The 115,343-nt window shown below is 61.5% G+C and carries 107 protein-coding genes and 2 pseudogenes (1 of these 109 running past the window's edge); 51 read left to right on the top strand and 58 right to left on the bottom strand.

Annotated features, from left to right (window positions below):
- Positions 1–505 carry the 5' portion of a magnesium-translocating P-type ATPase gene (gene mgtA / locus SxD43FB_RS10845; protein WP_096062222.1) on the bottom strand. The gene continues 2,111 nt to the left of window position 1, outside the view, so only the first 505 of its 2,616 coding nucleotides appear in the window; the start codon lies at positions 503–505; its stop codon lies off the left edge, out of view.
- 372 nt (positions 506–877) lie between these two features.
- Between mgtA and SxD43FB_RS10840 the strand changes: the two genes are divergently transcribed.
- Genes SxD43FB_RS10840 through SxD43FB_RS10820 form a run of 5 tightly spaced genes read left to right on the top strand, consistent with a single transcriptional unit; the run spans position 878 to position 6,302 of the window.
- Complete coding sequence (locus SxD43FB_RS10840; protein WP_096062178.1) at positions 878–1,915, top strand: zinc-dependent alcohol dehydrogenase family protein; 1,038 nt, start codon at positions 878–880, stop codon at positions 1,913–1,915.
- Between the two features lie 44 nt (positions 1,916–1,959).
- Positions 1,960–3,342, top strand: coding sequence for an NAD-dependent succinate-semialdehyde dehydrogenase (locus SxD43FB_RS10835; protein ID WP_096062221.1), 1,383 nt, complete (start codon positions 1,960–1,962; stop codon positions 3,340–3,342).
- A 42-nt stretch (positions 3,343–3,384) separates the two neighbouring features.
- On the top strand, positions 3,385–3,756 hold the full coding sequence (locus SxD43FB_RS25575; protein WP_096062177.1) for a hypothetical protein: 372 nt from the start codon (positions 3,385–3,387) through the stop codon (positions 3,754–3,756).
- Between the two features lie 27 nt (positions 3,757–3,783).
- Positions 3,784–4,815, top strand: a complete 1,032-nt coding sequence (adhP, locus tag SxD43FB_RS10825; RefSeq protein WP_096062176.1) for an alcohol dehydrogenase AdhP — start codon at positions 3,784–3,786, stop codon at positions 4,813–4,815.
- A gap of 11 nt (positions 4,816–4,826) precedes the next feature.
- On the top strand, positions 4,827–6,302 hold the full coding sequence (locus SxD43FB_RS10820; protein WP_096062175.1) for an NAD(P)H-hydrate dehydratase: 1,476 nt from the start codon (positions 4,827–4,829) through the stop codon (positions 6,300–6,302).
- Here the strand turns inward: SxD43FB_RS10820 and SxD43FB_RS10815 are convergent.
- From SxD43FB_RS10815 to SxD43FB_RS26350, 6 genes and pseudogenes are all read right to left on the bottom strand, one after another.
- On the bottom strand, positions 6,292–7,530 hold the full coding sequence (locus SxD43FB_RS10815) for an acetate/propionate family kinase (protein ID WP_255245675.1): 1,239 nt from the start codon (positions 7,528–7,530) through the stop codon (positions 6,292–6,294). The two genes, SxD43FB_RS10820 and SxD43FB_RS10815, sit on opposite strands and share 11 nt — an antisense overlap.
- Before the next feature lie 8 nt (positions 7,531–7,538).
- The gene (locus tag SxD43FB_RS10810) at positions 7,539–8,099 is read right to left on the bottom strand and encodes a DUF1269 domain-containing family protein (RefSeq protein ID WP_096062173.1); all 561 of its coding nucleotides are present in this window, start codon (positions 8,097–8,099) and stop codon (positions 7,539–7,541) included.
- 138 nt (positions 8,100–8,237) lie between these two features.
- Entirely contained in the window at positions 8,238–8,978 is a 741-nt protein-coding gene (locus tag SxD43FB_RS10805; RefSeq protein ID WP_096062172.1) for an HAD-IIB family hydrolase, read from the bottom strand.
- A 112-nt stretch (positions 8,979–9,090) separates the two neighbouring features.
- Positions 9,091–9,297 (bottom strand): hypothetical protein, encoded by a 207-nt coding sequence (locus SxD43FB_RS25890; protein ID WP_255245685.1) that lies wholly within the window; start codon positions 9,295–9,297, stop codon positions 9,091–9,093.
- Positions 9,298–9,376: 79 nt separating this feature from the next.
- Positions 9,377–9,754, bottom strand: a pseudogene (locus SxD43FB_RS25885) (MarC family protein); the annotation flags it as partial.
- 271 nt (positions 9,755–10,025) lie between these two features.
- The gene (locus SxD43FB_RS26350; protein ID WP_343228843.1) at positions 10,026–10,346 is read right to left on the bottom strand and encodes a hypothetical protein; all 321 of its coding nucleotides are present in this window, start codon (positions 10,344–10,346) and stop codon (positions 10,026–10,028) included.
- On the opposite strand from SxD43FB_RS26350, the gene SxD43FB_RS10795 reads away from it, so the two are divergent.
- From SxD43FB_RS10795 to SxD43FB_RS10775, 5 genes are all read left to right on the top strand, one after another.
- Positions 10,308–11,363 (top strand): glycoside hydrolase family 130 protein, encoded by a 1,056-nt coding sequence (locus SxD43FB_RS10795; protein ID WP_343228842.1) that lies wholly within the window; start codon positions 10,308–10,310, stop codon positions 11,361–11,363. The two genes, SxD43FB_RS26350 and SxD43FB_RS10795, sit on opposite strands and share 39 nt — an antisense overlap.
- Positions 11,364–11,436: 73 nt before the next feature.
- Positions 11,437–12,102 carry an NAD(P)H-dependent oxidoreductase gene (locus SxD43FB_RS10790; RefSeq protein WP_176482748.1) on the top strand — a complete coding sequence of 222 codons (666 nt, stop codon included), beginning with the start codon at positions 11,437–11,439 and terminating at the stop codon, positions 12,100–12,102.
- 131 nt (positions 12,103–12,233) lie between these two features.
- Positions 12,234–14,657: a phosphoketolase family protein gene (locus SxD43FB_RS10785; protein ID WP_096062170.1), complete on the top strand. Its 2,424-nt coding sequence runs from the start codon at positions 12,234–12,236 to the stop codon at positions 14,655–14,657.
- Entirely contained in the window at positions 14,654–15,679 is a 1,026-nt protein-coding gene (locus SxD43FB_RS10780) for a class I fructose-bisphosphate aldolase (protein ID WP_096062169.1), read from the top strand. The genes SxD43FB_RS10785 and SxD43FB_RS10780 overlap by 4 nt, the downstream gene beginning before the upstream one ends.
- Entirely contained in the window at positions 15,679–16,308 is a 630-nt protein-coding gene (locus tag SxD43FB_RS10775) for a histidine phosphatase family protein (protein ID WP_096062168.1), read from the top strand. The genes SxD43FB_RS10780 and SxD43FB_RS10775 overlap by 1 nt, the downstream gene beginning before the upstream one ends.
- Before the next feature lie 19 nt (positions 16,309–16,327).
- On the opposite strand, the gene SxD43FB_RS10770 is transcribed toward SxD43FB_RS10775, so the two are convergent.
- The 6 genes from SxD43FB_RS10770 to SxD43FB_RS10745 form a co-directional block, all read right to left on the bottom strand.
- Complete coding sequence (locus tag SxD43FB_RS10770; RefSeq protein WP_255245674.1) at positions 16,328–17,518, bottom strand: nitroreductase family protein; 1,191 nt, start codon at positions 17,516–17,518, stop codon at positions 16,328–16,330.
- Entirely contained in the window at positions 17,511–18,080 is a 570-nt protein-coding gene (locus SxD43FB_RS10765) for a BON domain-containing protein (protein WP_255245673.1), read from the bottom strand. The genes SxD43FB_RS10770 and SxD43FB_RS10765 overlap by 8 nt, the downstream gene beginning before the upstream one ends.
- Positions 18,081–18,392: 312 nt before the next feature.
- Positions 18,393–19,376 carry a zinc-dependent alcohol dehydrogenase family protein gene (locus SxD43FB_RS10760; RefSeq protein ID WP_096062167.1) on the bottom strand — a complete coding sequence of 328 codons (984 nt, stop codon included), beginning with the start codon at positions 19,374–19,376 and terminating at the stop codon, positions 18,393–18,395.
- Positions 19,377–19,391: 15 nt separating this feature from the next.
- Positions 19,392–20,216, bottom strand: a complete 825-nt coding sequence (locus SxD43FB_RS10755) for a universal stress protein (RefSeq protein WP_096062218.1) — start codon at positions 20,214–20,216, stop codon at positions 19,392–19,394.
- A gap of 119 nt (positions 20,217–20,335) precedes the next feature.
- Positions 20,336–21,310 (bottom strand): lysylphosphatidylglycerol synthase transmembrane domain-containing protein, encoded by a 975-nt coding sequence (locus tag SxD43FB_RS10750; protein ID WP_255245672.1) that lies wholly within the window; start codon positions 21,308–21,310, stop codon positions 20,336–20,338.
- A 41-nt stretch (positions 21,311–21,351) separates the two neighbouring features.
- On the bottom strand, positions 21,352–21,942 hold the full coding sequence (locus SxD43FB_RS10745) for a hypothetical protein (protein ID WP_096062217.1): 591 nt from the start codon (positions 21,940–21,942) through the stop codon (positions 21,352–21,354).
- Positions 21,943–22,624: 682 nt separating this feature from the next.
- Here SxD43FB_RS10745 and SxD43FB_RS10740 point away from each other — a divergent pair.
- The 14 genes from SxD43FB_RS10740 (at position 22,625) to SxD43FB_RS10680 (ending at position 35,863) form a co-directional block, all read left to right on the top strand.
- Entirely contained in the window at positions 22,625–24,034 is a 1,410-nt protein-coding gene (locus SxD43FB_RS10740; protein WP_096062165.1) for a cytochrome ubiquinol oxidase subunit I, read from the top strand.
- On the top strand, positions 24,031–25,035 hold the full coding sequence (gene cydB / locus SxD43FB_RS10735; protein ID WP_096062164.1) for a cytochrome d ubiquinol oxidase subunit II: 1,005 nt from the start codon (positions 24,031–24,033) through the stop codon (positions 25,033–25,035). Before SxD43FB_RS10740 ends, cydB begins: the two co-directional genes overlap by 4 nt.
- The gene (locus SxD43FB_RS10730) at positions 25,016–25,144 is read left to right on the top strand and encodes a DUF2474 domain-containing protein (RefSeq protein WP_096062163.1); all 129 of its coding nucleotides are present in this window, start codon (positions 25,016–25,018) and stop codon (positions 25,142–25,144) included. Before cydB ends, SxD43FB_RS10730 begins: the two co-directional genes overlap by 20 nt.
- Positions 25,145–25,308: 164 nt before the next feature.
- On the top strand, positions 25,309–26,433 hold the full coding sequence (locus SxD43FB_RS10725; RefSeq protein WP_096062162.1) for a glycosidase: 1,125 nt from the start codon (positions 25,309–25,311) through the stop codon (positions 26,431–26,433).
- A gap of 120 nt (positions 26,434–26,553) precedes the next feature.
- The gene (locus SxD43FB_RS10720) at positions 26,554–28,848 is read left to right on the top strand and encodes a glycosyltransferase family 4 protein (protein ID WP_096062161.1); all 2,295 of its coding nucleotides are present in this window, start codon (positions 26,554–26,556) and stop codon (positions 28,846–28,848) included.
- A gap of 25 nt (positions 28,849–28,873) precedes the next feature.
- Positions 28,874–30,157: a glycoside hydrolase family 130 protein gene (locus tag SxD43FB_RS10715; protein WP_096062160.1), complete on the top strand. Its 1,284-nt coding sequence runs from the start codon at positions 28,874–28,876 to the stop codon at positions 30,155–30,157.
- A 380-nt stretch (positions 30,158–30,537) separates the two neighbouring features.
- A complete protein-coding gene (locus SxD43FB_RS26345) occupies positions 30,538–31,872 on the top strand; it encodes a PAS domain S-box protein (RefSeq protein WP_343228841.1) in 1,335 nt (444 codons plus the stop codon).
- Positions 31,873–32,559 (top strand): response regulator, encoded by a 687-nt coding sequence (locus SxD43FB_RS26340; RefSeq protein ID WP_343228844.1) that lies wholly within the window; start codon positions 31,873–31,875, stop codon positions 32,557–32,559.
- A 78-nt stretch (positions 32,560–32,637) separates the two neighbouring features.
- Positions 32,638–33,723 (top strand): PAS domain-containing sensor histidine kinase, encoded by a 1,086-nt coding sequence (locus SxD43FB_RS10705; RefSeq protein WP_255245671.1) that lies wholly within the window; start codon positions 32,638–32,640, stop codon positions 33,721–33,723.
- A gap of 234 nt (positions 33,724–33,957) precedes the next feature.
- Positions 33,958–34,347, top strand: coding sequence for a hypothetical protein (locus tag SxD43FB_RS10700; RefSeq protein WP_096062159.1), 390 nt, complete (start codon positions 33,958–33,960; stop codon positions 34,345–34,347).
- Between the two features lie 63 nt (positions 34,348–34,410).
- Positions 34,411–34,611 (top strand): DUF5818 domain-containing protein, encoded by a 201-nt coding sequence (locus SxD43FB_RS10695; protein WP_096062158.1) that lies wholly within the window; start codon positions 34,411–34,413, stop codon positions 34,609–34,611.
- Entirely contained in the window at positions 34,608–34,802 is a 195-nt protein-coding gene (locus SxD43FB_RS10690) for a hypothetical protein (RefSeq protein ID WP_096062157.1), read from the top strand. Before SxD43FB_RS10695 ends, SxD43FB_RS10690 begins: the two co-directional genes overlap by 4 nt.
- 102 nt (positions 34,803–34,904) lie before the next feature.
- Complete coding sequence (locus SxD43FB_RS10685) at positions 34,905–35,396, top strand: MucR family transcriptional regulator (protein ID WP_096062156.1); 492 nt, start codon at positions 34,905–34,907, stop codon at positions 35,394–35,396.
- Positions 35,397–35,677: 281 nt separating this feature from the next.
- Complete coding sequence (locus SxD43FB_RS10680) at positions 35,678–35,863, top strand: hypothetical protein (protein ID WP_096062155.1); 186 nt, start codon at positions 35,678–35,680, stop codon at positions 35,861–35,863.
- 217 nt (positions 35,864–36,080) lie between these two features.
- On the opposite strand, the gene SxD43FB_RS10675 is transcribed toward SxD43FB_RS10680, so the two are convergent.
- The 13 genes and pseudogenes from SxD43FB_RS10675 to SxD43FB_RS10610 form a co-directional block, all read right to left on the bottom strand.
- Positions 36,081–36,734 carry a dienelactone hydrolase family protein gene (locus tag SxD43FB_RS10675; RefSeq protein ID WP_096062154.1) on the bottom strand — a complete coding sequence of 218 codons (654 nt, stop codon included), beginning with the start codon at positions 36,732–36,734 and terminating at the stop codon, positions 36,081–36,083.
- 19 nt (positions 36,735–36,753) lie between these two features.
- On the bottom strand, positions 36,754–36,981 hold the full coding sequence (locus SxD43FB_RS10670) for a DUF3072 domain-containing protein (RefSeq protein WP_096062153.1): 228 nt from the start codon (positions 36,979–36,981) through the stop codon (positions 36,754–36,756).
- Positions 36,982–37,318: 337 nt separating this feature from the next.
- A complete protein-coding gene (locus SxD43FB_RS10665; protein ID WP_096062152.1) occupies positions 37,319–38,437 on the bottom strand; it encodes a zinc-binding dehydrogenase in 1,119 nt (372 codons plus the stop codon).
- A 206-nt stretch (positions 38,438–38,643) separates the two neighbouring features.
- The gene (locus tag SxD43FB_RS10660; RefSeq protein ID WP_096062151.1) at positions 38,644–41,145 is read right to left on the bottom strand and encodes a heavy metal translocating P-type ATPase; all 2,502 of its coding nucleotides are present in this window, start codon (positions 41,143–41,145) and stop codon (positions 38,644–38,646) included.
- Positions 41,145–44,384 carry a CusA/CzcA family heavy metal efflux RND transporter gene (locus tag SxD43FB_RS10655; protein WP_096062150.1) on the bottom strand — a complete coding sequence of 1,080 codons (3,240 nt, stop codon included), beginning with the start codon at positions 44,382–44,384 and terminating at the stop codon, positions 41,145–41,147. Before SxD43FB_RS10655 ends, SxD43FB_RS10660 begins: the two co-directional genes overlap by 1 nt.
- A gap of 4 nt (positions 44,385–44,388) precedes the next feature.
- Positions 44,389–45,570, bottom strand: a complete 1,182-nt coding sequence (locus SxD43FB_RS10650; RefSeq protein ID WP_096062149.1) for an efflux RND transporter periplasmic adaptor subunit — start codon at positions 45,568–45,570, stop codon at positions 44,389–44,391.
- A gap of 3 nt (positions 45,571–45,573) precedes the next feature.
- A pseudogene (locus SxD43FB_RS10645) lies at positions 45,574–46,885 on the bottom strand (TolC family protein).
- A 57-nt stretch (positions 46,886–46,942) separates the two neighbouring features.
- Positions 46,943–47,275, bottom strand: coding sequence for a hypothetical protein (locus SxD43FB_RS10640; RefSeq protein ID WP_096062148.1), 333 nt, complete (start codon positions 47,273–47,275; stop codon positions 46,943–46,945).
- Between the two features lie 281 nt (positions 47,276–47,556).
- Positions 47,557–48,471 (bottom strand): HEPN domain-containing protein, encoded by a 915-nt coding sequence (locus SxD43FB_RS10635; protein ID WP_096062147.1) that lies wholly within the window; start codon positions 48,469–48,471, stop codon positions 47,557–47,559.
- Positions 48,472–48,483: 12 nt separating this feature from the next.
- Positions 48,484–48,903 (bottom strand): type II toxin-antitoxin system VapC family toxin, encoded by a 420-nt coding sequence (locus SxD43FB_RS10630; RefSeq protein ID WP_096062146.1) that lies wholly within the window; start codon positions 48,901–48,903, stop codon positions 48,484–48,486.
- The gene (locus tag SxD43FB_RS10625; RefSeq protein WP_096062145.1) at positions 48,903–49,151 is read right to left on the bottom strand and encodes an Arc family DNA-binding protein; all 249 of its coding nucleotides are present in this window, start codon (positions 49,149–49,151) and stop codon (positions 48,903–48,905) included. The genes SxD43FB_RS10630 and SxD43FB_RS10625 overlap by 1 nt, the downstream gene beginning before the upstream one ends.
- Before the next feature lie 578 nt (positions 49,152–49,729).
- Entirely contained in the window at positions 49,730–53,482 is a 3,753-nt protein-coding gene (locus tag SxD43FB_RS10615; RefSeq protein ID WP_096062215.1) for a conjugal transfer protein TraG N-terminal domain-containing protein, read from the bottom strand.
- Positions 53,483–53,506: 24 nt separating this feature from the next.
- Positions 53,507–54,928 (bottom strand): conjugal transfer protein TraH, encoded by a 1,422-nt coding sequence (locus tag SxD43FB_RS10610; RefSeq protein ID WP_096062143.1) that lies wholly within the window; start codon positions 54,926–54,928, stop codon positions 53,507–53,509.
- 134 nt (positions 54,929–55,062) lie between these two features.
- Here SxD43FB_RS10610 and SxD43FB_RS10605 point away from each other — a divergent pair, with 134 nt between their 5' ends.
- Positions 55,063–56,202 (top strand): ATP-binding protein, encoded by a 1,140-nt coding sequence (locus SxD43FB_RS10605; protein WP_255245670.1) that lies wholly within the window; start codon positions 55,063–55,065, stop codon positions 56,200–56,202.
- 20 nt (positions 56,203–56,222) lie between these two features.
- On the opposite strand, the gene SxD43FB_RS10600 is transcribed toward SxD43FB_RS10605, so the two are convergent.
- From SxD43FB_RS10600 to SxD43FB_RS10570, 7 genes are all read right to left on the bottom strand, one after another.
- Complete coding sequence (locus tag SxD43FB_RS10600) at positions 56,223–56,780, bottom strand: hypothetical protein (protein ID WP_255245682.1); 558 nt, start codon at positions 56,778–56,780, stop codon at positions 56,223–56,225.
- A gap of 38 nt (positions 56,781–56,818) precedes the next feature.
- Positions 56,819–57,673: a conjugal transfer protein TraF gene (locus SxD43FB_RS10595; RefSeq protein WP_255245681.1), complete on the bottom strand. Its 855-nt coding sequence runs from the start codon at positions 57,671–57,673 to the stop codon at positions 56,819–56,821.
- A gap of 44 nt (positions 57,674–57,717) precedes the next feature.
- Entirely contained in the window at positions 57,718–58,317 is a 600-nt protein-coding gene (locus SxD43FB_RS10590) for a S26 family signal peptidase (protein WP_096062140.1), read from the bottom strand.
- On the bottom strand, positions 58,289–59,182 hold the full coding sequence (locus tag SxD43FB_RS10585; RefSeq protein ID WP_255245669.1) for a type-F conjugative transfer system pilin assembly protein TrbC: 894 nt from the start codon (positions 59,180–59,182) through the stop codon (positions 58,289–58,291). Before SxD43FB_RS10585 ends, SxD43FB_RS10590 begins: the two co-directional genes overlap by 29 nt.
- The gene (gene traN, locus SxD43FB_RS10580) at positions 59,154–60,260 is read right to left on the bottom strand and encodes a conjugal transfer protein TraN (RefSeq protein ID WP_096062139.1); all 1,107 of its coding nucleotides are present in this window, start codon (positions 60,258–60,260) and stop codon (positions 59,154–59,156) included. The genes SxD43FB_RS10585 and traN overlap by 29 nt, the downstream gene beginning before the upstream one ends.
- Positions 60,257–62,209, bottom strand: coding sequence for a hypothetical protein (locus SxD43FB_RS10575; RefSeq protein ID WP_255245668.1), 1,953 nt, complete (start codon positions 62,207–62,209; stop codon positions 60,257–60,259). The genes traN and SxD43FB_RS10575 overlap by 4 nt, the downstream gene beginning before the upstream one ends.
- Positions 62,210–62,510: 301 nt before the next feature.
- Positions 62,511–63,479 carry a TraU family protein gene (locus SxD43FB_RS10570; protein WP_176482746.1) on the bottom strand — a complete coding sequence of 323 codons (969 nt, stop codon included), beginning with the start codon at positions 63,477–63,479 and terminating at the stop codon, positions 62,511–62,513.
- A 111-nt stretch (positions 63,480–63,590) separates the two neighbouring features.
- Between SxD43FB_RS10570 and SxD43FB_RS25235 the strand changes: the two genes are divergently transcribed.
- On the top strand, positions 63,591–63,764 hold the full coding sequence (locus tag SxD43FB_RS25235; protein WP_176482745.1) for a hypothetical protein: 174 nt from the start codon (positions 63,591–63,593) through the stop codon (positions 63,762–63,764).
- Here SxD43FB_RS25235 and SxD43FB_RS10565 read toward each other — a convergent pair.
- The 11 genes from SxD43FB_RS10565 to SxD43FB_RS10515 form a co-directional block, all read right to left on the bottom strand.
- A complete protein-coding gene (locus SxD43FB_RS10565) occupies positions 63,740–64,366 on the bottom strand; it encodes a conjugal transfer protein TraW (RefSeq protein WP_096062137.1) in 627 nt (208 codons plus the stop codon). The two genes, SxD43FB_RS25235 and SxD43FB_RS10565, sit on opposite strands and share 25 nt — an antisense overlap.
- Complete coding sequence (locus SxD43FB_RS10560; protein ID WP_096062136.1) at positions 64,359–64,544, bottom strand: hypothetical protein; 186 nt, start codon at positions 64,542–64,544, stop codon at positions 64,359–64,361. Before SxD43FB_RS10560 ends, SxD43FB_RS10565 begins: the two co-directional genes overlap by 8 nt.
- Positions 64,545–64,588: 44 nt before the next feature.
- Positions 64,589–64,924 (bottom strand): hypothetical protein, encoded by a 336-nt coding sequence (locus SxD43FB_RS10555; protein ID WP_096062135.1) that lies wholly within the window; start codon positions 64,922–64,924, stop codon positions 64,589–64,591.
- Positions 64,921–67,446 (bottom strand): TraC family protein, encoded by a 2,526-nt coding sequence (locus SxD43FB_RS10550; RefSeq protein WP_096062134.1) that lies wholly within the window; start codon positions 67,444–67,446, stop codon positions 64,921–64,923. Before SxD43FB_RS10550 ends, SxD43FB_RS10555 begins: the two co-directional genes overlap by 4 nt.
- Positions 67,443–68,063, bottom strand: coding sequence for a TraV family lipoprotein (locus SxD43FB_RS10545; RefSeq protein WP_096062133.1), 621 nt, complete (start codon positions 68,061–68,063; stop codon positions 67,443–67,445). Before SxD43FB_RS10545 ends, SxD43FB_RS10550 begins: the two co-directional genes overlap by 4 nt.
- 35 nt (positions 68,064–68,098) lie before the next feature.
- Positions 68,099–69,289, bottom strand: a complete 1,191-nt coding sequence (locus SxD43FB_RS10540; protein ID WP_217988789.1) for a TraB/VirB10 family protein — start codon at positions 69,287–69,289, stop codon at positions 68,099–68,101.
- 167 nt (positions 69,290–69,456) lie between these two features.
- Positions 69,457–70,188 (bottom strand): type-F conjugative transfer system secretin TraK, encoded by a 732-nt coding sequence (locus SxD43FB_RS10535; protein WP_096062210.1) that lies wholly within the window; start codon positions 70,186–70,188, stop codon positions 69,457–69,459.
- Positions 70,189–70,213: 25 nt separating this feature from the next.
- Positions 70,214–70,849 carry a TraE/TraK family type IV conjugative transfer system protein gene (locus tag SxD43FB_RS10530; RefSeq protein WP_096062132.1) on the bottom strand — a complete coding sequence of 212 codons (636 nt, stop codon included), beginning with the start codon at positions 70,847–70,849 and terminating at the stop codon, positions 70,214–70,216.
- A gap of 10 nt (positions 70,850–70,859) precedes the next feature.
- The gene (locus SxD43FB_RS10525; protein WP_096062209.1) at positions 70,860–71,126 is read right to left on the bottom strand and encodes a type IV conjugative transfer system protein TraL; all 267 of its coding nucleotides are present in this window, start codon (positions 71,124–71,126) and stop codon (positions 70,860–70,862) included.
- Between the two features lie 121 nt (positions 71,127–71,247).
- Positions 71,248–71,562, bottom strand: coding sequence for a hypothetical protein (locus SxD43FB_RS10520; protein ID WP_096062208.1), 315 nt, complete (start codon positions 71,560–71,562; stop codon positions 71,248–71,250).
- A gap of 217 nt (positions 71,563–71,779) precedes the next feature.
- Complete coding sequence (locus tag SxD43FB_RS10515) at positions 71,780–72,556, bottom strand: DsbC family protein (protein WP_096062131.1); 777 nt, start codon at positions 72,554–72,556, stop codon at positions 71,780–71,782.
- 527 nt (positions 72,557–73,083) lie between these two features.
- Between SxD43FB_RS10515 and SxD43FB_RS10505 the strand changes: the two genes are divergently transcribed.
- The 5 genes from SxD43FB_RS10505 to SxD43FB_RS10490 all read left to right on the top strand — a co-directional run bounded on the left by SxD43FB_RS10505 (position 73,084) and on the right by SxD43FB_RS10490 (position 76,961).
- Positions 73,084–73,611: a helix-turn-helix domain-containing protein gene (locus SxD43FB_RS10505; RefSeq protein ID WP_255245667.1), complete on the top strand. Its 528-nt coding sequence runs from the start codon at positions 73,084–73,086 to the stop codon at positions 73,609–73,611.
- Positions 73,612–73,617: 6 nt separating this feature from the next.
- Positions 73,618–74,259, top strand: a complete 642-nt coding sequence (locus SxD43FB_RS10500) for a GntR family transcriptional regulator (protein WP_096062129.1) — start codon at positions 73,618–73,620, stop codon at positions 74,257–74,259.
- Positions 74,260–74,386: 127 nt separating this feature from the next.
- Positions 74,387–74,527 (top strand): benenodin family lasso peptide, encoded by a 141-nt coding sequence (locus SxD43FB_RS24730; protein WP_141249490.1) that lies wholly within the window; start codon positions 74,387–74,389, stop codon positions 74,525–74,527.
- A gap of 56 nt (positions 74,528–74,583) precedes the next feature.
- Positions 74,584–75,234, top strand: coding sequence for a lasso peptide biosynthesis B2 protein (locus SxD43FB_RS10495; RefSeq protein WP_096062128.1), 651 nt, complete (start codon positions 74,584–74,586; stop codon positions 75,232–75,234).
- A 2-nt stretch (positions 75,235–75,236) separates the two neighbouring features.
- Positions 75,237–76,961, top strand: coding sequence for an asparagine synthase C-terminal domain-containing protein (locus tag SxD43FB_RS10490; RefSeq protein ID WP_096062127.1), 1,725 nt, complete (start codon positions 75,237–75,239; stop codon positions 76,959–76,961).
- On the opposite strand, the gene SxD43FB_RS10485 is transcribed toward SxD43FB_RS10490, so the two are convergent.
- From SxD43FB_RS10485 to SxD43FB_RS10450, 8 genes are all read right to left on the bottom strand, one after another.
- Entirely contained in the window at positions 76,958–78,982 is a 2,025-nt protein-coding gene (locus SxD43FB_RS10485; RefSeq protein WP_255245680.1) for an Atxe2 family lasso peptide isopeptidase, read from the bottom strand. The two genes, SxD43FB_RS10490 and SxD43FB_RS10485, sit on opposite strands and share 4 nt — an antisense overlap.
- Entirely contained in the window at positions 78,979–81,564 is a 2,586-nt protein-coding gene (locus SxD43FB_RS10480) for a TonB-dependent receptor (RefSeq protein WP_096062125.1), read from the bottom strand. Before SxD43FB_RS10480 ends, SxD43FB_RS10485 begins: the two co-directional genes overlap by 4 nt.
- Positions 81,565–81,660: 96 nt before the next feature.
- Entirely contained in the window at positions 81,661–82,698 is a 1,038-nt protein-coding gene (locus tag SxD43FB_RS10475) for a FecR domain-containing protein (RefSeq protein WP_096062124.1), read from the bottom strand.
- A complete protein-coding gene (locus tag SxD43FB_RS10470; RefSeq protein WP_176482744.1) occupies positions 82,695–83,324 on the bottom strand; it encodes a sigma-70 family RNA polymerase sigma factor in 630 nt (209 codons plus the stop codon). Before SxD43FB_RS10470 ends, SxD43FB_RS10475 begins: the two co-directional genes overlap by 4 nt.
- Positions 83,325–83,628: 304 nt before the next feature.
- A complete protein-coding gene (locus SxD43FB_RS10465) occupies positions 83,629–83,904 on the bottom strand; it encodes an HU family DNA-binding protein (protein WP_096062122.1) in 276 nt (91 codons plus the stop codon).
- Positions 83,905–83,967: 63 nt separating this feature from the next.
- Positions 83,968–84,870, bottom strand: coding sequence for a phytanoyl-CoA dioxygenase family protein (locus SxD43FB_RS10460; protein WP_096062121.1), 903 nt, complete (start codon positions 84,868–84,870; stop codon positions 83,968–83,970).
- Positions 84,867–85,502, bottom strand: coding sequence for an acyl-homoserine-lactone synthase (locus tag SxD43FB_RS10455; RefSeq protein ID WP_096062120.1), 636 nt, complete (start codon positions 85,500–85,502; stop codon positions 84,867–84,869). Before SxD43FB_RS10455 ends, SxD43FB_RS10460 begins: the two co-directional genes overlap by 4 nt.
- A gap of 73 nt (positions 85,503–85,575) precedes the next feature.
- Entirely contained in the window at positions 85,576–86,322 is a 747-nt protein-coding gene (locus SxD43FB_RS10450; RefSeq protein ID WP_176482743.1) for a LuxR family transcriptional regulator, read from the bottom strand.
- A 306-nt stretch (positions 86,323–86,628) separates the two neighbouring features.
- Here SxD43FB_RS10450 and SxD43FB_RS10445 point away from each other — a divergent pair, with 306 nt between their 5' ends.
- The 11 genes from SxD43FB_RS10445 (at position 86,629) to SxD43FB_RS10400 (ending at position 98,866) form a co-directional block, all read left to right on the top strand.
- Complete coding sequence (locus tag SxD43FB_RS10445) at positions 86,629–86,991, top strand: winged helix DNA-binding protein (protein ID WP_096062118.1); 363 nt, start codon at positions 86,629–86,631, stop codon at positions 86,989–86,991.
- 693 nt (positions 86,992–87,684) lie between these two features.
- Positions 87,685–88,164, top strand: coding sequence for a toprim domain-containing protein (locus SxD43FB_RS25880; protein WP_255245666.1), 480 nt, complete (start codon positions 87,685–87,687; stop codon positions 88,162–88,164).
- A 33-nt stretch (positions 88,165–88,197) separates the two neighbouring features.
- On the top strand, positions 88,198–90,216 hold the full coding sequence (locus SxD43FB_RS10435) for a ParB/RepB/Spo0J family partition protein (protein WP_096062116.1): 2,019 nt from the start codon (positions 88,198–88,200) through the stop codon (positions 90,214–90,216).
- A gap of 129 nt (positions 90,217–90,345) precedes the next feature.
- Positions 90,346–94,671 (top strand): strawberry notch-like NTP hydrolase domain-containing protein, encoded by a 4,326-nt coding sequence (locus SxD43FB_RS10430; RefSeq protein ID WP_096062115.1) that lies wholly within the window; start codon positions 90,346–90,348, stop codon positions 94,669–94,671.
- A 78-nt stretch (positions 94,672–94,749) separates the two neighbouring features.
- A complete protein-coding gene (locus SxD43FB_RS10425; RefSeq protein WP_096062114.1) occupies positions 94,750–95,238 on the top strand; it encodes a DUF6878 family protein in 489 nt (162 codons plus the stop codon).
- 11 nt (positions 95,239–95,249) lie between these two features.
- Entirely contained in the window at positions 95,250–95,615 is a 366-nt protein-coding gene (locus SxD43FB_RS10420) for a hypothetical protein (RefSeq protein WP_096062113.1), read from the top strand.
- Positions 95,616–95,670: 55 nt separating this feature from the next.
- Positions 95,671–96,189: a hypothetical protein gene (locus SxD43FB_RS10415; RefSeq protein WP_096062112.1), complete on the top strand. Its 519-nt coding sequence runs from the start codon at positions 95,671–95,673 to the stop codon at positions 96,187–96,189.
- Positions 96,190–96,252: 63 nt separating this feature from the next.
- Positions 96,253–96,399: a hypothetical protein gene (locus SxD43FB_RS24725; RefSeq protein ID WP_176482742.1), complete on the top strand. Its 147-nt coding sequence runs from the start codon at positions 96,253–96,255 to the stop codon at positions 96,397–96,399.
- Positions 96,400–96,553: 154 nt separating this feature from the next.
- Positions 96,554–97,744 (top strand): DUF932 domain-containing protein, encoded by a 1,191-nt coding sequence (locus tag SxD43FB_RS10410; RefSeq protein ID WP_096062111.1) that lies wholly within the window; start codon positions 96,554–96,556, stop codon positions 97,742–97,744.
- Between the two features lie 45 nt (positions 97,745–97,789).
- Positions 97,790–98,296: a sigma-70 region 4 domain-containing protein gene (locus tag SxD43FB_RS10405; protein WP_141249487.1), complete on the top strand. Its 507-nt coding sequence runs from the start codon at positions 97,790–97,792 to the stop codon at positions 98,294–98,296.
- Between the two features lie 87 nt (positions 98,297–98,383).
- Entirely contained in the window at positions 98,384–98,866 is a 483-nt protein-coding gene (locus SxD43FB_RS10400; RefSeq protein ID WP_096062109.1) for a hypothetical protein, read from the top strand.
- 15 nt (positions 98,867–98,881) lie between these two features.
- On the opposite strand, the gene SxD43FB_RS25230 is transcribed toward SxD43FB_RS10400, so the two are convergent.
- Positions 98,882–99,046, bottom strand: a complete 165-nt coding sequence (locus tag SxD43FB_RS25230; protein ID WP_176482741.1) for a hypothetical protein — start codon at positions 99,044–99,046, stop codon at positions 98,882–98,884.
- A 281-nt stretch (positions 99,047–99,327) separates the two neighbouring features.
- Here SxD43FB_RS25230 and SxD43FB_RS10395 point away from each other — a divergent pair, with 281 nt between their 5' ends.
- The gene (locus tag SxD43FB_RS10395; protein WP_255245665.1) at positions 99,328–100,137 is read left to right on the top strand and encodes a hypothetical protein; all 810 of its coding nucleotides are present in this window, start codon (positions 99,328–99,330) and stop codon (positions 100,135–100,137) included.
- A 64-nt stretch (positions 100,138–100,201) separates the two neighbouring features.
- On the opposite strand, the gene SxD43FB_RS10390 is transcribed toward SxD43FB_RS10395, so the two are convergent.
- Positions 100,202–100,888: a fumarylacetoacetate hydrolase family protein gene (locus tag SxD43FB_RS10390; protein WP_096062107.1), complete on the bottom strand. Its 687-nt coding sequence runs from the start codon at positions 100,886–100,888 to the stop codon at positions 100,202–100,204.
- Positions 100,889–100,977: 89 nt separating this feature from the next.
- On the opposite strand from SxD43FB_RS10390, the gene SxD43FB_RS10385 reads away from it, so the two are divergent.
- A complete protein-coding gene (locus SxD43FB_RS10385) occupies positions 100,978–101,187 on the top strand; it encodes a hypothetical protein (RefSeq protein WP_096062106.1) in 210 nt (69 codons plus the stop codon).
- Positions 101,188–101,349: 162 nt separating this feature from the next.
- Here the strand turns inward: SxD43FB_RS10385 and SxD43FB_RS10380 are convergent, their stop codons facing one another.
- The gene (locus SxD43FB_RS10380; protein ID WP_255245664.1) at positions 101,350–101,649 is read right to left on the bottom strand and encodes a hypothetical protein; all 300 of its coding nucleotides are present in this window, start codon (positions 101,647–101,649) and stop codon (positions 101,350–101,352) included.
- Positions 101,650–101,991: 342 nt separating this feature from the next.
- On the opposite strand from SxD43FB_RS10380, the gene SxD43FB_RS10375 reads away from it, so the two are divergent.
- Entirely contained in the window at positions 101,992–103,551 is a 1,560-nt protein-coding gene (locus SxD43FB_RS10375) for a hypothetical protein (RefSeq protein WP_096062105.1), read from the top strand.
- A gap of 82 nt (positions 103,552–103,633) precedes the next feature.
- On the opposite strand, the gene SxD43FB_RS10370 is transcribed toward SxD43FB_RS10375, so the two are convergent.
- Together SxD43FB_RS10370 and SxD43FB_RS10365 are read right to left on the bottom strand one after the other, a co-directional pair.
- Positions 103,634–104,581: a hypothetical protein gene (locus tag SxD43FB_RS10370; RefSeq protein ID WP_096062104.1), complete on the bottom strand. Its 948-nt coding sequence runs from the start codon at positions 104,579–104,581 to the stop codon at positions 103,634–103,636.
- Positions 104,574–108,188 carry an SIR2 family protein gene (locus SxD43FB_RS10365; RefSeq protein ID WP_096062103.1) on the bottom strand — a complete coding sequence of 1,205 codons (3,615 nt, stop codon included), beginning with the start codon at positions 108,186–108,188 and terminating at the stop codon, positions 104,574–104,576. Before SxD43FB_RS10365 ends, SxD43FB_RS10370 begins: the two co-directional genes overlap by 8 nt.
- A gap of 738 nt (positions 108,189–108,926) precedes the next feature.
- On the opposite strand from SxD43FB_RS10365, the gene SxD43FB_RS10360 reads away from it, so the two are divergent.
- The 4 genes from SxD43FB_RS10360 (at position 108,927) to SxD43FB_RS10345 (ending at position 112,122) form a co-directional block, all read left to right on the top strand.
- Entirely contained in the window at positions 108,927–109,385 is a 459-nt protein-coding gene (locus SxD43FB_RS10360; RefSeq protein WP_096062102.1) for a DUF736 domain-containing protein, read from the top strand.
- 77 nt (positions 109,386–109,462) lie between these two features.
- On the top strand, positions 109,463–110,464 hold the full coding sequence (locus SxD43FB_RS10355) for a DUF2493 domain-containing protein (protein WP_096062101.1): 1,002 nt from the start codon (positions 109,463–109,465) through the stop codon (positions 110,462–110,464).
- Positions 110,465–110,538: 74 nt separating this feature from the next.
- A complete protein-coding gene (locus tag SxD43FB_RS10350; protein WP_096062100.1) occupies positions 110,539–110,778 on the top strand; it encodes a DUF6117 family protein in 240 nt (79 codons plus the stop codon).
- Between the two features lie 417 nt (positions 110,779–111,195).
- The gene (locus SxD43FB_RS10345) at positions 111,196–112,122 is read left to right on the top strand and encodes a DUF2493 domain-containing protein (protein ID WP_096062099.1); all 927 of its coding nucleotides are present in this window, start codon (positions 111,196–111,198) and stop codon (positions 112,120–112,122) included.
- Positions 112,123–112,291: 169 nt separating this feature from the next.
- On the opposite strand, the gene SxD43FB_RS10340 is transcribed toward SxD43FB_RS10345, so the two are convergent.
- Positions 112,292–112,588: a hypothetical protein gene (locus tag SxD43FB_RS10340; RefSeq protein WP_096062207.1), complete on the bottom strand. Its 297-nt coding sequence runs from the start codon at positions 112,586–112,588 to the stop codon at positions 112,292–112,294.
- 440 nt (positions 112,589–113,028) lie between these two features.
- Between SxD43FB_RS10340 and SxD43FB_RS10335 the strand changes: the two genes are divergently transcribed.
- Together SxD43FB_RS10335 and SxD43FB_RS10330 are read left to right on the top strand one after the other, a co-directional pair.
- Positions 113,029–113,367 carry a CopG family transcriptional regulator gene (locus tag SxD43FB_RS10335; protein WP_096062098.1) on the top strand — a complete coding sequence of 113 codons (339 nt, stop codon included), beginning with the start codon at positions 113,029–113,031 and terminating at the stop codon, positions 113,365–113,367.
- Positions 113,364–115,286, top strand: a complete 1,923-nt coding sequence (locus SxD43FB_RS10330) for a type IV secretion system DNA-binding domain-containing protein (RefSeq protein ID WP_096062097.1) — start codon at positions 113,364–113,366, stop codon at positions 115,284–115,286. The genes SxD43FB_RS10335 and SxD43FB_RS10330 overlap by 4 nt, the downstream gene beginning before the upstream one ends.
- Positions 115,287–115,343: the final 57 nt, after the last annotated feature.

The following is a 115,343-nucleotide window of genomic DNA, read 5'->3' as shown; positions in this document are numbered from 1 at the left end:
CAGCACGCGCCCGGATGAGATCGCCCGGAACCACTGTCTCGACCGGTACCTGCACGAAGGCGCCGTCCCGCCGAACCTCCGCGGTCAGCGCGACCGATTGCCGCAGCACGTCGGCGGCGCGGACAGCATGGCCCTCCTGCGCCGTATCGAGGCCGATCGACACGATCAGAATGACCGCGATGATCGACCCACCCACTATGTCTCCGGTCGCAGTCGACAACAAGGCTGCAGCCAGCAGGATGAGGGATAGGGGCTCGAGCAGGCGGCGCGCGACAGCGCGAACGATGTTGACCGGTTTGACCTTCGCGTCGGCATTGGGGCCATGTTGGTCCAGCCGCGACGCCGCTTGCGCGACCGTAAGCCCATCCCGCCCGCACTGGAGCGCGGCGCAAAGGGCGTCGACCGACTGCGTCCAGAATGGCGGCTCGCCCCTGCTGGTCCCGCTCGCGGGCAGGCGCGATCCCGATTGCGTCCGTGGGTCGGGTACGGCCTGACGCTGGGTCATGAATCGCATCTCCGTCATCGTGCAATATTGGGACGCCCGAACCGCGCGCCCGACCTCAACAAGCGTAAGGTCCGCTCGTAGCGCGGGGGCGAACCGATCCGAAAGGCTCGGAAATTACTCAATGGGCCGCGCTTATATCGCTGGGTCGCGACGAGCGATCGGCGCAGCGGGATGCTTGCTCCGCAAGTGCGCTGAGGGGGGTAGATCGGGCTCTGCCGATCTTGAGTAGTTTCCGACCCTGCCGGGCAAACCGTCAACTTCTATAGTCGGACCAGCCAGCCGAACGCCTTGCCGTTACGGCGAAATCCTTCCCGGCAATGCGTCTTGGACGCGACGACGGGCGGGCCATTCAAACCTATGGGACGTTCGATCATGAAAGCACTTGTGTATGACGGCCCTGGCCGCAAATCGCTGCAGGATCGTCCCAATCCTGCGATCCTCGCACCGACCGATGCGATTGTACGGGTCGCCAAGACCACGATCTGCGGGACCGACCTCCATATCCTCAAGGGCGATGTGCCGAGCTGCGCGCCGGGCCGGATATTGGGTCATGAAGGCGTGGGTGTCATCGAGGCCGTTGGGGCGGGGGTATCGAGCTTCAAACCCGGCGATCATGTCCTGATTTCGTGCATCACAGCCTGCGGTAAATGCGACTATTGTCGTCGGCAGATATACTCTCACTGTACGACGGGCGGCTGGATCCTCGGCAACAGCATCGATGGCACCCAAGCCGAATTTGTGCGCATTCCCTATGCCGACACCAGCCTCTATCCGATCCCGCAAGGGGCTGATGAGGAGGCGCTCGTCATGCTGAGCGACATACTGCCCACAGGCTTTGAATGCGGCGTGTTGAACGGAAAGGTGCAGCCGGGGGCAAGTGTCGCCATTGTAGGCTCTGGCCCGATCGGGCTGGCAGCCCTCCTTACCGCGCAATTCTATTCGCCTGCGCAGATGATCATGATCGACCTTGATGACAACCGGCTTGCAGTCGCAAAGACGTTCGGCGCTACGGACGTAATCAACAGCAGCGACGGCAATGCCCGCCAGGCCTTGATGGCAATGACCGGCAGCCGGGGCGTCGATACCGCGATCGAAGCGGTCGGCATTCCGGCGACTTTCGAGCTGTGCCAGCAGATCGTAGCGCCCGGTGGCGTCATCGCCAATATCGGCGTTCACGGCACCAAGGTGGACCTGCATCTGGAAAATCTGTGGGACCGCAACATCACCATCACCACGCGGCTCGTCGATACGGTCAGCACACCGATGCTCCTCAAGAGCCTGGGGTCCGGCAAGATCGACCCGACCTTGCTGATCACGCACCGCTTCAAACTCGATCAGATCCTCGACGCCTACGAGACGTTTGCCAATGCGGCCAAAACCTCCGCGCTCAAGGTCATAATCTCCACCTGATTGCCAGATCAGTGCCAGAGCTCCTCTTCAAGGACGACCTTTTCATGACCTATCAAAGCATCAACCCGGCGAACGGCACGCTAATGCAGTCGTTCGCGGAAATTTCCGACGCCGAGCTTGAAGCCAAGCTCGCGCTGGCCGCTTCATGCTTCGAGAGCTGGAAAAAGACGAGCTATGCCGAGCGGGCGACCATCGTCACTAAGGCAGCAGCGTTGCTGCACGAGCGGGTCGATGCCTTTGCGCGCACGATGACGCTGGAGATGGGCAAGCGGATCGACGAGGCACGGGGCGAGGTCGAATTCAGCTCTAATATTCTTACCTATTATGCCGAGAATGCCGAGCGCTTCCTGGCACCTGTCAAGCTCGATCCGATCATTGGCGCGGCCCATATGGAGAGCAGCCCGATCGGGATGATCTTCGGCGTGGAGCCGTGGAACTTCCCCTATTATCAGCTTGCCCGGGTGGCCGGACCGCATCTGATGGCCGGCAATGTTCTGTTGGTGAAGCATGCAGGCTGCGTGCCGCAATGTGCGATTGCGTTTGAACAACTGTGGATCGACGCCGGCGCGCCCGTTGGCCTCTATACCAATCTTCTGATCTCGCACGCGCAGTCGAACGCCGTGGTCGATGATCCGCGGATCAAGGGCGTCGCGCTGACCGGCAGTGTCGCAGCGGGCCGTAGCATCGCGGCGCGGGCCGGACAGAATCTCAAGCCCTCCTCGATGGAGCTGGGCGGGAGCGATGCCTTCATCGTGCTGGAGGATGCGGATCTCGATTTCGCGGTGAAATGGGCGGTCTGGGGCCGCATGTACAATACCGGCCAGACATGCTGCGCGGCCAAGCGCTTCATTATCGTAGAGCCTCTCGCCGCAGCCTTCCAAGCGAAATTCCAGGCAGCGCTTGGTACCCTCGTGGCTGGCGATCCGATGGATGTAGCAACCACCCTCGGGCCGCTTTCTACCGAATCCGCGCTGACCGATCTACTCGCACAGGTCGATACGGCCATCGCACATGGTGCCAAGCTGGTTATGGGCGGCAAACGTGTCGATCGGCCGGGCGCCTATATGCAGCCGACCATATTGACGGACGTGGAGCCCGACAATCCTGCGTTTCGTGACGAGTTTTTTGGACCCGTCGCCATGCTGTTTACCGTGAAGGACGAGGATGCGGCGATCGCGCTTGCCAATGACTCCGACTTTGGACTGGGCGGATCGGTGTTCACCGCAGATGTCCAGCGGGGCCAGCGGGTCGCAAGCCGCGTCGATACAGGCATGATGTTTATCAACAATATCAGCTGGTCAGATGCCGAGCTGCCGTTCGGCGGCATCAAGAACTCAGGCTATGGCCGGGAACTTGGCGACATGGGCATCCAGGCCTTCGTCAACAAAAAGCTCGTGCGGACAGCCGACCTACAGGCGCCAGCTTAGCCCAAGGTCGCGCAATCATCGGCCCGCAATCGGAGCATCGACATGTACGTGAATATCACCGTCCTCAAGGAAACGCAGACCCATCAGCGTCGTGTGGCGCTCGTTCCAGGGCTCGTCCCAAAGATCGTCCAGCTGGGCGGCAGGCTTCCATATGGAAAGCGTGGCCGGGAGCGGCATCGACCTTCCCGACACTGCCTATGCAGGGGTTGCGATTGCCGTGGATCAGGAGGCGCTGGTTGGCGACGCCGATGTGGTGCTCGCGGTCCTGACCGTGGCGAAGAGAAGGGCTATGCCGGCATCGTCAATAGCCGCGTCGAAGGGGATAATTGCAACATGGTCTATGGCGACGCCCAGGCCGTCCTCGCCAAGATGATCGAAGCCGTGCGCGGGCTCGGTCTTTCCGTCGCCGCCTGATCTCTTCCCTTCACTAAAGGATATCCCATGGCCCAGATGCAAGCCGCCTTCGTCGAACAGTTCGGACAACCGCTCGTGCTTCGATCCTGCGACATTCCCGAGGCAGGGCCAGGCCAGATCCTGGTCAAAGTCGAGGCGTGCGGGGTCTGTCATACCGATCTTCATGCCGCCAAAGGCGATTGGCCCATCAAACCCAGCCTGCCCTTCACGCCGGGCCATGAAGCCATTGGCATCGTCGTAGCTTTGGGTGCCGGCGTGTCCGTCGTGAAGGAAGGCGATAGGGTCGGCGTGCCCTGGCTCTATTCCGCCTGCGGGCATTGCGAATATTGCCTGTCCTCCTGGGAAACCGTCTGCGCTGACGCGGAATTTGGCGGCTATACGCGCGATGGCGGTTTTGCCGAATATGTTGTCGCCGATCCCAACTATGTCGCCCATATCCCCAAGGGACTGGGCCCGAAGGAAGCCGCGCCGCTTATCTGCGCGGGGATCACTACCTATAAGGGCATCAAGGAAACGGGCGCGAAGCCGGGCGAATGGATCGCCATATCGGGTGCAGGTGGCCTTGGGCATCTGGCCATCCAATATGCCAAGGCGATGGGCCTCAAGGTCTGCGCCGTCGATATCGACGATGGCAAGCTCGCGCACGCCACCCGCCTTGGCGCCGACCTCACCATAAACGCGAAATATGGGCATCCCGCTCAGGTGCTGAAGGAGGATACCGGCGGCGGCGCTCATGGTGTCCTCATCACCGCGCCCTCGCTCGTAGCATTCAACCAAGGCGTCGCGATGACGCGCAAGCATGGGACATGTGTTCTCGTCGGCCTGCCGCCAGGCGAGTTTCCGGTGCCCCTGTTTGACGTCGTGGCCAACTGCATCACCATCCGCGGATCGTTTGTAGGAACGCGCAAGGATATGGCCGAGGCCTTGGCGTTTGCCGCTGAAGGGAAAGTGAAAGCCGACATCGAGTTGCAGCCGCTGTCCGCGATAAATGATATATTTCATCGGCTCGAGCGCGGCGACGTTCCGTCCCGGGTCGTCCTTGACTTTACCAGCGCATAACGGACATCGGCATGGACCTTTCCCGCGCCCTTCTGACTGTTCACCAGATGGGGGAGGCGGATCGCCTGGCGCTCGTATCTGGCATCTCCTCGCTCGAACTTATGGAGAATGCAGGCACCGCGGTTGCACGGGCGATTACAGGACGCTGGACGGCACGGCCCGTCAGCGTCCTGTGCGGGCCCGGCAATAATGGCGGCGACGGTTTCGTCGTGGCACGTCTGCTTGGCGATGCTGGCTGGTCCGTGCGACTGGCCCTACTTGGGAGACGCGAGCAGCTGAAAGGCGAAGCAAAAACGAATGCGGATCGTTGGCAGGGTTCGATCGCCCCATTGGATGGTGCAGTTCTCGATGGTGCCGAACTGGTTGTCGATGCGCTATTTGGCGCGGGACTGGACCGCCCCCTGCAGGGAGTCGCCGCAGAAATCCTGGCGGCGTCGGTCACTCGGGGCATACCGATCGTTGCAATCGATGTTCCCAGCGGCGTAATGGGTGACAGCGGCCTTGCCTTAGGGGCGATCGCATCGGCGATGACCGTCACCTTCTTTCGGAAGAAACCCGGCCACCTCCTGCTTCCTGGCAAACGGCTATGTGGTGATGTGGTCGTCGCGGATATCGGCACGCCTGCGGCCGTGCTCGAAGCGCTCGGGCCGGACATTTTCGAGAACGGGCCGTCCCTCTGGCGCGGTGCGCTGCCTTGCCCGGTCGATGGCAGCAACAAATATAGCCGCGGACATGCCCTCATCTGGGGCGGTTATCCTGCGACCGGAGCCGCCCGAATGGCCGCCCGCGCTGCTGCACGGACAGGCGCTGGCCTTACCACAGTAGCGGTCGCGCCTGTTGCGCTGCCGGTCTATGCAGCCGCGCTGACGAGTATCATGGTGCATCCCATTGCGAGCCCTGACGAGATGCATGAAATGCTTGGCGACCAGCGGATTTCGGCCATGCTCATAGGCCCTGGCGCCGGCATCACCGTCGAGACGCACGCCATAACGCTGGCGATGCTCGCCACCGGCCGGCCGGTCGTTCTCGATGCAGACGCACTCACGCTGTTCCAGGATGATAGAGAGGCGCTGACTAAAGCCATTATTGGCCCCTGTGTGCTGACGCCGCATGACGGCGAATATGCTCGCCTGTTCCAGACCAGCGGCGACCGATTGACGCGTGCGCGCGCTGCGGCCTCAGCAAGCGGCGCCATTGTCATCCTCAAGGGCAGCGACACCGTCATCGCCGCACCCGATGGACAGGCCATCATCAACGCCAATGCGCCACCCAGCCTGGCGACGGCGGGTGCTGGCGATGTATTGGCAGGTATTGTCCTTGGGCTGCTTGCGCAGGGCATGCCCCCCTTTCTCGCCGCTGCGGCCGCCGTCTGGCTGCACGGCGCCGCAGCTGCGGAATTTGGGCCGGGCCTGCTTGCCGAGGATCTGCCAGATTGTCTCCCGGCGGTGTTCAGAATGCTTCAGGACAAGGGTTCGGCTAGCCTGTAGGCTCCGATGCTCGGGCGACATTGGCACTGCAGGTTATGGCGAGGCTATGGTGTGCGATCATGGCTTCCTCGTCGGTCGCCATGACGCGAACGTCGATCTTGCTGCTTGTCATGCTGATGCGGGATGACCCTGCGTCATTGGCAGCCTCATCAAGCGCCAAGCCGAGCCATTGCAGCCTTTCGCACACGGCCGTGCGGATAGCGGGCGCATGTTCTCCAATCCCGGCTGTGAAGACGATGCCGTCGAGGCCGCCAAGAGCGCTCGTCATCGCACCAATGTCGAGCGCGACCCGATAGGTGAAGAGGTCGATCGCTTCGCGTGCCTGCGGTGCCTTGCTGGCCAGCAGGACGCGGATGTCGCTGCTGATCCCGGAGACGCCGAGCAAACCCGAGCGATTGTAGAGCATGTCCTCGATGTCGGCTGGCTGATGTCCAAGCCTGAGCAGATAGAGAATGGCGCCCGGGTCCAGACTGCCGCATCGCGTCGCCATCATCAGGCCGTCCAGCACGCTCATGCCAAAAGTGGTGGCGATGCTCACGCATTTGTCGAGCGCGCATAGGCTCGCGCCCGCGCCAAGATGCGCGACGATGACGCGCCCGTTGGCGAGGGCTGGACTATCTGCCGCCAGACGGCAGGCAATATATTCGTAGGAAAGGCCATGAAATCCGTAACGCCTGACCCCTGCATCGGTGATGGCGCGCGGGAGGGCAAAGTGCTGGGCAAGGCGCGGCATCGTGTGATGGAAGGCCGTGTCGAAACAGGCGACTTGGCTCAGATCGGGGCGTGCTTTGGCCAAGGCGCGGATCGGCGCAAGATTATGGGGCATATGGATCGGATCGAGCGGAAAGAGGGTCTCGAGCGCGGCCAGCAGCGGCTGCGTCACCAACTCGGGCGCGATATGGTCAGCGCCCCCGTGGACGATGCGATGGCCCACGGCCGCGAGACGGTCATGACCCGGCATAGCCTCTACCAGCGCAAGCAAGCCGTCCAGCGCGGAGCTGAAAGCCTGCTCACCTGTCTCTGACCATTGCTGATCGGCCACACGAACACCGGCGGCATCGTGCGCCACCAGATGCGGATTTTCGCCCAGACCGGTAACCTCGCCCCGCATCAGCGTACCCAAGGCAGGGACGCCGGCGAAAAGCGCGAACTTCAGGCTGGACGACCCTGCGTTGAATACAAGGATAGTGCCGTTTGGCGGATCAGCTCCCATGCGGGACGAAGACATGCCGGACCTCAATCATGATCGTGCACAAGTTCGAGTTTCTTCTGCGCGTCGGGCGTCGCGGCATGGACGTCGACACGCGTGACGTCGGCTGTTTCAAGGATAGCCTTGGCAAGCGCGATCCGGCTCGGTGTGTCGTGGGCCATGACCAGAAATGCGTCCGCCTTGATGTCCGTTTCATAGGCAAGCACGCTGTCCTTGGGGATCCCCAGCCCATAGAGCGCTGCTGCGAGCGCGCTCGTGCCGCCGACAAGGACGGCCCCCTCGATGACCGACACGGCGGTCGCCGCCAGATAGCCGAGCATGATCACGGGACCAACGACCGGGAGCGTAAGAAAGACGCCCCCAAAGAACAGGCTCCAAAGGCCGCCCCACAAAGCGCCCCTTGTCCCCCAGAACCGGACGCGGTCGCCCTGATTGTAGAAGCCCACGACCTGCTCGTCGACATGGTAGCCTTTGCCCACGACACTGAGATGTTTGATATCGAAGCCGCCAAGATTGAGCTTTCTAACGGCGGCCTCGGCTGCGGCATGATCGGAGAAGACAGCAACGACGGCTTCGGGTTTTTCCATGATATCCTCATCTTGCTAAAGGCATGGGAAGCGGTCGTGCCGTTTCCTGCAGCGTCTTTTCCTAGCCTTTGCAGGCCTGTCGCCGGCAGCCTCGGAAACTACTCAACTTTAGCCGCGCATGCGGACGTACGCCGATCATTACCCGCAAAGCAGGACAGCCTCGAGAATATGTTTGGTTTCTTCGACATCGCGTACCGCGATGCAGTCCACGCCAGCACCACGTACCGCATAGTCGTTGCCGCCGGGATAAAGGGCGTCGCCCATGAACAATATATCGGAAAGCGCAAGATCGGCGGCCTTTGCCAGCCTCGTGATCCCATAGCCTTTGTCCACACCTTCGCGCGTGATGTCGACCGAAGTCGAGCCGCCGATTCTCACCACAAAACCCGGGATAAGCGGGGTGAGCATCGCCTGTACCTTTTGCCGCTTTGCGAAGGTCGGATCCCAAGCCAGCTTGGCGGCTGGCGGAGCCTCCTGGCCAAGGCCTGAGAACGTGATCTGGGTGCCCCGGTCCTCGATCCTGGCACCCCAGCTCCTCTCCTGCGCAAAGCCTAAAGCAGCGACGATTGCTTCAAGCGAACCGACGATCTTATGTCGCTCGCTCTCGCTCAGAGCGTCCGCATAGATTTGTCGCCATATGTCCTTGTAACGGTAAAGCTTGGTGCCTGAGGTAGGCATGAGAAAGAGACGGGTGAGATTGGCGTCCTTGCCCAGTTGCGCGAGAAGCTGGACCTCGAATTGCGGCCAGTCACCGCCGGAAATAACCGCAACGCTTAGCCTGTGCGTCAGTCGCGCCAGAAGCGATGCCATTTCGGCGTCGACCGCCTGCTTGCTTTCAGCAAGCGTACCGTCAAGATCGAACGCAACCAGGCGCTTCATCGCCGCGCCCCGTCCTGGCGTCTCTCGCCCAGGAGCGGGTCGCCACAGCGTATTTCCGTGATCGGCCTTGGCGAGTGCGTTTCTGGCCGGCGGCGATATTGGGGCCAACGCATCATCGTGTAACGCTCTGCAGACCGGGAAATAATATGAGGAGGGCGCTTGCCATACCACCCACCGCGATCGCGACGACGACGAGGCCGAACAGCTTCTCGGTTACCAGCAACGCCTCTGCGCCAATGATGCGCGTGATCGGGGTCGCCGCAAGGTTGAGGCCGAGAATGAGAGCAGCGTTGGCGAGGATGGCGGCGATTGCAATCATGTAAACGGGCTCCCGGGCCGCTGCCCCAGGCGACAACGACTGACAGGACACCGGGTCCGGCATAAATGGGAAAGCCAAGCGGCGTGACGCCGATGCTAAGCGGCGAAGGCGATGGACGGCCTTGTGCGCCGGCTTGCACGATCCGGGTATTGGACGCTGCGTGGAGATGCTGCGATCCGGCAGCGCCTGGCGGCTCTGCGGCCACCGTCGGCGCGTTGATCATTTGCCATCCTATAACGGCGACGACAGCCATGCCGGCCAGCCGCAAGGCAGCTACATCGACCCCAAAGAAGGCGAGGGCGGCGTTCCCGGCGAACAACGCCACCATCGCTGCCAACAGGAAGGTCGCCGCAGCGATCATCGCCGTCGTCCGTCGTTGCCCGTCCGACTGTCCTTCTGTAGCCGCGACGAACAGCGGAACGGCAGCGATTGGCGCAGTGATAGCAAACAAGGCCATGAACATGGCAAGAAGGGAACTATCAGCCATTTAATCTCTCGATCGCGCGGTGGGCGGCTGGCGATGCCGTGCCTGCTGGCGCGGATCGGGACTGAAGCGATTATGCTCCACACTCTTGCTCTTCATCGGGAAAGGCCGGGAGCTTCGGAAAACACTCAGGCGCTGGGTAGTTTCCGAGCCTATCGCGGACCGGTTCTGCCGATCATGACCAGCGCGGTGGCTCGCCGCAATCGCCGTAAGCAAAACCGTCCTTTCAGTTTCCCGCTTTTTTTTAAGGGGCCAAAGGCCTGTGGATCTCATAGTGACGCATCTGCCGGTGCAATTGCGCGCAGATCCCACGCGAGTGGTCATCAGGCCTTTCATCCCGGCTGACGATCCGCCACGCGCCGGATGCACGGACCCGACGCGGGCGCAGTGCCTCGCCAATCGCGTTCTTAACTTGGAGCACAGCGAACTTGCGGAAGAATTGGAACGGGTGGTCGCCAGCCTGTCCAACCGCCATCGCAATATCGAGGATATGCTCTTGCGCCGCTATCACGAAGTCAATGGCCAGATGATCGATCCGCGTGCCGTGAGCACGGCGCAGGCGCATCTTATCGGCGCCTATTTTTGTGAAGAATATTCGTTCGAGGCTGCGGCCCTGTTCAATCCCAGTATCGTGGCGCATCCCGATCAGAGGAACGTGGCGAAAGGCGCAGTCCGCTTCATCCTGTCCTTGCGCGGTGTGGGGGAGGGGCATGTTTCCTCTATCACCTTTCGCACGGGTCTGTGCACGGGAGAGGGGATAGTCAGCATTGATCCGGCCAGCCTTCAGGCTATTTCGCCCCGCATCGAGAATATGCCAGGTGGGGCGCCCGGCGATCCTGGCGTCCGGCTGCTTTGTAAAGAGAGCCAGAGCCTGTCGGAGATCGTCATTTTTCCCACGACCTTCCGGCAACGGCACGGCATCGAGGATTTGCGGATGGTGCGGTTCGTGGACGAGGAGGGCAACCCTACTTATCTGGGAACCTACACGGCCTTTAGTGGCGAGGACATCCGCTCAGAACTGCTCAGAACTACCGATTTTCAGACGTTTGAACTCACGCCGCTCCATGGTCCCGCCGCCGTCAACAAAGGGATGGCGCTGTTCCCCCGCCGGATCGACGGTCAATATGTCATGCTCGGTCGCCTCGACCATGAGAATATCTGGCTCTTGAAGTCGAACGATCTCTACACCTGGGACGCGGGCATCAAAATCCTCTCGCCGCGTTGGGTCTGGGAGTTCGTGCAGCTCGGCAATTGCGGCTCGCCAATCGAGATCGACGAGGGATGGCTGGTTCTGATCCACGGCGTGGGGCCGGTGCGCAATTATTGCATAGGCGCCTGCCTGCTCGACAAACAGGATCCGACAAAGGTCATCGGTCGGCTGGCGACGCCGCTCCTGCGTCCAAGCCCACAGGAACGCGACGGCTATGTGCCCAATGTAGTCTATAGCTGCGGCGCACTCTTGAATGGTAGAAGCCTGATACTGCCCTATGCGATCGCCGACAGCTTCACGACAGTGGCTGTCATCTCGATCGATGCTTTGCTCGAGGCGATGATCCATCCCAAGCCCACGGGTGGACACTAGGGGTTTTCCGATGCTTGCAACGGCATGTTTGGAGGATGACAGCTTGCTGCGCGAACCCGCCAGGAGGCCCAGCATGACGGATATGAACAGACCCAAGCATGTCGTCATTTTGTGCCATCCCGAGCGGGATAGCTTCAACGCAGCCGTAGCTGACAGATATTGCGCAGTCGTCGAAGACGCCGGCCAGGAGGCGGTACTGCGCGATCTCTACGCCATGAAATTCGATCCGGTTCTGCAGGCCAATGAACAGCCGGGTTCGAAAACATTCTTCGAGTCTCCCCATATTGCCCATGAACTCGACATCATAGCCAACGCGGCTGTGCTGGTTTTTGTCTATCCGATCTGGTTTGGAACGCCGCCCGCGATGCTCAAGGGTTATGTCGACCGTGTCTTGGGATCAGACTTTTCCTTTCGGGCCTTGCGCGTGCGCGACGCCAGCTCGCACATGATTGGCGCGCATCTTCTAAGCTTCACCTCATCGGGAAACTCCCAGATCTGGCTTGACGAGGAAGGGGAGTGGCAGTCGCTGATAAATGTCTTCGATCATTATCTTAAGAAAGCCTTCTCGATGGCGTCAACGCAGCATTCGCATTTTTCGCGGATCAACGAGGGGCTGAGCGAACGCTTCTTCCTCCAATATATGGAAGAGGTCAGTGAAGCGGCGCGGAAGATGTGCGGCCTTGTCGCCACAGCGCAACCCTTAGGAAATATAGATTCCCCAGTCGGACGGGCAATTTGAACCCGCAAATTTAGGCTCTATCATCGTGTGAGTAGTTTCCGAGCCTGCAATTCTGCCCTGTGCCGCCGCTATCTTCATGCTTTCGGGAGGGCCAGGCTGGCCATTGCCCAAAGCATCGGGATCGCGAGACTATGGATGTACGCCTCTTCAAGCGCGAAGCCGCGGCCGCAGATGACATTCCGGCAATTGTCCCGAGCAATATCGACGCCGACGAGCTCGCTCTCATCGATGCCTACTGGCGCGCCGCCAATTATCTGTCGGTCGGGCAGCTCTATCTTTACGACAATTCCTTGCTCCGCGAGCCGCTGACGCTCGACCATGTGAAGCCCCTGATCGTCGGTCATTGGGGCACCACGCCTGGCCAGAATTTTATCTATGTGCATCTCAACCGGGTAATCAAAGCACAAGATCTCAGCATGATCTACATTGCCGGCCCCGGCCATGGCGGGCCGGCGCTAGTGGGCAACACCTATCTTGAGGGCAGCTACAGCGAGATATATCCCAACATCAGCCAGGACGAGGCAGGGCTCAAGAAGCTCTTTACCCAATTCTCCTTTCCCGGCGGCATATCGAGCCATGTCGCCCCGACCACGCCGGGATCGATCCATGAAGGCGGAGAGCTTGGCTATTCGCTGAGCCATGCCTTTGGCGCAGCGTTTGACAATCCCGATCTGATTGTTGCCTGCGTGGTCGGCGATGGCGAGGCAGAAACCGGCCCGCTCGCGACCGCCTGGCAGTCGAACAAATTCCTCAGCCCTGTGAGCGATGGTGCCGTGCTGCCGATCCTGCATCTTAACGGCTACAAGATCAGCAATCCTACCCTATTGGCGCGCATCGACGGCGATGACCTGGCCTATTTCCTCGAAGGATGCGGCTGGTCGCCGCGGTTCGTCGAGGGGAGCGATCCCGATACGATGCATCGGCGCATGGCCGACGTCATGGACGCGGCAATCGCCGACATTCGCCAGTACCAGTCTGATGCCCGATCAGGGAAATCGACCCATCGGCCACGCTGGCCGGTCATCGTCCTGCGCTCGCCCAAGGGATGGACGGGTCCTGTCCAGGTCGATGGCATTCCCATCGAAGGCACGTTCCGATCGCACCAGGTGCCGCTGCTGGTCGACGCGAACCATGCGGGTCATGTGGCCGCGCTCGAAGCCTGGATGAAGAGCTATCGGCCTGAAGAACTGTTCGACGGCAAGGGTCGGCTCATACCTGAATTGGCGGCCCTGGCACCGACAGGAGATCGAAGGATGGGAGCAAATCCGCATGCCAATGGCGGGATGCTTCTGCGCGATCTGCGCCTTCCAGACTATCGGTCCTACGCCGTCGATGTCCCGACGCCAGGTGCAGTCGCAGTGTCGGACATGGGTACGCTTGGCCCTTATCTGCGCGACGTCCTTTCGCTTAATGAGTCGGCCCGGAACTTCCGCATCTTTGGCCCTGACGAGACGCTCTCCAACATGCTGGGCGCCGTGTTTGAGGTGACCGGCAGGCAGTGGGAGGCCGGCATCGAGGCTAATGACGAATTTCTTGCGCCGTCGGGCCGGGTACTCGACTCCATGTTGAGCGAGCATCAGAGCCAGGGCTGGCTGGAGGGCTATCTGCTCACCGGGCGGCATGGGGTGTTCAACAGCTATGAGGCTTTCATCCGGATCGTGGATTCCATGTTCAGCCAGCATGCCAAATGGCTCAAGGTCACCTCTGAGCTCCCCTGGCGCCGCGATATCGCATCACTCAATTATCTGCTCTCGTCGCACGTGTGGCAGCAGGACCATAATGGCTTTACCCATCAGGATCCGGGCTTTCTCGACCATGTCACTAACAAGAAGGCGGACATCGTGCGCGCCTATCTGCCGCCCGATGCCAACTGCCTGCTCTCGGTCATGGATCACTGCCTGCGCAGCCGCCACTATGTCAACGTCGTGATTGCCGGCAAGCACGCCCTGCCGCAATGGCTGACGATCGAGGCGGCAGCATCGCACTGCGCCCAAGGAATCGGCATCTGGTCCTGGGCCAGTAACGACCAGGACGGCGAGCCGGATGTGGTCATGGCAAGCTGCGGCGATACGCCGACGCTTGAGATATTGGCAGCTGTATCCATCCTGCGCGCAGCGCTCCCCGAAGTTCGGGTGCGGGTCGTCAATGTCGTCGATTTGATGAAGCTCCAGCCGTGCGCCGAGCACCCCCATGGGCTGAGCGACACGGACTATGACTCGCTCTTCACCCGCGACCGGCCAGTCATCTTTGCCTTTCACGGCTATCCCGGGCTCGTCCAGCGGCTGACCTACCACCGGACCAACCGGAATATGCACGTGCGTGGCTATCAGGAAGAGGGAACGATCACGACCGCTTTCGATATCCGGGTACAAAACGGGCTCGATCGCTTCCACCTCGTCATGGATGTCGTCGACCAGTTGCCACAGACCGGCAGCCGGGGTGCCTATCTGAAGCAGGCGATGCGCGACAAGCTGTGCGCGCACAAGCTCTACATCGATCGCCACGGCCAGGATATGCCTGAGATTCGCGACTGGACCTGGGGTGGGCCAGAATGAACTCCGGGACTTTGGCCGGCATCGCCGCACAGCTCATGGCAAACGACAAAGGGCTGCTCGCGATCGACGAGAGTGTCGGCACCTGCAACCAGCGCTTTGCTGCGCTTGGTATCGCGCAAAGTGCGGAAAGCAGACGGCGATGGCGCGAACTTATCATCGCCACGCCCGACCTTTCCCAATCGATAAGCGGTGTCATCCTGTATGATGAAACCATCCATCAGGCGACGGCCGACGGGCGTGCGTTCGTCGATGTGCTCGCCAGCGCCGGCATTCTGGTCGGCATCAAGGTGGATACCGGCGCAAAGGCGCTCGCCGGCTTTCCGGGCGAAACTATCACCGAAGGACTGGATGGACTGCGCGACCGGCTACAGGCCTATGCCACGCTTGGCGCGCGCTTTGCCAAATGGCGGGCGGTCTTCAGTGCCGAGGATGGCACGCCCAGCCCCGCCTGCATCAAGGCCAATGCCCACGCGCTGGGCCGCTATGCGGCGCTCTGCCAGGAAGCGGGGCTTGTCCCCATCGTTGAACCTGAACTGCTGATGGCGGGCGACCATGATATCGAATATTGCGGCAAGCTCAGCCAGACGATCCTGGAAACGGTCTTCAGCCAATTGTCGGCCCAGCGTGTCTTGCTCGAGGGCATGATCCTGAAGCCTAACATGGTTCTCGCCGGATCGGAATGCGTCGATCAGGCAACGCTCGACAGGATCGTGGACGAAACTGTGACCTGCCTCTTGCGCAGCGTGCCGGCGGCCGTACCCGGGATCGCCTTTCTCTCTGGGGGCCAGTCGCCGGAACTGGCTTCCGCCCGCCTCAACGCCCTGAATGCACCATCTGCGACCAAGCTCCCCTGGCCACTTGGCTTTTCCTATGGTCGGGCAATCCAGCAGCCCGCTCTTGCATTGTGGGGAGGCCAAGACGCAAACAGCGGGCTCGCCCAAGCCTCTCTCGCTGAGCGCGCCCGATGCAACCGCGCGGCACGGAGCGGTGCCTATGTTGCATCGACCGATGTGACACCTTGATGAACGGCGCGAGGGAAGCGGCGCTTCCGACCCTTTATCTTATCCGGCACGGCGAAACCGCATGGTCCTTGTCCGGCCAGCATACGGGCCGCACCGACATCCCCTTGACCACGCATGGCGAGGCGATGGCGCGAGACATGGCACCCTTGCTCGCTCATGTGCCGTTCTCGCACATATTTGCCAGTCCCCGGCAGCGGGCGCGCCGGACGTGCGACCTGTCAGGGTGCGGCGGGCCTGCGACCATCGAGGAAGATCTCGCAGAGTGGGATTATGGCGATTATGAAGGCCAGCTCACCGCCGACATCCGCAAGAAGAGGCCAGGGTGGAGTGTGTTTCGGGATGGATGCCCAGGTGGGGAAGCCCTTGATGATGTCGTGCTGCGCGTAGATCGACTGCTTTTGCGACTGTGCGTTTTGGATGGGAATATCGCGCTCTTCTCGCATGGCCAATATGGCTGCGTGTTGGCGGCCCGTTGGGCCCGTATGGCGGGCGCACAAGGTGAGCATTTCGCGCTCGATCCCGCCTCTTTGAGTATCCTTGGACCAAAGCCGGGACATCCCAACATTCCGGTCATAACACGCTGGAATATCGTGCCGACCGCAAGGCTCGATTATCGCAATCCGGGTTGAAGGCCAAGGCCGCCCATCGTCAGGCGAGCAGGGTAGCGGTCGCGCGCCGTGCAGAGAAGGGCAATGCGGGTCCCCGACCAAAGCGCATGACGATGTCGGGCCGATACCCCTTCGCGCCGACCAATGACGCCAGTTCTGGCCGCAGACTTGCTACCTCGACCGGCTGATTTATGAAAGCGCATTTCAGGCCAAGGGCGGTCGCCTGAAGCGCAAAACGCTGGCATGCACGCCCGACTTGTACCCAGTGCCGGGGATCGGCGTGGGCACCTACGAAGATCGCAACACCAGATGATGAGTCAAGATATGAGGCATAGTGTTTATTTTCGCTCTGCGCGGTGATGAACTGCTCGAAGAGAAAAGGGCCCGCCCATGAAGGAACCGCGGCAGCGCCACTTCCAGCACTGAACATGCCATCGCCAGCGTGGATCGCGTCCCGGGCATTGAACCTCAGCCAATGCAGAAGTTCGCGCCGGAAGGCGCGATCGTTCATCTGCGCCGTATTTCCTGCCACTACCAGATCGCGAACCTGGTCAATGCCCTCTCGCTGCGTGATCAGGACTAAATCGACGCCGGTTGTCCGGGCCGCTGAAGCCAACAGATTGAGTTCAGAGACCTGCATCGGCTTTGCGTCATAGGGGCCGCGTGTAGACTGGCGATGAGCTATGGCTTGAAACAGGGTGCTGTCCCTGGGGGTGCCTGACCGGATGGGGAATGCAATCGACCCGTCGGTCCGGCCAGTCCATCCCATGTCTGCGACATATCCGCCCGCAGCTGCAGCGAGGCACAGATTCTCTGCCGCACACCCCAGACTGACGAAAATATGGTGATCGTCCGGATCGACCACTGGCGTGCGCCGCATGAAGTCGGGTGCCATTTCGATGCGATCGGAGGCGACGCGAAAGCGCCATGGCTGCGTGTTGTGACCGTTCGGTGCGAGCGTCGCAAAGCGCAGTATATCTCGAAGGCCCGGATGTTTGCCAAGCGCCCTGCGGGACGCGCCGACGACAGCATCATATTCGGCCATCGACCCCATGCCGTGCAGGCCGGCCAGGGTCGCGCCAGCCATCGCAAGGGCGACGGCCCCACCGCCTATCAGGACCTCACGCCGGTGCACCGCCATATTGAAGCCTTCTGGAAGTTGATCTGTCTGTGAAACGCAGCGCCCGCCAGCTCCATTTTGGAGCCGGCGGGACTGATTGCGATCAGCCAACGACGATGAGGTCATTCTCTACGGCGGTTGTGCCGGGCGATCCCCATGCGGCCGATCCTGCCGACCAGCGATCGTTCAGCGTATGGACGGTGCCCGTCAGCTTGACCTTGCCACCATCGGCGCTGACGTTGATCGTCTTGGGGTCGAGCCAGGAGCGGTGGAGCGCAACGCCGATGTCACGGCCGATGTCGGTGATATTGACGCGCGGCTTGACTGTGGTCTGATTGGAGACACCGACGACGCCATGGAGGCCACGGATCATTCGCTCGGCGGCATCCTTCTGATAGTGCCAGGCGACTTCGCCGGTCAGCGTGATCCAGCCCTTTTCGACCTCTACCTTGATCGCATCGCGCGGGATGGTGACTTCCCAGGAAAGCCGGTCGATGGCCGCATGCGCGATATCCTCATCGGTGCGCGCAGTCGGGAAGGCGAGTTTGACTTCAAGCTCCTGGACTACGGCCCTGACGCCCTTCACGCGCGCGGCTGCCTTTTCGGCCGCGTGTTTCTCGAAATAGGCCGGTACATGGCCGGTCAGCGTAACGACGCCATCACTGGCCGTCACACCGATATGCGGCGGCCGTGATGCTGGGTTCCCACAGAAATTCGGCGAGGACGGCTTGCTGAAGTTGACGATCCTGGGACATACATTCTCCTGGTTCTTGGCAGGCTAAACCGGTGCGGCGACTGGCCGCAGGGCTTTGGGGCACGGTGATCTGGAAGCGACCGTTTGAGCGCTGTGTCGTTGCAGCCGCTCGATCCAGTCACAGGATATTAGGCTCATGGAGAGGCGTCGGCAGGATCGGAAACTACCTAGCAGTGCCAGGCACATGAAGGGTCGCGGGCACCGCAGCGGCGATGGCCTTGACGGCAGCCCTTAAGGGACAAGGACGGCGGCACCCTCGAAACGACCTGCGCGCAAATCGGCCAGGGCCTCGTTCGCTTTTTGCAGTGGGTAGCTGGTCGTATGGGTTACGATCCCGATTTTGGGCGCGAGCGCGAGAAAGTCCAGACCATCCTGGCGGGTGAGATTGGCAACCGAAACAAGCCGCCGCTCTTCCCACAGAAGCGCATAGGGGAAGCCCGGGATATCGCTCATGTGAATGCCTGCGCACACCACGATCCCACCCTTGCGGACAGCCTTCAGCGCAAGCGGCACAACCTCGCCTACAGTCGCGTAGATGATGGCGGCGTCGAGCGGTTCGGGCGGAACCTCATTGGAGCCACCAGCCCAGACAGCGCCAAGCCCCCGGGCGAAGTTCTGCGCGGCCAGGTCGCCTGGCCTTGTGAAGGCATAAATCAATCGGCCTTGCCATGAAGCGACCTGGGCGATGATGTGCGCCGCTGCGCCAAAGCCGTAAAGCCCGACCCGCTGGCCATCACCTGCCATAACCAGCGAGCGCCAGCCGATAAGCCCGGCACACAGGAGGGGCGCCAGCGCGATATCTTCGCCCCTTTCTCCGAGCGGAAACGCGAACCGTGCGTCTGCGACGACTTGCGTCGCAAAGCCGCCGTCGCGGGTATAGCCGGTGAAGAGCGGGGCATCGCACAGATTTTCGCGATGATCGATGCAATAAGGGCAGGTGCCGCATGTGTGCCCCAGCCAGGGAATACCGACACGCTCCCCCACCCTTAGGTCATCGACGCCTTCGCCGGTGGCATCGATCCGTCCTATGATCTCATGTCCCGGGATAATGGAAAGAGGCTGCTCAGGCAATTGGCCGTCCAGCACATGGAGATCGGTTCTGCACACGCCACATGCTCCGATCTTCACCCTGATCTGGCCTGGCCCAGGATGTCGGTCGGCCAGTTCGGTCCAGAGCAGGGGGCCGCCGATCTTGTTCATCACCATAGCGTGCATGGGAATTGCGCCTGGCTAGTGGGAAAGCAGGGCGCATCGACCACCCTTGAGTATGTCATGGGTCACGCCGCCAAATGCCCATTCGCGCAGCCGACTGTGGCCATAGGCTCCAGAAACGACGAGGTCGGCATCCTGCTCCTCCAATATCCCGGCAAGGCGGCTTGCATCTGCGCCGCGCGAAACCACCGCCAACGGGTCTGCCTTGATGCCGTGCAGCATCAGCGAGGCGGCGACATCCTGTACGCGTCCGAGCGCGCTCGGGAGATCCGGGTCAGGCGCGATTTCAACGATGGTGATCTGGCTTGCCATGGCGAGAAGCGGTAGCGCGTCCGCCACGGCGCGCCGGGCTTCGCGTGTATCTTTCCAGGCAATGACGATTTTTTCGAAGGGCAGACGGGCGGCGGTTAACGGCACGACCAGGACAGGTCGGCCTGCGCGCATCACAAGATCGCCGACACTCGCGTGACGGGAGGAGTCGAGAGCGTCGGCCGTAGCAAGGCTGGTGACCACCAGATCCGCGCAACGCGCCTCGCTCGCCACATAATAGGGGAGCGCGTCCGTGGTATAGGTCGAACGCCATTCCAGCGGTGCCTGATAGGCTTTCAAGGCTTGACGGAACTCTGCTTCGGCTCGGCGCAGTTCGGACTCCAGTTCATCCCTGCAGGCGGCCATGACTTCGCCGCTCGCAAGGCCATCGCCATAGGCGAGTTGCATGGGCTGGCAGGCGGCGATCCCGACAAGGCGGGCATCGAACCTTTCACCCAAATCAGCTGCCACGCGGAGCAGTTCCGCATTGGACTGACTAAGGTCAAGATGGGCCAAAAGTGTCTTGTAGGTCATCATCCGTCTCCCTGGAATAGCGCTTTGGGTTGGCGGCGCTGATGGGTGGCGGCAGGATTGTGGTTTGGCGCCATATCCAGCAGTTGCTCTTGAAAACGGGTTGGCGTCAGGCTCGGAAACTACTCAGCAGCGCGGTGAGGGCGCCTGCCGTGCGGTTTGCGCCTGGGCGCCCCGCGCATCATCACCAGGCCGGGAAGAAGCGGCAGCCACAAGGTAAACCCGCGCAGGAGCAAAGTGCCGGCAAGGGCCGCTGGAAGCGGAACGCCGAGGATGCTGAGCATAGCCGTTGATCCCGCCTCGAAACTTCCTAATCCCAAGGGGAGTGGGGCAAGTGCAGCCAGGATTGACGCGCCCATCATCGCGATAAAGGCGGTGCTATAGCCTACCGGATGGCCCAGCGAGAAGAGACAGACCTGTAATGTCGCTGAGTCAGCCAGGAAGATGACTCCATTGCATACGCCCACCCCAAGGATGAGGCGCCGGTCCGCCATTAATCGGGCAGGCGCTTCGCCCACCACGTGCAGCAGGCTGCTTACGACGGGGATACGTTCGAGGAAGGGCGATAACGGATGACTGCCCCGCCGCCGCAGCCAGAGTGCCATGCTTGGTATTGCCAGCGCAACGAGCAGGAAAGTTGTCACGACACCCACGAGCAATGGCGTCGCCTTGCCATGGATCCACAGGAGAAAAAGCATGGCCAGCGCAAAGAGGGCGAAGACGGTATAATAGCCCATCATCGAAATAAGGAGGGCGGCAACCGCGGCTCCGCGGGGGACTCCCAACTTCACCAGGCGGTTTACGAGCAGCAGATTTCCGCCCATTCCTGCGGCTGGGATCATCGCATCGGCAAAGAGCTTGGACAGTGCCACTGGTAAAAGCCGGTAAAGGGGCAGGGGCGCGCCGGCCCTGTCGAGGACCAGCTTCCAGCCCATCGAAACGCTGGCATAGGTCAGCACTTGCAGCCCGGCTGCGGCCACAAGCCAAAGGGGCTGGGCGCTTTGAAGCATCCGCCCGAAGCTTTTGAGGTCTCCAAAATGAAGGACCATGAAGACTATCATGCCGACAGCCAGAAGCCCGAACAGCCAGCCTGCCATATGGCCGTGTCGACTGCCTCTAGGCGGGAGCGCCTTTCCCATCAGTCTGCTGACGCGCGCAACTGGTCACGGAAGGTTTCAAGTCGTGCCCGGTATCCGTCGGCGTCGCCATATTCGAGGAACTGATGGTAGCGCTTGTGCGGATCGTGGATTTTCAGAGCATGTTTGATCGGACACCAATATTGCTCGGTGCGACTGCTGACCTCGCGGACGTAGCTGATGAGGCCATTGCCATAAGCGCAGAAAAGGCAATTAAGTGCTTCTATCCAGTTCAGATAGGCAAGATGCTGCCTGTCGAAGACGATAAAATCGGCCCGCCGGACCCGCTCGATCCCATAGACACGGAAGCAAACGGCCTGAAAGATACTGACCCAGGCGTCCAGAAGCATGAGCGGGACAATCAGTGAATAGATGAGCGGCGCGGTAATCATCGTGGCGCAGCTCGATTGCGCGAGAAAGTGCGAGACCCTCGTCCGCAGCAGGCGCTGTTCTGAAAGCACGCCCTGCTCGAAGCCGACCAGCCCGGCAGCCAGCTTTACGCCCAGAAGCTTGCGGCGCGCTTCAATCTCCCGGTCCAGCTCACCCTGGAGTCGAAGAATCTCTCCGGCAAGATCCTGCATATGCTGGGTCATCGACATCTCCAGGAAACGCCAATTCGGCGCGGTCGGTCATGCCCGTATCAGTGCCGCAGCCAACCCCATCCTGGGTAGAGTCGGAAAACCCCCACTCCGTCTATCTCGCTGATCCTGCGCCCGCTTATCCAGTCCGCCGGTCTTGGCACCGCGACAGAGCTGCCGCATCGCTCCAGAGGCCGCAGCGGAAAGCATGCGCCAAGGCGCAGTTGCAATATTTGCAGGCGCAAATAGTCGTTCGCACTTGCAGCAATATTTCCTTTGGGTCACAAAGAGGGCGCCTTTCAGGCATCCTCTCCTAAACTTTTACAGGCTAGTCTTCGGACCGGCCTTTTTTTTGGGGCGCGCAACAATCCCGGTAGGCCAATATGCGTAGTTTCCGATCCTGTCCCAACTGTGGGTTCTGACTTAGCCCTATCGGGTCATGTGGTCGGTGCCATTACCGACCGCCGCTGACTTGCGAGGGCAGTTTGATGGATCGAAGACAGGGGCGCTCTTGCGGTGCTGCGCTTGCAAAAGCGAACCGCGCTTATGGCTTTGCCATAGACGATCGCCCGTTGAGCCTGTCGAGCTATGGAACGACCCGTCTGACGCTGCATCATGACCGGCTCACAATATCATCGAGTTATCTGGCTTCAACGGCCGCGGCCGCCTGCAGCAAGCCTTTGGGAACGCAGGGCTGATGTGGGACGCACTTGATCCGGTCATCCTCGCCCGAGCCCAATTTGCGTTTACCATCAGCTTTCATTTTATCTTCCCCTCTTTCTCGATCGGTCTTGCCAGCTATCTCATGGTCCTTGAGGGACTGTGGCTGAAGACAGGGAATGGCATCTACGCCAATCTCTATCGCTACTGGCTCAAAATCTTCGCCATCACCTTCGCTATGGGCGTCGTGTCGGGTATCGTGATGTCCTACCAGTTCGGCACAAATTGGTCGGTGTTCAGCGACAGGGCAGGGCCGGTGATCGGACCCTTGATGGCTTATGAGGTGCTCACCGCCTTTTTCTTGGAAGCCGGTTTCCTGGGGGTCATGCTCTTTGGCATCAACAAGGTCGGAAAGGCGTTGCACTTCGCGGCCACCTGCGCCGTTGCGGCCGGAACCTTCATTTCCGCCTTCTGGATTTTATCGGTCAACAGCTGGATGCAGACGCCGGTCGGATATGAAATAGGCGCAAACGGCCAGTTTCTTCCCGGACCCAGCTGGGCTGTGATCATCTTCAACCCAAGCTTCCCCTATCGCCTCGTACATACGGTTATTGCGGCCTATTTGACGACCGCGATGGTCGTGGGCGCAGTCGGCGCGTGGCATCTCCTCAAGGACCGCGCCAATCCCGGCGCGCGGCGCATGTTCTCCATGGCGATGTGGATGGCCGCGCTGGTAGCCCCCGTCCAGATTTTCGCCGGAGACCTTCACGGCATCAACACGCTCGAGCATCAACCCGCCAAAGTCATGGCGATGGAGGGGCATTTCGACAGCCATCCCACAGGCGCGCCGCTCATCTTGTTCGGTATCCCCAATTCGCAGGAAAAGCGGGTCGATTATGCTGTCGAGATCCCCAAGCTCTCCTCGCTGATTCTCAAGCATGACCTGAACGCGCCCCTTGCCGGGCTTGATACGATCGCGCAGAATGAGCAACCGCCCGTCGGGATCGTTTTCTGGTCGTTCCGCATCATGGTCGCCATTGGCCTGGCGATGCTGTCGCTTGGTCTGCTCAGCCTTGTCGCGCGGGCAAGGGGCAAGCTGTACGACTGGCCGCTGCTCCACCGATTAGCTGTCGTGCTTGGTCCATCGGGGTTCGTCGCAGTGATCGCAGGCTGGGTGACGACCGAAGTCGGACGGCAGCCCTATACCATTTATGGCCTGTTGCGGACGAGCGACTCCGTCTCGCCGCTTGCAGCGCCTGCGGTGGGGGTGTCGCTGTTGGCCTTCGTCATCGTGTACTTCTCGGTTTTTGCGGCTGGAGGCTGGTACATCCTCAAGCTGATGGCCAAGCCGCCACAGCCCCATGAAAGTGCAGAGCCAGTCGAGCATGGCCCAATCCGCAGCGCGGGCATAACGCCCGCGCCAGCGATAGAGGGGGGCAGGTCATGATGGGCCTGGACCTGACTGTCATCTGGGCTGGCATCATCGCCTTCGCGGTCGCCGCCTATGTCGTGATGGACGGCTTTGACCTTGGCATCGGCATTCTGTTCCCGGGTTTCAAGGTCGGCAGCGAGCGGGACATGGCGATGAACAGCATCGCGCCGGTGTGGGACGGCAATGAGACATGGCTGGTGCTTGGCGGCGGCGGGCTCCTGGCTGCCTTTCCCCTGGCTTATGCGATCATCTTGCCGGCGCTATACGCTCCATTGATCGCGATGCTACTTGGCCTCGTGTTCCGAGGCGTGGCTTTCGAATTTCGTTGGCGCGACCCCGCCCATCGCGGCTTCTGGGACGCAGCCTTCTGTGCGGGATCGCTCATCGCGACCTTTGCCCAAGGGGTGACGCTTGGCGCCCTGTTGCAGGGCATAACGGTCGTAGGTCGCGCCTATGCTGGCGGATGGTGGGACTGGCTCACGCCATTCTCGTTGCTCACGGGCATCAGCCTGGTCATCGGTTACGCGCTGCTCGGCGCAAGCTGGTTGATCTGGAAGACCAATGGTCCCGTGCAGGGTGATGCCCATCGCTTCGCCCGACCGCTGCTTATCGCGCTCCTGATCGCGATCGCCGCCGTTAGCGCCTACACGCCCTTCCTTGAGGGTAAATATTACCAGCGCTGGCTCAGCTATCCTGGTGTTATGGCCGCTGCGCAAATGCCGATCCTTGTCGCGATCGTTGGATATCTGCTCTGGCGCTCCATCGGTGGCAGACGTGATGGCCTGCCTTTCATGCTGACGCTGATGCTGTTTGGACTTTCGATGATGGGCCTAGCCATCTCGATATGGCCCGATGTGATCCCTGGCCGCGTGACGATCTGGGCCGCAGCGGCACCGGTGCGGAGCCAGATTTTCATGCTGGTGGGTGCCGGGGTCATGGTCCCGATCATTCTTGCCTATACGGCCTGGGCCTATTGGGTGTTTCGAGGGAAAGTCGATGAAAGCGGATATCATTGATCCTGGCCCATGGTGGCGACGTCTGGTCTGGTTTGTCGCGATCTGGGCGGCGAGCGTGACGGGGCTCGGCATCGTTGCTTACGGGATAAGGGCTGTTCTCCTTCGTTAAACCGGCCAGACTTGTCCGGGAGTCGACAGGTCAGGGCGCACATATGGCAGGCTAAATCCATTCAGGTCGCGATCGAGCGATAGCGTCCTGGCTTGGCGCTTCAAAGCAGATCATCGACCGTCATCGATACAGGTCGCTGTCCCGTCCGATCCAAAGGATTAGAAATGTCAGAATATTCTCATGATAGCCTGGTCATTGTACCGGACGATATCGATCTCACCCGGTCGCCGCTGCGGTCTACGCTGACTGCCGACACCTTTGTGCTGGGGGCTTTCAATCCAGGCATGACGCGGCTCTCCAATGGCAATCTGTTGCTCATGGTACGGATCGCCGAAGCGCTGTCCGCGCCGGTCAAAGGCGACAGGATCCACGCAATCCGCTGGGAAGCGGGGCGCTATGTGCTGGATGCCTGGCCGCTCGACGCGGTCGATACGTCCGATCCACGCAAACTCATGCTGAAGGGCCAGGGCTGGAATGTCATGGCATTGACGTCCCTGTCCTGGCTGCTCCCGGTGGAATTGTCATCCGACGGACTTGATGTCATCGCCTGGCATTATGACCGCGCCATCGCGCCTGCCGCGGACAGCCAATGCTATGGCATCGAGGATGCGCGCATAAGCTGCATCAATGGCCGTTACTGGATGACGACCTGTTCGGTCAGTCCCCAGCGCCATGCTACGACGCTTTACAGTTCCGACAACGCGCTCGACTGGCGTTGCGAGGGTCTGGTTCTCGACCACCAGAACAAGGATATGTTGTTATTCGAAGGGTTGATCGCTGGCCGCTACTGGGCGCAGACGAGGCCGCTGGGTGACCTATATTTCGCCTACCCGCCGGGTAGCCGCTGGCGCGCGGGGCCTTCCATCAACCTTGCGACGTCGCCCGACGGCCTGCATTGGAAGCCCTATGACCAACCGGGCATTCGTCCCCACGCCGATACGGCAGCCACGGCGCGCATCGGGGGCGGGGCGCCGCCAATCCTGACCGACGAAGGCTGGCTCAGCCTCTGGCACGGGGTCGCGCCCAATGACGGCGTCGGCGTCTATCGCACCTATTGGTCCATCCTCGATCGAGACGATCCGAGCCAGGTCGTGCGGACTGATCGTCGGCCTTTGCTCGAAGCGGCGCCTTTGCTCACGGCGCCGCTGGCGCACCAGATATATCTTCAGGACATCGTGTTCACGACAGGCATCGTAGATGCGGGCGATCACTATATCATAGCGTCCGGTGAAGCAGACCTCGCGTGCCGGATAACCCATGTTCCTTACGGCCGGTTCGGTGCCGTCTGAAGCATGTCTCCCGTTCGCACGAGGGTGCGTGCGGGCAACTAAAATTGGCTCTATGCGTTACAATAGATACCCGTATTTTTATCGCGCGCAGCGCGAAGCGGTCCAGCAGGATAACAGTCGATGAAGCATAGTCCTTTGGATTCGCTTGCCGCCGTTCCAGCGCCGCAGCATATTGCTCTTATTGGCAATTCCATGCCGCGTCGCTGCGGCATTGCGACGTTCACGACCCATTGTCACGATGCTTTGCGTGCCGCCTTTCCGGCCATGCGCATCGACAGCTATGCGATGGACGATGGCGCCGACGGCATCGTCTATCCCGACGGGATCCATCCGATCGATCGGGATGATCGCGCCGCTTATGCCGATGCCGCCTGCCGGATCGAGGACAGCGGGGCGCAGGCGATCTGGCTGCAGCATGAATTCGGGATATTTGGCGGCGCGGCGGGAGATATGATCCTGCACCTGCTCGAGCGGACCCGGCTGCCACTGGTCCTCACGCTCCATACGATTTCCCAGAAAGCTACCCCGGACGAACATCGCGTCATGGCTGCCCTGTTGCGGCGGGCAAGCAAGATCATGGTCATGGCTGGACAGGGGCGGACCATCCTCATTGAGACCTATGGGGTGGATGACGCCATGATAGCGGTCATCCCCCATGGTGTGCCTGACCGGCCCTATGTCGATCCTGCCGAAATGAAGCGCCGATTTGGCTGGGAAGGGCATCGGATCATCCTCACCTTCGGCCTGCTCGCACCCGACAAGGGTATCGATCACATGATCCGGGCCATGCCCGCCATCGTCGAAGCGCATCCCGACGCGCTTTATGTCGTCCTGGGCGCGACCCACCCGAACCTTGTCCGCGAGCGCGGGGAAAGCATGCGCGAGGGGCTCGTTGCGCTGGCGCAGGAGCTGGGCGTTGGCAATCAGGTTCGCTTCATTGACCGCTATGTCGAACAGGAGGAATTGCTCGACACGCTTCAGGCGGCCGACATCTACGTCACCCCCTATGTCAATCCTGCGCAGATTGTGTCGGGCACGCTCAGCTACGCGATCGGCATGGGCAAGCCCGTGCTCTCGACACCCTATGTTCAGGCGCAGGAAATCCTGTCGGAAGACCGCGGTGTCGTCGTGCCGTTCCAGGATGCGGGTGCCTTGTCTGAGCAGATTATGGCCTTATTGTCGGACGAGGCATTGCTGCGCGGCTATGCGGCGCGCGCCTATGCCTATGGGCGCAAAATGATCTGGAGCGAATTGGCGCGCCACGTTGGAGATCTGATGATCGCCGCCATCTTCGCGCATCCGGATCGCCAGAGCCTTCGCCGCAGCTATGCCGTCCTTCCGCCCGATCCTTCCGCCGTCCTGCGAATGAGCGATGCGACCGGCATTTTCCAGCATGGTATCCTCACAATCCCTGACCGCCGTCACGGCTATTGCATAGATGACAATGCCCGGGCTCTGATCCTGATGGCCCAGATGGAAGCTATGGACGAGGGTCTTCGGGACAAGTGGATGACCACTTATGCCAGCTTCGTTCAGCACGCCTGGAATCCGGATCGTGGCCGGTTCCGCAATTTCATGGGCTTCGACCGGCGCTGGTGCGAGGAAGAAGGATCAGAGGATAGCTGCGGTCGGGCGCTCTGGGCTTTGGGCGTCACCGTGCGCGATGCGCTGTCTCCTGCGCACCGCGAATGGGCGGCACAGCTCTTCGAAGCCGCGCTCGGTCCCATGGCTTCGGTAACCTCGCCGCGCGCGCAGGCCTTTGTCATTCTTGGCGCTGGCGCCATTTTGGACGCCGATCCGGCCCACAGGTCCGTCTCAATCGTGATGGCGAAATTTGCCGATCATATTTCCGCGCTTCTTGATGCTGCCAGCCGTCCCGGCTGGACATGGTTCGAAGGGGTGCTGGCCTATGACAATGCAAGGCTGCCGGAGGCTCTGCTCGTTGCCGGGCGTCACCTGGGACGGGTGGACCTGATTGAACGCGGCTTGATTTCGCTGGAATGGATAGGCAACCAACAAAAGACGCCCGAGGGCTATTTCCGACCCGTGGGTTCGGAGAGTTTCGGCCGCACTCACAAGCCGCCCTTGCCCTACGACCAGCAGCCGCTGGAGGCACAGGCGACCATTGATGCCGCGGTGGCCGCGTGGGATGTCGATCCTGACAAAAGATGGGTGCTGCTGGCGGAAACCGCCTATCGCTGGTTCCTGGGTCACAATGACCTGGACAGCCCGCTCGCGACGCCCGTGAGCGGGGGCTGCTTTGATGGACTGACGCCGCTTGGTCCCAATCGCAACCAGGGCGCGGAATCACTGATCGCGCTGCAACTGGCATCCTGCGCCATGATGAGGCTTTCCCAACGTGTCGCGGACGTGGCACAGAGGCCAGCGACGGTCGTACCGATCGCTTTCGCCTGATCGGCTGGTTGCACGGGACATTGTTTTGCAGAAAATTGACGCGCTGCCGCTTCGTTTGACAGCTGATGCCAAGCGGGTCGTCGTACGCCCCTTTCATCTTGGGTGGCAGACACAGGGTGGCGCGCCCAGCCGTACCCAACGGATAACACAGGCCGTCCTGGCACTCCCCGAAGCAGAGGTGAACGCGCAGCTCACCCATGTCCTCATCGGGTTCGAAGCGCGCCATTGGCAGACCCGGCGCGTGTTCATGACTCGCTTCGCCGAGATATCCAAGCTGTTGAAACTGGACGACCGGGGTATCAGCGACGCGCGCTGCCAATTGATCGGCGCCTATTTCTGCCACGAATATAGCTATGCCGCTGCAGCGCTCATGAATCCGAGCGTCGTGCCCCATCCCGACCAAAGCGGGATCGCACAAGGCTGCCAGCGTATTGTCATTTCGCTGCGCGCCGTGGGCGAGGGCCATATCAGTTCGATCGCCTTTCGGGAGGGGATCATCTCGGAGCGCGGCGACTTGCAGTTGGCACCCGAACCGCCCTTTGCGACTGCGGCAGACGCGAAGGGCGACGAGGAACGTGAACAGTCCGGACCCGTGACGATCTTCCGCCACCCCGACAGCACCTTGTCAGGGACGGTGATATTTCCAATCACCGCCGCGCAGGCGAACGGTCTGGAAGATCTTCGCCTGGTGCGGTTCGTCCACGACGACGGGTCGGTCGAATGGCTCGGCACCTACACCGCTTATAATGGCCGACAAATCCAGTCGGAGATGATGCGCACAAGCGATTTCCGAAGCTTCGGCATGTATCCGCTGACGGGGAGCGCAGCCCGCAACAAAGGCATGGCCTTGTTCCCGCGCAAAGTGAACGGCCGTTACATGATGATCGGACGGCAGGATGGCGAAAATCTTTATCTGATCCAGTCTGACAGCCTGACGGATTGGGGCGAAGGCGAGAAAATCCTGATGCCGCATTATCTGTGGGAACTGGTCCAGATCGGCAATTGCGGTTCGCCCATCGAGCTTGATGAAGGCTGGTTGCTCCTGACCCACGGTGTCGGCGCGATGCGGGAATATTCCATCGGCGCGGTATTGCTCGACAAGACGGATCCCTCGAGAGTTCTGCGCCGTTCGGTCGATCCCATATTGGCGGCAATAGATAGCGAGCGGGAGGGCTATGTCCCCAATGTCGTCTATACCTGCGGGGCGACCCGCATCGGGACGATGATCTTCATGCCCTATGGCGTGGCCGACAGTTCGGTCGCGTTCGCGTTCATCCCGATCGCCGAGATGCTGTCCTTAATGAACTGAGGGGCGGGTCCCTTCCATAGCACTCGATCAGCCAAAGGTCGCTTGCTGTCAGCCGCTTTCCTGCCCGGGGGGAAAGATCGCAAGACCCCTGGTATCGGGGCGAGCGGCAACCCAAGGGCCTCTTGATGAGCACGAAAAGAAGGTGACGCAAGCGGGCGCACGCGCTGCCTGCGCCAGAAAGCCAGTCGCGCGAATCGGGATCATATCGATTTTCCCATATGCGCGGGCGCCGTTGCGGCTATCGCGTTGGGGCGCCATCGCGTGACGATGCCTTTATGTCTTTGGATGCAGGGCGGCAGCGACACAAATATCTCGGGATGACGAACATTTCGTCTTCACCTGCGTTAAGCGACCGGACGTCCTCATGTATCGAGATGATATTGAACAACGATACGAACCTTGCCGGTGTCGCCGACCTTATTCCCGTGCCCGGCGAACTGGCCGACATGGTCCGTCGGGTGGACTGGGCTGGTACGCCGCTGGGACCAATCCAGACCTGGCCACAAAGCCTGCGCAGCGCTGTCAATTTCGTGCTTGGCTCTCAAACCGCGATCGTCATGCTGTGGGGTGAGGAAGGGGTGATGATCTACAATGACGCCTATTCCCAATTTGCGGGAAAGCGTCATCCCCAACTGCTCGGCAGTCCTGTGCGCGATGGGTGGCCAGAGGTCGCCGATTTCAATGACAATGTGATGAAGGTGGGCTTGAGTGGAGGATCGCTCTTCTACCGTGACCATGAACTGACCCTCTACCGGAACGGCGAGGCCGGGCAGGTGTGGATGGACCTGTCCTACTCACCGCTATACGATGAGTGCGGTAAACCCGCGGGCGTCATTGCAATCGTCGTCGAAACAACTGATCGCGTTCTGGCAGATCGCGTGGCCGCCGCGGAACGCGAACAGCTCTGGACCCTTTCGCAGGACATGCTCGGCCGCGCCGACTATGATGGGAACATGACCGCGGTAAATCCGGCCTGGACGACGATATTGGGATGGTCGGATGAAAAAATCCTGTCTGACCCCTATGCCGACATCATGCATCCCGAAGATGTCGACATAACATTGGCTGCGCTGCAGGAAATGGGCGAGACGCTCCAGCCTACCCGTTTCGAAAACAGGATATTGACGGCGGACGGGGAATGGAAACCGATCGGCTGGACGGTGACGCCCGAACCTGACGGCGTGCATTTCATCGCCGTTGGCCGGGATCTCAGCGCAGACAAGCAGCGTGAGCGTGAACTGCAGGACGCGCAAGATGCCTTGCGACACTCGCAGAAGATGGAAGCGGTGGGCCAGCTGACAGGCGGAATCGCCCATGACTTCAATAATCTGTTGACCGGCATCAGCGGCAATCTCGAACTGCTGGAGTTGAGGCTCGAGCAGGGACGGACAACTGGTCTCGAGCGATATATCAGCGTTGCCCAGGAAGCATCGCGCCGCGCAGCGGCCCTGACGCAGCGCTTGCTCGCCTTTTCGCGCCGACAGACACTGGACCCCAAGCCGACCGATGCGAACAGGCTCATCAGTGGCATGGAGGAGCTGGTGCGGCGCACTATTGGTCCTACGATAACGCTCGAAGTCGTGGGCGCGGGCGGCCTTTGGCTGACACGGGTCGATCCTTCGCAACTTGAGAATGCGCTGCTCAACCTGACGATCAATGCACGCGATGCGATGGCCAATGGCGGACGGATCACGATCGAGACGGCCAACAAATGACTGGACGACCGGGCTGCCAAGGAGCGCGACTTACCCCCTGGCCAATATATCTCGCTCTGCGTCACGGATACCGGAACCGGCATGACACCCGAGATCGCCGCCAAGGCGTTCGATCCCTTTTTTACCACCAAACCGCTGGGGCAAGGCACCGGGCTCGGCCTGTCGATGATCCATGGGTTTGTCCGACAGTCCGGTGGTCAGGTTCGCCTTTACTCCGAGCCGGGAGAGGGTTCGACACTGTGCCTCTATCTGCCGCGCTATGCCGGGGCGCTGGAGGCCGAGTACGAGAGCGCGCATGCAGCGACCTTCGATCAGGGGCAGGGCGAAACAATCCTCGTAATCGACGATGAGGACGCCGTTCGCAGCCTTGTGAAGGAGGTTCTCTTGGACAGCGGTTACACCGTGATCCAGGCCGCTGACGGGCCTTCTGGGCTCAAGATCCTCCAGTCAGGGCAATCTATTGACCTGCTTGTAAGCGATGTGGGTCTGCCCGGAGGCCTGAACGGTCGCCAGGTTGCCGACGCGGCGCGCGTGTCACGGCCAGACCTAAAAGTGCTTTTCATCACCGGCTATGCGGAGAATGCCGCTGTTGGGAACGGGCTGCTTGATGCAGGGATGGAAGTCGTCACCAAGCCCTTCAATGTCGTGGCGCTGGGCAGCAAGGTGCGCGAGATGCTCGACCGCTAGCAGCCCTTGATCGACACACCCTCAATTCCCTGCGTTCTCGCTTCCTTTCATGCTAAATGGAGGCGAGGGAGCGCACTATTGGACAATTTTGAAGACGGAACGGGCCAGGTCGGCCAACTGCTAGACACGCCGGGCCTCGCTGATGCGCTGGAGAGCGAGCGCTTCAAGCAGTTTCTCGATCACATGCCGGTGGCGATCGCGGTCTCCGAACTTTCGCCTTCGGAGCGGATCACTTACGCCAATCTCGAATTTGAGCGGCTGACGGGGCAACCTGCTGCTGATCTGGAAGGCATGAGCTGGCAAGCCTTGCCTGGCGTTGCCTCGGCGACAGATGACGACCGGCGGCTGAGCGACGCGGTAGAGGTCGAAGAGGAATATATCGGCACCTTCTCGATCACACTCGACGGGGAGATGGTCCATGTCGATGCCTGGTCGAACACGATCGAGGACGATCATGGCAAGCCGATTTTCCGGCTCGTCGCGCTTGCCAGGACCGGTCAGCGCCTTCGCGAAGATGATGAGGCTGTGCGCCAGTCTCTTCGCGACAAGGACGCATTGCTTTTCGAACTGCAGCACCGGGTGAAAAACAACCTTCAGATGATCACAGCGCTCATCCGGATGGAAGCGCGCAACGTGTCTGATCAGGAGACAGGCGCGCGGTTCGATCGGCTGGCAGGCCGGATCAATTCGCTTGCGCTGCTTTATCGTTCGCTTTCGACCGAAGGGCAGGGGGATACGATCGATCTTGGCATATATCTGAGCCAGATCGCCTCGTCGGTCATGCAGGCGCATGCGCCCGAAGGCATCCGCCTGGATTTGAAGATCGATACCTGGCCGGTCGCCCTGGACGTGGCCATGCCGGCGGGCCTGGTGGTCAACGAACTGCTGACCAATTCACTCAAACATGCATTCCCCCAAGGCGAGGGCGGCACCATCACCCTGCATAGCCTGGTGGACGAGACAGGATGCCGTGTGACCGTTGCCGATGACGGCGTCGGGTTGGCCGAAGGCACGACCTGGCCAAAAGCCGGGAAGCTGGGCGCTGTCATCGCCCAATCCCTGCGGCAGAATGCGAAGGCCGAATGGACGGTGACGTCCGGCGCGGGAACGGGAATGCGGGTGGACATTCATTTCGCAAGGAAAGACGCTGCGCCAAAGCCGTAGCGGCAGCTCAGGTGAAGAGTTAGAGGCTTCAGGCCCGGACCGTTATTTGCCCGGAGAGCGCGAGGGGCGCCTGGTTCAAGACGGGGCAGGGGCGGGCGGCGCTCTTAGCATGTCGCCTGCTGCGCGGATGATGTCGATGATGATGATAGAGCGATCGTCTCGCGATGGTCTCCTCTTGCTGATTACGGTATGTCTATCGTTCAAATGCCGCCAGGCACGGGGTGTAGAGGGCATATGTCGGACGATATTCTGACTGACGACGAGAAAGCACGTTTCACGCTGGCTCTGGTCGAACAATGCGTGCGTAATACAGCCTTGGAGGATCTTCACGCAGGGACCGTTCCGAGTAGCGCGACGGGCGACTTTAGTGATGTGAAGGTCGTCACACCTTATGGAGAGATCCCCTGGACACGCCTCTCCCGTCTCTCGGACGAGGAAATGAAATCGCTGATGATCGAGGTGTGCAACAAGGTGTTCACCTTCCTGACCCATACCGAAGATTTGCTTGTCCTGGACGGCGCTGCGCGTTGGAACAGACCGCAAATCGACTTTCCCCTGCAGCGTAAGGCGCAAATGCGGTCGGCCTTGCGCGGCGGGAGCGACGTGGGGCCCACGCTAAAATGAGAAATCGAGGCGACGAACGATCCTGCCGCTATCGTCTTCGACATTAACGGATCTGTTTTGGCTATGCCTCTGGAACGACCAATCACCCTTGAAGGATTGTTGCTGCTGGAAAGCGGGCAGTTGGTTTTGCGTATGGCTGACGGCGGGCAGTGGCGGCTCCTGGCGCTGGGCGGGCAGCGCGCTATGGTGGGCCGCTGGGTGCGCATAGACGGGGTGCGTGAGCGGCATGACGTCGTAGCGGTCGAACGGATGATTCCATTATGACGCTCACGCAGAGACAGGTGCCGTGGAGCGCCGCCTCGATGCTTATCAAAAGACATGGGATGAGGGCGACCGATATGGCGGTCGAGAGACTGTGTGCTCTCGAAATGGCGGGCGACGAGGCCGGCGCTTTGATGTGGAAAAAGATCGCAGGCTGCATCGCCCAAATGTCGATCGTGGAGATGCAAAGCTAAGGGTGCGCGTTTGACCATCATGCCCGTCGTCCCTATCTGGGGCGCTTGAGCTTGCGGCAATCGGCGCGATCTATTTCTCTCCCATGAAGGACGAACAACCAGATGACTGAGGTCGCTGTCGCGCAAGACGCATTGATTACGCTCACGGCCGACATTGTCGCGGCGCACGTCTCGAACAATTCGGTGGCCATCGGCGACCTGTCGCAGCTTATCGCAAATGTTCATTTAGCACTCGCGGGTCTGGGCACGCCGTCTACGCCCGAGGTCGCCAAGCAAGAGCCCGCCGTCTCCGTCCGCATGTCGGTCAAGCCGGACTACATCATATGCCTGGAGGACGGGAAGAAGCTGAAGATGCTCAAGCGGCATCTGAGGACCGCCTATCAGATGACTCCGGACGAATATCGGGCCAAGTGGAACCTGCCTGCAGACTATCCGATGACCGCGCCCAATTACGCGCAGCAGCGCAAGGAACTGGCGCAAAAGATCGGACTGGGGCGGAAGCCCAGGATCGCCGCTCCGGCGGAATCCGTCGCCAAAGCGTCGGTGACACGGGGGCGGAAGCCGAAGGCAAAGGCCGAAGTGGAGCCGGCCTGAACCAACCGCGACCCTGACGGCTATCGGAGGGAAGGCAGGACAGGGGCCAGACGGCATTTTACAACAGATTTGTGCTCCTGTTGGAGCCATGGCTCCGGAGCATCTCTATTAGCTCGGCCATAACCCTTGCCCGACGGGGCGGTCCTTTCCAACCGGCGCTCTCACTGGGACGGGGAGGGTACCTGCCTGCCACGCTGGGAGGCGGCGCGTCGCTTCCCAAATTTATCTCGAATATTTAGCGGCTGGCTTAAGCGAGCGCTGCGCAACATCAGGAACGCTTCATGAACGGCTATGTGCAATTTGAAACCGCAGAGGGTGAGCCGATCCTGGTGAACGCCGATCGCGTGAATTTCGTGCGGCGGTTCAGGGGAGGGGACGCCGCGAGCGCTGTGAACTTTGAGAAGGGCAATTATGTAGTGGTGAAGGGAGGCATACAAGAGGTGATGAAGGCGCTTGCCGAAGGTTAGGCTGGAACGGGGCCGCATTGCCCGGCGTGGGTCCGTTGCCGCATGACGACTGGCCACCTCCCGCCGCGCACAGGTATCGATATTGAGAGCCTCGCCGAGGGTGAGCGGGCCCTTCGTTGGCGGCCAGCGTTCAATCTGTCGTCGCAATAGCATTCAGAAAGTGCCGTCCCTTCGAGAGTAAGCGAGGGCCGAGGCTGACAAACGGCCTTGGTGCCAGCTACCGGTCAAATGCATTGGTGACGAAGGCGCAGCCCAGATTGAGACCTTCGAGGTCCACGCTATGATCCAATCCCATAGAGAGGTGGGTCGTAACTGGCAGGCGCAGGCGCTGAAGTTCTTTCTCCGCTATGCGTAACGCGGCGGGCGGCACCACATTATCCTGCGATCCATGGATCAGCAGGATCGGCGGTTTGTACAATGTCTCAGCCCGCAAGTCCGCCGTGCCGGCGAGCATGCCCGAATAGCCCACGATCGCGGCTAGCTGGCCTGGCCTTCGCAGGCCCACATGCAGCGCCACCATGGTTCCCTGGCTAAACCCTACAAGCGCCAGATCAGCCTCGGAAAGACTATATTGGTCAAGCTTTCGGTCGATGAAAGCATCGATAGCGGGCGCTGCCGACGCTGCGCCGACCGCCAGCGCAGCAGGCGAGAGCGCGCCGAGCGGCCACCATTGGTAACCGCCATGCATTGGGCCGCGCTGCGGCGCATGCGGCGCCAGGAACAAGGTCTCCGGCATTGCCTGCTGCCAGGCTGGCGCCAACGCGATCATGTCCGCGCCGCTTGACCCAAACCCGTGAAGCAGAAGCACGATCCGCTTGGGCCGTTCTCCCGACAATGGCTGCAGGCTCGCGCCGTTGACTATTTTCTCCACAGCTTAGCCTTGATAAGGGTCACGAAAGGTCCAGTTTCGCTTTGAGATCGTCGATCCGTTTCGATGCCTCCGCCTTGCTCAGATCTTGCCTTGGCGGATCCACCTTCGCCTCTTCGCTCAGGGTCGTCAAATAGGAAGCCTGCGCGCCCGTCATCGGATCATCGCCCGACACCCAATTGTCGGGGTCTTTTTGCGTGTTCGATTGCGGTTCGTCGTCCAGCTTGGGGTTATGCAATGGCTCAGCCACGGGTTGCTCCTATGTTCTGTGTCTGTTCCTTGAACGAGATGGGTTGTAGATGGTTCCTGAAATAATCATCTCATCACGCGATCATGTCGCAACCGCGCAGACTGGGTTGGGATGGCGGATCGCGGTGCCGGGTGACGCGCAGATGGCGCCTCCTGGGTAATGATGCGCGAGGGCGGCCATTCCAGCCCATGTCATAGGCTCCGAAAATCATAGAGGCTCCACCTCGACCATCCACTGCTCAACGGTCACTCATCCTAAGCCCGGCTCCGATGGCAATATCTTGGGCGCATCGATCGAAACCGCTGTGGCGGATGGGGCCGGGTCTCCCCCACGCTGTTCAGCCTCGCGTGGGGTCGATCAGAAACTTCTCGCCTGTTGCCTTTCGTTCATAGGCGCGCAGCACGTCGGGTTCGAGCGCTTCGGCCAGACCTATGACGCGGGTGTAGTGGCTGGCAAATGTCGTCGTCAGTTCATCCACCACGCGCTGGCGCATATTTTGAACGACCTGCGCGTCAGTCTTCTGCAGGAATGGGAAGAGTAACCAGCCCGATGCACTCCACTGGAAACCGAATGCCAGGCGGTTGAGCGTGGTCGGTGACGGATCGAGCGCCCCATAGATGTAGAGCTGTTTGAATTCGGTGGAGCCGTAGCGGTTATAGTCTGACATGCGCCCGACAGCGGCGCGTTCCATGGCCTGCATGATCTCGCTGCCAATCGTGCCGCCGCCAATCGCGTCGAAAGCAATTGTCGCGCCCGTCTCCTCGACCGCTTTTGTGAGACTGGCGGTGAAGTCTGCGTCCTTGCTGTTGACCACATGGATGGCGCCAACGCCGCGTAATATGTCGGCCTGTTCCTTTGATCGCACGATGTTTACCAGCGGGATGCCATCTGCCAGGCAAATCTTCTGGAGCATCTGCCCAAGGTTGGAGGCTGCTGCGGTGTGTACGATCGCTTTATGTCCTTCCCGCCGCGCCGTCTCGACAAAGCCAAGCGCGGTCAGCGGATTCACGAACATGGAGGCGCCTTGCGCAGCGGTCGCGCTGTCAGGCAGGGGAATTACGTCTCGTGCTTTGATGCGCCGATAATCGGCGTACATGCCGCCCCCGATCATCCCTATGCGCTTGCCGTTCAGGTGAGCGGCGTCCTTGCCTGCGGCCACGACCAGGCCAGCCCCCTCATTGCCGACGGGCGTAGACTGACCAATCCGGCCAGCGACACTGGGCAGTCGGCTCGCGGGCACGCGGAAAGTCAGGCCCTGGCCGTCGCGGGTTTCCAGAGTGGACAGGTCCGCCGGCCCGAGAAGCAGGCCGAGATCGCTCGGATTGATAGGCGCAGCCTCGACACGGACGACAATCTCGTCGTCGGCCGGATCTTCCACCAGGACCTCCTCCAGAGACAGTGAAAGTCTGCCATCCTGGTCGATCTTCGATCTTAGCTCGCGTCCGGTGAAATCCATGATCTTCTCCGCTCATTTAGAATAGCTGGAACATGGGGTGCGATGGTCTCGGCGCAAGGAAGATGGCGCAGCGTGAACCAATGCCGCTCAGTGCATTATTTGGGCAGCTGTCGACCAGATACGGCCGTTCGATCAGGTTTGGTTGGCGTCTGGTTCGGACAAAAGCCGACATTCGTGTTGGCCGAAGCAATCCGCTGGCATGCCGCCTACTTCGCTGGATCGCGGTAGGCGAGCAAGCGTAGCGCATTGAATACGACGAGCAGCGTCGAGCCCTCATGCAACGCAACTGCCGGACCAATGCCAAGGCCCAGGATCGTCGCAGGCACAAGGAACGCGACGACGCCAAGGCTGACGAAGACATTCTGCCGGATGATGCCGCGAGTGTGGCGGCTCAAGCCGACCGCGAACGGCAAATGCGCAAGATCGTCGGCCATCAGTGCCACGTCGGCCGTCTCCAGCGCCACGTCCGATCCGGCAGCTCCCATCGCGATGCCGACGGTCGCCGATGCCATCGCCGGCGCGTCGTTGACGCCATCACCGACCATCGCGACCTTGTCCTCGCCGGCCAGCTTCTTGATCGATGCGACCTTATCCTCCGGCATCAGGTCGCCCCATGCTTCGTCGAGACCGACTTCCTTGGCGATGGCATCGGCCACCTTCTGGTGATCGCCTGAAATCATAATCATCCGGGTGATACCCATCTCGCGCAGGCGCTTGAGGGCGACCTTGGCCGCCTCGCGCGGCGTGTCCATCAGCCCGATCGCGCCGATGTCACGATCGCCCTTGCGCACCACCATCGTGGTGCGTCCGCCTTCGCGCAGGGTGGCGATGGCATCGGTCGCAGCGGCGTGCAACGTCGGGATGCCTTCCACGCCGAACATCTCGGCCTTGCCGATCCACACCGTCTCGCCATCGACGGTAGCAGTGACGCCGCGCCCGGTCAGGCTCTTGAGGTCTGTCGCGGCAGCCAGCTCCCGCCCGCCCAGGCGCTCGCGCCCATCCTCGACGATCGCCTGCGCCAGCGGATGATCGCTCAAGGCTTCGACCGCGACGGCGAGCGCCAACAGATCCGCCTCGCTCGCGCCGTCGACCGGCACGACATCGGTGATGCGGGGCCGCCCCTCGGTCAGCGTGCCTGTCTTGTCGAACGCGATCGCCTTGAGCGAGCCCAAGTTTTCCAGCGGCGCGCCGCCCTTCACCAGCACGCCGCCGCGTGCGGCCCGCGCGACCCCGGACAGGACCGCGCTGGGGGTTGCGATCGCCAGCGCACAAGGGCTGGCGGCGACCAGCACCGCCATCGCGCGATAGAAGCTGTCGCGGAACGGCTCATCCACCACGACCCACGCGAACAGCAGGATGAACGAGAGGGCCAGCACCGCCGGCACGAAGGCGCGCTCGAACCGATCGGTGAAGCGCTGGGTAGGCGATTTCTGCGTCTCCGCTTCGTTCACCATCTTCACGACCTTGGCGAGCGCGCTTTCGCTGGAGCGCCGCGTCACCTCGATCTCGATCGCGGCGCCGCCGTTGATTGTGCCGGCGAACACCCGGGACGTCGCCTCGACCGCATCGGGTTTCGCGCGCGCCGCCTCGACATCGGCGACAGGTTCCTTGTCGACGGGAATGCTCTCGCCGGTGACGGGGGCCTGGTTGATCGCGCTCGACCCCTTGGTCACGAAGCCGTCGGCGGGCAGGCGCTCGTTCGGCCGCACGATCACGACGTCACCCACTACCAGCTCCTCGACCGGAATTTCCGTGGTCTGCCCGTCGCGGCGTACCGTCGCCTTGTCGGGCGCGAGTTCGGCCAGCGCCTCGATCGCGCGCTTGGCGCGCCCCATCGCATAATGTTCGAGCGCATGACCGAGGCTGAACAGGAACAGCAGCAGCGCGCCCTCGGCCCAAGCTCCCAGCGCCGCGGCGCCAGCGGCCGCGACGAGCATCAGCGTATCGATCTCGAATTTCTTGAGCTTCAGATTATCGATCGCTTCGCGCAGCGTGAAGAAGCCGCCGAACACATAGGCGCCGACATAGAAAGCGGTCGGAAGCCAGTCAGGCGCGCCGGCAAGCAGCTTCTCGAGTCCGAAGCCGATCGCCAGCAGCGCGCCGCACGCGAGCGCGAAGATCAGTTCGGTATTAGGACCGAGAAAATTGGCGTGTGCATGATCGTGGCCATCCCCAGGCCCATGCTTTTCGGCGCCTTCGGCATGGCCGCCATCGCCGTGATCGTGCCCGGCATGATCGCTGGCCTGATCGGAGCCAGTCCGCTTGCCCGGCCTGACCTTGAGCTTCCCCAACGCCGCGAGGATCGCGGACTCGTCGATGCGCTCCTTGTCATATTCGACCCGGACGCTGCCCGAGGCGCTGGCATCGGCCTGCAGCACGCCGGGTAGCTGGCACAGGGTCTCGCCGACGGTGCGCGCGCGGCGTTCGTGGCCGATCCCTTCGACCTGCCATGTCGCATGACCGTATCGTCCGCTGATCTCGGCGCCTGCCGCCCGCACCATGTCGCGAACGCGTGACAATGGCAGCGCTTCGCCGTCGAAATGGATGCACAGCTTTGCAGGCATGGCACCATCGGCGGGCAGGACGTGCGCGCGCTCGACGCCGGGCTTGGCGCTCAGCGTCGAGACGAGCCGGCCCACACAGGCATCGGCTGCGTCAGGAATCTCCGGGAGAAGGACGGGAATATCGAGTTCGAGCTTGTCAGTCATCACGCCGTCTCCGCGTTGGTTTTGATTTCTGCCCGCAGGGGTGCGGCACCGTCTTCCTCTTCAACCTTGGCCGCTTGCTGCCCGAACCGGGCGTAGAGCGTCGGCAGCACGAACAGCGTCAGAAGCGTCGCCGAGATCAGACCTCCGATGACGACGGTGGCAAGCGGCTTTTGCACCTCCGCGCCAGCACCGCTTGCGAACGCCATCGGCACGAAGCCCAGGCTGGCCACGAGCGCGGTCATCGCGACGGGGCGCAGCCGCTGGATAGCGCCGGTGCGGGCTGCCTCTGCCCGGTCCATGCCCGACCGGATCAGATCCTGCACGGAACTGACCATGACGAGGCCGTTGAGGACCGCGATCCCCGACAGCGCGATGAAGCCCACCGCGGCCGAGATCGAGAAGTCCATGCCACGCGCGAACAGCAGCAGCACACCACCCACCAGCGCGAACGGCACCCCGGTGAACACGATTGCGGCATCGCGCGCTGACCCCAGCGCCCCATAGAGCAACAGCAGGATCAGAATGAAGCAAGCCGGAATCACAAGCTGAAGCCGCGCGCTCGCTGACTTCAGATTCTCGAACTGGCCGCCCCATTCGAGATAGCTGCCTGCCGGCAGGCGTATGCCCTGCCCGACGGCTGCCTGTGCGTCCGCCACCACGCTGCCGACATCGCGACCGCGCACATTGGCCTGAACCACGACGCGGCGCTTGCCATTCTCGCGGCTGATCTGGTTCGGCCCGTCGACGACGCCTATGCTGGCGACGCTGGAGAGCGGCACATAGCCCCCGCCTGCAACTGGCACCTGCACCTGTTCGAGCAAACCAAGATCGGCACGCTGCGCATCGGCCAGGCGAATGACGACCGGGAATCGCCGGTCGCCCTCGAAGATCATGCCAGATTCCCGGCCGCCCAGCGTGGCGGTGATAGTGTCCTGCACGTCCTGGGCGGTGACACCGACCCGCGCCATCGCGTCGCGATTGACGCGGATGTAGAGCATCGGCAGCCCCGTGGTCTGTTCGACCTTCACGTCCGCCGCGCCTTGCGTCTTGCGCAGCACGCCGGCGATCTCTTCCGCCGTGCGGTTCATGCTGGCGAAGTCGTCGCCAAACACCTTGACCGCGATGTCGCCGCGCACGCCGGCGATCAGCTCGTTGAACCGCATCTGGATCGGCTGCGTGATCTCATAGGCATTGCCCGGAATCTGCCCGAGCTTGCTTTCCAGACGCTCGACCAGATCGGCCTTGGCCAGCTTGGGATCGGGCCACTCGTTGCGGGGCTTCAGGATGACGAACATGTCCGTCGCGTTGGGCGGCATAGGGTCCGACGCAAGTTCGGCCGTGCCTGTCTTCGAGAATACGAACCGGACTTCGGGCTGCTTCGCCACCATCTGCTCGATCGGCACCTGCATCGCCTGGCTTTGCTGGACCGACGTCGCCGGGATGCGCAGCGCCTGGATCAGCAGGTCGCCCTCATCGAGCTGGGGCAGGAACACCTGTCCCAACGTCGTGAACGCGAGCGCCGTCACAAGGAGGCTGCCGATGCCCGCCCCGATCGTGAGCGAGGGCCGCCTCATCGCTTTTTCCAGGCCCGGCTCATAGCGGGCCCTCAGCCAGCTAATGATCCTGCCGTCCTTCTCCTCGACCCGCTTCGCCAACAGACAGGCGATCGCGGCAGGCACGAAGGTCAGGGATAGTATGAAGGCGAACAGCAAGGCGATGATGACGGTGAGCGCCATCGGTACGAACGTCTTGCCCTCGACCCCGGTCAGGGTGAGCAGCGGCACATAGACGAGGATGATGATTGCCTGCCCGTAGACCGAGGGACGGATCATCTCACGCGCGGCGGTCGTGACGACCTCCAGGCGTTCCTTGATTGTCAGCAGCCGGCCTTCATGGTGCTGTTGCTCGGCGAGACGCCGCAATGCGTTTTCGACGATGATGACCGCGCCATCGACGATCAGGCCGAAGTCGAGGGCGCCCAGGCTCATGAGGTTCGCCGAGACGCCCAGGCGAAGCATACCGAATCCGGTGAGCATCATCGTGACCGGGATGACCGCCGCCGCGATCAATGCCGCACGAAAGTTGCCGAGCAGCAGGAACAGCACGACAATGACCAGCAACGCGCCTTCGGAGAGGTTCTTCGCCACCGTCAGAATCGTCGAATTGACCAGCGCGGTGCGATCGAGGACAGGCTGCACCACGACGTCAGGCGGCAAGGAAGCGTTGATCTCCTTCAGCCGGTCGGCGACTGCGGTGGCAACGTTGCGGCTGTTCTCGCCGATCCGCATGATCGCGGTGCCGACGACGACCTCCGTTCCGTTCTCGGACGCCGATCCCATCCGGATCGCCTGCCCGTTGCGCACACTTGCGACCTGATCGAGCGTGATCGGCACGCCCTCGCGGGTAGCGACGACGGTGCGGGCCAGCTCGGCCGCGTTGCGCACCCACGCGTCGGACCGGACCGCAAGGCCCTCGCCGTTGCGGTTGACGAACCCGCCGCCGACGCTCGTGTTGTTGCGCTCGAGCGCGGTGCCCAGGTCGGTCAGCGTGATCCTGAGCGAGGCCAGCTTCTGGACGTCAGGAACGACCAGATATTGCTTGGAATAGCCGCCGATCGAGTCGACGCCGGCAAGTCCCTTCGTGTTTTTAAGCAGCGGGGTAACAATCCAGTCCTGCGCTGTGCGCAGATAGGTCGCCTTGTCCTCAGCGCTGGTCAGACGCTCGCCTTCGGGCGTGATGTAGCTGCCATCAGGTTGCTGGCCCGGCTCGCCCGGCCGATGCTCGTCATCCTTCCGGTGATCGAGCCGGACGGTCCACATATAGACTTCGCCGAGCCCCGTCGCGATCGGTCCCATCTCGGGGTTTACGCCGTCGGGCAGGTTCTCGGCGATGCCAGCCAACCGCTCGCCAACCTGTTGGCGGGCGAAATAGATATCCGTCGAGTCATCGAATACTGCGGTGATCTGCGCGAAGCCGTTGCGACTGAGCGAGCGCGTATTGTCGAGGCCGGGAATGCCGGCGAGCGCGGTTTCGATCGGGAAGGACACCTGCTTCTCGACCAGCTCGGGCGAAAGGGCAGGCGCTCGGACGTTGATCTGCACCTGGTTGTTGGTGATGTCGGGCACCGCGTCGATCGGCAGCCGGTAGAGCGAATAGCCACCGATGACGGTGGCGATGGCGGTAAGGAGCAGGACAAGCCAGCGCTTCTCGACCGCCCATGTGACAATGCGCGCGATCATGGCATCAATCCTCGTGCGCCGCTTCGCCCTTGCCGATTTCGGCCTTGAGCGTAAAGCTGCCGGTAGTGGCGATTTGCTCGCGGCCCGTGAGCCCGGAGCGAACGATGACGGTCGCACCGGCGGCGTCGCCGAGCGTGACCGGGGTTGCTTGGAATCCTGTCGCCGTTCGGACGAACACGACCGACTTGCCCTCGACCGTCTGGATCGCGGTCGTGGGCACGAGGATGGCCGTATTGGCGGCGCCGCCAGTGCCGCTGAGCTGCACCGAGGCCGTTACCGGCTCGCCGACGCGCCACTGACCGCTACCATTCTCGAGCGTCGCGATGACCGGCACCTGCCGGGTCTGCGGATCAAGCGCCGGCGACACGAAGCTAATCTGCGCGCTCGCCTGTCGGCCTGGTGCCCTAACCATTACCGTGTTGCCCGGCTTCACCCGGCCGGCATCTTCCGGTTTGAGGCTCAGCGCCAACGACACCCGGCTAAGGTTCGCGATGCGATAGAGTTCGGCATCGGCCGCGACTGTTTGCCCCAGCACGACCGGACGGGAAATGATCTGGCCGCCGATCGGCGCGACGATGCCGAGGCGGTTGAGCCCGCCACCGCCACCGCCCGCTGCCGACACCTGGCTTTGAGCCTGTCGATAGGCGATGCCCGCCTCAATCGACGCAGTGCGCGCGGCGATCAGATCCTGCTCAGGCGACACGCGCTGCGCGAACAGCCGCTGCTCGCGCGCGAGGTTCGAATTGGCGAGGGCAAGCCGGGCGCGAGACGCCTCGACCTCGCCCTTGAGCTGCGCCACCTCACGGCTTTCGATGATGGCAATGGTCTGCCCACGCCCGACCGACTGGCCCAGATTGCGGGTTAGCGACACGACACGGCCACCGATCGCCGCCGAGACGACCTGCGTTCCTTGCGGATCGCCCTCGATCGTCGCTGGCAGCTCGATCGTGCCCGATCCGCCAAGCGTCGGGCGGCCGAGCTGGATGCCCGCCGCGGCTATCTGATCGGCGCTGAGCGTGACCTTGCCCTCATCGACATGTCCGCCCCCAAGGTTTTTTTCGCCAGCGCCATGCGCCGACGCGGCCTCGTTGTCAGTTTCGTTTGCGGATTCGCTCGCTCCGCCGCAGGCGGCGAGGGCAAGGGCAATCGCCAGTGGAGCCACGGTGCGCGGCATGAACATCGACATGGATCAATTCCCTCGGTTGTCTGGCGCCGGAGCGGTCAGCCGCTCGAGACGGGCGCGGGCATTCTGGTAGTTGGCGAGCGCGTCGATCGCGGCGCCCCGCGTTTCGGCCAGCGTGCGTTCGGCATCGAGAAGATCAAGCTGGCCGAACTTGCCCTCCCGATAGCCAATCCGCGCGATCCGGGCGGCTTCCTGCGCCGCCGCCAAGGCGGGACCGGCTGCCGCACGCGCCGAAGTCGCCGCATTTGCCGCCTCCGCTTCCGCATCGGTTATAGCCTGTTCCACATCGAGCACGGTCACGCGCCGCACGGCTTCGGCCTGTGTCCGCTCTGCGGTCGCCTGGGCGATGGCGGCGCGGCCATTGTTGAACACCGGGATCGGGATCGAGATCGCAAACACAGCAGCGGTATCGTTGGTCGCCTCCAATCGCCGCAGCGCCGGTCCGACGTTGATATCGGGAACCCGGTTCGCCCGAGCGAGCCGGATGCCGGCATCCGCTATGGCCAGATCGGCATCTGCCGCGGCCAGCGCCAGCGTGCCTTGCGCAAGTGGCTGGGCAATCGGTCCGAAGGTCGCGACTGGGAGTCGATCGAGCAATCCTTCATCCAGCGTGCCATAAATCGGGCGACCGATCCGGCGCGAAAGATTGGTCCGCGCCGCTTCCGCAAGGCGTGTCAGCCGCTCGACATTGGCATCCGCGTTGATGCGCGCCACGTCTGCGCGCTGCTGTTCGAGCGGCGATGCCCGGCCAGCCTGAACTCGCACCCCGGCGCCCCTCAGCACCTCAGCCGCGATCCGCGCCTGCTCGCGTGCCGTCGCCAATCGGCGTTCGGCCGCGATCGCTTCGACATAGAGCTGCGTGACCTGCACGCGGATATCGGCCGCTGCGATTACGGCCTGCAACTCGGCCCGTGAGACCTGCGCGCTGGCGACCGCGACACGCGCACTGCGCTTGCCGCCCAGCTCGATCGGAATCGCGACCCCGACGGTCGTTTCCGCGCTCCGCAGTCCCTTATAGGGACCGGAGCCGGCCACGTTCTCGACCTGACCCTGGACAGTCGGGTTAGGCCGCAGTCCGGCGACAGAACGTCCGGCCTGCGCGGCCTCTATCTCCGGCCTGCGCGGCCTCTATCCCCGCTGCAGCAGCTGCGTTGGACGGCGCGGCCCCGCCCGCTGCCAGCACAGCCTGGTCCAGCGTGAATGGCTGTGCAGATGACGGCGTCGCTGTCTGCTCAGGCGCTTGTTGCGCCTGTGCTTGCGCCTGCGCGATTGATGCGCAGGACGCCGCGGCCAGCACGGCCGCGATCATCTTTTTCATTATCTGGTGATCCTGACAAATTTCGTCGGGCCGGCAAATTCCGACCGGCGGAAAATGTCAGGCGGCCGGTGGCCTCAAAGCGGGATCGCCTTGATACGACGCCGTCGGTCCCTCTGAGGAAGGGAAGGAACGCATTCCTGAAGCGCCGGCCACGACCAGACTCTCACCCGTCATGGGAGCACTTAGTGAATGACCGTGGCAAGTGCCGTGATGGTGAGGGGTCGCCTTGTCCGAATCACCCTGCGATTGATCGGTATCGCCGTCGATATGTATGGTGCCGCTGCATTCGATCGCAAGCGATCCTGGTCGTTCTTGAGCGTGCACGGTCGCAGTCATCACCAAAGATGACGCGATCATGACAAGCAAAAGGGTCCAGAACTTGCGCAGCATTGCGCTTCGTCTAGCCGAAGAGGCTGGCGAAGTCATCGCACAACTTCCCCCGGCCATGGTCGCGCCTCTCGCCGCGCCCGGATTTCTGCGCTGGCGGAGCGATGGAATTTGAAATCAGGCAATAGCAACAATCGGTCGAGCTCGTTTTCGCGACATGCGCCGGTGTCTGGTTTCGACGACAGCCGCCATTGAGGCGGTTGCGCGGAATGGCGGCAAAGTCCCACTTTTTGCCATTCGTCGATCGCAAAATGACCGCGCTGATGTTCGCCTGAAATCTCCGATTAGGATGCCGCTGCGAGGGCGGCAATCTTCTCGCTGCAGATTATATTAACGATGCGACCCAGTTCCTCGACCTGCGCGCCAAGCCAACTCAACTCGTCCTCGCTGATCTTGTAATGCTTTGAATATCGTGCCTTCACGTAGGCGTCTTTGAGCTTTTCGAACGTCGCACGCTCAGCCTTCGTGTCGCGCGGCCAGACGTTGAACAGGCGATAGTCTAGACGCTCGGCCTGAGTCCGCAGGAAACCCAAGTTGTGCACATGCGGGGTGTAGAAGGTGCTAACCAACAAGACACAATGGTAAAGCCGTTCCGATGCTTGATGTAGATCGAATGCAGCGATATTAGGTGCCCCGTCGGCCACTGCATGCTGATACTGGCGGAAGAACTGACCTCCGGTTGGATACCACTCCTCAAAATATTCCTTCGCCATAGCCTGCGCTTGCGCTGGTGTTTTTGGTTTGGGCTGGTGGAGTTCGCTTTCGTCGGCTTGGTAGAGGGCGATTCCCTCGCTGGCGACGTCCATGAAGAAATAGCGGCCGTGAGCGAGGCCATCGTTCACCTCTTGCAAGGTGTGGACGATGAAGTTGACCGGCGTCTTGAGCGTCTGGGTGATGGCCAGTTCCCGCATGAGCCTTTCGTCCGTCTTCTCCCAGTATTGAACCCTGTCGGTGAGGTCCTTCTGGTTTACGATGATGAGCAGGTCGTAGTCCGATTTGTAGCCCTTGGCGGTATGTGGCTCATCCACCCAGCCGCCGCGTGCATAGCTGCCGTAGAGAATGATCTTTTGGATACGGCCCGCCTTGCGCTTGCCGGTGGCAAGATTGTTAGCATCCCCGAATTCTTCGAAGATGATCTGCACCACGCGATCAAGTTCGCGCTGCTTGGCGGGAGGGAGGTGGGAGATGTCTGTTCGCATAATTTCAAGCCGTCAGTGCGAATTCCAAGGGTTGATGACAGCAACCCCAACCGCATCAAATGGAGCGGTATCGCGGGTCGCGACAGAGAAGCCAGTCGCTGCTGCGATGGCGGCGATATAGCCGTCTGGCGTTGAAAGGCCTTTACCAACAGCACGGGCTTGGGTGGCGAGGGTAGCGTAGCTTTGTGCTGCCTTGGTCTCAAATGGCAATATGCGGTCGCCGAACAATTCCAGAAGGCCGTCCAATGTGGAGGCGAGCGCGTTCTTGCGCTTGCCCTCGGGCAGCGCCGCAATCCCGAACAGTAGCTCGGCGAGGGTCACGCTCGTCAGGAACAGTGTCTCTGCCGGCTGCCGATTAAGCCAGTCGATAACCGAGGGATCAGCCGACGGTCTCATGGCCTCCGAAACAACATTTGTGTCCAGAACGATCATCAATCGAAGCTCAGAGGGGCGGCAGGCTCACGCTTTTTCCCAAGCCGATCGGCGTCATCGTCCGTCAAGCCCGCATCCTGACCTATCTTGGCAAGAGCGTCACCCATGCGGAGGCGGTCAGCCGGCTTTACAGCCTTCTCCAGAATGTCGCGAATTTCCGCTTCTGCGCTCCGTCCGTGGGATGCTGCGCGCGCGCGAATGGCCCGATGCACCTCGTCAGGCAAATTTCTCACCGTCACTGATGCCATGTAAGCCTCCCGATACGCATGAGCGGATTGCTATCACTTTACCTTTTATGCTATCATTTGCAAGGAGGATGCGCCAATCTGGCGACATCTCTTTGTGTGGGGCAGCCGAAGTTGGCTATATTCCGCGCAAGGTATGGAACAATGAACGAGATAGGCACTGCTTCTGACCTTCAGCCGTTCAAGCGCCCCAGAGCCCGGGATTGGTTCTGGCGGCCATGGTATGCGAAACTCTGGTGGTCTCTCATCCTTCTCGCTCTGGTCCTGGGCTGGACGCTACCTCGTGAGGTCCTACTGGCCCATGAGGGGGCGATGTGGTTTATCATGGTCTCGGTTCTCAATCCCTATCTGGTCATCATTGGGCTTGGCTTCGGATATTTCCGAGCGTCTTGGAGATCCAAATACGGGACGATGGTCGCTGTGAGCGAAGAGGAGGCGTGGGAGAGCGCTTGCGAGTGGCAGGGTCTGCGGCATGGCAATAAGCCAGCCGATCCATCAGACCCGTACTGGCACCAACATCCAGCAAATCCGATGAGTTTCTTTCAACGCCAACAGCACGCGGAATAAACTGCTAGGACGGGTTAGCGCTTCTTAAACGTGGGGTCTCCGTCGATAGGGCTGTTACTGTCATCGCCGGAAAAGCGACCTTTCCGCAATATCTCAGTCTGCTCGAAAGATGTCATGGGAGCAGTTGCATCGAAAACGCCTCGCCCGGCGTCAGCCTCTCCCAAATAGCGGTTTCTAAGTCCGTCGGCCGCAAGAATTTGACGGCTCAGTTCCATCGTGAAAGTCTGCTCTGGCCTGCTGGATCGCGCGGATGCTTTCTCAGCCTGAGCTATAGTCGATCTGACATCGTAGTTTACAATGTCGATGTTCGAAGATGCATTGGTGGTACCGGCGCCGGTGTCGGAGGTGCTGCCAGCGAGATTAAAGCCAGCTTGGCCGGACGTTAACCGCCCGGCAGCTTTCGAACCTCGGCCATCTTTCTCACCAAAAGTTGACGAGCGTCCGCCAGTCTCTGCCCCGACCGTTATATTGTTAGAAATCTGATGCGAGGCGCTGCGGCTTAGGGATCGCGTCCACCCGGTCTGCGCCATCACCGCTTGCACATCGCGCTGGAGGGTATCGGCAACCTGGGGTTTCAGCCGCCAATTGCCGTGCCGATCCATTTCGAAACCGCCCTTGAGCCAGTTCGCCATCATCGCGTGACCTTCGGCGCCACCCCCCAGGAAATGCTCGATCGTGTCAGGCCCCGCCTGCTTTCCGGCCTCAAAACGTGTGCTGGTGTCGTTGCGGGCGCTCTTCTCGAACCCGGCGCTGGACGAGACGAGGAGGTCGTTGTTGGCGAAGCTGAAACGGGCGTGACCGCCATTTGCAACGGCGCCTAACTGGCTCTCGTTTAAGAGGCCGGCTTTCCACATCTGGGCCGCCGTTTGCGGTGTGAGGTTGAGGCTGAGGTCGCCATTCTGGTCCATCGCGATCTGCCGCTTGGTCATCGCGATGCCATTGGCCTTCAAGAGGCCCTGCATGCGCGTCAGGCGCTCGGCATCGACGATATGGGTCAGACGATCGTTCCTCGCCCGGTCGGCAATCCCTTCCGCGCCACCCTCAGCCATTTCGATCTGGTTGCCGGCGGTCTGGCTGAGGGTCTTGATGAAGCTGTCGAGATGCGCTGCCTGGCGCACCGAAGTCCCGGCAGCCGCCGCGCCCTCGGCGAATCCGAAATTCTCCGACTGCCGCCGCTGCTCGCCGATCCGGGCCGCACTGCGCGTGCCGTCGGGCCCGACCTCGCGCTGCGCATCGAGCTTGCCCGACCGCTCGGCAAAGTCGTAGCCGGCCGCTTCTCTGCTACGCCCATAGACGCTCGTGCCCTCGCGTGCCGCCTCGGCGGTCGCGCCATCGGCGGTTCCGAGCTGGCTCGCCGCGGAATAGGTAGCGAGAGCCTTTTCGACCTGGGCTTCGTTGCGGCCGGTCGCGCGGGCGAGCTGGGTGACGGCGGATGAACGGGCTTCGCCCGAAAGCGCGTTTATGAAGCCGATGCGGCGACTGGTTTCCTGTAACGGCAGACCCAGCATCGCAGATGCGTCGCGTTGGCCCTGGTTGGTGCCAGTGCGATGGGCCTGCTCGGTCGCGACGTTGCTGCGTTCGATGCCCGAGACGTCTGTGCCCTCGAAATCACGCCGGCCCTCCATCGCGCCGACCTGAACCTGCGCGCCGGTCAGGTCGTTGCGCAACATGGCTTGCCTGTCATAGGCGTTGGCGATGATCTTGCCGAATGTAGGGTCGCTAGATGCCTCGGCAATGATGCTCGAGGCCTTGAGCTGCGCGTCGGCCTGGCTGTAGCCGCTACGCTCATAATGGCGGGAGGCGGCCTGATGCATCATGCCATAGGCGCGCTCGTCCCCGAACGCCTTCCACTGCACCATCGTCTGGGCAAAGGCAGCAAAGGCCTGCTCACCTGACTGCCCCTCGCCGAAATAGCGATTGCCCAGGGTACGCAGTGCGTCCTTCTCGGCAAATTGATGGATGGCGGCCGTCGTGGCGTTCGCGCGAACCGCGCGCGCAGCTGCGGGGCTGGTCAGGTCGCCCTTGGCGAGGGCAGGGGCAAGGGTGCCCATTTCCCGCTGCGCGTCGAGACCGCCCAGGCCGAGCGCCGTCTGGCCGGGCGTCACAGGACTGCCCTCGCCGATGATCGTGCCCGCCTCGCCGAACGAACGTGACGCGGCAAACGACGTCCGCTCGCCAAAATCGCCGAACCCGGACGCAGCCACCTTGCGGTGCGCCGTGCCCATCGCCGACCCCTGCGCCTCAAGCGCCGAAGCATAGCCTTCGCTGGTCGCCATCGGCGCTGCAGCGCCAGCCGCCTGGGTATGGACGCCCATTGACGCGCCGGTGAGCGAACTGAACATGTTGCCCGAGAAGCGGAACACCGTGAACACGAACGCACCCGCGAGACCCGCTGCAGCTGTGCGGAACGTCCCGAAGATCGCCAGCGCTTTCATGGCGGAGGAGGGGGCGAGCATCCAGGCATTGGCCGCCACATGATTGGCACGCATCTCGGCCAGCACGTCCATCGCCCGGCCAAGGGTCAGCTGATAGATACCGGCATCGATCACGCCCCAGAGCGCCACAAACACGAAGAGCCCCAGCGCATAGGAGAGAACCCGCAGGTTGATCGGCGTCAGCACGAACAAGAGTGCGACGGGCACCATGAACAGCATGATCCCGAATATCGTCGCGCGGATCGTCGGCATCCATTCATTGGCCGCCGACATCGTCGCAAGGCCATTGGAGATCACCGCGCGGTTCGCCATGACCCGCGCTGCGGAGGCCGGGGAGTCCTCGAACAGCACATCGCCGACGGTCGAGCCCAGCATGACGTCGGTCATGAACGCCTGCAGCGAAAGCGTGGTGCCCATCATCATCTGGCCCATTTCGCCCAGCTGACTGCGGCAGCGGGCGAGCTGTCCGGCATTGTCGACGTCGAACCCGGTACGGATGCAGGCCTGGCGGACATAGCCGTCGAACAAAGTCGGCTCGGCCAAGCGCGCCGAAATATGGTCCCAGGCGTCGGCGCAGCTCATCGTCACGCCGCCCTTGTCGGCGGGCGTGTAGGCAGTAGAGAAAGTGGCCGGTCCGGCCATGGCCGCGAAGGCCGCAGGCAGATCGGTGGCCGTGCGGAACAGCATGTCATCGTCCACGCCATAAGCGGGCGATACGCGCGCGACCGGATAGCATTGGCGCACATAGTCCTTGACCGTTGCATCGAGGAAGGTGTCGGTCATGGGGCCACGGGGCGCCGCAGCATTGAAGAAGAGATTGAACGCGTGGCCGCCCGCCCCGAACTCCAGCTTGGCATTGGGATCGAGTATGTTGTCGTCGATCGTCTCGGCAAGCGCGCGTTCGATAAGATTGGTGGTGCCAGCAACAAGGACGAGGAGATTGGGGACGTCGCCCACCGGCTGATAGGCGTTGCGTACCCGATCATAGACATGGACCGTACCTGTGGTCGCCACGAACCCGACGAACAGCCCGACGCCCATCAGGATCTGGAAGCCGAAGGCAACGAGGCCCATGCCTTGGCCCCTGATGCTCGCGAGTACAGCGCCCAGCGCAATCCCCGCGACCGCCATGATCAGCACCAAAGTCTCGTACCGGGGATCGGCAAATATCATCGATACGAGGCGAAAAGCGTCCACCGTTTCTTCAAAGCCGTCATAACTATGGTAGCTCGCCTCGAGGGCAAGGGCAGGGGAGGGTAGGAGGAGGCTCAACGTCGCGCCGATCCAGGCGATCGGGTTGGCAAGGGCGGGACGAAGGGTAGCGTGCAGCATCGGGCGCATCTGACGGCTCCCTGCTTAGCGATTGCGGGTGGCGGCGACGCCGGCGGCGTTGCGCGCATCAAGATCGCGCTGGCGAAGGAGCCCGGCATAGTTGGCCGAAAGGTTCGCCTGATTCAGCGCCGCCAGATAGGATTGGCGCATCTGCGCGCGCTGCCGCAGCACCTCTTCGCGCAGGTCACGCAACTGCTCCAGCCCCTTGGTGAGGATGCGGGTCTGGCAAATATTGGCGCTGGCGCCATCGGCAGCGCCCGCCGCGCTCGCGCCACGTTCGGCATTGGTGAGCGCGAAGTCGATCGTGCGGGTGAGGTCGTTCAGCATCTGATAGGCCAGGCTAAGCGCGACCAGCTCATCGGTGTCGGCAATCACCGAGCCCACGACGCCCTGGCGCACGCCCCATTCGAGCATGCGGTAGACGGGGAGGGTGCGCACATTGGCGACGAACTGGCGTTCCTCGTCCGACAGTGCAGCCTTGGTCTTGATCTTGCCCGCAATGGCCTCGAGCCGTTCGCGCGCCAGCGCCAGCGCGCCCTTGGTCCCGTCGGCCGAGCAATCGTCCGCGGTCGCAGGCATGTTGAGCGCGCGCTTCTGGACCTTGCCGGAGAGGAAATCGTCAGGGGACTCGCTGTCTTGCGCCGGGCAGGCCGGGATCGCGGAGAAGAGCGGCACCTTGTCGTTCGCGTCCCAGCGCATATAGACGTCGCCGACCCGCGCGCGCATGACGCTCGCCCAGCTGCTGGCGCCGACTCGGGCGGCCGCATGGGACAGGAGCGAGCCGGTGCGGAAGATGTCCGTCACTTCCGCCGGGCAGTTGGCGAGCGCGTCCTTCAGATCCTCGGTCGGGTTGTTGGCGTTCGCTTCGATCTTTTCGCGGCTTTGCTGGTAGCTTTTGGCAAAACCCTGCTTGACCGAGCGATACCCCGTCATCTCCTCGATGATCCCCGACATATTGTCGTCGCCCTTGCCAATCTGCACCATGCGATTGGCAAGCCGACAGTCATTGACCTGGATGGAATTGAGGTAGTTGGTCGCCGCCTCCATCTTCGAGATGATATTGCCCATCTTCTCGTCGAGCGTCTCGAGCAGATACTGGAACGCGACGGCAGGGGCGGCCTGGAGGATGCTCTCGAGCTTTTGCACCAGATAGTCCGGGTCAAGAAACGACATGCCGCCCAGAAACATGTCGATGCCGCCGCAACCCGCCTTTACCTTGGGGACTGTCAGGCTCATCAGATAGTCGTTGTGGACATCGACCCGGCCCGACATGCCGCCGGCCGTCACATAGCCGCGGGTCTGATCTTCGAAGCTGCCAGGGCTCGTATAGGTGACATTGTCGAACCAGCTTTCCGCCCAACCTTGCGCCTGCGCGGGTGAACTGACGCTACATGTCGCAAGCGTGGCAATCCCGGCAGCCAGGGCATAGTGACGCAGACGTTGCATGGCGGTAGACCTCTTTTAGAGAAAATGGGAGTTTCGTCGGTCCGCCAGGTCCGCAGAGTATGTATTTTAACCTTGTAAATTTGGATATTCATTCCAATAATGCGAGGATGATTAAACGGCATATCACAACAGATTTGATCGATCGTCTGGCTACGACACCAGCAGTGGCGCTGCTGGGACCGCGTCAGGTGGGTAAAACCACGCTGGCGCTCGAGATCGGCAAGACGACCCCTTCGCTCTATCTGGATCTGGAATCCGATGCGGATCGTGCGAAGTTGAGTGAGCCTGAGCTTTATCTCTCGGGCCATCAGGACAAGCTGGTGATCCTTGATGAAGTGCATCGTCTGCCGGGGCTCTTCCAGATCCTGCGGGGATTGATCGACACTGGCAGACGCGCAGGCGTTACATCCGGCCGCTTCCTGCTGCTGGGTTCGGCATCGATCGATCTGCTGGCGCAGTCGGGAGAAAGTCTGGCCGGTCGTGTCAGCTATCTTGAAATGGGGGGGCTCGATGCCCTTGAGGTAGACGCGCAAGCGATGAACAGGCTGTGGGTACGAGGCGGTTTCCCCGACAGCTTTCTTGGGGCCAGCGAGCGCTCCAGTCTGCGCTGGCGGCAGGACTTCATCCGCACCTATCTCGAGCGGGACATACCCATGCTCGGCCCCAGAATAGCCGCCGAGACATTGCGGCGCTTCTGGACGATGCTGGCCCATCAGCAATCTGGCCTGATGAACGCTTCGGACTTTGCACGAGGCCTCGGTCTCGATTCCAAGACGATCGCCAACTATCTTGATCTGCTCGTTGATCTGCTGCTCGTTCGCAGGCTCGAGCCCTGGCACAGCAACACCGCCAAGCGGCTCGTCAAATCGCCGCGTATCTATGTACGCGACAGCGGCCTGGTCCATGCCCTGCTTGGCCTTGGCAACGAAGAGGCGGTTCTTGGGCATCCCGTGGCTGGCGGTAGCTGGGAGGGCTTTGTTATAGAAAGTCTGATCGCAGCGGCGCCTGAAGGCAGTCTCGCCAATTTCTATCGCACCGCCGCCGGCGCGGAGATCGATCTTCTGATCACGCTGCCAGGGGGCGATTTGTGGGTCTATGAGGTAAAGCGCAGCCTTTCGCCCAAGGTCGAACGCGGTTTTCATCACGCATGCCAGGATCTGAGGCCACAGCGCCAGATCGTCATCTATCCTGGCAGCGAGACTTATCCCCTGTCTGCCGACATCATGGTGATGCCGCTTGAAACGGCCGGGCAGATGCTGCGCGCGCGCGCGTGATCGAAGAGCGCCGGCAAAGCTCATCGCCGGGGCACCTTTGCTGGCCGGCTCGCTCCAACAAGGCCTGAAAATTTCGACATCGCCCGCACCCCCACGGACGGCTTGACGCCCGTCAGTATTTTGGCGGCCAGATAGGCATTGCGAGCCAGATTGACATCGAGATCGGTGCCGATCGCTATGGGCACAGTACGGTCCTCATCATCAAGCGGGCGTACCCAGGCCACCGGGTGACCAACCCAGGGAAGCCCCAGTCGCCCCGACCGCAAAAGCGCGCTTTGGGGTGTGATTGTGTGAACCCGCCATCCATAGCGCGTGCGAAACCGGGCGAGCCGCGCCCAGAGGTCGGCACAGGGAATGCAGCCCGGTGCCGTGCTCATCTCGATCAGGAACAGGCTGGAACTGCCGCGCAGTGTCTGGGCGAGGTCAGGCGGGAAATCTCTTGTTGCCGGTATGCGTGCGAGCCAGGTCTGCAGATCAGAAATGCTCACCACTGGATGTATCGCTGCCCGGCGCGCCATGTCCCTGCCCGCCTCGGCAGCCGTCGCGCTGCCCGGAGGAAGCGCGCAAAGCCCGGCCATGACCGCCATAGTCGATCGCCTGAGGCTGCTGCTTGCCATCATCGCTCGTCGCCCCCGATGGTGATACTCGACCTTTGGCCATCAGGCGCCAGACTGGATTGGGCGACGGGCCCATTGGCCAGGGCATCGAAAAAGCCGCCTTCCTCGCCTGCGCCGGTCATGAACTGTTCGGGGCGGATATCGCCGTTGAGTAGCCTGACTGCCTGATAGGCCATTTGCGAGAGATTTGGATACGCCTCGACGCCGCTCGCGATCACCATGCGCTGTGCACTGTCGCGCCGGATCACCATCGTCGTCGGCGTCACCTCGACGCCGAACCGGGATCCGAACTCGGGATGGGCATCGAGATCCTGACGGATCACCTGCCAGCCATAATCTTCCTGGAACCGCTGGAGGATCGGCCATTGCACCCGGCAATAGCCACAGCTCTCCCGGCTGAACATGACAAGGGCATATTGTCGTGCCTGGCTGCGCAGATAGTCCCGGCGGACAGCCTCCTTCTGGGCGCCCAGAGCAGCGCGCGCGTCGCCGACCATGGGGTTGGCAGATTTGGCGTTGAGCTCTGGATGGGTGAGCATCGCGATCTGGGTGATCCCGGCAAAAGCCCTGGCTTTGCGGCGGGCAAAGTCCTGCAACCGCCAGAAGTCCGAAACCGCGTCCACCGTGAGCATAGTCGCTGCATAATCGCGCTGGGCTTCGATAAGCTTGCGGATTTTAGGCGGGGTCCATCTGGCCAGCTCCGCCATGGGCGGAATGACCGGCTTTACAAGCGGCGGATTCTCGGCCTCATTTGCTTGCGCCTTGGGCGGCGGCGGCGCCTCATACCACCAATAGCCTTGGCGGACCTTCGTTGACGGCGGCGTTGGCTCGGCGCCCAGTGCGGCGCTCTGGATGAGGGCAAGGATGGCTGTGACCACAACTAGATTAGCCGCCCCCGTCACAACACCCGCTCCATCCGCACCAGTTTGGCGATCGGGACCAAGCCAAAATAGCGGCTGTCGAACCCGTCCTTGTAGGAAGACCCGATATAGGCCCGGCCCTTGGGGATCGGACCGTTTTTCCAGCGAAAATAGTCAAGCCGCTGTCCGTTCCGTCCATGGGCTTTGCTCACACCCAGTAGCGTCCCGTTGCAGAAGAAGGCGGCATCGGTGCGCCCGGGATAATGATCGGAGCGCAAGGTGAAGGATGCGAGGCGATCGCCTGGCAGGCAAAGCGCATATTTGGTGATTGTAACCGGTAAAGGGCCAGCAAGCGGGTGATGCAATTCGAACATCACCAGGTCGTGTCGGGCGATGACGCCGGGCGATTTACGGACAGCAAACGCATCGATCGAAGGGCTGCGGACCCAGATAAATTGTGGCAGCGCCCACCAGACGAGGAGGGCAATCGCGCAGACGACAGCCATGGCCTTCCATAACCGTGCAGGCATGGATGGCCTGTCGGGCCCAGCCTGGCCCAGTGCATCGGCAACTTGCCGGGGCAGGTCACGGACCATGGGCCAGCTAAGCCTAGCGACGTTCCAGGCGAGTTTGAGCATCGCGCACCTCCTCCTTGCCGCCGAGCCGTGCATAGGCTTCGAACATTCCGGAAAGGGCCGCGTCGCCATACACGAGATGCGCGGCTCGAACCGAGGCGGGACCATCCTCCTCCCGCTCGCAATAGGGCTGGGTCGGATCGCCCGGCAGGAGCCCAAGCGCGGGTACTCGTGCGACGCCATGCTGCCGAAACAGGATCGGATCGACGATCAATTGCACGTCGCGCATCGCGCAGGCTGGTCCCTCGCAGCCTGGATCACGGCGCAATATCTGCGCCGAGAGCTTCGCCATCGGGCTGACTTTGGTCAGCCCGCCGGGCATGCCGCGAAAAGCAAGAACCCCGTGCGCGCGCTCGAGGTGCCCGGCATAGGTCCGTAGCGTCGTGATCGGCATCGAGGAGGAGACGAACAGGACCGGCACCCAGGCTCGGGTGGCTGCGGGCGCGACCGCGTCGACGATCGCCTGTGTTGAGGGCGCTTCCAGGCCCAGTGCTTGAGCCAACCGCTTGCCCATCGCTTCACGGTCCCGCGCAAGCTGCGCCTCGCCTGCCAGCCGTGCCGCCCGCGCGCGTTCTTCCAGGACAGGGGAGGGTTTTCGAGATCGCAGCGCCTCAAAGGCCCGATTGCGCATCGGCGTGGAAGGCGTGGGTGGAACGGGCGACGGGGACCGCGCCGATGGCGCCTCCTTCTGGCGGGCACGCGCCTTGACCAGGGCCTCCATCGCTTTTGCGCCGGTTGCCGGCGCGCCGATCGCGGGACCAGCGTCTGTTTTTTGCTGGTCTTCAGGCGTCTGGGCGAGGGCGCAAGACACGCCCGCCATCGCCAGAGCAGCCCCCAAACTAAGGCTGGACGGCCTTGAGATACGCATCGACGCGCTCCTCCATGTCGGACTGGATGAGATCAGCCGACCGGGCTTCGATCTCGCTATAATATTCGGACAAATCCATGCGGCTAAAGTCGAGCGCCTGGAATTCGTGGGGGGTAAAGCCGCGGCAGTCGGGCGATCTGACCTCGCCCCAGCCATTGGCAAACGCCTTCAACTGCGGGCGACCCTGTTCCTGGATGATGCGGCCGAGCTTGCTGTTGAAACAGCACTGGCTCTTCGCCTTCTGGACGCAGATCCCCAATATCTTGGACGAGCAGTAGGTGCCGACCTCATGGCACATGCCCGAGCCCCGCAACATGCCGGCCTCCATATCCTGTTGGTCGCAACCCTGGAGCAGGACCTCCATCATGAAGTTGATGGCGAGGCTGATGGCGATCGAGGTCGGGTCGATGCCGACGATGAGCGCGTTGGCGCCGGCGCTCGCCGCCTGTCCCGCGCTCGCGCCCGCCCGGAACGCGGTATAAGCCGCCTTCATGCCAGTGAACACGCCCTTGGCGACCGCGATCTTGGTGCCGATCGCACTGATCGAGGACCCCATCCCGTCCTTCACGATCTTGCCTTTGTCCTTGCAGCAATTCTGGAAGGTGACACTGAGGCCGGGCGTCCGGCAGCGAAGCTTGCGGCCGCCGAATATCTCGATCGTGCCGAGGCAATTACCGTCTGCGTCGACCGCGCCATCCGCCGGTGTTCCGGGATCATCGGTCGGAACATCGGTCTCGATCGGATGCACACCCGTATCGATGCAGGCATGGGGCGAGCAACTGGGCGGCGCGATGCCGTCGGGCGAGAGGCAGGCATATTGGGCCCCAAGCGGGCAGGCATAATGTTGGTCCGCGTCCCGCTTGCAGCCGACCTGGTCGATGGCGCACAAATGCTGCCCCCCTTCCACCGTGCCGCATCCGGCTATCTCGCCTTCATCGGCCGCATCGCCATTGCCGTTGCGATCGACCGCGCAAAGCCATTGCTGCGTGACTTGCGTCTGCGCAGTCGCGACCTGGGGCTGCGCGCAGGTAGCGAGCAAGAGCACGATTGCGGCCGTGAAAGCATTGCGGCCGCTCATGGCGCGGTGGCCGTGCAGACAAGGTCGGCGCCCGCGAGCCTGACCGTCTGCATCATTGCCACGGCTTCGGGGAAATCGTCGAGGCAGCCGCAGGCCGAGACGATCTCCTCACTGTCGCCTGCAGGGCAGACATTGTCGGCGATGCAAGTGTGATAATATATGTCCCAGCCTTGAGGGCTGTTCTGCAGCGCGCTGACCACGCCATCGGGCGCGGCGTCGCTGTTCACGCGTGCTGCCCTCGTTTTGCAGATTGGTTCGCAGGCCGGCACGGAACCGCGTCCGGGCAAAGCAAAGGGGCGGGTGGTCTGCGCAACGCCACCATCTGCGGTGCGCGCCCTGTCGGCCAACAGGGTCTCGGTCGATCTGTCGATGATGTAGGCGCCGCGGGATAGGTCAGGGGGTGTTTGGCCTCCGGTGTCGATAGCGCAGGCATAGCGCCGTTCGCGCAGGAAGAAGTCGCGGGTAAGCTGGGTCGTGCAAGTCCCGGTGCCGACTGTCCGGGTCTGTGGGAGAGGTGATAGACCCGTACCGACGCCGCTTCGAAAGGTCGCTACGCCATCAACCGTCTCATCTTTCAGATGACATTGGGACTGACCGGCATAGCCAGCACACAGATCAACCACCCTCTCGCTCGCCCGACAGGCAAGGTCCAGGTCGGCATCAATCTGGGCAAAGGCCTCGCCTTCGTCGCCCACCGCCACGCGAAGCCAGACCTCGTGCGAGCCCGGCGTCATATAGTCCGTGAGATCAAGGCCCGGCGCGGCGTTGAACGGGCCGCCCTTTTCGCATTTGCCTGGCGGCAACCCGAGGCCTGTCCATGTGGTCGGACCCGATGTCACCAGCTCCCCGTCCACCCGTACCTGCGCCCAGTCATCCGCATAATAGCGCGCCAGCCGAACCGCTTTGAGGCGATCGCGATCGTGCACGTCGATCGTCATCCTGAAATCGAACAGCCGACATTTGCCGCCCTTAAGGCTATCGTCGCCAGGCGATCCCATCAGAAAGGAGAGCCGGTCAGGGGTCGGCGTGGTGGTGGCATATCCCCCGGATGCGCGCGCGATGATCGCCTGCGGGTCGGGTGAAGACATGCTGATCTCGCGGCTTATGGTACAGGCGGAGATCTGCTCTGCTTTTCCCAGACCCGCCGGCGACGCCTTGATAGCCTGGAATATCGAACTCGCAGCAGACACCGCCTCGGCGTCGCCTGCCAGAAGCGTGGGCCCTGCCTTGTATCTCACCTGATCGACTGTCGGGTTCGTCGCGCAAGCGGTCGTCTGCGCCCCTGTATAACGAATGACCGGACCTTCGACCTGCGCCTGGGCCACCCCGATGCGGGGATCGGCCGTTGTGAGAGCGCCGACGACGCCGCCGCCCAGATCCTTGAGGACGCCTGCCATATTGCCCCAGGCGAGATTGGACCCGCAGCTATTGTTGAGGCAGTAGCAGCCCGCAAGCTGCGTCATCGCTGATTGCGTGAGGCCGATATTCTGGCTTTCATCGACGCTCCACGCAAAGGCGCGGCATCCCTCCCAGGTGCCGGGATCACAGGCGATGACGCCATTGGCGCATACGCCCGATACCGCCACCGGGAGTAGAGTCTGGCTATCAAAGGTGCCGTCAAAGTCCCGGTCGCGCGCGATCCGTACCTGGCCCAGGTCGCCCGTGGTTCCGGGCTGGACCAGCAGCTCAAGCAAGGTTGCGGTCTTCTGGCAGTTGATCGAAGGGGTGAAGCTGCTCTTGCCATCGACAGTTGCGATCGGCTGCCCGGCGAGCCCTGGTGTCACGACATTGGACCGCAGCGCGTCGCTGTCGGCCGTTCGCGCGCGCGACGCGGCGGCGGCGGCCCGCGCGCGCTCCTCAACCGTCGGCGACGTGGCTTGCGCAAGCGCCATGGCATGCAGGATTAGCGGCGACGCGGCACATAAGAGGAGGCGAACTGGGCGCGTCATGGTCGCTCTTCCGCGAGGCCGCGGCTGGCGGCCCGGAAACGAAAGAGGTTACCCGACGAGAGCCGAAACACCGCCTGGCCCTCGTAGATCGCAAGCATCGCCTTCGCCCGGTGTGTCGGAGCATGGGCTGCCGAGCCGCGGCAAAGGCAAGTAACAGCGGGGGGCATGAGGGGTGGAGCGGCGCCGTCAGGGGGCGTCGACGCCGCTCCTGCACCGCGCGCGTCCAGCCGGCCTTGGGGGCTGTGGCGGGCAGACCGGGAGACCTGTCGGTCACGCGCGATGCATCTGCTGGGTGGTCTGGTCATGGCACCGGGATTCCAGCGCAGCAGATCACCTTTTCGAACAACATGAATTGGGCATTGTCTTTGCCAGGGGCGTGTTTGGCCGACGACCAGAGCGCGCCGGGGCGGCCGACATTAACGCATTTTCCGCCCTTGACCGGCTCCATGATCTGGAGCTTGTAACGGCTCTTGGTCCAGATCGGCTGCGGCTTGAACGAGCAGCCGTCCGCCGAGGAGATGGTGAGCGCGCCGAGGCGTCCCATCATGAACGTGCCCCGGGCGGCGAGGCCCGCCCAGGCCTCGACGCTATCCCCGAAGTGGATGTCGCCAGCGATCGGGTAGGTGGCGCCCCAGGAGCCCACGCACCAGAAGAGCGGGTCGATGACCTTGCCCGCCGCGGCAGCCGCGCTGTCTGCCATGCAGGCAAGGCCGGCGGCGGGATTACCGAACAATATGCCTTCGGGCTGGATGATCGCGCCAAGCGTCCCCGATTGCCACGTCGGTAGAACCTCGGTGATCATCGCGACGTCGAAACCGTCATCCTTGATGCACGGCAGATCGGTGAACATGTCGAGCATCTTCCAGACCGGCGCGATATAATAGTGCATCTGCGCGAACATCTTACGCGTGTTCGTTCCATCGGCGATTGAACTCTGGCTACCTTGGAGCTTGCCGCCGGTCGGCATCAGATCAGCGCCCAGCGCCATCATGCATCCTGGCTCAGTGACGACATCGACCATGCGGTTTGGCGACCAGAAGCTGACCTTCACGCCAAACCAGAAGCTCGCGCCTTTACGGCAGGCACAAAGCGGCTTGCTTGCCGACTGGGCGTCGAGTTCCTTGTCGAGCTTGTCGAAACTCCCGACTTTCACGCCGCCGATCGTGATGGGGAAAATGCAGGTCCAGCGTACCTTCGTGATCGGATTGAAGATCGTGCCGGCCTCGCATTTCGACGCTTGAGCGGGTATTGGCGTTGAGATGGAGATCAACAATCCTAGGGCCAGCGTGAACTGGCCGATCGGAAGCCGCCAGCGTGTGAGTGGCAGGGATGCCGATATGACTTGTAGGACCCTACGAAGATTGTGACGAGGATCAGTGACATGGCGGCATTCAATGGACAGGCAAGCACGACCGGTGAGCGCGCGATCGAGCGGACGCTTTTGCAGCCCAGGGATGTCGCGGCATTTTTTCAGGCTCTGGATCATCCAAAGCCTGCAACGCATACGATGCGCGCGGCCATCCATCGCTATCATCGGACGATCTCCACCCGGTGAGCCGTCTTCCAGATTAAGTCGCGCGGCGCATATTCCTGCAGAACGAGCCGCTGTCCCGCTTGCGTGACAATGACCGGCGCGACCGTCAGCCCGAGCCTGTCTTTGACGCGTTCTTCAAGAATGAAGAGTGGTCGGCCGACCTGTTCGCCCAAAGCCAAAGCATCGCCTGCGGTCAGAAGAATAAAGTCGGCGGGCCGGGCCTGGCGTAGCGCCCAGCCAAGATCGCGCGGATGCACAATGACGAGACGCTGGGGCAGCGAGACATAGCTCAGGGGATTGAAGGTGAACCCCTTGGGATAGAGCATCGTCCCGTCGGGGAGCTTGATGTCGAACTCGAGTGTGTAAAAGGGCACGACGAAGCGGGTGCGGGCTTGACTCGCCAGACCAAGCGAAGCCGCGCGCATCGCGGACCATCCACTGCGTGGGCCGAAACTGCCCGCCATATCGGCAGGCTGTTGCGCGGCCCGCGCTTCAATCTCGCTCAGCGCGTCGGGCTCCGCGATCGGCCAAGTGCGGCCGATCGTCGCTGTGGCAGCCTGCGTGGAAGTCGGGGAGGTAGTCGAGATGAGGAGAAGGATCGCAAATCCGCGCGTGTCAGCCATGGTACTGCCTCCTGTGGCAGTAGCGATCCGGTCGCTCGCCCATCAGAGCGAGCACAAAAGCGCCGATGCTCAAAAGCATCATCATCATGACCGCGACCCGAAGCATCGTGGCGCAAGGATCGGGCGCGCGCAGGAAGAGGAGGCAGGCGAGCATCGACTGGAGCAGCGCGCCCACCATGAGGCGAGCAGGCCCCGGCGAAGGGGAGGACGACACTATGCCGGTCATGACCGCCACCGCCGCCAGCGCTTTGCAAGAGCGCTCCAACTCAGACCGGCACCTGCCGAGAGCCCGAGCAGCAGCATACCGCTGGCAAAGCAAGCCGCTGCTACCAGTATCGCTGCTCGCAGGATTTCAGCGATCGGCTTACCGAGGCAAAGTCCGGCCACGACGATCAGCGTCGCCATCATGATCGTCTCGACGGTGATCAGCCGAAACCGCCAGAGCCAGGCTTCCGCTTTTGCGCGTTCGGCGACGCGGGCTTCGATCTCCTGTTCGAGGGCGGCATGTCGCTCGAGTCCGAGCGCGAACTGGGCACCATTTGTCGTCTCGCGGTTCATGACGCCACCTTTCCAGGCTGGGCCTGCCGGCCGAGAAGCTGCGCGGGATCGACGCCGGCCAGTTCGCACACCGCCTCAAGCGGTGAAGCGCCGCGCGCGAGGAGCCGCTCGAAGGCGGCGACTTCGTTGGGGGCCGAAGTGTTGATCCAATAGGAAAAGGGATCGACGACGAGGCGCGCGATCCCCAGGCCCAGCGGCGAGTCGATAAAGACCTCGCTATAATTGGGCTTGTTGTTTCGGACAGATTTGAGGAGATCGAGAACGAAGCCGGAATAGTCGAGGATCTTGTTTTCGACCGCCTTGTCATAGGTCGATCCCTGCAGCAGAAACCGCGTCGCGGCATTCTCCAGGATGACCTGGCCCGTGCCGCCGAACAGCAGCAGGTCGTTCATCGACTGGAGGACGATGCCGAAGCTGCCCTGATATTTGCGGGCCCGCCTGTAGCCCTGACCAAAGGCTTCGGCGAGCCGCGACATGTCTTGCCCCTCGCTCTTGCTCATGAATTGCGCGGCCTCGTCGCACAGCACGAACCGCGGTCGTTCGCGGCCTGAAAGATAGAGCTCCTGCGTGACCGCATTCACCACCACCATGACGATGACGTTGAACAAATCGGGCATATTCTTGAGGCGCTCGAGTTCGAGCACGACGAACTCGTCGCTCGAAATATCGAGCGTCGACGGGCCATTGAAATAATGGCCATAAGCGCCGTCGCTCGCAAAATCGCGCAGGTTGAAGGCCAGTTCGCGCGCTACCGGAACGAGATGATCGACCCGGTCGAGATCGCTTGCGATATGTGCCGGATAGGATCCGAGCCAACTGCGTACCGCGTCGATGCCGTCGGCGGCCCGGCCTGTCTCGATCGCCCATTGGACAGCCGATTTCAACAGGTTCCATTGCGATGTTGAAACACCCTTGCGGGTTGCCGCGTTGGCCATTTCGGCAACGATCGCCACCGCCATGGCGATCGCTGACTGGCGATCATCGCCATCGATCGCCAGCCCCATGTCGAACGGGTTGAGGACCAGATGCTCCTCGCCGATGTCGATATAACGGCCCGAACAGAGGGTGCAGAGCTTGCGATAACTGCCGCCGATATCGATGATCCGGATGAGCGCTTGGCTCGCATAATATTGCTGGCAGAGATTGTTGAGCAGGAAGCTCTTGCCCGCGCCGGACTCGGCCGAGACGATAAAATTATAATTGTTGATGCGCGCGTCGAAGAGATCGAGCGTGATGAGCTGCCCCTTTCGCCCGGTGTAAAGAAGGGCCGGGCGCCCGCCGCCGCGAAAGTCGGTCTGGATAGGCGCCATCAGGACCGCAGCTTTCACCGGCATGCGGAGGTCGCGTTCAAGCAGCTTTATCGTGCGGCCTTCAGGATACAGGCCGAAGGGGAGGCTCATCGCCAGCAGCACAGGATTGAGATAGCTCTCCTCCTGCATCATGAACGGGAGTGGCTCGCTTTCCCACAGGCGCTTGGCCCGCGCAGCCATCTCGCGTGCCTGTGCGCGGGTTTGGCCGAACAGCCAGACCGTTGGGATGACAGACACAAATTTGCTGTTACCCGCTTCATCGAGAACCCAGCCGATCTCCTCAATCTGTTTGCCGACCTCGACCGCGAACGAACCAGCCGCCTTCTGAGCCGAGAGGATCTGCGCGCGCTTGTGGATCTCGAATGCGCTGTGATCGAACAGGATATTCAACGTGTAGAGGAAGGGCCCGCCGATCTGATCGCTGTCCTCGGACGACCCGCGCATGCCGCCGGTCAGCCGGTTGGCGCGTTCGGCCGTCACCCGCCGCGCAGGCGACTTGGGGGTCAGGCACCGCGCAACCTGGTTGCCCAGGAACACCTCGGGCCCCTCGAACACGAGGTCAGGGCCGGCATCGATGATCTGCTTGCGCACGGGGCGCGCGGGATTGCCATCCTCGCCCTGGGCGAACACCCCGGGTGCGCGCGCAAAGACGCCGTTGAAAATTCGGCGATAGAAGGAGACAAGCCCCTGCGGTGGCATGCGACGAATGCCGAGCTTGGCAAGCTGCTCTTCGATCTGCCGCCGCATGTCGCTGCCGATCTTTTGCCGGGTCTTGACCGAAAGGAAACTGCGGAAGTTCCGGATCGGAATGCCGTGGAGGGCATCGAGTCCATGGCGCCCTTCATGAAGATAGGCATAGGTCTGTTGCGCTGATGCCTGGATGAGCGGATCGTCGCGGGTCTTGAGGTCCAGAAAAGCGTCGAGCGCGTCGTCGATCAGCGGATCGGCAAAGGCATGGATCTGTACGACCGTACCAGGCGGGAAATGGATGTTGAGCAGGCCCTGGAGCGCACCATGCACATGGGCGAACATATAGGCGGACGGCACAAGTTCCCAGGCATAGCCCCAGCCATCGTCGATACAGAGAAAGGCCTCTTCGCTTTCGTCCCAGGCGACCATCGGAAGATAATCAGAATAGGCGTCTCGCGAGACGCTGCGCCGCAAGGCGGCGAATGTCATGCCGCCGCCTGTGCGTGTTCCCGGGACCTTCATGGCCGGGGTCCTTCAAGCGCTGTCTCGTCGAGCGGCTTATCTTGTACCTGGTCGAGGATCGGTGCCTTGGCGGCTGAAGATACAGGATCTACCAGATAGTCACCGATCACCCATTGTGGCCGATCCAGCAGTGAATAGACATAACGGGGCATATAGAGCCGGTCGGGACGCGCCCGGTCGGCATAGGGCATGATCAGTGTGCGCACCGTGCGCGAGGCCTTAAGCATCGGCGTCACCGGCGCTTCTATGAGGCCCTGCAATTCGCGATAGACGCTGTCGCGATAGCCTTGATAGGCGCTTGGATTAGCGGCTTCGGCTCGGGCGCGCGCCGTGGTGGGGGCTGCACGCGCCCCGTCCCGACCACCGTCCTGCGCCAGTTTCAGCATCGCCTTGTCACGGGTGACCGACGGGTCCGATCGCGAAGCCCATCCCGCCACTGCGTCGGCATAGGCCTTGTCGGGATGGATGCACTGCCCGTGGTCGCTATTCTTACAGGAGAATTTCTCCGAATAGGGCGACATGAGAGAGCCAAGGCTCGTGCATCCCGATATGGCGACTAGAATAGGCGCGAGCCATAGGCACCTAGCGAATGCCGGGCTGCGGGCGCGAGACGACATGGCGGAAATCTCCGAATATGGGGGGTACGGGCGCATCAGAATTTGGCTCCAGCGCTTGGCTTGATCTCGAGGGTCACGCCCTCCTGGATCACGACCACCACGTCCTTGGCGGCGCCGACCTCGACGATGGGTCCGGCCTGACGCGCCAGGTCGAGATAGAAGTCGGTGAGCTTGTCCGATGATTTGGAAAGGCCGCCCGCGAGTCCCGCCTGCGCCGCTTCACTGGGGTCAAGGCTGCGCACATTGCCGAGCGCCGAGGTCGAGACGTCGCCAAGACTCGATTCGATGGTCTGCGAGAAGCCGCTGATGGTCCCCGCAATGAAAGAGCGAGCGAGCGCGGCGCCGGCGCGAGTAACGACCTTGCCCGACAGGCCCTTCTTGCCGTCGGTATCGACAAAAAAGCCCTTGATCGGTTGATCCACGACCGATCGCGCGTCGAAATCCACGCAGGACAGCGACACGAGCTGGACCTCGACCCGCTCCTTGGCGAGACTGCCAGTGGCGTTGCCGATCACAAAACAGCCCGCCAGGTTCGCCTTGACGTCATTGGGCAGCACCGCAGGCGCCTGAACCCGGGCGATCAGCGGCTCGGGATTGCTCGTCGCATCCCGGCTTGCGAGCGCGTCGATCCCTGTCAGCAGCCGCGCCTTCATAAAACCAGGCGGCAAATAGATCGTCCGGGCTTTTTTTTTGGGTGCGCCGGGGCTGCTCGGGGCGTCGCCCGTCGCGATGGGCGTCGCGCTCGTGGCGCTGCCAATCGCGCCGATGACCTTTTCCTGCGGCGGCGCAGGGGGGGCCGTCGGCGGCATGGGCGGCGGCGGAACCTCGTCGGTGCCAGTGGTCGAAGTGCCGCCTTGCCCCGGCGGATAGGCGGGTATGTCGCTGCCAGGGAAGGCGGGCGGCAGGTCGCTGGACAAGTCCGAAGGGCTCCCTTGGCCCACTGTTCCGATCTTCCCTTCCTCGATCGCGCTGACCCTGTCGCCAAGGAGCGATTGCCCGTCCAGGATCTTCTTTAGGTCCCCGCGCATCTTGAGCTCGAGGCTGTCGCCGCGCAGGCCAGCACCCATGTCCATCTTGGACGCACTGGGTGGAAGATCGGTAGGGGCGCTTGACCCGCTGCTGGCCGTGTATAGCCCATATCCCAGGATCAGGACGCCGACACCAACGCCTGCCTGCTTGCACCGCAGTTTCTGGCTCGCGCTGAGCGCGGCCCAGTGGCTCCGCATATCCAGTAGGGCAGGGCCGCGTAGCTCCAGGGGCGCTTTGCCAGGTGCTGTCTCGACCTTGGGCGCGCGTGAATATCCCTGTTGCCCCGCATGACTTTCAGGACTGGACATAGACTTCGGGGCAGCATTGCCTGGCTCGCCTCCATTCGGCCCCTTCTTGCGCTCCGTCATGGCTGTTCTCCCCGGCGTATAACGATGAGGCGCGCGGTCTCATTGGGTTTGAGATCGGACCGGTCGAGGGTGATCGCAAAGATCGTCGATCCAAGCGCTGCATCAAGGAACAGCCGTTCATCGAGGTGGATCGTATGTGCAGCCCGGATGAGATATTCCGAAGCCGAGAGGCCCGCGCCTTCGATCTGCACGGCCCGGCGCTCGACAAGATCGGCGCCGTCCAGGCCGGTCAGTGAAAACGCGTCGTTGCGTGGCGCGATGTCTGAGAAGCTTGCCGGTATCCGATCCTGCAGCAGCGACAGGGTGATCGACACCGCACGCTCTTCCTCGACTAGAGGCCCTAGCAATTCGCTATTGGCTTTGGCGCGCTGTCTGGTGCCTGGAACGAGCGTTACCGTCTGCGCCGGAATATCGGCGGGTTCGGCATAAAGGGGGTAGATGGCGCCGTTGCAGGCGACGAAAAATTCCGACGGGGCGGTGACGAAGCTGCGGGCTACCTGGCCGGCATCGTCGGTTTCCTTGACCAGGAATTTGACCCAGGCATCGGCGCCGGCGCGCTCCACCGCGATCGCTTTTTCGGCTGAGAACTTCACATCCTCAATCTCGCCGCCGACACAGATAAGGTGATTGATGTCCCGGTTCGAGAGACGGATCGCACTCGACTGATCAGGCAAAGCAACGATCGGCTGAGATTGGGCCAAAGCGGCGGCAGGGAGCGCAGCTATCATCAGCGCAGCCGTGGGACCCAGCATGTCAGCTTTCCGCATTGAAATTCTCCTCGGAGAGCGCGGTCAGCCAGAAGCGACCGTTGTCGAGCGCATAGCGAATGCGCAGCAGGCCCCGGAACTTGCGGATCACGCCGCCGATGACGCGCACCTTCTCGACCGGCACGACAATGTCGCGCTCGGTATAGGTGACGGGCTGATCGGCCCGGATATAGGTGGCGATCGACAGCGTCGGATTGTCAGCAAGCTCGTCCAATATGCCATTGAGGCTATCGCGGACGCTGTTGAACGCGCTGGGGTGAACGAGGGTCAGCAGCTCCTGGAACTGGCGATCGGCCGAGTAAGCCGAATAGGTGCCCGCCATGGCGACGATATTGCGGGTCATGGTGCGCAGATATGCGGTCGATGGCGTGTTGCCCGTCACATAGAGATCACCGGAGGCGCCGAAGGGAACGACGACCGTGCGCTGGTTCTGGTTAGAAGAATAGATGACGAGGCCAAGAACGCTAGTGACGCCGAACAGGCCGACGACAGCGAATTTAAGCAGGCGGTTCTCTTCGAACAGGTTCGAGGAGCCCTGCAGATAGCGATGGATGCCCCAGCTTGCCGGCTTGCCCATCAGCGGGTCCAGCTCTGGCTGTCGGGCGGTGCTTCTTATGCGCATCTCGTGACCCTCACTCGAAGAAGCGGGTCTGCGTGGGACCCGGATAATGCGAAAAGCGCAGTAGCCCCCAGCGCCAGGCGAGATGCGGCAGAAAGCCGCGCGGCTTGGTCCGCTTCCAGGGGATGAAAAGGAGAAGGGACGCGATGAGCATCCAGCCGATCAGCCCGCCGACGATGACGGCGACAAAGATGGTGGCCATGACCAGTATGAATTCATCCGATCCGAACCAGAGGATCTGGACGGGACGGTGAAGATATTGGGGCAGACGCTCGTCCATTTGTCCCTTCTCCTCCTGCTTTACGACACCCGCGCGGGGCATCGTTCCAAGAGCCGACCATCGGCCCCCGGTTCGTTTGCGACGGGGCGGACTAGCGTCCGCTAACCGTCGGAAACTGGCTTCAGATGGTCATGCCGAAGGTTTGGAGGATCGAGTCCGCCTTGATGAGGCAGACCGCCGCCACGATCGTCGGGATGCCGATCATGATGTTGGAAAAGAGCCGCGAGACTCCGAACAGGAAGGCGGCAACGCCACCGACAAAGCCGAGTGGTCCCTTCACGCCCTGGTTCACGACAATGTCGTAAATGTCGTAGCCAAGGTCGCCCTGGGCCGGTGCCGAGAACGCATGGGCCGCGCTGCCGACGATGCCAATCAGCAGCAGCGCGATACCAAAATCCGCGGTAGACAGGAGCCGCTTTCCCAATTGCGTATGCATGATATTTCCTCCGTTGAACTGGACCATCCCTGGCTGTGCCTGCCGGCCGCGATCGTGATCGCTGTCGACCGATGATGCAGCTGGATGACCCTGCAGGGGCTGCGTCATCGGCATTCCGGTCCATGCGCCTGACTCTGCTGCCGGTCTGTAGACAGCAGCGGGGCCGTGCGCGATGGCCGCCAAAATTCTTGATCGTCTTGAGACCTGGTCCCGGGGGTCAGCGGCTCGCACGATCGCGCGCCTTACGCCCATCGAGAAAAGCCTCGATCTCGGCTTGCTGGAAACCCGAGAGGATCTTGCCGTCCAGGATGAGGGTCGGCGTCCCCGAGACGCCCACTTGCGCAACGGCTTTGCCATGCGCTGACACACGCGCATGCCCGCTCTCGCACTTGGTCAGCGTTTCTGGCGTCGCGCCGCTATATATCGATCTGAAGGCGCTTTCCGGGTCCGCGGCGCACAAAATATGTTCGGCCTTCGCCTCCGCTTGCGGGTGAATGCCGGTCACAAAGAAGATGTGCCGCCGCACCGGTTTGCCCTCCGCAGCCTTGGTCGCCCAATAGCGGTCGAGTGCTCGACAATAGGGGCAGTCGGGGTCGGTAAATTCGACGACGTCGGGTGCGTCGGGAGGACCCATGACCAATGCCTGCGATCGGTCCAGCGACGCCAGCCTTTTTCGCGCCGCTGCATCCTGCTCCAGCGACGTCAGGTTGACGCCGTTGCGATCATAGATCGCCGCGAAAAGCACATTGTCGCTTTCGGGCGCATAATAGACCATGCGGCCGCCGGCATTGGCCTGGTAGAGGGGCCCGCGAACCGGTGAGAGGCGGAAGTCGTCGAACTGAAGATTGATGAAGCTTTGGCGCAGCTGCTGCTCGGCTTTTGCGGCCGCTTGGGAAAGCAGCACGGCGTCCGGGGACGCCTGGGCGAGCGCGATGGAGCTGAACGCCGCGCCGAAAAGGCAAAACAGCCCCTTGAACGGATCAGCGCGCTGCATGACCGGCCTCCCTCTGGATTGCGCGTTGGCGGAAGACGCCCTGCAGTCTGAGATGCGATCCAAGTTTAATGGGGGAGACGCCCGAAGCCCTCACGCGATAGGCCCCACGCATGTCGTGAATGGAGAAGCCCTCCGGGTCCGACATGATTTGGCGGGCGTGCACCATCGGCAGGTCAGGACAGTGCCCGGCCACACCCGTCACGTGCGGGCAGGAAGGCGAGAGGGCGAGCGCAGTCGCCGCGGCAAGCGCCGATATCAAGACCATGGTCTATCCCTTCATTTCAAGAGCGACAGTCGTGCTTTGGGTGGAGCCTGCTGGGTCCGCCTCTTCACCAGCAAAGGAATGCGAGATGGGAGATCGCCGTGCAACGGGGCGGGCACTTCACTGCCGATCGGGCATTGAAATGCTGAATGAGAAATAGACTGCCTAATCGGCATTTTATTGCCGATTTCTCCGCCAAGTGCCTGATTTTATTTGTGGCGTCCTTCCGGATTTGCTTGTCAGTCCTGCGGCTCCCGGGGGCGGAATGACTATCGGCGTCGCCAGATCGGCGATTGTTTCGATTGAAGCTTTCCTTGTTTTTCCTGTAGTTGGCGCACAGGGATGCCGTGGCGGGCTCGTTCTCCATGAGGGAAAGCGCATGTCACCAGAACGAGCGCCAGCTGTGACCACAAGTCCCCTCCTGGACTTCGTCAAGGAGATGTCGGGCCGACGAATCGAGCAGGCGCGCCGCCGCAGCGGTCTGACCCAGTCCCAGTTTGCCAGGGAGGTCGGTATCAGCATGCGGTGGCTAAGGGAGATTGAGGCTGGTAATCCCAGCTCGCGCCTCGACGACCATGTCGTGTGCGCGCAATATTTGCGGCTATCAACGGGACATATTTTCCTGCCACTGCTCTTCAGCAGCCAGGACATGGAGTTTCCGCGAGAGCTATCCTATGGCGATTTCAGCGAACTTGAGCGCGAGTGCATCGATCTCATCGCCGAGAGAAACATAAAGCGGATCCAGACAAAGTTGACGCCACGTTGGTGGTCGAAGCGGCCGGACAAAGCCTAGCTCGCAATGGCGCCCTCCGATCCGGTCACCCATGAGCGCGTATATAAGCGCATCAGATGCGATATCCTCGATGGTACGATCAAGCCGGGGTCGAGATTAGCCGCAACCGATCTTGCAAGGAGGCTGGAATCCAGCGTCACGCCGGTACGAGAAGCCATGTATCGTTTGGTTGGCGAGGGTTTGATCTGCACGGCCCAGGGTGGCTTTCACGCCTCCGTAATCGACGAGCGGATGATGCTGGATGTCATCGACGCCAGCCAGAAACTTCTCATCATTGGGCTGCAGCGTCTGTCGCCCGACGCGATGATTGAAAAAGCGTCGGCCTATGCAGGAGGGGAACCTGACGCAGACCAGGCCACGAACATGCTGGAAACAGCTCTCTCCTATCTGTTCCGCGCGACAGAAAACCAGGTCATCATCGGTTGGGGCGAGAGGACGGTCTATCAACTCCATATCCTGCGACTCGGTCAGTGCCTGGTGAGCCGGCGGGCGAGGCAGGAAGGCCAGGCGTTGCTGAAGCTCGCGGTCATCCGCGATCGTACTCGTCTTGCGCGACAGATTCTCGCGCATCATCGCCGCTTGAGGCAAGCCGTCGTCTTTCATCAGGCAGCCATCGCGTCGCGATTGTCGCGTGATTTAAGGGGGTAGCGTCGCGGGCGGAGTCGGCACGAGCAATCCCGCCAGATCGGCGGCTTATGCGCTGCGATATATCAGGCGCCAGGACTTACCTTCCTCCTTGCCGCTCAATCGACGGCAGCAAGCAAGGAGTAAAGCGATGAAGAAGGAAGACAATGTCGACACGCGCGACATCATCGATCTGGGCACTGCGTCGGTCCTGACCAAAGGGGCCGGCGTTGGCAACGATGACACGCTCAACCCCCAGATCCAGCGGAGCATGGGGCTCACCGAAGACTGAACGTAGGAGGGGGCGTACCCAAGGTGCGCCCCCTCTTATGCTGTGGGAGAACGGGGATGGGTCTTATGTTGCGAGAGCATCTCTCTTTTGGTCTGTATGGGGAACGCGCTGTTTTTCTCGACGCGGCACAGGACCGATATTTCTGCATTTCGCCAGAGCTTAATGGCGTCTTTCTTGCCCTTACACGTGACGGTCTGGGAGACGATTCCGGCGTGCAACGGCTTTTGGAGAGCGGGATTGTCACGCAGAGCAACGGGGTCGGCAAGATTGCCGCAGTCAAGGTTCCGCCTGCCACAGCGTCGCTAGCGGCAACGCCGTCCGCGCTGGCGTTTGGTAGCCTGTCCCTGTGGACCGCAGCAGAGAGACTGTGGATCGCAGGCGCGTTACGGACACGCCCGCTCTCAACCTTTCTCGACGGTGCAAACGCAAATGCGCTCTACGAGCGTACGCCGAAATATGATGACGAAATTGCCGAAATGGTAACGCACTTTCTCGCCTCCAATCGTCTGTTCAAGGAGCAGGGGAGGTGCCTCTCGACCTCCATCGCCTTACGGCGCCGACTGGAGAGAAACGGTCATCGGGCCGCATTGGTCTTTGGCGTACGCCTGTTCCCCTTCGAAGCCCATTGCTGGCTGCAGCGAGGCGTGACGGTGCTCAACGACCATCACGAGTTTGTGGGCCAGTTCACGCCTGTCCTGGCTGCCTGACCATGCAACGCTATTTGCTGATCACAGGGGCGCATGACAGGGATGAGGTACTGGCAGTGTTGGCGGCACGGAGCATGGCCACCATATTCCAGAATGACCTTATCGTGGTTGGCAGCGACACAGACATGCCCTGCCATCTGCTCCCGAACGGCGCCGGCGTCGTGCTTGGACAACTGTTCGACCGGGACTATCGCGCCGCGAACCTCGATCGTTGTCACGGCCAAGAGACAGGCCCTGGCCCGAGCGAATTGGCCAAAGACTATTGGGGCAGCTACGTCGCGATCCTGCAGAGGGGCGCGATCATCGCGCGCGACCCATCAGGCGCACTACCGGCCTATTATCGGCAGGAAAAGGGCCATCTTTTCGTCAGCAATGATGTCGATCTCCTGGCTGATTCCTTTGCAGTCTGTTGGGACATGCTCTTGGACAACATCGCGTCCGAGGGCTTCCATGACGAGAAGACCTGCCTTGCAGACATATATGAGCTCAGGCCAGGCATGTACCTGCATTGCACCGACCCCAGGCCCATAGAGCATCCCTTTTGGTCGCCGTGGGATCATTGTCATCTCCAGCCTGCGATATCCAAGGCGCGCGTCGCCGAAGAGCTCGAGACCACCATCTGCAAGACCGTCGCAAGCCTGGTGTCATCCTATCGAAAGCCCTTGTGCCTCGCATCAGGAGGGCTTGATTCTTCGATTGTGCTGGCCGCCTTGGCCGCAGCCAATGTCGAGACGGCCTGCCTGACCATTTCTACAGCGGACCCCTCCGGCGACGAGCGTCGATATGCAGCCATTGTGGCCGATCATTTCGGCTTTGCCCTTCTCGAGGCGCAATATGAGACGGATCATGTCAGCGTTGCGGGCTGTGCGGCGCCCTATCTACCACATCCCAAACGTCGTCCCCTATTTCAAAGCATGTCCCATCTCGCCGCCAAGGCGGCAGAGGAGGTAGGGGCCGACATGTTCATCAACGGCAATGGCGGCGACCAGATATTTTCCTTCACAATGTCGGCGACCCCCATCCTTGACTGTCTGAAGGCGAAGAGGTCGCTGCTGGAAATATTGGCCACCTTCGAAAATGTGAGCCTGCTGACGGGGTGCTCCCTGGGAGAGGCGATCATGGGGCTATGGCGGCGCGCTCGCAAGCCGACCAGCTATGCCTGGCCGATGTCGAACCTTTTCCTGAAGTCCGGTCGGGCGTCGGCTGCCCCCAAACATCCCTGGCTGAACTGTCCGCCCCATGCCTTGCCTGGAAAGGCGCACCATATCGCGATGATCTTGCGCATGCAGGAGCATATCGAGAACCCGTTCCAGACAAATGTCCCACCGATGATCACGCCGCTAATGGCGCAACCGATTCTCGAGGCTTGCCTGGCGATCCAGAGCTGGCACTGGATTCAAGGGGGACAGAACAGGGCCGTGGCCCGCGAGGCGTTCCGGCACCGTCTTCCCGAAGATATCCTGGCACGGAGAGGAAAGCCCGGTCCTGCAAGCTTCTCCGCGCTCCTGCTTCAAACTTATTTGCCACAAATGAAGGAACGCCTTCTTGATGGACATCTTGCGCGAGAAGGCATCATCGATCGTCCCGCGGTCGAAACAGCGATGGCGAATATCCTAGCGCAGGACGTCAATCAGTGCCGCAGGCTATTGCAGTTGGCTGATGCGGAGGCTTGGTGCACCCATTGGCATGGGCGTGCCACATCGGTCGTTGCTGAGAAGCGCCGCTAGCCCGATGGACCCGCATCACCGCGCATCTCTTGCCACCGGGACCGCTCGTCGCGTTGGGGCGGCAGTATGTCGCGCAGCCAATAGTCGAACCAGGCAATATTGCGCCGATAGATAGCGAGGCGATGGGCAGGCTGCTGTTTGACATGATATTCGTCGGGAAAGACATAAGCGTCCACAAGCTGATGATGAAAGCGCAGGGCGCGTATCGTCTCGAGCGACCAAAGATATTCATCGCTGGAAAGGTTCAGCAAGACCGGAACATCGATGCGATGGGCATTGCGCATCACCGACATAGGCGCCCAGACCGCTGGATCATCCTGCAAAATCCCAGGATAGCCGCCCTCTTCGAAATATCTGGCCGTCCGGCTGCCGACAAGCGCCATGGAGCCAACAGGCTCCTCACAGCAATGGCTGACCGCCGCTGCCTGAAACAGCTTACTGTTGATGAGAGCGAACCAGAGGCTGCTCGAGCCATCGCTGAAGCCTGTGATTCCCATCTTCGAAGGGTTGATGACACCCTTTTCCTCAATGAGCTTTATGCCCCGCTCAAGCGAAGATTCCACGCTGCGACGGTTAGCCCAATTCTTGCGATTGATGGCGGATCGCTCTGGCGCGGACACGCCTTTCGCAAAAGAGCCAATGTCTGGTGGCATGTCAAAGCTCATGACAGCGTAGCCGTGTGCTGCCAGCGCAAGGATCGGATATTCGTCGCCCGTTCCGCCGCGCAGAAAGCCCCTGCTGCTGTAGGACACAATGATAAGGGGGTGACGCTCCCCGGCATGATGATTTGGGGGTAGGACAAGGTCTGCAAAAGCCGGGATATCCCGATCGTTCTTCCAGTAGAGGCGTTCGACGGTGCCAAAGGCCTTCACGGCAAATTCTGGATTGGGATCGTACAGATTGAGCATCCGTCCGGTGCGAGGATCAAGGCTCACGATATGCCGGGGCCGCGTGGCCTCCTCATGCGCGCAGACAAGGTCTGTACCTGCCGTCGGCTGACAATCCAGTAGCAGACCTTTGGTCAGATAGCGGCGAACGACTTCTCCCGAGCCACGCCGCCAGTGGTAGAGGGCGTATTGATCCGACGCCGTCCCTTCGCGACGTAGGAAGCTGAATTCCTTTCCATCGCTGCTTTTCCATAATTTGCCGATCCTGCCCGAACAGGCTTCGGCGCGACACCGTGCCATGACCCCATTTTGAGCAAGCCGCTCTGTTACGCTATCCTGTGGCTTCCCGGCGTCGCCTGTCATTTCAACCCAACCGAAAAATGCTGGGGTCGCTGGCGCGAGCCTATGTGTCGTGGCCGAGGGAGATGGAAGATCGATGTTGCGCGTGACAGTCGGGAAGGGAGCTTTGAGATAGGGGCGGTTGCTGGACGATGGGATAAAGCGGTCGTCCAGATGATATCCGGACAAGGCTTCGATATCGCGCTCATGCTCAAGTTGCGCGAGTTGGACCGCCGTAACCGCCAGCGCCCGCGAGTCTGGCCCCCAGGCAACACGCACGGCGTCGCCAGAGCCATGATCGAGCAGCGTTGAGGCACGTCCATCCAGATAGGCGACACAGGCTCTGGTTTGTCCATTCACCCGCTTGAGGTAGGCGATGGCGCTACCGTCTGGAGACCAGAGCGGGCGAACCACGACGGGAATACCGGTGTAAACCGGGCCATATTCGAACCGGGGTTCGGCACTGAGCAAAAGCGTACCCCCTTGGTCGATGACGCGTACAGGGCCGGAGCCTTCGGTCGGGACGGCAACGATCTCCAGGCAGTAGCTATTGATGGATGGCACGGCTCTCTTGAGTTGGAGCGCCACCCATCGCCCATCGGGAGATACGCTAAGACCCGGAGCAGTCTCACCATAGTCAGACACGCCGATGTCCCGTAATCCGGCGATATCTTCCGCGCTAACATCCTTGTTCAGGGTGGTCGACGCGTCATAGGGCGCTGTCGTAGCGGCGCAGGCGGAGGTCAGCGCTGGCACCGTTGCGCCCAGGGCCATTGCGGCAAGGCTTATGATCACCAACGCTTCTCCAGCGTGATGCCGATCGAGCGCCCGACAATCGAGTAATTGGTCGAGTCGTAAGGCGGAATATAGGCCGCACTTGTGCGAACCTCGTCTGGCATCGCGTTGAAAAGATTCTGAACGGATACAGAAATTGCCGCGCCATTGAGTGCGCCAGACCTCGGCTCGTACCGCAGATTGAGATCCACGGTGGTCATACCCTCGCTGCTATAGACGTCCGTCGTTCGACGATCCGTGATGCCGCCGCTATAGTTGACGAAGCTGGCGGCCATGACAGCGCCCGCCTGAAAGGTCAGGCCGGCGCGGCCGCGCCAATGCGGTGGTCGGTAGATGGTGCCGGCCAACTGGACAAAGTCCTGACCGGGGAGAAGCTGTTGTGCACTATCGAGATAGGTCAGGTTGCCGGTGACGCCAAAGGTGCCGACTGAGGCCTCGAGCCGATAGTCCAGCGTGATATCGACGCCGCTGATCTTTTGGCGGGCAGCATTCCTGTTTCTGTTGTCGACGATGAACAGGACATTGGCTGCATTGAAGGGCATGCCGGTATAGTTCTGGAGCCCCTGGCTCGCGACGGCCAATGCGGCATCAACCTGCGCCGTAGTCGGATTTGCAATGACCAACTCGCCATAGATGGGGTTGGTGAGCGCCCCGGCACGGCCCTGTAACGGGGTGATCACGCGGTCGATATAGTCGGTGTGAAAATAGTTGAGTTCGATCCGCAGACCGGGCACGCGCACAGGCGTTATCGTCGCGCCGACCGACCATGTTTCGGCCTTTTCCGGTTTAAGTTCGCCGCTTCCGCCCGATAGTTGAAGGACGGTGGCGCCGCTTGGCAGCCCGGTCGCGCCATAGGAACTCGGCAATTCCAGATAGGCCCGTTGCGTGAGAAAGGTCTGCCGCAGCGTCGGTGCCTTGAAGGACTTGCCCCAACTCGCTCTGAGGGCAACTGATGCGGTGGGCGCATAGACCAGGCCGAGCTTAGGCGTGGCGATGTCGCCAATCTCGTCGTAACGCTCATAGCGGACGGCGCCGGTCAGGACGAGCTTTTCAAGACCCGCGACCGCGTTCATTGCGGTTACAATCGGCAGTTCCGTCTCCGCAAACAGATAGGTTGAACTGCGCGCCTCGTCGAACGCAGCGCCGGGAAGGGTCGCGCCCTGCATCACGGTCCACTGGCGCGAGTTCAGAGTGTTCCGTCTGTACCCGCCGCCAACAGCGATCTTGGCGGCGCCTCCTGGAAGGCTGAAAAGCCCCCCTGTCAGATTGAGTTCGCCTGCGGCCAGCGCATTTATATAATCACTATAGCCCACATAACTCAGCGCATCGGCCTGGTAGCCGCTGGTCACGAGCTTGCTGCTGTCCTGTCCGTAGGTCGCTGAAGCGGCCAGGGTCCAGTCAGGAGACAAGCGCCAGGTGAGCCGCGGTGAGATCGCGAACGACTCCAGCCGTGAATCCACCGCGTATCCCGATGACGTGAAGCCTGCCTCCTGCGTGAAGGCGATCCCGGTAAAGGACGTCCGACGGTTATAAAGGGCGTCGATATCAAATGTAAGATTGTCCAGCAGGTCGTGATGGCCCGTAGCCAAAACATTATAGTGCGTCTGGGCAGGTAGGAGCGTCGCACCGCCATTCATGTTCCTGATAAACGGGCGGTCTTTCACCTCAATCGCACTGTTATGGCCATAATCGGCTGCCAGCATGAACCCGCCCGCATCCCATCGCTGCCCGCCGACCAGCGATATCTGTCGCTCGAGATTGCCGCCGTCCCATGCACCTGCGAGGCGCGCTGAGGCGGCGAGCCCCTCAAAATCCTTATGGAGTATGACGTTCACGACACCGGCGACGGCATCAGACCCATAGATGGCCGATGCGCCATCTGTAAGAATTTCGAGACGATCGACCGCCGCCAGCGGTATGGCCGAGATGTCGACGGACTCGCCGACAGCGTCATAGGCGAGACGTTTCCCGTTGAGGAGCGTCAACGTCGCATCCGCGCCAAGACCACGCAAGTTGACCCCCGTGGCAGAATTGACATTCTGATCGCCCTCATTGGAGCTGCCAATCATCACACCGGGATTTTGCCCGCCGTTGAAATTTTGCGGAATGGAGCGAACGACATCACCCAATTGCTGTTGCCCGGCATCCCGCATCGCCTTGGCATCGACGGTAATGACGGAGGAGGTTCGAGCGGCCCCGGCAATGCGCGAACCGGTGACAAGGATGGCGTCGCCGCCATCGACAGTCTCTGCCGCGCGACTCCCAGATCCCCGGACGTAAATATTGCCATCGCGACGCTCGATCGTGATGGGCACGTCGCGCACGGCCAGGTCTAGCGCCGCTTCGGCGGGCATGGTGCCCCGGATCGCGGGTGCCTTGAGCGCACCGACATCGGATCGCTCAAATAATATGTCCGTGCCCGACGTGCGGGCGATGTCGCGTAGCGTGATGTCCAATGGCTGGGCGGGAATGTCGAAGGAAAGGACCGGTGCTTCCTGTGCGCATGCCGGATCGGGCGCGCCGAGCGCCAGAACGGAAACAGACGTCAACATGGCGCACGACAGCGCAAGCCGAAAAGTCATGAAAATGCCCCTTTGTACGGCCCGCTGCTGCAATTGGCGGGCTCTTGAGGCATTCACGCGCGATAGCCGCGCGTCCCTAAAGACAGAGGCAAAAAATTATTTGAGCGACGACCCCTTCGGCTTCGACAACAGAATCCGATATGGCTCCCTGTGGACCTCAAGATTAAACAGATGCGCCAGCTTCTGTGCTACATTCTGGGTATCTCGAAGCGAGAAAACGCCCGACACTTTCAGTTCGGCCAAGCGGCTGTCCTCCACTTCTATCGGCACCAAGGAATAGCGGTTGGCCTGGATTATCACCTCGCCAAGCGGCACATCGTCAAACTCGGCACGGGCCAACGGCCAGAGGATATCGGATGTCCTCTCGATGGGCTGGGCCGCTGCAAACTGCTCGGTGTAGGATGTGCCTTGCCCCGGCCGTAGATGCTGGATTTGCGACAACAGCTCAGGGTGTGCCGTCCTTGCTTGGGTCGCCACATCGATTGCTCCCCGAAGCAGGTGAACGGATACCTCTCTGTCAGCTCCAACACGCACATCGAAAATCGTGCCGCGCGCCGTGATCACGCCCAGCCCCGCAGCCACAAGGAATGGGCGCCGTTCATGCGCGACCTCGAAGCGAGCCCGGCCCCGTATAAGTCTAAGACGCCGCTCCTTTGAGGAGAAATCAACGCTTAGCAAACTGTCTGTATCAAGGGTGATCCTTGAACCATCCTCCAGCACGATGGTCCGCACCTCGCCCACAATCGTGCTGAAAGCAAAAGCTGTTGGAACAGCTGTCCGGGCACGCCTTGATCGGTTGTCAGCCTGTACGTCGCCCAGTTCCGGTTGGGCGAGCAGAAACGTCAGAGACAGAGCGCAGAGTGCGGCAAGGACGATCACGCACAGGGCCGGTAGCAAGCGCAAGCGCATCCGTGTCGCCGGACGCGGCTGGCTATCTGCGGTCGCATCGGAATCAAGAAAGATTTCCGCTATCCGATTATAGGCCGCACGATGCAACGCGCCGCGCTTGAGCCAGGCATCGAAATCCGCCCGATGCACCTCAGCGTCTGGACCTCGCATCTTGGTGAACCAATCGGCCGCTTCATCGTAGAACTGGTTGCCCATCCCTTTGCGGGACGTCTCTTCGTCGCTCATTTCTGGTCCAACTCCCGCACAAGATATTTGAGAGCCGACGAGATGTGATACTCGACCGACTTGACGCTCAGCTCCATTTTTCGGGCAATTTGCGTATAGCTCAGCCCTTCTCTCCGATGCAGCAGATAGATGGTCCTGGTCTTCTCCGGTAACTGATCGATAGCGCGCTGTATCTGTTGCTTCACGTCTCTAGCCTCGATCGCCAGATGCTGTTGGGGAGGGGTTGGCGCTGCGTGCTTTTCGTCGAACGGTGCTTCACTTATCAGCTTGCCCCACCGCGTCTCGCGCCGTGCCGCATTGATAAGCATGTTCCGCGCTATGCGGCGCAGATAGGGTAGCGGATCGCCGCTGACTTGCGCCTTGGCGAGGCTCAGGAAACTCTCCTGTACCAGGTCCTGAGCGTCAGCATCGCTACGGCCCCGCCGTCGGAAATAGCGTAGCATCCCTGCAGACTCGATGCGAAACATCCGCTCGATAACGGCCTGGTGCGGGAAACCGTCTGGCTCGCACTTCTCATCAGTTGGGCACGTCATCGCGTGACCAACTCCGCAGTCATAACCCGGCGCAATCCTGCCGGAACGAAGAGATAGGACATGGATACAACGCAACAAGCCGACAGAGATCATCCGGATTACCGGACGGTCCTGAATCTGGTGTGCCGCCGTTTGCCTCCAGCAAGAGGCTTTGATCCGGAACGGCCACCCGGCCATGATGGACGGGTGTGCATAATGCCTGACGAGAATATCTACAGGGAGGCCGTCGGCAATCCCGCCCCGCAAAGACAGTCTGCATGTGCGACCGAACGTGTCAAGGCTAACGAACACCGAATACGGGCGACCGATTGGCCATCATATTCAAACCGAACGAGCCGACGAAAGTCAGATTTTTGCTGTTGATCCTGGCGGACAGCCCGCCAGGATCATCATCTCTTCAGCCGTTAAGCTTGTCCTTGACCGCCTTGGCGGGCGTAAAGGTCAGCTTCCGCGACGCGGCGATGCTGATGGTTTCGCCGGTCGCTGGATTGCGCCCATCCCGTGCCGGGCTATCCTTGATCTTGAACTTGCCGAACCCGTTTAAGGAGATCTCCTCGCCCTTAGCGGCGGATTCCATGATCGCCGAGATAAGGCCGTCGAGTATCTTCTTGGCGTCCGATTTTCCGATGCCCTGCTGGGTTGCGACCGCGTCTACCAATTGCGTCGTGTTCATATAGGCTCCCGTCTTAAAGCGATCGCGCCAATGCCCAATAAACTGGAGCCCGTCGATAGGAAGTTAACCGCCTGGTACGGTTTCTGGCTCAGTCGCCTGTTCCCGAAAAGCCTGTATGAGCGCGATCTGCGCATCGGCCAGCGCATCCACTGCGCCAAGGTGCCTCTCGCCGTGAAGAAGATGCGATGGGCACCGACCATCGACATTGCCTAGATTGGGTCGATGAACCTGATAACCGATGAGCGCAGCCAGCTCAGGTGAGAAGTCCCGCGCCGTGTCCGGCGGGTAGACCAGAGTCTGGATCTCATAGGGTTTGAGCCAGCCGAGCGAGTAACTCACGATCATGCCCCGTCGTGCCGCTATCGTACGGTTGGCGCCGCCCGAATGCAGGGTTGAACCCAGAAAGAGGAGGGCGCTACCCGGCGAGATCGCGAGCGACACGGCCTCGGATGGATCGATGAGATCTTCCGCGCGCCGGCGGTGACTTCCGGGCCACAGGATCGTCGACCCATTCTCCGGGGTGTAGGGCGTGAAAGGCCACATCACATTGACGAGGAATTCGGCCTCATGCGTTGTCGGTAGCATCCGGCTAGCGCGCCACATGTCCTGGTCGCGATGAGGGACTTGCCGCTCCGCGCCAGGCCGGATTTCGATAGCCTGGGTGAGGTTAAGCTGGATAGTGTCACACCACGGGCCAAGGATATTTTCGACGATGTCCAGAACAAGCGGGTGCTGGACGAATGCGGCGGCATGCGTCGACTTGCCCAGCAGTCCGCCGAAGCGGACCGTGTCAGCCCCATAGAAGAGGCCTTGGGAGACCGGCGTCTGGCAAAAGTCGCGATCGAGATCTTGCGCCAGCGCTTGGACAGAGGCTAGCGGAAGGAGGTCGTCGATGACGCAATAGCCGAGCGCATTGAGCGCATCCACATGGGGACGGGCCGGGTGTCCGATGCGTTCCTGTTTCATTGGACCTCACCCCGGCTTGCCAGTCCATCGCGGGAAAACGCCGCCGGCGTTTCGTCCCAGGTGCCCGCCTGTGTCATCAGTGAGCGAGTATCGCCATCCAGGACGATTTCGAGGGCAATCACCAGGCCACTTGGATCCGGTTGTGGCAGGCCAAGGGGCCTGCAGCGCCAGCCATAGGACAGCACCTCGGGCATATACCAGGCATAGATGACGCAGCATAAATGCGTCGCGCCATTCTCCATGGCGATTTTGACCGCCGATGTCAGAAGCCGGTTGCGCACCTCCCTGCGCCGGGCCGCGCGTATGCGCGGTGAGAGGCATAGCCGGGAGAGTTCCCAGATGCGCGGCGAGGCCGGCGCGCCCGCCTCGCACAGATGGTCGAATATCTCGCCGATAACTGTTGGCCGATCGGTGGGCAAAAGCCGGATCGAGCCCAAATGGTTATCGTCGGGCGAGCCGACGATGAGATATAATGTATCGGGACCATCGAACTGATCGATCTCGAACCGGTCGTCCAGGGCGGGCAGGTCCCAGCCCAGAAGATCGATGAACACTCGTTTGCGATCGCGATACATGTCAGCCAGCAGCGCGTCGGGGACGCGCGTCGATACGCCTGTTTGAACGGACGGCATGATTTCCTCCTGCGTGAGAGAGCCGCAGGATGCGAAGGATCAGAGCCGCCCGCTATTACCCCAACGGGGGGGATCAGTGCTTGGTGAGCAGATCGCGATAGCACAGTTGCCCGTCGAAGAGGGCGCGCACGATCAGCAATGTCCGTTTGCCGACATTATACCGCCGCATCGCATCGAGGACATGCTTGCGCACGGTATCTTCCGAGACGCCCAGGATTTTGCTGATTTCCCAGTTGGTCTTGCCGGATCCGACGAAAACCAGGCAGTCCAGTTGACGTTGCGTAAGCTCTGGAATCGCGCCTTGGGGCGCCTTCCCCTTCGACGTGAGGCGTCGCGCGACCTCGAAACTATACATGGCCACAATCTGCGCGCAGCCGCTGCGATTGTGATCAAGCTCGATTGGCCGATCGCTGCCGAACGAACAGGTGCCCCGATATTCGCCAGCGACGTGCACGGGCACCGTAAACCCATCGCGAAGGCCAAAGCCTTCGGCCTCAAGCAAGATGCGACGCTGACGTTTGCTCAGTTCGATGATGTCGGGAACTTCCCGCCAGCCAAACCCGGTCAGCCGCTTGTTGCTCGCCGCCAGAATCGGATCGTCGTGAAAATAGCGCTTGCGCACGATCCTCTCGATCCATGCGTCATCATAACTCATGAGCGTGATAGATTGATCAGGCGGGCTCGCTAAATCGACATGGTGCAAAAGCGCATATTGTCTAAAGCCCAGCGCAAGAGTCATCTCGCCAAGGACGTCGCGAAGCGACGTCTCCTCGGTGATCGCGCTGCATCCATCCATGAATTCGATGATCCGGGGTGACATGAACATACCAAAGCCTCCTGTTTCAAATGTCTGAACATGACTTTCAGGCAACCCGCCCCATACGCCGCTCGGCTTTGCCCCCCCCCTTTCAGGGAATGGGCAAGTGCGCGGTCCCATGGGAGATTTGTGACAGTTAAGTGACGGGGTGAACATAGATGGTCGGTCAAAACCAGAGCGGTTTTTTCGCCATATCGGCGACACTTTGCTGCATACCTGTCTCACAGGTTAAGGCCGGGCTACCGCCCAATTCGTGTCGGTCGCGCGGCTTTGAGGGACCGAGATCCGAAGGCCTCGGGATCTAAGGCGATGGAGGGCGACGCATCCGGGAAACGCCAGCAGCGTCTGGATGTATGTCTTGCCCTGATCACGGTGCGCCGGCTTGTGGGGCGTTACATCGGCTTCGAACTTTCGGCCGATCCCGTTTGGGACATGCTGCTGGATCTCTACGCATCTGACGCGCGCGCGCGTGATATCGCTATCTCTAGCCTCGCCAGCGCTGCCAATGTGCCGCCCACCACCGCTTTGCGGGCAATAAAGGGGATGGCCGAACTGGGTCTGGTATCCCGCCACTCTGACCCCAAAGACGGTCGGCGCATCTACATCAGACTGACACCCAGCGCGCATGAAGCCCTGGCTGCAATTTTTGATGCTATTGCGGACGGCAACTGAGCCTTGCTGGCTTTGCAGCATTTGCGCATTCCGCAGATCGTAATGCCGGTCTAAAACCGCTGGTAACGCGATGGAAATGGCTACTTTCTATTCTTGCCCTGCAATTTGTAGGATCTCTGAAGTCGAGGGCAATGCTTGGTCCGATATCAGGCCGGTAAGGCCGTTTGATCAACAAGATAGGACGGCAAGGCAGGTTGGCCGCCAGAAGAGGAGGAGGGGTGGGGGGAGTGGTTCGACCATTTTCGGGAATTCCCCATGCTCCACTCCTGCACCCAACATCATCAGGAAGCTGAATTGCAAATTGCCAGGCTCGCGAGGGCTCTTGGCGGCAGATATGATGGCGCGAGCGCCATGTGCCGATGTCCCGCGCATGATGACCGCAGACCGAGCCTCTCGATCAGAATCGGTTACAAGCGCCTTCTGTTCAAATGCTTTGCGGGCTGCGATACGCGCGATGTTCTACGCGCCATCCGTTGCTTGGGGCTCTTGGAGGGCCGCTGGCAGCAAGATCCCGCACCGCGATTGCCGCGTAGGCCCGCTTTCGATGGCCGGAGCGCTGCACTCAGATTGTGGTGTGAAGCGACGTCGATCTGCGGTGGGTTGGCAGCGCGTTATCTCGAGGCGCGCGCGATCCCCGGACCTTGGCCAGCGTTGCGCTTTCATCCACAGGTTCCACTCGGTCGCGGTCAGGCCATGGTCCGGCGGCCCGCTTTACTGTCGGCAATCGTTGACGGTAACGGCGTCTGCGCCGTTCAGCGCAGCTTCCTCGATGCAGCCAAGCCAAGGCTAGCGACGGATCTCGAATTCCCGCGACGGATGATCGGCACGCCTGGTAGAGGTGCTGTCCGCCTCGCCTGGCCTTCCGATTGCCTCGGTCTGGCCGAGGGCCATGAGACGGCTATGTCGGCGATGCATCGCTTCAACATCGCCGTCTGGGCGACACTGGGCAGTGAACGCTTCGGTCTCATCGACATCCCCGCGCATGTCTCGACCCTCCTTCTGTTCCCGGACAATGATGCGGCCGGCCGGCGCGGCGAGGCGATCGCCCGGACACGATATGAAGCGCCCGGACGACATATCCTTACACGCTGGCCGCCTGCGCATGTGAGCGACTGGAACGATCTCGCACTGGAGGAGCGGAGGGAGAGGGGCGGGGTGCGGTTGGCAGGCTGATGGTCAGTGCGCCCCGTTCCTGGAGTATCCCTCATGTCCAAGCTTCCTATCCTTGTGCGCGCCAGCGATTGCGAAAAATCGCCCAGCAATGTGCGAAAAAGTTCAGACCCTTCAGCCGATCTGCAGTTCAAGGCGAATGTCGCGGCGCGGGGCATTATCCAGAATCTCATCGGCGTTCCGGTACCCCGCAAGAAGGGACAATATCGGATCATTGCCGGCGGCCGGAGGCTCGATGCCGTCTACAGCCTTATCGAGGACGGCACCTTTGCGGCGGACTATTGCATTCCGGTCCTCGTCCTGGGCGACAGCAAGGATGCCATCGAGATCAGCCTGTCGGAGAATTTCTTTAGGCTGGACATGAACCCGGCCGATGCCTGCCGGGCATTTCAGGATATCATCGCGCTTGAGAAGAAGACGCCCGCAGACGTCGCCAAGCGGTTCGGCCTTACAGAACGGTTCGTGCTCGGACGGCTGCGCCTTGCCGGCCTGGCAGAACCGGTCTTCGAAGCACTGCGCGGCGGGGACATCACCCTCGACGTCGCCATGGCCTATGCCAGCACCTCGGACACGGAACGGCAGTCCAATATCTTCGGCGAACTGGCCGGCTCCTATTATGCGCAAAACGTCAACGAAATCCGGCGACGTCTGACGATCGGCGACTATCTCGGCAATGATCCCAAGGCGCTGCTCGTGGGCCGTGAGGCCTATGTCGCAGCCGGCGGGCAAGTGGATTGCGACCTCTTCTCGACATCGCAGACCGAGCGCTGGACCAGCGGCGACATCCTTGAGCGTCTCGTGGAGGGACGCATGCAGGAAGCCGCGGCGGCGATTGCAGCTTCCGAAGGATATGCTGAGGTCCGTGCGATCCCTGCCACCCGGGTGCCCTATATGGAGACGCTGCGCCTCACCGCGGTCGAGGGCGAGGCGATTGCGCTCTCTGCAGAGGAGGAACAGCGGCAGCGGGATATCGAGGCAGAACTTGAAACGATCAACGATAGTTGCGACGAAGACGGCTACACCGACGAGGACGATGCCCGCGTTCGGGCCCTTGAAGCAGAATATGCCCGTATCGAGGAGAAGCCACCAATCATCCTCGACGAGCATAAGGCATCCGCGATCGCGTATCTCGTGATCGGCACCGATGGCGTGCCGCGCCTTCACGATCAACTCTATGCCCGTCTCCCGGATGAAGAGGCTGACGAAGATAGCCTCGATGATGACAGCGTCGACGAGGACGAGAGCCACACGACCGATGACGCGCCTCCCGGTCGGCCTGCGATCTCCCAGCGTCTGCGCGATGAACTGGCAATGATGAAGACCGAGATACTCAAGGTCCATGTGGCGACCGACACCCATTTCGCGCTCGATCTCGGCATCTTCTTCATGATCGAGGCCGCGACCCAGAAATATGGCTCCTATGATCTTCCTTCGGATCTGCGCGCCAACGCCCCGTCGCCGCGGGTCTCGGGATTTGAGAGTGGCGCGCCAGCAGCGCAGAACTGGGCATCCATCGTGACGGACCTGGATCGCAGCTGGACCGAAGGCAAAACCGTGTCCGAGCGCTATGATGCCTTCTGCGTCTTGAGCGACCAGGCGCGCGGCGCATGGCTCGGCTGGGCGGTCGCCAGAACGCTGCATGCCGTTCCTGCAGGCGATCGCGGGGCGGACATGATCGATCATCTCGGCCGTAAACTGGAGATCGACATGGCTGCCTGGTGGCGTCCGACCGCGCGCACCTATTTTGATCGGGTCAGCAAACCGCGCATCCTCGACCTGTTCGAGGAGATTGGCGGCCTGGAACTCAAGAGCCGTTATGGCGCCTCGAAGAAGCATGACTTGGCGACGTCCGCCGAACGGCTCTTCTCGGGCCAGATCATCATTGAAGCGGACTTGAAGGACAAGGCGCTTGCCTGGTTGCCCGACGAGATGCGTCTTTCGCCCGATGTCCCACCATCGCTTGATGACGCTGACGCGGGTGCAGCGGCGTCCGAGGGACCGACCGGTGCCGACGCGCCTGAAGACCTGACGGCCGACATCAGCCAAGCGGCCTGATCGTCCGAGCACGGCCGCGCTTTACGGAGCGCGGCCCATTTTTGCGTGCCAACGCCCCGCGACCTTCAGGAGGGCGGGGGATGGCAGATGCTGCCACAGCATGGTGTGGCGGACTTTCGGAGACATCCTATGACCCTTCCGCTGTTAGACGCGACGTCGCTCCCTGTCGGTTCTAAGGCCAGGGCGCTGGCGCAGGTCGCCCGCACCCTCGCATCCATCCTCCTTGCCGGTCAGTCGATCACGCGAAAGTCGCTCGGCCAGCAGATGTTTCGCTGCTTTGGCTGTACCGATGCTGGTGGCACATGGTCGATGCGCGACGCTTATGACGCGCTCGAAGCGGCGCAGGTCATCGCCTGCCTAGCCGGTGGCGCCCTTCTCGGACATAGTCCGGCTGAAACCTTGGCGCGTGTCTGCGAACTCGCCGACCGTCTTCCAACGCAGACCTACCGGACCGAACGACAGATCGCGCTTCAGCAATTCTCGACGCCGCTCCCGCTCGCCTGGCTAGCGGGTCAGGCAGCCATGCCGACCATCGCCGATATCGTGCTCGAACCCTCTGCCGGGACAGGTCTGATGGCGCTTCAGGCGAAATGCGCCGGCGCTACCCTTCAACTCAATGAACGCGACCCCGTTCGGGCGCAGCTGCTGAGCAAGATCATGGGCCAGCGCGTCACAACGCACGACGCGGAATATATTGATACGCACCTCGCCAGCCTGTCCCGACCGGACGTCATTCTCATTAATCCACCATTCGCGCGCAGCGAGGGACGCGGAGACGACCGGCATGCAGGCGCGAGACACTTGCGTTCAGCGCTTGCGCGTCTTGCAGATCATGGTCGTTGCGTCGCGATCATGCCGCCCGGCTTTTGCGCCGATGGTAGCGGCGCTACGGGCTATCAAGCTGTTGCGGACCTTGTTCTACCACGCCTGGAGATCACCATAACCGGACAGCCATTCGCCCGCCACGGCACGAGTATCGCGGTTCGCCTGCTGATCTATGACAAGAATTGGGAAGGGACCGCTCGGCGCGAGGCGGTCGATTGTCTCGACGATGCGCTGGATGTCGTTCTATCGCTTCCGCCTCGGCGAGCGCCGGATCATCCAACGCTGCCCTTTGGACTAGAGCGAGCCCCCGCCGCGCGGGTGCGGCCCAAACCTGCCGCAAACCCTCTCCTGCTGGGGCAAGTAAAACGGCGCAGCCCTGTGGCACCGAACGGCAGGGCCTCTCTCGACGCTGCGCCGCGACCACTTGATTATACCGTCCTGCAGACGGCCCGACCGCCAAGTGATCAGATCGGCATCTATGTGCCATGGCGACTGTCCAGGATCGCAATTCCAGGCGCCACTCCACATCCCGACAGCCTGGTGGAATCGATCGCGATGTCGTCGATCCTTCCACCGGCCCCCTGCTATGCGCCCATGTTGCCGCCCTGCGCCGTATCCGCCCTGTCCGACGCGCAACTCGAAACCGTGATCTATGCCGGCCAGGCTTTTGAACGCGATTTGCCCGGGCTCCACGCGCCGGATGCTAAGGGGACGGTCCTCTCGCCGGACGCGAATGGCAAGCTCTATCGCATGGGCTATTTCCTGGGCGACGGCACCGGGGTCGGCAAGGGCCAGCAGGTCGCAGCCTGTATTCTTGACCGTTGGTGCCGCGGGCAGCGCAAGGCTGTCTGGATATCCAAAAGCAGCGCCCTCATTGAGGATGCCCGTCGCGACTGGGCGGCGCTGGGCGGCCTTCCGATCGATATCCAGCCGCTCGACGCTTTCCCGTTGGGTACGCCGATCTCGATGGAAAGCGGCATATTGTTCATGACCTATGCGACGCTGCGCTCGCAACGTCATGACGAGGCTTCACGCCTCTCCCAGATACTCGACTGGCTCAGCGACGAATTTGATGGTCTGCTTTGCTATGACGAGGCTCATGAAATGGCTAATGCTGCCGGAACGGAGACCAATTTCGGGAAGCAGAAGGGGTCCGAGCAGGGGCTGGCGGGTGTTCGGCTCCAAAATCTTCTGCCCCGCGCCTGTGTGCTGTATGTCTCCGCCACAGGTGCCACCGATCCCGCCAATCTCTGCTATGCGATACGTCTGGGCCTGTGGGGACCGGGCACAGCCTTTGAATCGCGCGCCGCCTTCATGGCGGCCATCGCCGATGGCGGGATCGCGGCCATGGAAATCGTTGCGCGCGATCTAAAGGCGCTCGGTCTCTATACGGCGCGGGCGCTTACCTTTCAGGGCGTCGAATATGAGCCGCTCGAGCATGTGCTGACAGCCGAGCAAGTTGCGATCTACAATGCCTATGCGGACGGTTGGGCGGTCATCCACAAAAATCTCGAGCAGGTGCTCATGGCGAGCAACATCGTTGATCGGATGACGGGCAACGCCCTCAATGCCCAAGCCAGGGGATCAGCCCTTTCGCGCTTCGAAAGCGCCAAGCAACGCTTCTTCAGCCAGGTTCTGGTCGCCATGAAACTACCCACACTCATTGATGCGATCGATGCCGCACTCAATGCCGATCACCAGGCGATCGTGCAGTTGGTGACGACGGCAGAGGCTATGCTCGACCGACGTCTGGCGTCCCTTTCTGCAGACGAAGCGGCCAATCTCGACATCGAATTGTCGCCGCGCGAGGCGATGATCGATTATTTGCAGACGGCCTTTCCAACCCGCATGATGACCGTGTTCAAAGGCAGCGATGGCTACGACCGCTCCGAACTGATGGTCGATGCGGAGGGCAACCCCGTGCATTGCGCGGAAGCCATTGCCCGACGTGACGATCTCATCGAACGGCTTTGCGCGCTGCCCGCGATCGGCATGGCGCTGGACGATATCATCGCGCGCTTCGGCACTGACCAGGTGGCTGAGGTGACCGGGCGGTCTCGCCGGTTGATCCTGGACGGCAACGGTCGCCAGAAGATCGATCGGCGAAGCGCTCGTTCCAATATTGTCGAAGCACAGGCCTTTATGTCAGGCAGCAAGCCAATCCTGCTTTTCTCCGATGCGGGCGGCACAGGCCGCAGCTATCATGCGGACCGCAACTGTCCGAGTGCCCACCGGCGGCGCATCCATTTCCTGCTCGAACCTGGCTGGCGGGCGTCCAACGCCATACAGGGGCTCGGACGATCGAACCGGACCAATCAGATGAGTGCGCCGGTGTTCAGGCCAGTCACCACCAACTGTAAGGGTGAGCGCCGGTTCATCAGCACGATCGCCAGGCGGCTCGACAGCTTAGGCGCGCTCACCCGTGGCCAGCGGCAGACAGGAGGCCAGAATCTCTTCGATCCGGCGGATAACCTGGAGAGCGACTATGCCAAGGACGCGCTGCGGCAATGGTATAGCCTGCTTTTTCGGGGCAAGCTGACCAGCACGAGCCTTGTCGACTTCATCGCGATGACAGGCCTTAAACTGCTCGATGATGATGGCGGCGGCCTGCTCGACGACTTGCCGCCCATCCATCGCTGGCTGAACCGGCTCCTCGCCCTGCGGATCGAGACGCAAGATGCCATTTTCGACGAATATATGGCGCTCATCCAGGCGCGGATCGACGAAGCGCGCGAAGCAGGGACGCTGGATGTCGGCGTCGAAACCATCATGACCGAACGCATCGTGATCCTCGAGGAAACGCTCCTTCGCCAGGATCCGGCGACGGGTGCACAGACCCGCCTCGCGCGCCTGGAACTGCACCATCGACGCAAGGCGCTCGCCTACCCACGACTCATGACCCAGTGGGCACAAATCTCGGGCACGCGCATGCTTCGTAACGACAAGTCTGGCCGGGTCGCGCTCGCCACACCGTCGTGGCCAGTCATGAACAATGAAGGCGAACCGATCCCGATGTGGATGCTCGTACGTCCTACCGGCCAGGAGCGCATCCGCGATCATCGCCTTGCCGAAAGTGCTTGGGTTTCAATAGCCGTGGCTGAGTTCGAGCGGCTCTGGAACGCCGAGGTTGACGAAAGTGCAACCAAGATCGATGTTGAGACAATCCATCTTGCGACCGGCCTGTTGCTGCCAGTTTGGAACAAGCTGCCGGATGATGATGCGCGCGTGTGGCGGATATCGGATGCCGCGGGCAGTAGCCTACTTGGCCGGATCGTATCACCCTCAGGCGTCGAGAAGGTCGGCAATGCCTTTGGCGTCTCCATGACTATCGCGCTCACGCCTGCAGAATTGCTCAGGGCCGTTCGGTCTGGGGAGACAGTTGCCATTCCCGGACTTGCTGGCGCCGAATTGGCCCGTGTTCGGGTCAATGATGCCATGCGGCTCGAACTCCGCAATTTTCCGCCCGGGCGTCGTGAGTGGCTTAAGAGCCTGGGCTGCTTCACCGAGGTGATCGCCTATAAAACGCGGTTGTTCATGCCTGCCGAGCAGGCCGAAGCAATCTTGCGCCGCATCGCCGAAGCCGGTGCCGAATTCAACAAACTGGTGGCGATGTCCCAAAACCGCCCCTGACCTAGGCGGTCGGAGGGGAGGGTGAATGGCTATGTGTCCGATGAAGGGAGTTTCGGACACTATCCAAGGAGCTTGAACATGGCTGATGCAAATCCACCAGTAGTCGACGCGGCACTGATCACGACGCCGAACGATATTTTGTTGCAATGGAGTCGCCATGAGGCGCTCGCCGCCAGGCTCTTGCCTCTCAACAAGACAAGGCTACTCGCCGCACTTGCAGCAGCGGGCATCGCTACGGTCATCATCCGTTTCGATGGGTGCGGCGACAGCGGACAGATCGAAGAGATCGAGGCGCTGGACGCCGACGATATCGGGCTGGAAATTCCAGCCGTACCGGTCGAGTTGATGGAGCAGCCGTGGAATACAGAGGTCGCAGTCGCCGCGCCGATGTCGCTTGGGGCTGCGCTCGAAGCGCACGCCTATCATCTTCTGGGCGCAACCCACCCGGGGTGGGAGAATGATGACGGTGCCTATGGCGAATTCACCTTCGATGTCGCAGCCGGAATGATCAGGCTCGAGCATGCCGATCGCTACGTCGCGACGGAAGTGTATAGCCACGAATTTTGAGGAGCGCGATCATGGGACATTGCTACCATCACGCGCTTTCGAGCGCGAAAAAGTGGGGCGGGGCGGCCGAGGATTATCTGGCCCTCCACCAATGGTTCGACGAGCCGTCCAAACTCATTATCGCCGACTACCGCCATCGTGCCTTGCGGCACCATGCAGAGGGCGTCTTCATGCTGGAACATTTTTTCGGGCCGACGATCACGATTTCCACCGGGAGAGTGGTGCCCGTTCGGCTCATTGGCGAGCAGCATGTGATCGAGGATCTGGGCTATATTCCCTCCTTTGCCGACTGGGTCCGTTGCATACGTCCAGAACCGTGGATGGGCCGCGCGCAGCCGATCCATGCTTCCGTCGATCCATTCGCCATCGCGGCATGACCACTGCTGTCCGCAACCGTGGGCGGCCCTGAACCTAACTAAATGGAGATTCGCCATGGCAGATTATTTCGGCCAGTGCGTCGTCACGCCCTTCATCCCGGTCGGCGATATAAGTCCCGCCGAGCGATTGCTCCTCACCTCTATATTTTCGCACGAAACCAAAGATGATGAAGTCTACTTATTTGCCGACATCTGGCGGGAAATGAACTTCATTCTCTATCATGACCAAGTTCGCGAGGCCCTCGCTGCTTCACCTGCCGATAGCGTCGCCGCGCGCTTCTTGACCGAATTGGTCGCAAAGAATGCCGACCAGGGCGACTATCTGGAAGTCGATATGGATGATCATTGGATGGAGATCCTCCAGGATATTGTCCGGCGCTCGCAAACTCTTTCCCATATTGCGATCGAGACATCCTACACCTGTTCCCGCATGCTGTTCGATGGCTTTGGCGGTCAGGCGATTGTTATCACTGCGCAAGCGATGGATTCTATGTCTACAAGCCAGTTCATAGAGGATGCCCTCGGCAAAATGTCAGGCGGCACGGCCAGCATTCCTGCCGAAGCCATGCTTTAGAGACATAACACCATAGATCGCGCTGACAGCGTGATTGCGGAAACCGCCCGGATTGACGGCACAATGGCCGTCATGCGCGATGGTGCTGATCAACGCCATCAGATCGGCGCGTCTAAATTCAGGCGATCTGCGGAAAGCCTGATCCTGCATGCCGCCAGTCAGGAAGGCGAGAAGCGATCCTTCGCCTGCCTTCCCAACTCGGGCATGTAAGCCATCTCCGACATCTTCGAGACTTAATGGCCTTCTCGTTCTGGCCGCCATTCGCGGGTCTGCTCGGCAGAAGGGAAGGGGGTGGAAGGGTGGTGGCGAGGATGGGCTCTTTGGTGCCCTCCGATCGCCGGTGAACCCTTTCAAGGAGATTGTCATGAGCCTTCTCGCTTCCCCCGCGCGTCCGGCGCCAAAACCCTATCGCGTCGATGTGTCGCGCGGCCAGAATAATTCCCGTGTGTCGTCCGAATGGTTCTCGCGCCCCGACGACGAACGCTTCCTGTCTCTTGGCGATCTCTACGACAAGGTCCGCACGCGGGCCGACAATGCGACGACGCGCGTCGTCGAGAGCCGCGCGGTTCGCGTGGAGGCCCGCACCGACGATCCCGAGAGACTGATGCTGCACGTGCCGGGCAAATCCGAACCGGTCATGCCGACCCACTGGTCTTTTGGGCAGATGTGCAGCCTGGTCGGTGCCCCGGCTTCCTATCTGCGCAGCCTTCCCGCGCCGCTCGCCGGCATCAACATGCAGCACGGTCTCCTTGCTCACCGCGGCGAACAGGTGAAATTGCTGGAAACCCAGAATGGCCGCACGGAACTTCGTGCCGTTACGGGGCCTGACTATGGCCGCATCTGGGATCATGAACTTGTGGCCGCCGTCATGAAAATCGCGGGTAATGGCACCGGCGATACGCGCTGGAAGGTGCCCGGCGTGCTCGACTGGGGTACGATGCACTACAATCCGGTCGTGGATATTACGCGCGACAATACGACGCTTTATGCCTCAGATCGTGACGTCTTCCTCTTCCTCGTCGACGACCTCAATCCAATCGAGGCGGGACGCCTGCCCAATGGCGAACCTGACCTTTATTTTCGCGGCTTCTACTGCTGGAACAGCGAGGTTGGTTCCAAGACCTTGGGCATGGCAACCTTCTATCTGCGGGCCGTTTGCATGAACCGGAACCTGTGGGGTGTCGAGAATTTCGAGGAGATATCGATCCGGCACAGCAAGTTCGCCGCCAATCGCTTTGCGCATGAGGCCGCGCCCGCTCTGACGCGGTTCGCCGACTCTTCGCCATCCGGCTTCATCAACGGCATCAAGACTGCGCGCGAACGGATCGTCGCCCGCAAGGATGAGGATCGGGAACGTTTCCTGCGCAAGGCAGGCTTCTCGAAAACCGAGACCGGCAAGATCATCGCGACCGTGCTCTCTGAAGAAGGCCATCCGCCCCAGTCCGTCTACGATTTCGTCCAGGGCATCACAGCGCTTGCCCGGACCCGGACCAATCAGGACAGCAGGCTCGAACTGGAAGGCAAGGCTCGCCGCCTGCTCGAACGCGCCAATTGAAACCTGACCACAGGCGCACGTCGCCTAGAATCTAGGATATCCACCATGACCATGAATGCTTCGATCGCCCTCCTTACGGAGGTGCGGTCCATCCTGCACGCGCCTGTCTGGCACAGGGCTTTCCATATGTTTGGCGCGCGGTTTCGCGCGCTGGTAGACCAACTCGACGCCCATCTTGAGGCTGTAGCACCACCGGCGATTGCCGGGCCGGCTACGCGTATGGCGCGCCTTCCTGATTTCAACCTCGAGGTGGTGACCGTTGATGAGAGAGAAACCGAGGTTGCGGCGAGCACTGCGGGGGTCTGGGTTCGGGCTTGGGTCCTTATTAATTGGGAAGCCCTCTTGCCGACAGCGATGCCGCGGGCCTTGAACGAAGGCCATCGAACGGTGCTGTCCCGCCTCCCCGAAGACACACGCAACGCCTATCTGCTGCACCGGATCGGCGGCCTCGACATCGAACAGGTTGCCTGGCTTCAAGGAAGCGATGTCGCCGCAGTTGAGAAACGCCTTGCGCACTGCCTGTCCGCCATCGCCCATCATCTCGACGTGTAAGCAACATAGGAGCGGTCCAGAGAAGCTTCGCCGGATCGGCGAAGCTTCCCCTTGACCCTTAGCGGCAGGAAACCAAGGTTTAACGTCATGAAACTCACCGACAGCCTCGCGGCCAGACGGCAAGTCTATCGTCGGATTACGCCTGTGCTGCCCGAAATGGTCGTGATCGACATACCCCTACGGCATGCGGCGTCGACCCTGTCGCTGGGTCGTTACTATCCTGTCATCGTCGAGACGGACCTGGAGATGATAGAATTCGAGCACTTCCTCGATCTCGAACGGCCCGCTCCCGTTGCTCCCGATCTTCTCGATCGAAGGGGCTCCAGCTTGCAAGGCACTGACATCATGCTCTGTCACTATGATCCGGTAGAAGCAGGCTGGCCCTATATCCTGCTATGTCTATGGCCCACAACCTCCGTGCAGTTGGTACGGGCGAGCGCTGATTTGCTCGCGCGTGGCGCCTACACCATAGAAATGTTTTCGACCGCTTTTGAACGATCCGAAGAGACCGGGGTGCTGATGGCATCCCTTGGCAAACATGGCCTTGCCCCCGCTTTTGTGACGTGCTGATGCGGATCAGGAGTGTCAGTCTTCGACCGACTGAGCAGGGCCTTCCTCCCGCGCAACATCGAGGGCATGCTGCAACCGCATCGCGACGATCACATCCTCAGCGGCATTCAGTTCTGCAAGCGCCTGCTCCATGAGATCTATGGCGTGAGCCCGTCTTTGTGCTGTGGTCTTTTGAGACATCCGCCGCTCCTGGCCGCTCAGCCGGCGGCACGCCTTGTCATGAATGATTCAAGGCGTGCGGCCCCTGAGAACCGGGTGTTGGAAACCCGCCAGTAGACGAGCGCGAGCACCTTTAGCCGGGTGGCCTGGACATACATGCCCGCCACCCGGTCGTTAGGAGCAAACGACCGGCTCTACTGGTACGAGGTTTCCACGCCTCGGCCCGCCTGCTGGCGGACGCCCTGAGCCATACTCAAAAATGACGAAAAGCCAAGCGGTCTCGCCGTTCGCGGAGCAGCGGATTGGCGTCACCGGTCGCGAGGAGGGCGTGGAGAGAAGAAGGTGGCGATGGGGAGAGCAGGGCGAGAGGGGCCCGCTCGATTTCAAGGAGACCGTTCATGACCGACCCGATCAGTGCGCCAGGCGCCCCTGCTTGCGATTCGCCGGCGCTTTACAGCCAGACGCCGACCGACGAGCGCGGCAACTTTGTCTACAGCGGCGACCTTCTCCGTTCGAACGAAACCTTTGCTGCCCTATGTGCGCGAATCGCCGCACATCTGCGTGATCTCTATCCCGACCTGCAGGTCTCGTTGACCCGCTTATCCTTCGCGGGCGGCCGCAAGATCAGGCTTGCAATTTGTGATGCGCCGATAGACCTGCGCGATCCTGCGGTGCGCGATCCTTTGCTGCTTGCGCTCCGCGATCAGATCGAGCGCTTCGGCTTTGCGCGCGCCAACTTTTATCAAGATTATAGTGCGGTCAGCTTCTACAGCGAGGTGGCGATCGGCAAAGCCTATTGGGCAGCCCTGGCGGCACGAACTGAGCAGCAAAATCCGGTTGAACCACGCATGTCGCTGGCCCAGTTCAAACGGACCATCAAGGTGGGCGATACGCTGATAATGGTCCATGCACCCTGGCAAGGTCGCTATTTCGGCGTCGAGCGCACGGTCGATGCCGTGCGATCGGGAGACATAATCATAGCCGGCTCTTATCTCACTTTGCCACGCGCGCCCGAGTTCGCCTGCGATGGTCGCCACATCCGGATAGCCGTTGGTGATGCATCAAACCCAGATGCCCATCTGCTCTATATCTGGACGCGCCGCAGCGCCTGATCGCTTGGTGTGCCCAGCGGGCGTATCGGGGTCAGGCCGGGATAACGCGCCGTGCCGCAACTGCTCAGCGGCGATATCGTATCTCGACCGGCGGGATATCGAGGATGGTTCCCCGTACCGTTTCGCCCGCCCTGATCGGTCCTACCCCGGATGGCGTGCCGGTGAAGATTAGGTCGCCCGGCGCAAGCACAACATAGGTCGACAGGACCGAGATGATCTCGGCCCCACTCCAGATCATCTGCGATAGATCGCCGGACTGTCGCACGGTGTCGTCGACGGTGAGATCGATGGCGCCGGACGCAGGTGGTTGCCCCGCCACCAGCAGACCGATAGGCGCGGATTGATCAAACCCCTTCGCCATGTCCCAAGGCCTACCGGCCTTCTTCGCGGTGGCCTGAAGGTCGCGCCTGGTGAGGTCGAGCCCAACGGCATAGCCGTAGATATGAGCAGCGGCATCCTCGACACTGATATCCGACCCGCCTTGACCGAGAGCGATCACCAGTTCCACCTCGTGATGCAGCTCCTGTGTCCGCGATGGAAAAGCGAGTTCCGTGCCGCTCGACACCACGGCATCCGCAGGCTTGGTGAAGAAGAATGGCTCCTGCCGATCAGGGTTCGAACCCATCTCGCGCGCATGGTCTGCATAGTTTTGTCCAACGCAGAAGATACGCCGAACCGGAAAGCGCGCCTCACTGCCGAGAATAGCGATAGACGGGGACGGCACAATCGGCAGCGCGGCACTGGAAGTCATGGGGCTGGGATCCTTCAAATCTCTGTCATGTCCTATGCGCAGCTTGCGGCCGCTGGACAATCGCCTGCGCACCACTCTATCGGCACGCAATGAGCATCACAGCCACGATCATGAACGCCGCAACCGGCAAACCTATCCAGAAGATGACCTTCGGCCGCATGCCCCAGCGCTATGCGACCTTCACCCTCGAATCGGGTGAGCGCGTCACGGCCGAGCGGATCGATGTCGGTAAGCCCGCCCCTGGCAAATTCGCAACGCCTGTCGATATCTGGGTGACGGTGAAACAGCCCGCCCTCTAGGCAAGTGTTGACGGTTTCGCTTCGCCGTTCCGGCGAGGTCGCCCGGGCGGTTCAGCGGCCAGGAAGCGCAGGCGTGCCGATGCCCGCAGCCTGGACGACCCGATACATGTCGGCGCGTTCCGCCATCCTAGCCACCAACCACGCGAGATGACCTGCCGCGTCTTACGGCATGAGGCCGCCTACGGCTCCGTAGAGAAATCGTTGATAGCCCTCATCGTCTCGCGCCAATATGTCTCCCAAATGTCGGATTGCCTCGCCATGAGACAGTGGTACCTGGTCTTGCGCTTCGCTCCAGATCAACGTCACGGCATCCGCCATTTCCTTTGCGGCGTAATAGCCGCTGTCGAGCCCTTGACCGAGCGATAGCGCGGCAAGTTCGCAGCGGATGTCGGGCATATCCGGATCATTGACCGCATCGATCAGCGGCAGGTTGAAATCATAATTGGTCAGCCGGGCGCGCATTCCTTATTTCCGTCGGGGCTCGGCCAGCAAAAGAACATAACAGCAACATCAGATCAAGGTAGCGGATGTCGACCGGCCTCGCTCGCGCATGTTCAAGGCACTTTTGTAAGTGGCTGCGTGGCGCGTGATTGAGCTTCCAACGGTAGCCTACCGATGTCGACCGATCCCGGACGCTCAGCACAACATTGTCCATCGATAGGTGCGAACCGTCTTCTGTTCTGGCGGCTGTCGATCACCTTCCGCCATTCCGGACGAGGCCATGAACGACCGCTAATGACGTAACCCGCCACTCGCATTAGCTAAAACCACCCGATCGTCGCATTATTTTGCTATGGGATTGTTATGGTGGCGCCAGAAACGAGAATTGGACAACTTCCGGGTTTGCGGACTAAATTCTCGAAACTCCTGTCGGCAGCCGACGATTTCGTATTTTTGCGTATGCTCTGGGCGTTGAACGCGTTGCAAACGGGTCGAGCTGCCGAGGCCGGGCGCTTCCTTAACGGCTACCCCCCTGACGCTGCGACAGAAGGCATTCTCGGCCCGCACGCAATTTATCCATGGGAACTCGAGACGCTCGCAAACGAACTCCTCACGACCCCCAAGAGCATTTTTCAAACCTTCGATTGCCGAAACTGGAACGCGATTGGCGATCTGGTTAATCTGCTGCGCTCAATGGAGGGCGCGGAGTATCTCGCGCGTCGCGAGGACGTAAACATCTTGGTCGAGCTCGGCAGGATCGGTGCTCGGCAGTTTCCTTGGCAGCGCGGTTATGTCGGGCTACCGCCCCTATATCGGAGCGCCTTTATTTATGGTCAGGGCGAGTGCGCCGCCTATTTGCAACAAGCCGCCAATCTCACCCCCTCAGACATGACCCTTGTCGGTTTCTCGCTGCTTTCGGTCTTTTATCCCGAGCCCGGCATTCGTCCGGCCACGGACATGGACCTGATCCACGAGTGGGGGATCACCCGAAACACCCTGCAGCAGACGCTTAAGCGTATCTCCTGCCCTATCACCGTCGCACGGTCCCAGGCGGCGGACCTTCGCGCGATGGACATAGCAACCGCCTACAAGCCTAGCATCCTCCGGCGATATCCCTGTCTCCTAGTCGGACATCGCGCACGAAGGATGATTGCCCCCTTACCGGACCTGATCATGGACCGGGTAACGAACGGACTTTTTTATGATGTGGTCGGCGGGGGCGGGACCGTTCGCGATGAAGTCGGCCGAAAGTTTGAGAGTTACGCGCTCGATCTGCTGAGGCGGATGTTGCCAGCGGTCCTGTTTGACCCGGAGATTAGTTATCGCACGCCCTTGGGACCGATCGCTACCCCGGATATTCTCATGCATGATCGACACGGCGTAGTTTCAATGGCGATTGAGTGCAAAGCATCTCGGATGAGCGTAGCTGCCCGCTTCGGTGAAGCACCTGGCGAAGATCGCGGCTACGAGGAGATTGCCAAGGGCGTGATGCAGCTTTGGCGGTTCTACGCACACAGCCAGTTCGGCGTAGCACCGACGCGCCTTGCTGATGACGTCAAGCTTTTGATCCTTACCCTTGATGAATGGTTCGCGGGGCGCTCGACCATCATTCCCCAGATCCTTGAACGTGCCCATGTTCTTGCTGATGCCAGTGCCCATGCCATTTCCAGAGAGGATCGCCTGCCCGTCGCATTCTGCACCATCTCTGAACTCGAGGACGTGCTGCGAACCGCGACTGCGGCGTCGCTGCTGGAAACGGTCGAGATCGCGTCGGGGGAGCGGGTCGGCTGGATCTTCTCCAGCCTCCATCAAGACGCGGGGTCGGCGAAAACCGAGCCCAAAGATTATCCGTTTCAGGAAGCGCTGGGTGACCTGCTTCCATGGTATGGTCGGCTACAAGATCTGGGTGACGACGAGCCTTAATGGGACGACCTTTTATCGCTTGCCGGAAACCCGCTTCCTCGCTCTGCACTTGGCCGCGCGCCCTATCAAGTCTCCCTGAGGACTACGCCGTTGGTCCGGCGACCAGGGTAGGATCACGATCATTATAGGCCGCTGCGAATTCATCGTCCGTCCAGTCACCATCGCCGTAATCGGGCAGGTCGAAAAATTCCCATCCGCTCGTCCCCGGAGCCATGCCAAACAGTGGCCCTACGAACGGGCAATTGGGGAGGAAGTACGCGCGGACATAGGGGTGGTTTTCATAGTCCTTACGGATAAAGGCATGGCCGAGCGTATTGGCTATGAACCAGGGGCGGACGGCATGGCTTGCGAATTGCTGCTCGATGATCGTGCGCATATGGATGATAGCCGCAAGTGCGTCATCACGCAGAGCGTTCGTTGTCTCCGGGTTGAAATGGATCGATCGGTGACGCAAGCCCATTAGGGCGCGGTACTCGACGACGGCATCAGGTAGCAGGATGCCCCACGCTTCGAGGGTGTCGATCGGCAATCGCCAGTCGTCGAAGGAATCTTTTCGATACACCTTCTTGTATTCCGGCGTCGCAGTGAAATGGCCGCGCATGTCCAGCATTAAATGATTGAGTATGCGCTCGCCAAGCGCGCACGCGCCGACTAGTGCCGGGTAGTAAGCGCCGATCACAAAGGCCTGCCGAACCTGATGAAACAGCGCGTTGTGATGCGCGAGTACCGAGAAAGGCTTGATGCCCATCGTTACAAAATTGTCGATCTTGGCATCGATGCCGCGCTCACCGAATTCTGCGACCATGCCCGTGCGCGCCGATTTTAGGTTATGCCGGTGGAGCTCCTTCACCTGCTCTTCCCAATGATCGGGAATATCGGGGTCCAGTGACAGCGCTCGGCTGTCGAAATCCATCCCCCAGCTCAGATGCCGCCGGCGGCCGGAATCGGCGACTAGTCGCTTCTGTTCATCGAGCGATAGTGTCGAGTCGACGGTGTCGAAAGTGATCCGGGTCGGTTCCGGCTCACTCATAGCGTGTGGCTTTCTGGTCGAGCCATTGCAGCCGGCGGTCCAGTTCGATCGCCGGGAGCGCTGCGATCAGCCGATCGAGGATCTTCGGCACGCCATACAGGTCGCTAGTCGTGCCGGGGCCGAACAGCTTCCACAGCAGGATGAGCGTCTCACGGGCAAATTTCTCGGGCGCCTCGGAATGCTCGATCCCGTGGGTGCCGCCATGCCCTTCTAGGAGCGACATATGCGGTAGGAGTTGCTCAAGCGCTTCGGGAAAGGCGTCGCCGCTCGCCACGGCCAGATCGGCAAAGTGCCGGCTGAATTCTCGGTCGCGAAAGCTGCGCTCTCGCGGCCAGACTGCGAGCAGCAGCGGACCTATGCCCGTCCGCCAGGCGACCGCGCGATCCTCATCAATCTGAAGGATCCATTGCTTTACCAGTTCGGCCACACCGTTGCGCAATGCCAATGGCCCGGTGCGGAGTGCCCTCGCGGCATCGGCGACGCCAATGCCCCAGTCCGCCTCGGTCTGTTCGCCGCGCAGGATCGACAGCGCTGGCGCGATGATCTTGGCGGCGGCGTTGGTGAGATCATGGCCACGACCGGTCAGCTCGCTGACACCGCGCAGGACGGCCGCGCTAAATGCCCGCGAGGCGACCGATGACAGGCGTGAATCGGTGACGAGAACCCGGCGCAGCGCGATGGCTTCGTCACCGTCACCCGTCAGCGCGGCTTCAAGCAATGGCGTGACGGTCTGCCCCTCAATCGTCAGCACAAATCCTGCCGCGAACACAAGGGCGCCTCGCGCCATGGCGCCCTGACGGCCCGGTGCTGCCACAGCCGCATCGAGCGTAACCAGCAGTTCCGGATGGATTGGTTCACCCGCCTTGCGCCGGGCCTCGATGTCAATAAGTGCGGCCTGGGTCAGGCGCCCGCCCGCGGTGTTGATCAGGTCAGCATAAAGATCGCGCGTGGAATCGAGGGGCTCCGTGTCACGCGCCACGGCTGCCGCGAACAGCCTTTGCCACCAGGCAGCGATCGCGGGTTCAGCCTGGCGCGGCGAGGACCAGTAAAGATCGGCAAGGCGATCGACAACCAGCGCCAGAAATGGTGCTTCGGCCGGCTCGAGCGCAGCAAAGAGCGTGACGACGAGCGGCCGGCGGTCGGGATCCTTTTCGCCTTCCGGAAAGGACAGCGCGCCGATCAGGTCTCGCCAGAGCGGCGCATTGGCGTCATCGAGCGGCGCGTCCTTGAGCGTGTCGAACGCGCCCCTCGGGTTGGTGCGGCAAAACGCGCTCCAGCCTTGCTGTTTCTCGATATCATGGCTGCCAAGCACTCCGCGCGCGACCTGCAAGCGCTCGCCTTCAGCGGCATCGATGATCGGCTGCGCGTCGCCGACCACCATACGGAGGCCGGTTGAATAGGATCCGAAAAAGTCCTGATCCTCGACGCCGCGCGCCAGATAGGCGCGGCGCGCCTTTATGGCCGCAAGTTCCGCCGCACCCTCGGCCGACAGTCTTCCCGCCTGCTCGAGCATGTTGAGCCGCAGCCAGACCTCCGCGTCGAGGGCATGGCTCCTCCAGTCCGCCTGGCCGTCCTCGATCGCATAGCGGTCATAATAGGCCGGCCCCTCTGTCAGGATGCGCTGTTCGACGGCGGCAACCAAGTCGGCATGCGCATCCCCCGCGCGGTCGCGCAGCACGAGCGCGAGCTCCCGGCGCACCGTCCAGAAGATGTCGCGCGAGAGGTTCACCATTCCGGCGAACGCTTCGTCGGCGTCGAACAGCTCCGCCTGACGCAAGCTGTGCAGCCAAAGCCGCGTCCCCAAGATGCCAGGCATGGCCTTCCAGGCTGAGGCTTGCGCGCGGACCGCATCGCGATCTTTGGCGGCCGCCGGCGTGAGCAGCCGCGCGAGCAGCTCGACCAAGAAAATTGGCCCATCATGGTGCTCGTTCTGGCCATGCGGCTCGACCGACGGCACCGCGCTGTCATTGCCGTCATAATCCCCCTCGATCGTGCCGATATCGAGCGAAAGCCCAACCGTCTCACGCAGCCTCGCGCTAGCGATCTCGAGCAGGACCAGCGGCTGCGGCAGCGCCATCAATGCGGCAACGAGATCCGAAGCACCGCCGCGGTCCGAAAGCGTCAGTCGCGGCCAGGCAAGGTCGGAGAGACGCCGCGGCGGATCGACGGCGGGTTCGTCATCGAAGAAAGATCTGCCGGAACGGAGTTCGAGCGCGGGGGCCAGCAATCTCACTGCCCGTTCGAGGTCGGCGTGCAGCACGACGGGGCCTTTAAGCACCTCCATCAATGTATAGGCGCGGTCCTCCCAATAATCGCCGCGATCGGGTCTGCTGATCGTAAGAAGGCGCCAGAGGCGGAGCCACAGGACCGGCGCATCCTTCACTTGCCGGATTCGTCGCGTCAGCTCGTCGGCGAACGGCTTGCCGAGTTTCTCGAGCCAGTCGACCGCGCGCCGGAACCGGTCGGCCGACGCAAGGTCCCTGACCAGCCAGGCAGCGATGATCCAAGACGCGTCGCGCTCGGTCCATAGTTTTCGGCTGGCGAAAAAGTCGAACCAATCTCCGTCGATGATGGTCGGGATCGCAAGCGACCACAGGTCTCGGCGGCCGCTGAAAAGCCAGGCGGCGTGATCGAGTTCTGCGGCATCTGTGTCGTCAAAGGGCTTGGCGAGGATCCCCTGCGCCCATTCGCGCCGCGTTGCCCGCGGGCGCTCGACGAGATCCGCCAGTCTCTCCAAGTCCGGCCACAGGGCGGCATGGCTGGTCGGATTGCCCGCCGCATCGAACTGGTACTCATAAGCGATCGGCTCGACCGCAAGCGCCGCCCAGCGGACATCCGCCAGGTCGCGCGTCACCACCGCGTCGATCGCATAAACTGGGCGCAGATCGGGAAAGCGCTGCCGATCCGCTTCGAGGACGTTTAAGAAATATCGTACCGGCGCGTCGCCGGCACTGTAGCCGACCAACACGATAGTTTTAGTGCGGCAGAGGTCGAACAGGAACCGCGACACCCAGCCCGATCGCATATAGGCATCGCCATAATCAGCGCTCGTCACGATCAGCGGTGTTTCATCTAGGCCGAGATCCGGGTCGGCGATCCGACCATGGATATGGATGATTCCGCCGAACCCGGCGCTTCCTGGCGGCGGCAGATCCTGCCCAGCGAAGCTGAAGGCACGGACCTGCTCGGCATCCTCGGTCTCGATCAGAGCGCGCTCAATCAGCGTGTCGAAGTTGGTGGTCACTATTGCAGGGCGGTTTTCGAGATCGCGCGACAGGCGCAGGATGGTGCGATGATGCGAGAGATCCGCATCGAGGGGCGGCTGCAACTCCGCCACAACCGCGCGAGTCATGTCGGCTGGATTGACTATCCGGCGGCTAAGCGACCCTAGCGCTTCCTCGAACCGATTCTCATTGAACGACAATTGCTCCGAAGCGCTCATATCGACGTTGAGACCGGCGAAGCAACGTGTCACGAGCGCACCGAAACCAGGCAATTGCGGTGCGCTAACCCCCGCGCCGCACAAGAAGACGACATCGCCGCTCAGGAGAGCATCGACCAGCTGCTCAGGAAATTCAGGCCCAGCCTCGGAAAAGCGAAGGCTCATGTATAACAGTCCGGCATTTGCACACGCTGACGCATTCGGAGAAGCGCTGCTACTGCAACCACCGGCCGCCCTTTAGAAACCGCTGATGAGGGATCACTGAACATAGAGTCAACATCCGGGAACCGCTTCCAACTGTCCAGTGGCGGAGAATGCTGGCTCAGCGATTTATGTCGCGAGTCTTTGCCAATCTTACTCCACGATGCTCAGATCTGACCGCGCCGATCTTTCCGGTTGCACGCATTCAAGTCCAAGGCTGCCTGACCGCAGACGGCCTCACCTCGGTGAATCGACGATTGCATCCGTGTAAGGCATGAGCGCCTACTCTCGCCAAAAGCAGTCATTCAATAAGAGGGGGCGGGAACGACGGCTTCGTCCCAACTCAAGACAGGGCAGGGTATAGCGGATGCCCGCTTCGCGGGCACCGAGGCTCTCGTCGGAGCTGCGCTCCGATCGTGCCCGGCTGCGCCGGTCCCGTCCCTTCGGGCTTCGATCCCCTTCCGAAAGGACAGTAATGGGGAAGGCGGTGCTCTCCTTGGGGTCGGTGATCGGGACACAGGATCATGACTGCCCGATACGCTTTTGGGCCGAACGCGGTGAAATCTGCCGATTGCGATGGGGATGGATGCGCGGCAGCCTTGCCGGGGCAAGCAATGCGAGCGCCATGACCCAGAGGAAAGAAGGATCTTTGAAGAGTGTCGCCGAAATGGGTTCGGAGAGACATTCGCAAAGGAAACGCACATGAATATCAGTGAAATCAAGCAGCAGAACGGGCGTCTGTTGGGCGCGATCGCGACCCGCAGTATCGATCTCCCCCAATTGGGACTTCGTCCAGTCCAGAGCCAGAACGAGCGGGCACCCGCCTATGAGATCGTCACCCTCAATGTGGGCAAGCGCTGGGTTCAAATCGGGGCGCTGTGGCCGCAGACGTCCAACTCCACCGGAGAGGTCTTCCTCCAGGGTTCGATCGATGATCCCAGCCTCCCCGAACCGCTCTCGATCGCGCTCTTCGGCACTGACGAGGAGGGCTACCGCGTCGCCTGGCGTCGGCCGCAGCGGCGGGACGACTTCGGACCGGTCACGCGGGGCACGCGGGGCAGCGACACGCCATCGGGTGGCGGCTTTGGGGACAGCACGGCAGGAGCCGACGGGGCGCTGAGGGGCGCGGGCGGCGACATTGATGACGAGATCCCCTTCTGACGACAGGCGCAGGCCGGGGGCGCTTTGCGCGCTCCCGGCCCTTGTTCTCTCAACCGCTTTTAGAAGGACATGTCGTCATGACCCAGCATCAGCCCATCCGCAGGATCGATCGCTTTGCAGACCTGCCCACCCTTTATGCCGAGATCACCGCTACCCCCGAGTTCCAGGCTGCCTTCGGCGAGCCGCTCGGACTCTCCATCGTCGAATCTGGAGACGAGCCGGGCGAACATGAGATGCCCGAGCCGCTCGCGGCCCAGGCTGAATGCGGCGGCGTCATCGCTGCCATCTTCGACCTGTTTACGGGCACGAGGCTCGAGCCGCTCGCCCCTGAAATCGCCTGGGGCTTCGTCAACAGCTTCCACTTCACCGCTGGCAAACTCGAGCGGCGCGAGCAGGCGCTGGCCGATGAGTTGGGGGACCTTGCCCGCCGACAGGAGCCCTCCGAGGTATTCAACCGGGAGATGGAGGACAAGCAATTGCTCTGCCAATCGACCGCCGAACAGCGCGAGGCGATGGAGTGCATGCGCGACTATGCCGCCGAAATGTATCGGGCGCTCAGCGGTTGGCCCTGGTCGCCCGCGCGCGGCACGAAGGCGTCGTCCGCCTCGACCGCAAGCCAGATCGCAGCGCTAGATTTCCTGCGTGCCCGCCAACTTGCGACCCGCGAGCGGCATGCGCCGCAAGGCCCGATCGTCGTGGTGTCGGGACCGGCCACCTGGCACGACTGGGCCAAGATCTGGGAGCGGCTTGACGAGATCAAGCGCCGGGTGCCGCACATGACACTGGTCACGACCGGGCAGCGCAGGGGCGTCGATCAGATTGCCGCGGCATGGGCGGCGCGCAAAGGCAACGGCGTGCCGCTGGTGGCTTACGGCCTCTTCGGCGGCGGGCGCAAGGCGCCCTTCACGCGTAATCGCAAACTCGCTGAGCTGCGCCCCGTCGAGGCGATCCTATGCGAGGGGTCGGGGCTGCAGGCGAACCTGTACCAGGTCCTGCGCGAGGCCGGCACGCCGATCCACGCCTTCCGTGTCGGCGATCAGGCGCCTGCGCAGCAGAAGCCGACGCGCATGCCGGTTTGACGATCTGCCGGCTGCTTTTTCCTTTGGTCCAGACCGCGAAAGCGATCTGAACCCACTCCAGCGTGGAGGCCCCCATGGCTATTCCAGATCATCATGTGAAGAATTTCCGGACCCTGATGCGTGCTGCCGAAGATGGCAATCTCGCGCTGATGGAATGTTGCGACGCCGTCACCGGCGAAAAGCGCTTCGTTCTCTGTGGCGTCGGCCGGGACGGCAATGACTATGTCATGACGCCCTTCGGCCATCTTGCCGAGGGTAACCCGTTCGAAGCCTATGTGCCGCCAGAAAGCCGGCCGTTTGGCGCTCCCCATTGAGCGGGAAGTTTACCGCTCTTATGAGGTTTCTGGACCGGCTGCGCTGCGCGCTGCCGGTCTTTTTATGTGGTGGACCGGGCAAGAGCGGTGAGCTTAAAACGGGTTCGCAAAGGAGAGGGCGTGCCAAGAACCCAGCGTCGCCGGGGGCATCGAGCCCCCGCCCACGCTTGCCTCTTCTTCTCTCAACGTGTCGGAAGTATGGCACGGGGTCACCGCCGGCCTCAAGGACGACGGGGCCCCACCATTTTTCCTGGCAGGTGACGTCAGTGCACCATCGTGAGACCTGGTCGCGCCAGAAAAAATCGTGACCCCCATCGCCGCTGCGCGGTCGCGGCTGCGCCGCGCTCCTTGACCCCGTCGGCCACAGCCCGTGCCGAAAAGAGAACCTCTTGAAGAGAAATTCAAAAGGAGGTTTTGATGACATATACGACTTCATCCAGCAGCCACGAGCATTTCGCACAGGCTTTCACCGAGACGGTCGATCTATACCGCATCATGGCAGGCGAGGACGCAACCAACGCACCGATGCCCGATCCGGTCGCTGTCGAGCATGCTACCGAAATGCTCGTCCGCACGATCTTCGACGTACTGCAGGATACGCGGCTCGATAGCATTGCGGACCGGATCGCCTGGGGTGTCGTGCACAGCCTGTATAAGGTCACCGAACAGATAGAGGGACAGGCCGACAAGGCCGCAATGAATGTCAAAAGCCTGATCCGTCAGGCTGATGGCAGTGAAGTGGGAACGCGCGAACTGGAGGAGGCGCAGCAACTGTGCCAGTCGCTGGACGAAACGCGTGATGCCCTAGCCTGCATGCGCGACCACGCCGCTGCCACCTATCTTGCCGAGACCGGGAAACCCTGGGCGGCGCCGCGGGCATCGTTGACATCTTCCAAGCGCACCGCATCGGTGGTGGCCGCGACGGACTTTCTGGCGGCACGACGGCAGCGCAAGATCGACGCTCATGCCCCGCAAGGTCCGGTGGTCATCTTCTCGGGCGGGCAGGTCTGGGAGGACCACCGGCTGCTCTACGACCGGCTGGACGCGATCCGTGCGCGCGTGCCGGGTATGATTCTGGCGACGACCGCCCAGGACAAAGGGTGCGACGCCATTGCCGCTGCCTGGGCCGCGCGTAGCGGGTGCAAGCTCATCGCCTTCACCCTCAACCGACGCCTTGGCAACCGGGCGGGATTTGCCCGCAACGAACAACTGCTCGGGTTGCGGCCAGTGGAAGCCATCGTGTGCGAAGGGTCGGGGCTTCAATCCCATCTGGCGCGCGAAGTCCGCAAGCAGGGTATCCCGGCGCACTTCTTCCGGTTGGTCGACCAGAATGGGGGACGATGACCCGGAGGGGTTGCCTGAAGAAGGCAAGGGACGGCGGGAGCATCTTGCTCTCGCCGTCCCTTTTTTGTCTCGACCTATCGATATCGCCCCGCTCGGGAACCCGGCAAGCCGGGTCCGTCGCGATGCGATGCGCAACCGGAAACAGCCGGTCGCGGCCAGCTGCGCGCGGTTACACCGTGCTCGCTGCAGGGACGCCTTTGGCGGATGATTTTATCAAAGGATGCTTCGCTTCGGAAGCCGTCGGCATCGCTTTCAGAGCTGCGAAGCTTACCTCTCCACCTACCCTTATGGCTTCTGTCAGCAGGTCCTTGAAGACGCGCTCGCTCATGGCCTCCACACGGAGATCGCGAATGATATCGGCATATTTGCCGCGCAAGGCGCGGCGGGCTGTTTCTACTTCTTCAGCAGCCCGGCGCTGACGCGCTTCGAGTTCGGCAAGGCGCTCGCGTTCTGAAAGTTTCGGCATAACCATTCCTGTCTTTAGGTGGTCTGCCCGCCGATCAGGATGATCCAGTATCGAAGCTTTTCGTGCAAGCCCATTTCAAAAAGAAGAACCCCTCCGGGGAGCCACGCCCGTGCCCGGTCGAGGCTGGCGCAGCGGCAAGCCGCTGCGAAGGGGCGACGCACGGCACAGGGCCGTTTGTAATGCACCCTACGCACGGGTGCTGCGGCACAAAATCATGCTAAGTCATATGTTTATGTGACACATCCCGATGCAGCTTTGTCCGACATCTCGTCTTACAAGTATCACCAGCGCTCCGAGCTGAGCCTTGGAAGCGCGGCTATCTGCCATTCGTGCGCGTGGGCCTTGTACCACTTACTTTCATTTGATGACCGCCTGCCGAGCGGGTATAATGATCGCGCTTTACGACATTCCGACGGGGCTCCAGCCTATGGAGCCAAGCGTTGGTCAAACTCAATTTTCGGATCGACGAGCATGTTCATGCCCGTCTTCTTGAACGGGCGCACGCAGCAGAACTGAGCCTCTCGGAATTCGTCCGGCTGGTCCTGACGCAAGCGGCCGATCCCCATCGCGAATATATATTCTCGTCCAAAGACGAGATTCTCGCGACCTCCATCCAGATCCTCTCGATCCTCGCTGTCGCGGTCGGTCAGCGGTCTCCAGAGACCCTGGAGCAAGGGATGGCCGAGGCCCGCGCCCTGCTCGCCGAACGCGGCCTACTCGACCCTGACGCGGGAGCGACCGCTGCCGCCATTCCAGACAAGGGGAGGGTCAGCCGGTGAGCATCTTTCGCAATGACACTTTGGGATCATGGACGCGCGGTGGGCAGGCGATTGTTCATAATGTCCGCATGACCACCCAGGTCTTCTTCCAGACCATCTCCGCCTGTCTCGTACTCTGGATTATGGGCATCTTGTGGTATTGCTTCGAGGTTCTGACCGCCCATCAGCGCTATCTCCTTGTGCAGATCGCGCTTTCCAGTTTCCGTCGTGACGCGACCCGGGGCGCCGCCGATCCCGTCCGGTTCAGGGCCCCCGACGGCCGGGAATATTGGACCACAGCTGAGGGCCTTCTTAATTCACGCATCGCCCACGCGACCCTCGAGACAGCGGAAGCCGCGCTCATCAAGGGCGCACTGATCGGGGGCATCGGCGCGCTCATCGCGCTCGTCTGGGCTTGGTATTATTTCACCCGCACGGGTCGTGGCCTGGGGTCCAACCAGTTCCTGCGGGGCGCGCAGTTTGGAAGCGTGCGCATGATCCGAAGTTTGCTTCGCCGCCAGCGCAAGGGAAGCCTCAGCATCGGCGGCGTTACCATGCCGCAAGCCTATGAGCCTGAACATATCGTCCTTTGCGGCGCGCCTGGGACGGGCAAGACCAACATCATCACGACGATGCTCCAAGGTATCCGGCGGGATGGCAAACGCGCCATCGTTTACGACACCGCCGGATCGTTTGTAGAGAAGTTCTACCGGCCGGGTAAGGACATCCTGCTCAATCCGCTCGACGAGCGCACCGACCGCTGGTCCCCGTGGGTCGATGTGCCGCGCGACTATCATTATGACCAAATCGCCCAGTCGACCATTCCCGACAAGGCGGGTGACCCCTTCTGGGCCCGGGCCGCGCGGGGCACCCTCGTGGGTGTGCTCAAGAAGCTCGCGCGCCAGCGTCATACCCTCGTATCGATACTGCTGGACAGGCTCGTGCGCTCGGGCCTCAAGGAGCTTGCTGCCTTCGCGCAGGGCACTGAGGCGGCTGCCTTCATCAGCCTGGAGGGAGACCGGACGTCGGCAGGTATCCAGGCCGAGCTTGCAACGGTAATGCGGAGCTTTTCCTACCTCGACGATACGACGAACGGCTTCTCGATCCGCTCCTGGGTCGAAAATGAAGCGGACGACAGCTGGCTCTTCATTACCGTGAAGGCCGATCAGCTGCCTTCGCTCCGGCCTCTCATCACCGTCTGGATCGATATCGCGATCGGCGCGATCATGAGCATGCCGCCCGATCCCGAGCGCCGTCTCTATTGCATTATTGACGAGCTGCCTACGCTACAGCGCCTTCCCTCCCTCAGCGACTTTCTCGCCCGGGCGCGCAAATATGGTGGGTGCGGAATCCTGGGATTTCAGTCCTACCCGCAGCTCGAAGCCACCTACGGCATCCAGGACGCTGCGGCGATCACGGGCTATTGTTCGACCTGGATCGCGCTGCGCGCGAACGACACGCCGACCGCAAAACATGTCTCCGAAAATCTGGGTCAGGTCGAGCAGATCGAAGCCAATGAAGGCATGTCATATGGCGTCAACGACATGCGCGATGGTGTGAACCTGTCACGTATGCAGGTGACGCGGCCGCTGGCGATGCATACCGAAGTCACGAACCTGCCCAACCTGTCGGGCTTCCTGCGGTTCGGGCGAGACCTCCCCGTTGTTCGCTTTTCGGACCGGTACAATGAGATACCTAGTGTCGCCCCCGCTTTCATTGAACGTACACAGCCACCAATCCGCCTTCCACTCGCCGACGAGATTATCGGGTCGCACCGTGAGGCATCCAAGACAGGGGGTGGCGACAGAGCGAAGGCACCACGCAAGAGAAAGCAGGGTGGAACGTCCTCGAGCGGGGCGACAACTGCGGTTGCGCGGCGACTGACAGGATGCGAGCGTAGCGACAATCAAGATGAGAATCGGTTGTTGGGGTGTCGGTGAAGGGCGGAGGGCGTAGCCCGAAGCCCGTAGCCGAGACCCCAACAACCGATGGCCCTT

It is taken from the genome of Sphingobium sp. D43FB (genome assembly GCF_002312805.1).
In the GTDB taxonomy this organism is placed as follows: Bacteria; Pseudomonadota; Alphaproteobacteria; order Sphingomonadales; family Sphingomonadaceae; genus Sphingobium.
The sequence above is the reverse complement of the archived record's forward strand: the minus strand, read 5'-3'. Positions and strand labels throughout refer to the sequence as shown.

Coding starts and splice junctions, on each gene's coding strand:
- SxD43FB_RS10840 (WP_096062178.1), top strand. CDS start 878: ATGAAAGCACTTGTGTATGACGGCCCTGGCCGCAAATCGCTGCAGGAT.
- SxD43FB_RS10835 (WP_096062221.1), top strand. CDS start 1,960: ATGACCTATCAAAGCATCAACCCGGCGAACGGCACGCTAATGCAGTCG.
- SxD43FB_RS25575 (WP_096062177.1), top strand. CDS start 3,385: ATGTACGTGAATATCACCGTCCTCAAGGAAACGCAGACCCATCAGCGT.
- adhP (WP_096062176.1), top strand. CDS start 3,784: ATGGCCCAGATGCAAGCCGCCTTCGTCGAACAGTTCGGACAACCGCTC.
- SxD43FB_RS10820 (WP_096062175.1), top strand. CDS start 4,827: ATGGACCTTTCCCGCGCCCTTCTGACTGTTCACCAGATGGGGGAGGCG.
- SxD43FB_RS10815 (WP_255245675.1), bottom strand. CDS start 7,530: ATGTCTTCGTCCCGCATGGGAGCTGATCCGCCAAACGGCACTATCCTT.
- SxD43FB_RS10810 (WP_096062173.1), bottom strand. CDS start 8,099: ATGGAAAAACCCGAAGCCGTCGTTGCTGTCTTCTCCGATCATGCCGCA.
- SxD43FB_RS10805 (WP_096062172.1), bottom strand. CDS start 8,978: ATGAAGCGCCTGGTTGCGTTCGATCTTGACGGTACGCTTGCTGAAAGC.
- SxD43FB_RS25890 (WP_255245685.1), bottom strand. CDS start 9,297: ATGATTGCAATCGCCGCCATCCTCGCCAACGCTGCTCTCATTCTCGGC.
- SxD43FB_RS10795 (WP_343228842.1), top strand. CDS start 10,308: ATGATCGATCCGCGTGCCGTGAGCACGGCGCAGGCGCATCTTATCGGC.
- SxD43FB_RS26350 (WP_343228843.1), bottom strand. CDS start 10,346: ATGCGCCTGCGCCGTGCTCACGGCACGCGGATCGATCATCTGGCCATT.
- SxD43FB_RS10790 (WP_176482748.1), top strand. CDS start 11,437: ATGACGGATATGAACAGACCCAAGCATGTCGTCATTTTGTGCCATCCC.
- SxD43FB_RS10785 (WP_096062170.1), top strand. CDS start 12,234: ATGGATGTACGCCTCTTCAAGCGCGAAGCCGCGGCCGCAGATGACATT.
- SxD43FB_RS10780 (WP_096062169.1), top strand. CDS start 14,654: ATGAACTCCGGGACTTTGGCCGGCATCGCCGCACAGCTCATGGCAAAC.
- SxD43FB_RS10775 (WP_096062168.1), top strand. CDS start 15,679: ATGAACGGCGCGAGGGAAGCGGCGCTTCCGACCCTTTATCTTATCCGG.
- SxD43FB_RS10760 (WP_096062167.1), bottom strand. CDS start 19,376: ATGCACGCTATGGTGATGAACAAGATCGGCGGCCCCCTGCTCTGGACC.
- SxD43FB_RS10755 (WP_096062218.1), bottom strand. CDS start 20,216: ATGACCTACAAGACACTTTTGGCCCATCTTGACCTTAGTCAGTCCAAT.
- SxD43FB_RS10750 (WP_255245672.1), bottom strand. CDS start 21,310: ATGGCAGGCTGGCTGTTCGGGCTTCTGGCTGTCGGCATGATAGTCTTC.
- SxD43FB_RS10745 (WP_096062217.1), bottom strand. CDS start 21,942: ATGACCCAGCATATGCAGGATCTTGCCGGAGAGATTCTTCGACTCCAG.
- SxD43FB_RS10740 (WP_096062165.1), top strand. CDS start 22,625: ATGTGGGACGCACTTGATCCGGTCATCCTCGCCCGAGCCCAATTTGCG.
- cydB (WP_096062164.1), top strand. CDS start 24,031: ATGATGGGCCTGGACCTGACTGTCATCTGGGCTGGCATCATCGCCTTC.
- SxD43FB_RS10730 (WP_096062163.1), top strand. CDS start 25,016: ATGAAAGCGGATATCATTGATCCTGGCCCATGGTGGCGACGTCTGGTC.
- SxD43FB_RS10725 (WP_096062162.1), top strand. CDS start 25,309: ATGTCAGAATATTCTCATGATAGCCTGGTCATTGTACCGGACGATATC.
- SxD43FB_RS10720 (WP_096062161.1), top strand. CDS start 26,554: ATGAAGCATAGTCCTTTGGATTCGCTTGCCGCCGTTCCAGCGCCGCAG.
- SxD43FB_RS10700 (WP_096062159.1), top strand. CDS start 33,958: ATGTCGGACGATATTCTGACTGACGACGAGAAAGCACGTTTCACGCTG.
- SxD43FB_RS10695 (WP_096062158.1), top strand. CDS start 34,411: ATGCCTCTGGAACGACCAATCACCCTTGAAGGATTGTTGCTGCTGGAA.
- SxD43FB_RS10690 (WP_096062157.1), top strand. CDS start 34,608: ATGACGCTCACGCAGAGACAGGTGCCGTGGAGCGCCGCCTCGATGCTT.
- SxD43FB_RS10685 (WP_096062156.1), top strand. CDS start 34,905: ATGACTGAGGTCGCTGTCGCGCAAGACGCATTGATTACGCTCACGGCC.
- SxD43FB_RS10680 (WP_096062155.1), top strand. CDS start 35,678: ATGAACGGCTATGTGCAATTTGAAACCGCAGAGGGTGAGCCGATCCTG.
- SxD43FB_RS10665 (WP_096062152.1), bottom strand. CDS start 38,437: ATGGATTTCACCGGACGCGAGCTAAGATCGAAGATCGACCAGGATGGC.
- SxD43FB_RS10660 (WP_096062151.1), bottom strand. CDS start 41,145: ATGACTGACAAGCTCGAACTCGATATTCCCGTCCTTCTCCCGGAGATT.
- SxD43FB_RS10655 (WP_096062150.1), bottom strand. CDS start 44,384: ATGATCGCGCGCATTGTCACATGGGCGGTCGAGAAGCGCTGGCTTGTC.
- SxD43FB_RS10650 (WP_096062149.1), bottom strand. CDS start 45,570: ATGTCGATGTTCATGCCGCGCACCGTGGCTCCACTGGCGATTGCCCTT.
- SxD43FB_RS10640 (WP_096062148.1), bottom strand. CDS start 47,275: ATGCTGCGCAAGTTCTGGACCCTTTTGCTTGTCATGATCGCGTCATCT.
- SxD43FB_RS10635 (WP_096062147.1), bottom strand. CDS start 48,471: ATGCGAACAGACATCTCCCACCTCCCTCCCGCCAAGCAGCGCGAACTT.
- SxD43FB_RS10630 (WP_096062146.1), bottom strand. CDS start 48,903: ATGATCGTTCTGGACACAAATGTTGTTTCGGAGGCCATGAGACCGTCG.
- SxD43FB_RS10625 (WP_096062145.1), bottom strand. CDS start 49,151: ATGGCATCAGTGACGGTGAGAAATTTGCCTGACGAGGTGCATCGGGCC.
- SxD43FB_RS10615 (WP_096062215.1), bottom strand. CDS start 53,482: ATGCTGCACGCTACCCTTCGTCCCGCCCTTGCCAACCCGATCGCCTGG.
- SxD43FB_RS10610 (WP_096062143.1), bottom strand. CDS start 54,928: ATGCAACGTCTGCGTCACTATGCCCTGGCTGCCGGGATTGCCACGCTT.
- SxD43FB_RS10600 (WP_255245682.1), bottom strand. CDS start 56,780: ATGGCCGGGCTTTGCGCGCTTCCTCCGGGCAGCGCGACGGCTGCCGAG.
- SxD43FB_RS10590 (WP_096062140.1), bottom strand. CDS start 58,317: ATGCTCAAACTCGCCTGGAACGTCGCTAGGCTTAGCTGGCCCATGGTC.
- SxD43FB_RS10585 (WP_255245669.1), bottom strand. CDS start 59,182: ATGCGTATCTCAAGGCCGTCCAGCCTTAGTTTGGGGGCTGCTCTGGCG.
- traN (WP_096062139.1), bottom strand. CDS start 60,260: ATGAGCGGCCGCAATGCTTTCACGGCCGCAATCGTGCTCTTGCTCGCT.
- SxD43FB_RS10575 (WP_255245668.1), bottom strand. CDS start 62,209: ATGACGCGCCCAGTTCGCCTCCTCTTATGTGCCGCGTCGCCGCTAATC.
- SxD43FB_RS25235 (WP_176482745.1), top strand. CDS start 63,591: ATGGCGGCATTCAATGGACAGGCAAGCACGACCGGTGAGCGCGCGATC.
- SxD43FB_RS10565 (WP_096062137.1), bottom strand. CDS start 64,366: ATGGCTGACACGCGCGGATTTGCGATCCTTCTCCTCATCTCGACTACC.
- SxD43FB_RS10560 (WP_096062136.1), bottom strand. CDS start 64,544: ATGGTGGGCGCGCTGCTCCAGTCGATGCTCGCCTGCCTCCTCTTCCTG.
- SxD43FB_RS10555 (WP_096062135.1), bottom strand. CDS start 64,924: ATGAACCGCGAGACGACAAATGGTGCCCAGTTCGCGCTCGGACTCGAG.
- SxD43FB_RS10550 (WP_096062134.1), bottom strand. CDS start 67,446: ATGAAGGTCCCGGGAACACGCACAGGCGGCGGCATGACATTCGCCGCC.
- SxD43FB_RS10545 (WP_096062133.1), bottom strand. CDS start 68,063: ATGTCGTCTCGCGCCCGCAGCCCGGCATTCGCTAGGTGCCTATGGCTC.
- SxD43FB_RS10540 (WP_217988789.1), bottom strand. CDS start 69,289: ATGCGGAGCCACTGGGCCGCGCTCAGCGCGAGCCAGAAACTGCGGTGC.
- SxD43FB_RS10535 (WP_096062210.1), bottom strand. CDS start 70,188: ATGATAGCTGCGCTCCCTGCCGCCGCTTTGGCCCAATCTCAGCCGATC.
- SxD43FB_RS10530 (WP_096062132.1), bottom strand. CDS start 70,849: ATGCGCATAAGAAGCACCGCCCGACAGCCAGAGCTGGACCCGCTGATG.
- SxD43FB_RS10525 (WP_096062209.1), bottom strand. CDS start 71,126: ATGGACGAGCGTCTGCCCCAATATCTTCACCGTCCCGTCCAGATCCTC.
- SxD43FB_RS10520 (WP_096062208.1), bottom strand. CDS start 71,562: ATGCATACGCAATTGGGAAAGCGGCTCCTGTCTACCGCGGATTTTGGT.
- SxD43FB_RS10515 (WP_096062131.1), bottom strand. CDS start 72,556: ATGCAGCGCGCTGATCCGTTCAAGGGGCTGTTTTGCCTTTTCGGCGCG.
- SxD43FB_RS10505 (WP_255245667.1), top strand. CDS start 73,084: ATGACTATCGGCGTCGCCAGATCGGCGATTGTTTCGATTGAAGCTTTC.
- SxD43FB_RS10500 (WP_096062129.1), top strand. CDS start 73,618: ATGGCGCCCTCCGATCCGGTCACCCATGAGCGCGTATATAAGCGCATC.
- SxD43FB_RS24730 (WP_141249490.1), top strand. CDS start 74,387: ATGAAGAAGGAAGACAATGTCGACACGCGCGACATCATCGATCTGGGC.
- SxD43FB_RS10495 (WP_096062128.1), top strand. CDS start 74,584: ATGGGTCTTATGTTGCGAGAGCATCTCTCTTTTGGTCTGTATGGGGAA.
- SxD43FB_RS10490 (WP_096062127.1), top strand. CDS start 75,237: ATGCAACGCTATTTGCTGATCACAGGGGCGCATGACAGGGATGAGGTA.
- SxD43FB_RS10480 (WP_096062125.1), bottom strand. CDS start 81,564: ATGACTTTTCGGCTTGCGCTGTCGTGCGCCATGTTGACGTCTGTTTCC.
- SxD43FB_RS10475 (WP_096062124.1), bottom strand. CDS start 82,698: ATGAGCGACGAAGAGACGTCCCGCAAAGGGATGGGCAACCAGTTCTAC.
- SxD43FB_RS10470 (WP_176482744.1), bottom strand. CDS start 83,324: ATGATCTCTGTCGGCTTGTTGCGTTGTATCCATGTCCTATCTCTTCGT.
- SxD43FB_RS10465 (WP_096062122.1), bottom strand. CDS start 83,904: ATGAACACGACGCAATTGGTAGACGCGGTCGCAACCCAGCAGGGCATC.
- SxD43FB_RS10460 (WP_096062121.1), bottom strand. CDS start 84,870: ATGAAACAGGAACGCATCGGACACCCGGCCCGTCCCCATGTGGATGCG.
- SxD43FB_RS10455 (WP_096062120.1), bottom strand. CDS start 85,502: ATGCCGTCCGTTCAAACAGGCGTATCGACGCGCGTCCCCGACGCGCTG.
- SxD43FB_RS10450 (WP_176482743.1), bottom strand. CDS start 86,322: ATGTCACCCCGGATCATCGAATTCATGGATGGATGCAGCGCGATCACC.
- SxD43FB_RS10445 (WP_096062118.1), top strand. CDS start 86,629: ATGGAGGGCGACGCATCCGGGAAACGCCAGCAGCGTCTGGATGTATGT.
- SxD43FB_RS25880 (WP_255245666.1), top strand. CDS start 87,685: ATGGTCCGGCGGCCCGCTTTACTGTCGGCAATCGTTGACGGTAACGGC.
- SxD43FB_RS10435 (WP_096062116.1), top strand. CDS start 88,198: ATGTCCAAGCTTCCTATCCTTGTGCGCGCCAGCGATTGCGAAAAATCG.
- SxD43FB_RS10430 (WP_096062115.1), top strand. CDS start 90,346: ATGACCCTTCCGCTGTTAGACGCGACGTCGCTCCCTGTCGGTTCTAAG.
- SxD43FB_RS10425 (WP_096062114.1), top strand. CDS start 94,750: ATGGCTGATGCAAATCCACCAGTAGTCGACGCGGCACTGATCACGACG.
- SxD43FB_RS10420 (WP_096062113.1), top strand. CDS start 95,250: ATGGGACATTGCTACCATCACGCGCTTTCGAGCGCGAAAAAGTGGGGC.
- SxD43FB_RS10415 (WP_096062112.1), top strand. CDS start 95,671: ATGGCAGATTATTTCGGCCAGTGCGTCGTCACGCCCTTCATCCCGGTC.
- SxD43FB_RS24725 (WP_176482742.1), top strand. CDS start 96,253: ATGGCCGTCATGCGCGATGGTGCTGATCAACGCCATCAGATCGGCGCG.
- SxD43FB_RS10410 (WP_096062111.1), top strand. CDS start 96,554: ATGAGCCTTCTCGCTTCCCCCGCGCGTCCGGCGCCAAAACCCTATCGC.
- SxD43FB_RS10405 (WP_141249487.1), top strand. CDS start 97,790: ATGACCATGAATGCTTCGATCGCCCTCCTTACGGAGGTGCGGTCCATC.
- SxD43FB_RS10400 (WP_096062109.1), top strand. CDS start 98,384: ATGAAACTCACCGACAGCCTCGCGGCCAGACGGCAAGTCTATCGTCGG.
- SxD43FB_RS25230 (WP_176482741.1), bottom strand. CDS start 99,046: ATGTCTCAAAAGACCACAGCACAAAGACGGGCTCACGCCATAGATCTC.
- SxD43FB_RS10390 (WP_096062107.1), bottom strand. CDS start 100,888: ATGACTTCCAGTGCCGCGCTGCCGATTGTGCCGTCCCCGTCTATCGCT.
- SxD43FB_RS10385 (WP_096062106.1), top strand. CDS start 100,978: ATGAGCATCACAGCCACGATCATGAACGCCGCAACCGGCAAACCTATC.
- SxD43FB_RS10380 (WP_255245664.1), bottom strand. CDS start 101,649: ATGCGCGCCCGGCTGACCAATTATGATTTCAACCTGCCGCTGATCGAT.
- SxD43FB_RS10375 (WP_096062105.1), top strand. CDS start 101,992: ATGGTGGCGCCAGAAACGAGAATTGGACAACTTCCGGGTTTGCGGACT.
- SxD43FB_RS10370 (WP_096062104.1), bottom strand. CDS start 104,581: ATGAGTGAGCCGGAACCGACCCGGATCACTTTCGACACCGTCGACTCG.
- SxD43FB_RS10365 (WP_096062103.1), bottom strand. CDS start 108,188: ATGAGCCTTCGCTTTTCCGAGGCTGGGCCTGAATTTCCTGAGCAGCTG.
- SxD43FB_RS10360 (WP_096062102.1), top strand. CDS start 108,927: ATGAATATCAGTGAAATCAAGCAGCAGAACGGGCGTCTGTTGGGCGCG.
- SxD43FB_RS10355 (WP_096062101.1), top strand. CDS start 109,463: ATGACCCAGCATCAGCCCATCCGCAGGATCGATCGCTTTGCAGACCTG.
- SxD43FB_RS10350 (WP_096062100.1), top strand. CDS start 110,539: ATGGCTATTCCAGATCATCATGTGAAGAATTTCCGGACCCTGATGCGT.
- SxD43FB_RS10345 (WP_096062099.1), top strand. CDS start 111,196: ATGACATATACGACTTCATCCAGCAGCCACGAGCATTTCGCACAGGCT.
- SxD43FB_RS10340 (WP_096062207.1), bottom strand. CDS start 112,588: ATGCCGAAACTTTCAGAACGCGAGCGCCTTGCCGAACTCGAAGCGCGT.